Consider the following 115,343-nt stretch of genomic DNA (forward strand, 5'->3'; position numbering starts at 1 on the left):
AAGCATTTGACTATCGGACAAGCTTTGACACAAAAAGGAATACAAAAGATGGTAAATGAAACAGAAGATATCATGAAAATTAATGAGCCGGGCAATGAACATAATAGACCGTTATAAATTTGAAGAAAACGGAAGTGAAATAAGCATCATGCCCAATTACAGCTTCCTTCGTACTTTGATTTGGTGGCTGGCATTGGGAATTATTGCTCTTTTTGTAATTATCTATTACTTTACGGAAAAGCTGTTTACAGACCAGTTTAAAATTGCTCTGGTGATATGGAGTGTTTATATGATCTATTTCCTGTTTGATCTGTTTTTCAGAGTTCCTGTAAAATATATTTTTGACAAATCTGAAAAGTGCATTTATAGAAAATTGATTCTCTCCAAAAAGATCATGACTTTTGATGAAATGACTTATTTTATCAATGATGAAACAGGAGGATATTACTATTCCATCGGAAAGAAACGCAATCAGTTTGTGAAAAACTACAGAATCAGCAATTATTTTTCAGGCTCAAAAGCTTCTGACAGAAGACAAGAGGAGTATATCACAGAAATATTATGTCCAATCCTTATAGCAGTAGGAATTCCTTTGAACCAAACTGAACCATAAAAACAAACGATACAGTAGGGTAAAAGCTACAACCATGACAACTATAAGTATAATCATTCCCCTCCAGTGGAGAAGTGGTGAAAATTCAAAGACTTTTGACGGGGTGGTTAAAACATTGTACAAAACTCCAACATTGAATCACGATTCAATAAAAGACTGCGGGCTGTTTCGAAGAAACAGCCCGCAGTTATTATAGTAAATGCTAATGATTAGTTAGCTAAAATTCTTTTTACAGCTTCTTTCACTGCTGCAGCATCAATCTTATACTTCTTCATTAATTCAGCAGGTGTTGCAGATTCTCCGAAAGTATCGTTTACCGCAACAAATTCCTGTCTTGTAGGTCTTTTTCTTGCAAGCATTCCCGCAACAGATTCACCTAAACCACCAAGATAGTTATGCTCTTCAGCAGTTACAATCTTACCTGTTTTTTCAACAGATTTTAGGATGATTTCTTCGTCAAGAGGCTTAATTGTGTGGATATTGATTACCTCACAAGAAATACCTTCTTTTTCAAGTTCGTCAGCAGCTACAAGAGATTCCCATACAAGGTGTCCTGTTGCAACAATCGTTACATCAGTACCTTCCTGAAGCATGATTCCTTTTCCGATTTCGAAAGGCATATCTTCAGGGATGAATACAGGAACAGTAGGTCTACCAAATCTTAAATATACAGGACCTTCAAAATCAGCAATAGCAAGAGTAGCTGCTTTTGTCTGGTTGTAGTCACATGGGTTGATTACAGTCATTCCCGGAAGCATTTTCATCATCCCGATATCTTCCAATACCTGGTGAGTAGCTCCATCTTCTCCTAACGTAAGACCTGCGTGAGATGCACAGATTTTTACATTTTTCCCGGAGTAAGCAATAGATTGACGAATTTGGTCATATACTCTTGAAGTAGAGAAATTTGCAAACGTTCCTGTGAAAGGAATTTTTCCTGTGATGCTAAGACCCGCAGCAATTCCCATCATGTTAGCTTCTGCAATACCTACCTGAATAAATCTTTCAGGAGCTTTCTCAATGAACTTCTCCATTTTCAAAGATCCGATAAGGTCTGCACAAAGTGCTACTACATTAGGGTTTTTGTCAGCAAGCTCAGCTAATCCGGCTCCGAATCCTGAACGTGTGTCCTTTTTTTCTGTATATGTATATTTCATTTTTATTTTTATTAATCGAGAGTTTAACTGATGGTTAGATGTTAGTAGTCAGCAGGAGCTTCTAAATACAATTGTTTGAATGCCGTTTCCAATTGCTCATCATTAGGAGCTTTACCATGCCAAGAGTGAGATCCCATCATGTAATCTACTCCAGAACCCATTTCTGTATGAAGCATGATCGCTACAGGTTTTCCTTTTCCAGTTTCAGCTTTTGCTCTTTCAAGAATACCGATGACAGCTTCAAGATCATTACCGTTCTTTTCTTCTAAAACGATCCATCCGAAAGCTTCAAGTTTAGCATGAAGATTTCCAAGGCTTAATACATCATCTGTATCACCGTCAATCTGACGTCCGTTGTAGTCGATAGTAGAAATAATGTTATCTACTTTTTTAGCAGCAGCAAACATCAGTGCTTCCCAGATCTGACCTTCCTGAAGTTCACCATCCCCGTGAAGAGTGTAAACAAGAGATTGGTCTCCATCCATTTTTTTACCTAAGGCAGCTCCTAACGCTACAGAAAGACCTTGTCCTAAAGAACCTGAAGCAATTCTGATTCCTGGAAGACCTTCGTGAGTAGTAGGGTGCCCCTGTAATCTTGAATCAAGTTTTCTGAAAGTCTTTAATTCTTCTACCGGGAAGAAGTTGAATCTTGCCAAAGTAGAGTAGTATACAGGAGAAATGTGTCCGTTAGATAAATAAAAATGATCTTCATTTTTACCTTCCATCGTAAAAGGAAGATGATAGTTCATCACCTTTCCGTAAAGTGCTGTAAAGAACTCTGTACAGCCTAAGCTTCCTCCAGGGTGTCCTGAATTTACAGCGTGAACCATTCTTAAAATGTCTCTTCTGATCTGTGTAGTAAGAGATTTTAACTCTTCGATACTTTTACTCATTATATCTGATTTATTTGCACGCGAATTTACAATTTTTTACCGGCTTATGGAAATGCAAAAATCCGGATATGAAAACCCGGATTTTGATTGATTTGAATATTTTTAAGCTTTTAACAGCCTTCGTTGATGTAAACTGTAATTTCTGTAACAATATTATTAACAAATTTAAATGTTAACTGGGTTCCGGCATCATAGTCTTCAATATTAAAGTATCCTGCATCTTTAATACGTTTGCCATGATCATCTACCTCCGGTCGAACACTGAATATAGGATAGTTTTTATATGTATTGATAAGCTCATCTCTGGTGCTTCCGACACCCATTCCGCTTTTGGTTCTGAATTTTTTACTGGTAGTTGTCATTCCGGCAATGGTAACTGCATCAGGTTTGGCTTCTCCACCATAACCCTGGAAGACTTCAATATTAATAGCCTCTCCGTTGTATTTTACAGTATTCTTTTGTTGTCCATCAGAAATTTTAATTTTAGCTCCTGATATTTTTTCTGCTTCACTTTTTTCCATAAAGATTTTGTAAGGCCCAATTCTTAAAGTAGACACTTCAAAATTCTCCTGAGCTGCTACAGATCCGAAAGTTAATACAAAGATGAAAAGTGAAATAATTTTTTTCATAGTTAATAGAATATATTTTTTGAATTTTTATTTTTTTCCTAATGCTTTATGGATTGCATTTTTAATCATTGGTTCCATGATTGTATATCCTGCAGGAACCGGATGGATGCCATCCTTTGAGAGTCCTTCACGCATCCCGCCCTGTGCATCCCGCATTGCAGAATTATAATCTACAAAAATGAGTTTTTTGCTGCTTGCATACTGCTTTAATCTGTGATTCAAGGCGTCTACTTTTTGAGGAACATCCGTTATTTCTTTACGCCATGGGAACTCTGCTGCGGGCAATATGGAGGTAATGATTACTTTAATTGCGTTATTTTGAGCAATATCAGCCATAGCTTTGATATTATTAAAAGTGAAATCGGGATCATAAATGCCTGTATTCTGTGCAATATCATTGGTTCCTGCATTAATGATCACCAGTTTTGGTTTTAAAGCAACAACATCATTCTGAAAACGCAGCAGCATCTGTGAAGTAGTTTGTCCGCTGATTCCTCTGCCTGTATAATTGTTTTCAGAGAAAAATTCAGGATGACTCTTTACCCAGCCTTCTGTAATAGAATTGCCCATAAAGACAACGTCCACTTTCTTCTTTGAACTTAAAATGCTTGTATTTTCATCTTTGTACTTTGTAAGATTGGCAAAATCAACAGCACTCTGAGCTTTTACAAATGTACCGGCAAACAGACTAAAAGCCAGAAAAACAAATAATTTCATTACTTATAATTTGTGGTTACTTTTGATTAAACAACTCTCAAATGTTGCTTGTTTTTTACCATCCATAAGCCGATAAATGTTAGCAGCCCATTAAGAACGATAAGTTCTACACCAATTCTGTAGTCTGTATAAGTGGTGACTGCGAAATTGATTAAATAAGTGATGATAGGAGCCAGAATCGTTACGGTAAGAATCGAATACTTTTTTGAAATCTGAAATTTCGTAAAAATTCCAAAAGCAAAAAGTCCCAGTAACGGTCCGTAAGTATATCCTGCAATTTCCATAATCAGATATACGATAGATTTGTCATTCAACGCTTTGAACACCATAATTAATATGAAAAATAGGACGGTGAATGTCAAATGCACTTTCATACGAAGGCTTTTTTTCTCTTTTTCAGTTTTGGTTTTATCTTCATTAAGGTTTAATAAATCTACACAATACGAACTTGTTACTGCAGTTAATGCCCCATCCGCAGAAGGGAATAAAGCTGAAATTAATCCAATAATGAAAATCACAGAAATAGCCATTGGGAAATATCCGTTAAGAGATAACGCTGGGAACAGGTCATCTCCCATAATATTTTTGATGTTTCCTGCAGTATCTTTGAAACCGAAAATATTGCTCACAGGATCTGTTCCGGTAGTTCCATATTCTGCTCCATGTTGTAACGCAAAAAGGTAGAGAAGACCACCCAAAAATAAAAATGCAAGATTAACAAACAGAAGAGTTCCTGCGAAAGTTAACATGTTCTTCTTTGAGTTTTTAAGATTGTCTACAGAGATATTTTTCTGCATCATCTCCTGATCCAAACCGGTCATGGCAATGGTGATGAAAATTCCACCCAGGATGGTTTTAAGGAAAAATGTCTTGGAATTAGGATCAAAATTGATAAAGTGAGTGTAATTTTTCTGTTCTAAAATTGTATAGGCTTCACCAAAAGACAGGTTCAGGTTAGATAAAATATAAACAATACAAGCTACCAAACTGATAATCATGAAAGAGGTCTGTAAAGTATCTGTAATGACAATGGTTTTTACACCACCTTCAAAAGTATAGAGTAGAACCATCAGTAAAAGAACCATGGAAGTAACCCAAAACGGAACCCCTAATCCTTCAAGGAGGAAAAGTTGCAATACATTGACTACCAGATACAATCTTGCAGTAGCTCCAATGGCTCTTGATATAATAAAGAATATCGATCCGATCTTATGGGCTTCCACATTGAATCTTTTTCCCAAATATGTATAAATGGAAGTAAGGTTCATCTTATAATACAGAGGCAGGAGGATGGCTGCAACAATAAAATACCCGATGAAAAAGCCGATTACCATCATATAATATTCAAAACCTCCATAAATATATTCGGAACCGGTCATTTTCCCGACGGTTCCCGGAACTGAGATAAAAGTAACCCCACTTAAGCTGGTCCCTATCATCCCAAATGCAACGAGCCACCATTTACTTTTTTTATTACCGATAAAGAAAGACTGGTTGTCAGAATTTCGGCTGGTAAAATAAGAGATCACCAAAAGGCCGATAAAGTAGATAAAGACAAACAGCAAAAGAACAGTTCCTGAATTCATGCTTAGATTTTAAATTTTAGCAAATATATAAAAAAGAACCATCGTGAATCGTGAATTTAGTTTAGAGACAATTTTTATATAATTACTCCAGGAAGTAACTTCACGATTCTGTTTTAAATCTGGTACAGTTTTTTCTAAACTAATGATAACAGTTCGCTTCATCAGATCGATTGAAAATCGATTCATTCTTTGTTCACTTCATGAAAAAACCTTCCAGATCAGCTCTGAAAGGTTTGTATTGTAAGGGTAGAAATTTTGACTAATTCACCAAAACATCCTGTAGCTCCTCGCTCTTTTGGAAACTGGCTTTAGCAAAAGGGCAAAGCGGAATAATTTTTTTTCCGTTTTTTCTTGCAAAATCTACAGCAGCCAAAAGCATTTCCTTACCTACCCCTTTTCCGTTGTAGGCTTCTTCTACCTCGGTGTGGTCAATAATAAATCTTTCTTCTCCTGCCCAGGTGTACGTCATCATTCCTGCGCGTCTTCCATCTATGAAAGCTTCAAAACTTCCGTGTTTTTCGTCGTTGTTTTGTTTTACTTCGATCATGTTTTATGAGAATTTAGTTAATATTTCTATATCGTTGGTTAATATTTTGTGTACAGGACATGCATCAGCAATCGTGTGAAGTCTTTTCATTTGTTCAGGATCCAAAACCCCTTCAAAAGTAATATCTCTTTTGAAGATCGCTCTTTTGGTCAATGGATAATTTTCAAGTTCCACTTCTACATTGATGTTTTCTACATCCCATTCTTTTCTTTCAATGTACATTCTTAAAGTAGCTGCCGTACAGCTTGCTAAAGAAGTAGCCAGAATTTCCATCGGATTGAACCCTTTATTTTGTCCACCTTTATCTAAAGGTTCATCAGTAATGATTGTATTTTCACCGGCTGTTACCTGCGTATAATATTTTGTTTTTCCTAAACTTGCTTTTACCGTTACTGCCATTATTTTTCAGTATTGAATTTATAACTTAATGCTCCTGATGGGCATTGATCTATCTGTTTTTTCAGTTCTTCAGGGGTTGCATTGGTTGCTTTTATCCAAGGTCTTTCTTTCGGATTGTATACCTGAGGAAGCAGTTTTACACATACAGCCGAGTGGATACACTTCTGAGGCTGCCAGATGACAGTAATGTCGCCGTTGGGATATTCGTGTGTTTCCATATTAATTGTCTTTTAATGATTTTTCGATTCTTCTGTCCGGAATCAGCCATATAAGAGCCACAATGTAATAAAAACCTATGGCAATATAAGGATAAAAAAATGAAGTAGCGATTCCCAGAATATAAAATATAATGGATATATTCTCTTTATACTTTGAATGTATGGCCTCTTTCAATGGTGAATTTTCACCTTCACATCGGATAATAACATTCTCCAGAATGCTATAGGCTATGGCACATAGAACAAGTATGATACCATAGGTTGCTACAGGGTTTTCTGCAAAACCGGTAGTTCCGATCCATTCTGTAGCAATAGGCATCATGGAAAGCCAGAATAACAAATGAAGATTGGCCCAAAGAATACCTCCGTTTACTTTTTTTACCGTCTGAAATAAGTGATGATGATTATTCCAGTAAATTCCAACATAGATAAAACTGAAAATATATGCTAAAAATTTAGGGAGAAGAGGTTTGAGACTTGCCCAGCTGCTTCCTTCCGGTACTTTCAGCTCAAGAACCATGATGGTAATGATGATGGCTAAAACACCATCACTGAATGCTTCCAGTCTTCCCTTAGTCATTGGTCTTAACGCTATTTTTAAAGTTCTCAATTTTTGTTTTTAGCTCGCTCAGCATATCAGGATTGATAATTCCACTTTCAAGATCAAAATTCTCATAGAACTTTGGCAGTGAAAAAGTATCTTTGATATCTGCAGCGAACTGTGGAAAGAATGTTTTTGCCGTATTCATCACATTTCCGCCACCATAACCACCGGGAGAAGTACTCATCAGAAGCATTGGCTTATTTTGAAATACCTTTACATTAATCCTTGAAGCCCAATCGAAAACATTTTTGAAAGCAGCACTGTACGATCTGTTATGCTCTGCCAGGGAACAAATAATGACATCACATTCCCCGATATTCTTTAAAAATTGGTGCGCTTCATCCGGAAAACCTTTCTTTTCGAGGTCTACGGAAAAAACAGGCATAGTGAAATCATTGAGGTCAATAAGGTTGATCTCTTCCTCCTGGAAATCTTTTAAAACAAACTTTACCAGCTCTCTGTTGATGGAAGTAGATGAAGTACTCCCTGCAAATGCAAATATTTTCATGGCTTTTCTATGAAATGGAATTACTTTCTGTTTAAAATTGACTTGGGTAGTGGAACATATTCCTGCTCATCACCTGGAACCAAAGGAAATGCATCATGATTCTGATCGTTCCAGTTTACTTTAGCCTGATCGATTATCTCTTTATCAGAGTTCACAAAATTCCAGAAAATAAAACGTTCTTCATCGAAAGGTTCGCCTCCGAAAAGGTATACTGTACCATTTTCACTCATATCAAACTCACAAAGTTTAGTATCCTTTGCAATCATCAGCTGCTTTGAACCATAAGTATTCCCTTCAGTAGTGACTGTTCCGTCCAGAACATACATCGCCGCTTCCCCATAAAGATCTTTACCTATACTTATTTTCTTAGGCTCTTTGGTTTTTATTTCGATGAAAAATAATTTACTATGTACCGGAACAGGAGAGGTTTTTCCAAATGCTTCACCCGCAATTAATTTATATTGAATTCCATCCTCTTCCCAAACCGGAATTTCATCCGCTTCAATATGATGGAAAGTAGGCTCAGACTGTTCAAGGTGTTTGGGTAAACCTACCCAGATCTGGAAACCGTGAAGTCTTTTATCGCTGTGTCTTAAATATTCCGGAGTTCTTTCAGAATGTACTACTCCTTTACCAGCAGTCATCCAGTTAACAGCTCCAGGTTTAATTTCAAAGGCGCTTCCAATACTGTCTCTGTGGAAAATAGAGCCTTCAAGCAAGTAAGTTAACGTAGAGAGTCCGATATGTGGATGGGGAGGAACATCAAGATTTTGATAATCCTTTAGCTCAGAAGGTCCCATGTGGTCAATAAAAACAAATGGCCCTACGGCTCTTTTTTCACGAAATGGGAGCAGCCTTCCTACCAGAAAGTTTCCGATGTCGGCGGCTTTTTCTTCGATAATAAGTCCAATATTTGACATAATGATGTAATGCTTTTAATGTTTGTTTAAATAAATGTTGATGAAGATTTACAGTTTATCGTATCCGTTAAATTTTTCATCTACGATACGTTTCCATTCAGGATGTTTTTTGATAAAGGCAAAAACATACGGACAGAACGGAAGGAGCTTTTTACCGCTTTCTTCAATATAGTTCAGCGTCTTTTCCACTACGGCAGCAGCTGCACCTGTGCCTGCCAGTTCAGGTTCTGCCTCAGTGTGTATCAATGAAATTTGGTGAGACGTTTCACGATAATCAATAAAAGCATAGTGCCCGTTAAGCTCTATTTCAAATCTTTTATCGGTCTTTACAAGGGGTATGTTTTCAAATTCTGGTTTCATAATTTTTGTATTAAGGTTGATGAATGGGCTTCGTGTTTAAAGCGATCAATATCTTTTGTTTTTATATATGAGAAATCTTGCTGAGAAAACAAACCTTATAAGTTTATACAACCTATAAGGTTTATCTCTCTGCATACCATTAATCTTTAATTTTTACCTGATATAATGATATATAAAGTTAGTAAAAAAGAACTTATTTAAGATTAAGGAAAATTTAATTCTATCCTTTTACTCTTCAAGGTAACCGAATTTTCCGGTATTGAAATCCTCAAAAGCCTGCATAATTTCCTCTCTCGTGTTCATAACAAAAGGTCCGTGAGGAAAGATGGGTTCATTAATAGGCTCTCCACTGATAATTAAAACAATAGAATCTTCCTGTGCCTCTATAGTAAAGTTTTCTCCCTCATTTTTAAACAGTGCAAAATGATCTGCTTTAACCTGTTCTTCTCCATTGATGGTTATACTTCCTTCAATCACCAAAGCTGCTGTATTAAAGTGGGCAGGAAAATTAAATTCTGCTTTACCACCAGCCTTAAGCTTTGCATTCATCATGTGAATAGGAGTGAAGGTGAAGGCTGGACCTTTATTTCCGTTATATTCTCCTGCAATCACTTCTATAAAACCATTTTCGGCAAGGTCAACTCTTTCCATCTTAGAGTTTTCAATCGCTTGGTATTTTGGGGTACTCATCTTATCTTTTGCCGGAAGGTTTACCCAAAGCTGAACCATTTGAAAGATTCCACCTTCTTTTGCCCATTCTGTTTCGTGATATTCTTTATGAAGAACTCCTTTGGCAGCTGTCATCCATTGTACATCACCTTCTCCGATAATACCACCGCCTCCAGCACTGTCATGATGTTCTACTTTGCCGCTATAAGCTATGGTTACGGTTTCAAAACCTCTGTGCGGATGAACTCCTACACCTCTTGGTCTTTCAGAACCATTGAAATGAAATTTTGAATTATAATCAAGCATAATGAACGGATCCATTCTTTTCATATCTAATCCTTGTACACCAGGAATAAAATTATGAACTCTAAAACCGTCACCTACAAAGTGTGCAGGTCTTGGAGATACTACTATTTCTACTTTTTTAGTTGTCATAATATTGTTGATTTTATGTAAACAAAAATACCATACTTATAAAGCAAATGCATTGACCTGTGATAAGTTCGTATAGTAGGAAAAAGGGAGATTGTAAAAAGGTTGATAAAGCTAATAAAACCTTAATTAGTCTTCCTTAGATTTCATATTCTTTCCATCCGAAATGTGTAACCTTCTAAACACAAAACCTGATAGAATTGTTAATATTCCTACAGTAAGAAAAGTATACCGGAAAGCATTATGCGTTTCCCCTTTGATGAGGTCAGAGTTTTCAAATATTTTTAAAACAATCAATCCAAAGGCAATTCCGAAACCGATGGCGAGCTGCTGATTAACAGATATTAAAGAGTTGCCACTACTGGTCTGAAAATTCCGGAGATCAGCAATGGAAATTGTATTCATAGAAGTGAACTGAATAGAGTTGAAAAATCCCAATACTGCAATAATAGGAACAAACCAATATAACGAAGTGTGAATATTCGGAATAGCCAGCATACAGATCAGGGTTCCAATGATAAAAGTATTGACCATTAATGTTTGTCGGTAACCATATTTATCCAGAATTTTAATAACAGATGATTTCCCGAATATAGCCGTCAGCGCCATCGGAGCAATGATCCATCCTGAAGTTACAGCAGATTGTTTATAAGCAATCTGAATCATAAGCGGAAGCAATAATGGAACTGAACTGATTCCTAGTCTTGTAGCCAGATTTCCTACAATTCCCACCCTGAAAGTTCTGACCTGAAACAGGTTGAGAGGAAAAATAGGATGCCCTTCTTTTTTTGCATGTTTATAGTAATAATAAAGAAACAGGAATCCAAGGATAAATACAATGAGGACCGGGGTAATATTCTGCATATTCCCAAAAAGTTCTAATGAAATGGAAAGCAGGAGAGAGGCGGCTGCAAAGATTAAGAATCCTTTAAAGTCAAAATCAACATCATCAGATTTATAATCAGGCATAAATTTTAATCCTAAAATAATTCCTAAAAAACCAATCGGAATATTGATGAGGAATATCCAGTGCCAGGACAGGTAATCAACCATGTAACCTCCTACTAATGGTCCAAGAACAGGCCCGATAAGTGCAGGGATAATTGCAAAGTTCATTGCCTTAAGTAATTCACTCTTATCAAAGGTTTTAATGAGCGCTAGCTTTCCAACCGGAGTCATCAGACTTCCTCCGACTCCCTGAATAACCCTTGAAATAACAAGATGAGTGAGATTTTGGGATAAAGAACAAAACAAAGAACCCAAACTGAATAATACCAACGAGAAAATGAATACTTTTTTAGTTCCGAAGCGGTCTGCCAAAAATCCACTTGCAGGCATGAAAACCGCTAAGGTCAATACATAACTGATGATGGCATTTTGCATGTTCAGCGGAGATTCGTGAAGATCTTTTGCAATGGAGGGTAAAGAAGTATTCAGGATGGTTGAATCCAGCATTTGCATGAAAATAGCAGTGGCCAGAATCAATGGGAGAATTTTCTTTATGGATACCTGTTGAGGGCTTGTTTCTGTCATTTCGTATAGGCTGGAATATTCAATAAACTTCCAGGCTTATTTTATTTGAAGAAAGTGCTTGCTTTAAGCAGTTTGATTCTTAGATCAAGAAATCCATATAAAATTAAAAAAGTCCTGCGAAATATCACAGGACTTTTTGATTTATTTTTTAGGCTTTTCTACTCCTTTCCATTCATCACCGGCTTTTCTATACTGGCTTAAAGTGAAATTTTTGAAATCCTTGGTTTTGTATTCAATATTATCGGTATTCTGCTCAAAAGGCATGATATAATAATATTCTATATCTGTTTTATCGGTCTTGTTTCCTTTTTTTACAGTCGGAACATATTTTGAAAACTTATAGCTTGGAAGATATTGTCTTAATCTGGTGTAGAATGATTTGTCATCTTTTTCACTAGGAATAATATCTACAATATTCAAATCATCTTTTTTCTTATCTACCCAAAGATAGTAGGTTTTTTCTTCTCCTAAATTTCTGTTGTATGAATTGAAGGCAAACAATTCTTTTGGAACCAATTCTTTGATTTTTTCAGGATCAACCTTTGTATAGAATTGTCCTTTTGAAGGGTCAACGTAAGTTTCAAGGTTGTACATTAATACAGAATTGTTCTCAAAATTCTTGTTCTTGAAGTATTGATTTAAAGATAATTCTGCAGTAGCTCTAAGCTCTTTATCTCTTTTATCCAGTTTTTTTGTTGGATTCTGAGGATTTACTTTTTTTACGAATTCATATAATACTACAGGCTTTATATCCTTAAGGTGAGGATAGGTTTTAAGCTGCTCAGCTTTTACCAGCCAGTAAAACTGTTGATAATAATCGTCCTTATCAGCATCTTTCACGCTTTTATATGCTAAAGCAAGCTTTTTTGAGTTCAGATATTTGCCATATTTTCCCTGTCCAAAAGCAAAACTGATAGATAATAAGGCAAACAAAACAGTAAGGTTTCTTCTCATTTTTTTATAATTGATATTTTCGTTTTCCAAATATAATTATTTATTAGATATTATTTTTGATTGTCAGTTAAATTGTGCCATATTGTTATTGTTAATTCAAAAAATAATCCTGTATTGCTACAGGATTAATAAATTATTGTGGTAGTAGTTACAAAGAAGGGGTGTAAGTGTATGATTTAAATATTAAATTTTAATAGTGAATTTTGCTTCGCAAGTGAATCGTGAATTCATCTGGTATCACGATAACTTTAACCCTTAAAGATCACCATTGACTCTATAACATTCCCACTCTCAAACTCTAATAAGAAGTTTCGTGCACTTTCACTGCTCTTCCGCTTGGATCATTCATCTTTTTGAAAGCTTCATCCCATTCCAGAGCGATAGGAGTGGAGCAGGCTACTGACGGAACTGATGGAACAGTTGCTGCAGCAGTTTCACTAGGGAAATGTTCTTCAAAAATAGTTCTGTATCGATATTCCTCCTTATTTTGTGGAGTGTTTAACGGGAATCTGAACCTTGCGTTAACCATCATCTCATCAGTAACCTCTTTTTCAGCAACTTCTTTTAGAGTATCAATCCATGAATATCCTACACCATCTGAAAACTGTTCTTTTTGTCTCCATGCAATAGAGGCGGGAAGAATATCTTCAAAAGCTTTTCTTAGTACCCATTTTTCAATTTTCCCTTCAGCTACCTGTATCATTTTATCTTGTGGGTTGAGGGTCATGGCAATATCCATAAATTCTTTGTCAAGGAAAGGAACTCTTCCTTCTATTCCCCAGCTCATTAAAGCTTTGTTCGCTCTCAGACAGTCATACAAATGAAGCTTTCCGAGTTTTCTTACTGTTTCATCATGGAATTCTTTAGCATTAGGAGCTTTATGGAAGTACAGATATCCCCCAAATAGTTCATCTGAACCTTCTCCGGATAATACCATTTTAATTCCCATTGATTTGATGACCCTTGCTAAAAGATACATCGGGGTAGATGCTCTGATGGTTGTTACATCATAAGTTTCCAGATGATAAATTACATCACGTATCGCATCCAATCCCTCCTGGACTGTAAAGTTGACTTCATGGTGAACAGATCCGATATGTTCCGCTGCTTTTTGTGCTGCAGCTAAATCAGGAGACCCTACAAGTCCTACTGCAAAACTGTGAAGTCTTGGATACCATGCTTCCTGAGTGTCTCCGCTTTCAATTCTTTGTCTTGCAAACTTGGCTGTGATAGCAGAAATAACAGAAGAATCTAGTCCTCCTGAAAGCAATACACCATAAGGAACATCACTCATCAGTTGTCTGTGAACAGCGTCTTCAAGCCCTTTTCTTAGTTTGTCAATATCGGTTTCGTTCTTTTTCACATGGTCAAAACTTTCCCATTCTCTGGTGTACCATTGCTGAAGTTCAGCTCCGTCTTTGCTATATACCAAATGTCCTGGTAAGAAGGTTTCAATCTTTTTGCATATACCTTCCAATGCTTTTAGTTCAGAAGCTACATAATAGTTTCCGTTCTTATCCCATCCCTGATAAAGAGGGCAGATTCCCATATGATCGCGGGCAATCAGATAAACTTCATGTTCCGTATCATACAATGCAAATGCGAAAATACCGTTCAGTTTTTCAACAAAATCTTTTCCGTATTTTCTGTATAGTGCCAGAATAACCTCACAATCAGATTGAGTCTGAAATTCATAATCAGGAAATTCTTCTTTTAATTCTCTATGGTTGTAGATTTCACCGTTTACAGCTAATACTACTTTCCCGTCTTTAGTAAATAAAGGTTGCTTTCCGGATGTTGGATCTACAATGGCTAATCTTTCGTGAGAGAAAACTACTTTCTCATCCTGAAAGACCCCACTCCAATCTGGTCCTCTGTGACGGATCTTTTTTGACATTTCCAAAACCTGAGGCCTTAATATCTCAGTTTTTTGCTTGGCATCGAATAAACATACAATTCCACACATATTTTTATTATTTATGAGACAAAAGTAAAAGGGATGTTTATAAATAACAATGAAAAATATGTATAAGTTTAATTTTTTAATTAAATAATTTATTTTAAAGAAAAAAATTAACTATTCATAAGAATTTGTATGTTTTTGATTGATTTTTTTCGTTAGGCTAAAGTTAATCTAATCTCTATACGAAATAAAAATGACATATTTCTTAATATATGATAATTTATTATGCAAACTTTAGCCCTTACTTTGTGGCTCGAAATAATTTTTTTTCATCATTTGTGTTTTTACCTTCTTGCAATTCTCATGCAAGAAGGTTTTGTTTTTATAGGCTTGTAATACGCTCTTGCTAGTAAGAAAATAAAATTTTCTTACTAACTATATTATTCAGGCTTTAAAATGATTTTCCTGCTTTAAAATAAGAGGAACGAACATTATCAGCCGGCTATTTAAATGAGTAATCGTTTTGTGAATGGTTTTCAATGATAAGAACCGATATACTGGTTTCCATTAAACTATATAGAAAACAGGTAAAGTAAAAAGGTAAGTTCAGTTCTTGTATTCATATTATAATCTACTGTAGGTAATTTATGTTAATAAATATCCTTACAGCATCAAAACGGTTAATCTATAGGGTTAGTAGAGAACAGAATATAAATGTTACATATTTGTCTAAAAAAACAAAAAAACTACCCCGTGGAGTAGTTTTTAATTTATAATGGTAAAATCAATTAAGAAACTCTTTCAATCAATGCCATATAGAATCCATCGTATCCTTCGCTAGGCATTACCTTTTCATCCTTAATCATTTTGAATCCAGGGTTATTTTTAAGGAATTCTTCTACCTGAAGGTTATTTTCAGAAGGTAGAATAGAACATGTTGCATATACCATCTTTCCACCTTTTTTAAGAATTTTAGAATAATCCTGAAGAATCTGCTGTTGCTCTTTTTTGATTCTATCAATAAAGTCCTGATCGATTTTCCATTTGCTGTCCGGATTTCTTTTCAATACTCCAAGACCTGAACATGGGGCGTCAATCAATAATCTGTCTGCTTTATCATGAAGGCGTTTGATTACTTTGTTGTCAGAGATCATACGGGTTTCAATATTGTGAGCTCCGGCTCTTTTAGCACGACGCTTTAACTCGGTCAATTTCCACTCGAAAATATCTAAAGCTATAATCTGACCTTTATTTCCCATCAGTGCTGCCAGGTGAAGTGTTTTTCCTCCAGCACCTGCACAGGCATCTACCACTCTTTGTCCCTCTTTTACATCCAGGAAATATCCGATCTTCTGAGAAGAAGCGTCCTGAACTTCAAACAAACCTTCTTTAAATGCTGTGGTAAGGAAAACATTCTTTTTCTCCTCCAGTTGTACTGCATCTGGATAGTTTTTAATAGGAAAAGACGCAACACCTTCATCTGAAAGGTCAGAAATAAGTTCCTTTGTTGTTGTCTTTAATGAATTTGTTCTTAAAACAGTAGGAGCCTGTTCATTCAACGCAATCATTTCTCTTTCCCATTTAGCTCCCAATTCTTTTTCCAACGTTTCCGCCAACCAGTCTGGGATAGAATGTTCAATAGCTTTGGTTGGAACTGTATTCTTTTTAAGCTTGGTAAGAATGTCCGCAATTTTAATTCCGTCAAACTCTTCAAACTTTTTATAATTGGTCTTGCTCCAAAGAAGGTAAGCAATGATAAGTTTATAAATATTGTTAGGTTTTACCCCTTCGCCCATATAATATTCAAGGCGTTTTTTCCAACGGATAATATTGTAGAAAATCTCAGAAACAACGGCTCTGTCCTGGCTTCCCCATTTTTTGTTTGCTTTTAAAAGTCTTTCAATAACTTTATCGGCATATTTGTTTTTCTCAAAAAATGTCTCCTGTAAGGCATCGTGAATTCCGATTGCCAAGTTTCTGTGAATAAGTTCCATAAGTTTGCTTCGCTGTTTGAATCTGCAAAAATACGAATTAAAGTTGAGAGTTGAGGTTTGAGTTGGAGAGTTTGAGACTTACAAGGTTGAGATGAAATGATAGAAATAAATCTTAGTACTGAATCTGTAAATGTTTTTTCTGAAGATTTATATATTTTTACTCAGTTACAACAGTTTTTCATTCAGGGGTGGTTGAACTCAAATATTTGCTTAAATGAAATGTCTTTAAGAACAAAATGTATAGGGTTCATCAATATACTTTATTTTCTTTACAGTTACCTTATCTAAAGTGTAGTAATTCACTTGTTGGTGCAAAACAAATAAGTGTTTATTGTCTACTATACTGGCCTTTATCTCTTGACTTTAACCTTGAAAAAGCCCTACCTTTGCAAAAAATTAAAATATGAGTGATACAGTACTTTGTCCGAAATGTAGCTCCGAGTTTACCTATCCGAGCGATAACATGATGGTTTGTTCTCAGTGTTTCTACGAATGGAATCCTGAAGAAGCAGCTTCTGAAGCAGCAAACGAGGGAAAAATATTAGACTCTAACGGAAATGAGCTTCAGGATGGGGATTCTGTAGTGGTTGTAAAAGATCTTCCTGTAAAAGGAGCACCAAAACCGGTAAAAGCTGGAACTAAAGTGAAAAATATCCGCTTAAGACCAGGAAGCGATCATAATATCGACTGCAAAATTGATGGGTTCGGAGCAATGGCTTTAAAATCAGAATTTGTAAAGAAAGCATAATACAATTGCCTTTTACTATGGGCTAAAGGCCATAAAAAAAGGAAAAAATTGGACAGAGTAATCTTTCAATAGACTTAATTGCAAGATTGCTAATGTCCGTCTAAAAGGCAGAAAGAGAAATAACCAATAATTTCCTTATGCTGTGGAAATACAAATGTAAGAAAAAGTTTAATAACAGATTCTTATGTTTGTATTTTTTTTGTTGATAAATATAAGGAAATGTATGAGTTATATACTTTTTTAGAAGATGGAAAGGGCTTGCGGATCTAGGAATGCTTAGGCTTGAATATTCCCCGTTGGCGATCTCAATTCTCTTCGATTAAGTAAATGAAATATTCACAGAATCATGTAGTTTTTCATCAGTGTACATTACCAATTCCTTATTCTTTGCTTTAATTTTATTCCAATGGTAATTTCCTGCAAATCTGCTTTCCAAAACCTCGGCTTCAAGACCATTTTCAGAAACTTTTATTCCTTTTGGATAATAGAAAAATTTTGAAAGCCGGAAATCTGCTGCTTCAGATTCACTGAAGATATTCACTTCACCAAATAATTTGGCAACATAAGAATTGTATGGATTTTTGTAGGTTTCTTCCGGACTGTCATTCTGAATTAACCTTCCATTCTGAAGGATAACAATCTGATCCAGCCATGGCATAATGTCCTGGAGTTCGTGGGTAGAAATAATCAGAGAGATCTGATGTTCCTTTACATATCGGAAAAGTCTTTCTCTAAGCTCAATCTTTCTTGGAAAATCAAGATTACTGAAAGGTTCATCAAGGATAAGCAGTTTAGGTAAAACGGACAGTGCTCTTGCAATAGCAACCCTTTGTTGCTGCCCGCCACTTAAATATTTAGGAAGTACATCAGCAAACTCCTGAAGTCCTACTACTTCAAGAAGTTCCATGACGGTTTCTCTTTTCTTGGTTAAATTGATATTCGAAATAAATTTACCCACATTTTCAGCAACAGTGGCATAAGGCATAAGGTCAAAATTCTGTGCTACAAACTTCATTTCAGCTTCTCCGGGAACAAGGTTTCCCTTGGGACCCAATAGTTTGGCTCCATTAAAAAAGATATCTCCGCTTTCCCAATCAAGCAGGCCATATATCAGGTTTAAAAGGGTAGATTTTCCACATCCACTTTCTCCTGCCAGGGCAATGATTTTATTAGCCTCAAATCTTAAATTAAGGTTTTGAAACAACGGTTTTTCTTTGGTGTGGGAGAAGAATAAATTGTTTATTTCTAAAAGCATATTACAAATGTAAGGTTTTTATGAAAACATAATTTTTTTTATTATATTAGCGGGAGTAATAAAAATAAATCAAAAATGAGAAAAAAACTGTTTTCGTTAGCTATTCCTGCTTTATTCGTTGCTGCTGTAATGGTTTCTTGTAAAAAAGATAAACCGCTTACCAGTGAAGGTAATGAAGTGACTACAACCAAGGATGGTAACCAGTACACTTTGGATACGCTAAACAGTAAGGTTGAATGGAAAGGATACAAAGTATTTAAATCTGAGAATACGAGTCACTTCGGAACCATCAGGTTTGAAAGCGGTGATGTAACAGTGAAGGAAGGAAAACTGGAAAGCGGTAAATTTGTTGCTGATATGAATTCCCTGACCTCTGTAGACTTGAAAGACAGTCCTGATGATATGGGTAAATTAAACGGTCATCTTAAGAGTGGTGATTTCTTTGAAGTAGAAAAATTCCCAACGGCTTCTTATGAAATTACAAAAGTTACTCCTGTTACAGAAGGTGATTATAATACTCTTTTGGATGGTAATTTAACCATTAAAGGAATTACTAAGCCGGTTCAGTTTAAAGCTAATGTTTCCGTGAAAAACGGAGAAGTAAGTGTAGCTACTGAGCCTAAGGATATCAAAAGAGAAGAGTTTGGCGTGAAGTTCCAGGCTCCTGCTGAAAACGGAGTGATTAAAGATGAGGTAACTCTTCAGATCAACGTTAAAGCCTTAGAAAAGAAATAATTTTTTTATTTAAGTGAAATAAGTGATTGAAGTCTGCCTCCCGAAAAAGAGGCAGATTTTTTTATGACGGACCTATTATTCAACTTAAAAGTCGTATTTTTGCAAAACATTTTGAAAGGGTAAAATAATGATAGAAAAGATAGAAGAACTACTGATCGAAGTAAACGGCTTCAATGCTACCTCTAAGGAAGAGATAGAAAACTTCCGTATCAAGTACAACGGTAAAAAAGGAGTTCTGAATGATTTTTTTGAAAAATTTAAAGAAGTTCCTAACGACCAGAAGAAAGAATTCGGACAGAAGATCAATACTTTGAAGCAGGCTGTTGCTGTGAAACTGGAAGACTTGAAAAGTACTTCTGCATCTTCTGTTGTAGTAGAAAAAGAAGATCTTACAAGACCTGCATTTCCATTAGATCTGGGATCAAGACACCCGATCAACCTGGTTAAAAACAGAATTATTGACATCTTTAAATCCATTGGATTTGCTGTTGCTGATGGTCCTGAGATTGAAGATGACTGGCATAACTTCACGGCATTGAACCTTCCGGAATATCACCCGGCAAGAGATATGCAGGATACGTTCTTTATTGAGCAGAATCCGGATATTCTTTTAAGAACGCATACTTCTTCTGTACAGACTCGTTTTATGGAAGAAAATCAGCCGCCTATCAGAATTTTATCTCCTGGAAGAGTATTCAGAAATGAAGCCATTTCTTCACGTTCTCACTGTATCTTCCATCAGATTGAAGGATTATATATTGATGAGAATGTAAGTTTTGCGGATTTAAAGCAAACGATTCAGTTCTTTACCACTGAACTTTTCGGAAAGTCTAAAATCAGAATGAGACCTTCTTATTTCCCGTTCACGGAGCCAAGTGCTGAGATTGATGTGTATTGGGGATTAAACTCTGAAACTGATTACAGAATCACAAAAGGAACAGGTTGGTTAGAAATCATGGGTTGTGGTATGGTAGATCCTGCGGTATTGAAGAATGTTAATATTGATTCTGAGAAATATTCAGGATATGCATTCGGAATGGGTATTGAAAGAATTACCATGCTTCTTTACCAAATGAGCGACATCAGAATGTTCTTTGAAAATGATATAAGAACCTTGGAACAATTCAAGACATTATAAAAATAAACCTCCGGAGCTCCGGAGGTTTTTGTTTTTAATTACTGACCTAAGAAACAAAACGTAATTAAAAACTGATCTTATTGAAAAATTTACACGTGTCTGTTTCTTATATCCATACTTCGGGTACGCTAGGGATCCAAACGAAGTATTGACATGGCAGCCTCATTGCTGCTTCTATTAGTAAGACAATCTGTATTTGGAATCTATTACATTCAAAATAAAAAATGTCTGTAAAAATTACAGACATTGATTCTTTAAAAAATTGGTATACGTTTACTTAGTAAATTTTAAAGGATATTTTACGTTTTTGTAATCATCAATACTTGCTTTAAGAGACCCTACCGCTAATTCAGCTTTCAAAAGCATTGGCAGGTGGTTGGCATCATTGGAAACCCACATTGTTACCCCTTCTTTTTCTTTGAAAACCCTTCCGCTTTTTACAGACGGAATAATTTTTAAACAATTGATCGTACCGAATTTTGTCTTTAAATTCTCAGTTCCTGTCACTTTAAGCTGAAAAGGGAACATTTCATCATCAATCCATACATTCATATTGATTACTGTTCCTACTTTTAATTCATCCGGGCTTTTGCTTCGCAGATAATAAAAACAGGAAAGCATATCCTGAACACCTTTCACAGATTTGATAACCTTTGAGCCATTGGCCGGCGTTTTCTTATCCGTTAAAATTAAAGTATTATTATCGTGATTAAAAGCGGTTTCAAAATGCTGACGGTAGCTTCCTTCACGTACATTTCGAACATAGTAGCTAGGTAACCCGCTTGCGCTATCAATAAAACTTTCATAGAGATCTTCTACTTTGAAGAAAGCCTTTACTGCACCTGTAGTTTGCCCGGTACCTTTTACATAAAGATGAGGAGCACCTTTATAAGTAGTCTTTTTAGTAGTAAGATTGGCGGTTCCGGCATTTAAGAAGCCATAGTGGATTCTAAGGGTGATGGATTCGCCGTCTGCGATGTTATCAATCTGGGCAGAGCCTAAAAAGAATATAAATACTGCAAAAAGGTTTAAAATTTTCTTCATGATAAGACATTTACAAAAACATTGCCAAATTTAATATCTTAAATAATAGATATTTGACAAATCTCAGGTTTTTATTTAGAATCAATTAAATATGCTTCGCATTAAAATTAGTAAATTTGCAGTTACATGTATAATTAAATTATCTTAAATTATGATAACCACTGATATATTGATCATAGGTGCAGGGCCTACAGGGCTTTTTGCCGTTTTTGAAGCAGGTCTTTTAAAAATGAAGTGCCACATTATTGACGCACTTCCACAACCGGGAGGGCAATTGGCTGAACTTTATCCGAAGAAACCTATTTTTGATATTCCGGGGTATCCTTCAGTAAACGCTGGAGAATTAGTGGATAATTTGATGGAGCAGATCAAGCAGTTTCAACCTGGATTTACATTGGGAGAAACAGCCGTTTCTTACACAAAAGTAGATGATGAGTGGTTTGAAGTGGTTACTAACAAAGGAACTGTTCACAGATGTAAGGCGATTGCTATTGCAGGTGGATTGGGAACTTTTGAGCCTAGAAAACCTACGTTCGAAAATGTAGCTGATTATGAAGAGAAAGGGTTGGAGTATTTCGTTAAAGAACCTGAGCACTTCAGAAATAAAAAAGTAGTGATTGCCGGAGGCGGAGATTCTGCCCTTGACTGGAGTATTTTCCTTTCTAATGTAGCCAGCGAAGTTACTTTGATCCACAGAAGAAATGAGTTCAGAGGAGCTTTGGATTCTGTAGAAAAAGTTCAGGATCTGAAAAACGAGGGAAAAATCAAGTTGATTACTCCTGCTGAAGTAACTGGTATCAGAGGAGATGGAAAAGTAGAAGCAATTACTGTACAAAAAGATGGTGAGGATGCTTTTGAAATTGAAACAGATTACTTTATTCCATTATTCGGATTAACTCCAAAATTGGGTGAGATCGGAAATTGGGGACTGAATATCGAGAAGAATGCCATTGTTGTAAACAATGCTCTGGATTATCAGACTAACATTGATGGTATCTATGCAATCGGAGATATCAACACATATCCTGGAAAGCTGAAGTTGATTCTTTGTGGTTTCCACGAAGCAACTTTAATGTGTCAAAGTGTTTACAACAGATTGAATCCTGGTAAGAAATTCGTACTAAAATATACTACTGTAAGTGGAGTAGATGGGTTTGACGGAAGCCGTAAAGAAGCAGAGAAGGCTGTTGTGAAAAAAATTGACTAATTTTGCAGAATTATGTCAGATATTAATATTAAAATCACCGACAGAGAAGGTGTAACCCACGATGTTATTGCTCCAACGGATATGTCCATGAACTTAATGGAGATTATCCGTTCCTATGAATTGGCTGAAGAAGGTACTATTGGTGTATGCGGCGGAATGGCGATGTGTGCTTCATGCCAGGTTTATGTAATCAATGATCCTGGTCTGGAACCAATGGGAGATGAAGAAGATGCTATGCTTGCTGAAGCTTTCCATGTGAAAGATAACAGCCGATTAGGCTGCCAGCTGCATATTGCAGACGCCATGGAAGGGCTTGAAGTGGAAATTGCTCCTTATCCTTAGAAAATATTTTTTAATCTTAATAATAAACCCGTTCGAGTTTTTCGAACGGGTTTTGTTTTTTATTTAATTAAGAAGAGATTATATTTCTTCCTTAGAAATCCATTTTCCAACGGTGGGAGCCTGATAGTTTTTCATTTTTTCTAATAGCTCGTCTATATTATCACTTACTAAAAGCATATCTCGATTTACAGCCTTTAAAAAACCTTTGTTCACCATATTTTCAACCAAATTGATGAGGTCATTGTAGAAACCGTCAATATTCAGAATAGCAATAGGTTTTTTATGAAGACCAAGCTGTGCCCAGGTAATCATTTCGAAGAATTATTCCAGTGTTCCATATCCTCCGGGAAGCACGATTACGCCATCACAAAGCTCACTCATTTTCGTTTTTCTTTCATGCATTGTTTCCACGAGAACTAGTTCAGTAAGGCTTTTATGAGCAATTTCCTTAGCCTGTAAAAAATGAGGAAGAATACCCGTTACCTTTCCGTTTTCACTTAATGCTCCATTGGCTATCGTTCCCATTAAACCGGTTTCCGAACCGCCGTAAATGAGTTGTATATTTTGTTTTGCTAACGTTTGTCCAAGTAAAAATGCCTGCTCTTCATAGATTTTATCTGTGCCGAAACTTGAACCACAGAATACCGTAATACTTTTCATATTTGAATGTCTTTTTATTAAAGCTAAAAAAGGTAAGAAAATATTCATTGAAATTCTAAATTTTAATTTACAGATTCTTATTATTCTTAATATCTTAATATAGCTTAATGATTGGGTTAAATTAAAAATATCCAAAATCATAAGACTTTGGATATTCAATATAGTTATTTTCCTATTCTATTTCTGAGGAATATTCGCTAAAATATCTTTCAGGAAGCTCCAGAATTTCTGAGCAGATGGGATATTTGCTTTCTCATCAGGAGAGTGCGCTCCTCTGATGGTAGGTCCGAAACTTACCATTTCCATTTCAGGATAATTAGCACCAATGATACCACATTCTAAACCTGCGTGACAAGCTACTACATGAGGTTTCTCATTGAACTTCTCTGTATAGATCTTTTCCATGATCTTTACGATTTCAGATCCTGGTCTAGGTTTCCATCCTGGGTATGAACCGCTGAATACTACATTCATTCCCGCTAATTCTGCTACAGATTTCAATTGTTCTGCAGTAGAATATTTAGAAGAGTCTACAGAAGATCTTGTAAGGTTAAGAATCTTTAATTCCCCACCTTTCAATTCAACTCTAGCTACGTTGTTGGATGCTTCTACAAGGTCCGCTACATCCGGGCTCATTCTGTATACTCCGTTGTGAAGAGCTTTTAAAGTAAGTATTACTTTTTTAGAATCACCTTCGGAAATCGCTTTATCAGAAGACGTAGAGTTTTCAATATTGATTTGAAGACCTGCTTCTACAGATGCAAATTCTTCTAAAATTTCTTTTTTAAGAGCAGTGGCATCTTCAATGAATTCCTGTGCATTTCTTACAGAGATGATGGCAACCCCTTCTCTTGGAATTGCATTTCTTAATCCACCACCATCAATAGAGATTAATTCCAGATTTTGCTTTTCCAACCCTTTGTAAAGAAGTCTTCCCAAGATTATGTTTGCGTTTCCGAAACCTTTATGGATATCCATTCCTGAGTGACCTCCCTGTAAACCTTTCACTTCAATTCTTACCACTTGTCCTTTCGCAGCTTCTGTTGCATAGTTTTGAGTGATGGTCACATCAACACCTCCTGCACAGCCGATGTCAATTTCATCATCTTCTTCCGTATCAAGGTTTAATAGGATTTCTCCTGTAAGCTGTCCTGGTTTTAAACCGATAGCTCCAGTCATCCCTGTCTCTTCATCAATGGTAAATAAAGCTTCTAGTGCAGGGTGAGGAATATCTGAGCTCTCAAGGATAGACATAATGGTAGCCACTCCTAAACCGTTATCAGCTCCTAAAGTGGTTCCTTTTGCTTTTACCCAATCACCATCAATTTCCATTTTGATTCCTTCTGTTTCGAAATCGAAATTAACGTCATTGTTTTTCTGACAAACCATATCCAAATGCGACTGAAGCACAATCGATTTACGGTTTTCCATTCCTGCAGTAGCAGGTTTTTTAATAATTACGTTTCCTACTTCGTCTACAGTAGTTTCTAACCCTAAATTTTCACCAAATCCTTTGATGAAAGCAATTACTTTTTCCTCTTTTTTAGATGGTCTTGGAACTGCATTTAATTTGGAAAAATTTTTCCAGATTATTTGCGGTTCTATAGTAGATAATTCCATTGAAATTTATTTTTCTCAAATTTACAAAATAAAAAATGCTTCCGTGGGATACAGAAGCATTTTTATGAATTATAAAAGAACGAATAAGCAAATTGTTGGATGAGCTTATTCGTTTTTAATTGTTAACATCCACATTCTCCGTAGATGGGTGTTGTAATAACGCTGCCATCCGGTTTTTCAATCGTAAGGGTACCTTCGAAGAGTAAGGCTTCTTCACCTTTGATCTTTTTGCCTTTTACGGAGATTTTGTAATCATTATTTTCGATTTCTTTGGTCAGTTCTTCATCTACTTCCATATCACTTGAAGAGATAAGGTTCATAGAGAGTCTTTTACCATCCAGTTTCATGTAAGCTGTTTTTCCGGCATCGTCTGCATAGATGTATTTTTCAGCTTCAAAATCAGACTTATTTCTTGCAAAATAGCATGAACATTCTTTGATTTCCTCAGGAAATGAAATGGTTTCAATCTGGATTTTTCCAGAAGGAATACTTGCTGTAGCAGAATCCTTAGCAATATTTGAAGAATCGGCTGCAGCATTTGCAGAAACTGTTTCTTTGTCCTTTTTACAGGCTACTAAAAGAAATGCAGAAAATAAAATGATTAGATATTTCATGTGTTTATGGTTTTGAAATGTTAGCCTCTTGCTCTTTCAAGAAGGGTCATCATTAATAATGAAAGGATTACTAAACTTTCTTCCTCATCATCAATGTCAATCAATCTGTCTAATTGGAATCTTCTTCCAAAGAATGAAGGCATTTTTTTAAGTTTGAAGTATGCTTTTCCGTCAATACCGGTAACCGTATAAGATGGGTTAAGGAAGTATCCTGTAAACATTCCGATGATAGGAAGCTCACCTACAAAACTGTCCCAGAATCTTACCCATGCACTGTCTTCCTGTACTTTGAACTTAGGCTGGTCTTTAGCATCAAGGATATCATAGCTTGCTTTCCAGATAGAACGCATTCCTTTTCTTGCCAGTCTACCGTAGCTTTTGTTATCTACAATATCATTTAAAGAATAAGAAGCATTGAAATCAATCCATTGATTGGCTCTGATTCTGAAAAGTTCTTTTGATTTGCTTTCGTCATTGAAAACGATAACGTCTTCTTTCAGTTTGAACATTTTTTGACGTACGTAAGCTACGTAGTTCCCATTTTTGTCAGTAATGTTGAAGTCACTGGCTAGTGTCGAAATTTTAAACTTGAAATCCAGTGGATAATTTAGGTTGTTAAGTACCATGTGTTAGTTAATTTTTTTCATATTTAATTTAAGCCGCAAATATAACGGTTTTTTTAGAGTTATGGGAAATAAGGATAGAATAGGTATTTAAAATGTCAGAATGGGACATTAGGGAGGTGAAAGTTGTAGAGATGAGGTTTGGAAATGATGGATAATACACGGTGGACTGTGAAAATGAGAAAAAATTATCCTGAACTTTATAGGGCAAAAGTTGATTAATCGGTACTCCTAAATCTTAAGCTTTAAACATGAAAAGTGAATTTTTGTTTCGCAATTGAATAATCACTGAAGATAGGAATTAAAAAGCGTGCCGGATTGAAGGTTGACCATTCCTTTTTAATACCTCAAAAACTCCTCTACAGGATAGATCATTTTCCTCAAATAATCCTTATTTTTGTACCTATGGATTACCCAAGTAAAGTGTTAGCAAAGGCGGTTGATGAAATTTCAGGGTTACCTGGGATTGGAAAGAAAACGGCTTTGAGATTAGCATTACATTTATTAAAGCAACCCAGTTCCAGAGCAGTGAGCCTTGGAAATTCCCTGATTAATCTTGTCAACGAGATAAAATACTGTAAAGAGTGTCATAATTTTTCCGATTTTGACATCTGTGAGATTTGCAGTAATGAGAAAAGAAGCGGTGAGTTGATTTGTATTGTTGAAGATGTTCGGGACGTAATTGCCATTGAAAATACAGGGAAGTACGGTGGAAAATATCTGATTTTGGGTGGGAAAATCTCTCCGATGGAAGGCGTAGGGCCAAGCCAGCTGAATATTCCAAGTATTGAAAGAAAACTGAATGAAGGCAAGGTAAAGGAGTTTATCTTTGCGCTGAGTGCTACGATGGAAGGAGATACCACAGCCTATTATATTTATAAAAAGTTTAAAAACTTTAATGTGAATTTTTCAAGTATTGCAAGGGGAATTTCAGTAGGAGATGAACTGGAATATGCTGATGAAATTTCACTCGGAAGATCTATTATCAACAGATTACCATACAACGAAAAGGATTAATATGAAGCTGTCTATCATTATTGTTAATTACAATGTTACCCAATTACTCAGAAATTGCCTTTGGTCTATTCAGAAATATGTAAAAGAGGTGGAATATGAGGTAATTGTAATCGATAATGCTTCTACAGACAGTTCATGGCGGGATCTCATCTCAGAATTTCCCGAAGTACAGTTTATTGCTTCGGAAATGAATGGTGGTTTTTCAAAAGCTAATAATCAGGCTATACATTATGCAAAAGGAGAATATATACTGCTTTTAAATCCCGATACGGAATTCGAAGGTTTTTATATGAAGAATCTTTTAGACTTTTCGGATAGCCAACCGAATTTTGGGTGCCTTGGAATACGGATGCATGATGCAGAAGGAAATTTTCTGCCGGAAAGCAAACGTTCGGTTCCGGATATGTTTAATTCCTTTGAAAAGCTGTTTACCAATTTTAAAAAAAATAATTCCAAATCTTACTACAGGAATGACTTAGAAGAGGATGCTGTGGCTGAAATAGAAGTGATGACGGGTGCATTTTTATTGGTAAAAAAAGAGGTGTATGAAAAGATAGGAGGATTGGATGAAGCCTATTTTATGTATGGGGAAGATATTGATCTTTGCTATACTTTAATAAGAAACGGATATAAAAACTATTATTATGGTCAGGCTTCTCTTCTTCATCACAAAGGAGAAAGTACAATAAAGAATGATATTTATTTGCAGCGCTTTTATGGTGCTATGCAGATCTTTATTGATAAATATTATAAAGAATCAAAACCAATGCAGTATTCTTTCTTAAAAGCAGGTCTAAAGCTTCGTTACCAGATTGAGAAGATTAAGCTGAAGTAATTTTAGGTTGGAAGGAAGCTGGAAGAGAGAATCTGGAGGTTATTGATGAATGATATACATTTATTTGTGTTATTCTAGGATGTAATGGAATATATGAGCTTCTTCCTTCGTCAGAATGACAATGGATATACTGACAATCACTCAAGACTAAATATTGAAAATACAGGATAATAAAAAAGCAACTCAATCTGAGTTGCTTTTATTATATGTAGAAAAATTATCTTCTTATTTAGCCGGTGCAACTGGTGCTGGAGCCGGAGTAGTAGTTGTAGAAGAAGCAGGAGCAGATTGTTTTGCCGGAGCTTCTTTTTTAACTGGTTGCTGCTGAGCTGGAGCCACTTGTGACGGTTTACCAGTAACAACAACGCTTATAAGGATAAGAACGATGATAGTTCCGCCTAGAGTCCATGTTGCTTTTTCCATGAAATCATTGGTTCTCTGTACTCCAAACTGAGCAGAAGATGCCCCTCCGAACGTACTGGAAAGACCTCCACCTTTTGGGTTTTGAGCCATAACAACAATCACTAATAAAATACTAGCAATCATAATAAGAACCATCAATAGTGTAAATATAGTATCCATTAATTCTGATATCTTTTTGAATGGGCAAATTTAATCTTTTTTTACTGAATGACAAAAAAAGATATCGGTAAATATGGCACAACAACAAAAAAATTAGAAATCAAACAATGATTACATGCTTAGAATAGAGGGAAACAAATGTGAAGATAAGAATAACCGCGTTCAAATGTATGCGTTGTTGTTAATTTTTCTCACAAGTTGAATGTCCAGTAAAATCAACAATAAAAAAAGGCTATCCCAACATTGAGATAACCTTTTCTATCATTGTTTGTTTATTATTTAAAGTCAGAATCCTTAGCCTGGTTAAGCTGGTAAGACTGTACAGCCAGGTTGATCTCCATTCCACCCATATTCTGGATAATAGTGAACGGAAGTTTCACACCTGATACGTCTCTATAATCAGCGAAGTTTGTTGGCATAGAGCCTCCTTCTCCAACTTTTATCTCACCCGTTTTTAAACCGGTTTTTACACTGTAATAATAGGTTTGCTTCGGTCCTTTTACCACATAAGAATCTTCATTGTTATACTTTTCAATTCCTGCTAATTTCAATTCTGTTGATTTAGCAAAAGTAAGTTCCGGGAAAAGTTCCGGTTCTGCCATAGAAGCTTTTTGTTTATCATTCAAAGGAATTTTTTGTCCCTGTGCTTCAGCATATCCCTCTTTACCATCAAAAACGATTTTCTGAAGGGTATTGCCCATCATTTTCATTTCCATCATCATTTTTCCACCTTTCCCTTGGATCAGCTTCATGTTCATATCCATTCCCTGAACTTTAGTTGTTGCATCGGCAGTAATGGAAGTTACTTTTTGAACAGCTGCTAAGCCTCCAATTGCATTGATGTATTTATCCGCTACAGATCCAATGGTTACACTAGCATCAACTTTCTGTGCTGATGGTTTTGTTACCGGATTGGCTTCTTTATCAAAATATTTTACAGGATAGCCTAGTTTTTCAAGCCCTTCAGCAATATCAGAAGCTTTCCCTGCAATGAAAATTCTGCTTTGATTCGGAAGAATAGTTGCTTTTACAGCATTAGAGACATCCGCTGCGGTAACTTTGTCAATAGATTTTAAATAATTAGTATAAAAATCTGAAGGAAGGTCCTGTACTTTTTGGTTTAAAGCAAATTTGGCAATGGTTTCAGGTTTTTCCAAAGACATAATGAAAGAACCTTTCAGTTTAGCTTTAGCATTTTCTAATTCTTCTGGCTTAACCGTAGAAATGGCGTTAAGTTCATTCATCATTTCTTTCACAGCCTTATCTGTAACATCATTTCTTACGCTGGTTTCCGCTGAAAAATCAGGAGAATACTTGCTTGCATTCATACTTGAATAGGCCCCGTAAGTAAATCCGTTCTTTTCTCTAAGATTCATGAAAAGCCTTGCTTCGCCACCGCCACCGAGAATATAATTGGCCATCGTAGCAGGGAAGTAATTAGGGTCTTTCATCTTAAGATTGTTCAGGTTGCTTACAGATAATACAGATTGTACAGCAGAAGGTACATCAACCACATTGATCTCTGTTTTGGCAACATTCGAAGCCGGTTCTAAAGCTGCAAATTTTGTATTTGATTTTTTCCAGTTTCCAAAAGCTTTCTCAACCAGAGGTTTGATCTGGTCAAATTTTACATCTCCTACAATGACTAAGTAAGCATTATCCGGAGCGTAGTATTTATTGTAAATATTCTGAATGTCCGCCAGTTGAATTTTATTGATAGATTCAATAGTTTCAAATTCTCCTCTTGATGTATTCTTTCCATACATCAAAGCATTGGATACTCTTTCAGCAATAGAGGAAGCATTTTTTTCATCAGCTTTTAATCCTTCAACAATTCTTTCTTTTGCATTTTGAACTTCTTCAGCAGAGAATTTTGGATTTACGATGGCATCAGCCATGAGTCCCAACACTTCTGGAAAATATTTTGAAAGAGAGTTTGAAGCAGCTCCGTTAGAAGAGAAGTTGATATTAGCTCCCAGAAAGTCTACTTTTTTATTAAACTCATCCTTGCTAAGATGAGTTGTTCCATTATCAAGTTGCTCTGCCATAAGCATGCTTACTCCTGTTATGTTTCCTTCATAATAAGGAGGTCTGTCCATAGAGAGCGTAGTATTTACTCTTGGCAGTTTATTGTTTTCAACAACCATTACGGTTAATCCGTTGCTGAGCTGAAATGTTTTTGGTTTGGCAATGTTGATTGCAGGAGTAGGTCCCGGTTTTGGCATTGCATTAAGGTCAATTTTTTGGGCAGAAAGCATTCCTGCAAATAAAAATGCCGCTGCTATATAAGTGAATTGCTTTTTCATGGGTAAATTATTTTTTCTCAGGAACGTAATTGATGATGATTCTTTGGTTGGAATTCAGATATTTTTTAGCTGCATTCTGGATATCCTGTTTAGTGATAGATCTGTAGATATCAATTTCCTTATTAATAAGGTTAGTATTTCCCATTAATACATGGTTTGTTGCTAAAGATGCCGCGATTCCCTGAATGCTTGAATTCTGATTCACAAATTGATTTTCAAACTGATTCTGAATTTTTTGATAATCCTCATCAGAAATTAAAGTAGTCTGAAGTTTTTTAATCTCCGCATCAATATCAGTCTGTAAAGTCTGCTTAGAAGTTTGTCCCATCGGAATGGCAAAGAAGGCAAAAATACTGTAATCTTCAAGCCCTTGATTAAAAGCAGCTACCTGAAGTGCTTTTTTCTCCTGGTCAACTAATTTTTTGTATAAAACAGAAGATTTTCCATTGCTTAAATAAGAAGAAAGCATGTCTAAAACATAAGCATCTTTTTCTTTATTAGCTGGTGTTCTGTAAGCAAAAACATAAGCCGGAAGCTGAATATTCGGATCAGTAGCAGTCACTTCTTTTTCCTGAGTAATTGGAGCATCTTTAGGGAAATCTTTTGGAGTAACTGTCCCTTTTGGAATACCGCCGTAATATTCTTCAATCCATTTTTTAGTCTGTTCAGGTTTAATGTCTCCTGCAACCACTAAAGTAGCATTGTTTGGTATATAGAATTTCTTATAAAAAGCCTGGAACTCTTCCAGTTTTGCCGCGTTAAGATCTTCCATGGAGCCAATGGTTGGCCAATTGTATGGGTGATTGGTAAAAAGATTCTTCTGAATTGTGGAGAAAAGGTTTCCATAAGGCTGGTTATCCATTCTTAATCTTTTTTCCTCTTTTACTACTTCTCTTTGGGTATCTACTCCAATCTGATTGATAACAGCGTGACGCATTCTTTCAGCTTCCATCCAAAGCCCAAGCTGTTCGTTATTGGAAGGGAAAGTTTCATAGTAATAGGTTCTGTCGTTGGTGGTATTGGCGTTGTTCTGGCCTCCGTTTGAGGAAACGATCTTAAACCAATCTCCTCTTTTAATGTTTGGAGTTCCTTCGAATAAAAGGTGTTCAAAGAAGTGGGCAAAACCAGTTCTTCCTTTTACTTCATCTTTAGCTCCTACATGATACATCACACCTGTAGTGACTACCGGAGCTGAATTATCCTGGTGAAGAATTACATGAAGACCATTGGGAAGGTCATACTCTTCGAATTTGATTTGCTGTGCATTCAGCATGAGCCCGAAGAAAGCTACGGCAGCAGCAGAAAGAAGTCGCTTTTTCATAAAGTTAGAAATTGTTTATCAATGAGTAGGAAAAGTGAATTAAATGTTACAGAAATTTTGAAAGCTGATAAGTCAATAGTGAATAGCCAATTCGATGCGCTTGTCAATTTTTTGTGACTGCAATCATTCACGATTCACCTGCGAAGCAGAATTCACGATTCACTTGTAAAGCAAAATCGACTATTGACATTTCATAATTTGAATTCTCCTCTGAATATCTTAATTTTGTCATTCCAAAAATTTTTTTGCTGTATGGATTATCTGAAAGGACTCAATGAATCACAATATGAAGCCGTTACCTCTTTACAAGGACCTTTGATGGTGCTTGCAGGGGCAGGTTCTGGTAAAACACGTGTGCTTACGATGCGTATTGCTCACCTTATCTATAACGGAATAGATCCTTTCAACATCCTTGCCCTTACCTTTACGAATAAAGCGGCCCGTGAAATGAAAGAACGTATCGCAAAGGTAGTAGGAGACAGCAATGCAAGAAGTCTTTGGATGGGAACTTTTCACTCCGTTTTTGCCAGAATTTTACGGATTGAAGGGCATAATCTTGGGTATCCTTCCAATTTTACCATTTACGATCAGCAGGACGCATTGAATGTGATTAAAAAAGTATTGAAGGATATGAATATCGATGCTGATCTTTATAAACCTAAAAAAGTTCAGGCGAGAATTTCTACTTACAAAAACAACCTGATTACAGTAAAAGCTTATTTCAACAATCCGGAACTGATGGAAGCTGATGAAAAAGCAAATATGAAATTCATTGGACAAATCTATCAAAAGTATGTAGAAGCATGTTTTAGAAACGGATCTATGGATTTTGATGACCTGTTATTGAAAACCAATGAGTTATTGACCCGTTTTCCGGAGGTATTGGCCAAATATCAGGATAGATTCAGATATATCATGGTAGATGAGTACCAGGATACCAACCATTCCCAGTATCTTATTGTAAAAGCACTGGCTTCTAAATTTGAAAATATCTGTGTGGTAGGGGATGATGCCCAATCTATTTACTCTTTCCGTGGAGCTAATATTTATAATATCCTGAATTTTAAAAAGGACTACCCGGATGCCATCACTGTATCTTTGGAACAAAACTACCGTTCCACACAAAACATTGTAAATGCAGCGAATGTTGTTATTGCTAAAAACTTACAGCAGTTTAAGAAAAATGTTTTCAGTGATAACGAAGAAGGAGATAAAATAAAAATATACCGTTCCCTTTCTGATGCTGATGAAGCGAACTTTGTAGCCGGAAATATCTGGGAACTGCGAAACCGTGACCAGAGAAAGTATAGCGACTTTGCTATTTTATACAGAACCAATTCTCAGACCAGAGCATTTGAAGATGCGCTGAGACGTAAAAATATTCCATACAAGGTGTATGGAGGACTTTCATTCTACCAAAGGAAAGAAGTTAAAGATTTAATCGGTTATCTGCGTCTTTTAATCAATGAAAATGATTCGGAGGCATTAATGAGAATCATTAACTATCCGGCCAGAGGAATTGGAGAAACTACACAGAACAAATTAATTGTTTTTGCAGATGCCCAGAATCTTTCTGTTTCAAAAGTGTTGGATAACCTGCCCATGTATGCTCCTCAATTAGGACTTAATAATGGTGTTTTAAACAAGCTGAATGATTTCTGGTCAATGATTAAAGCATTCCAGGTATTGTTGAAAACCGAAACTGCCTACAGTGTAGCTATGGAAGTGGCTAAACGAAGTGGGTTGATTAAGTTTTTAAAAGATGACCAAACCCCTGAAGGAATATCAAGAGTAGAAAACGTTCAGGAATTGATGAACTCAATGCAAGGGTTTATTGAAGAACAAATACAGCTGGAAGACGGAGATCCGAGTCTTTCCAATTTCCTTGAGAATATTGCCCTTTCTGCAGATACTCAGGATAAGGAATCAGAAGATGATATGGTATCATTAATGACCATTCACCTTTCCAAAGGTCTAGAGTTCCCTGTTGTACACTTGGTGGGTCTTGAAGAGAACCTTTTCCCAAGTTTCATGAGTTCAGCCACCCGAGAAGATCTTGAAGAGGAAAGAAGATTGTTCTATGTAGCATTAACCAGAGCTGAAAAACAAGTATTCTTCTCTTATGCAATTTCCCGCTTCCAATGGGGGAAAATTACAGATGCAGAACCATCAAGATTCTTAAGTGAAATTGATGATGAGTATATAGAATTCCTTAATCCGGCTATGGAAAAAAGGTTTATCAATAATTCTGGAGTAAAATCCAATATTTTTGATGAACATCCATCTGAATTAAAATCTTTCAAAAAGGTAGAGAAAAAGACACTTAATAGAAGTGAAGATAATTCAAAACCTGCTCAGGAAGTAAGAAAATTGAAACCGGTAAGCACTGCCAAAATCATCAATCCAAGTGGAGCTTCCTCTCAGGATATTGAAGTGGGAGATAAAGTGAGACACGATCGTTTCGGCGTTGGGGAAGTTACTTTCCTGGATGGGACAGATCCTCAGAATATCAAAGCAAAAGTTGTATTCATGCATGAAGGAGAGAAAAACCTGATTCTGAAATATGCTAAACTTATTAAGATTTAATGCTTTAAAATAGCTTTTAAATACGATAAACGGATTCATTTTTGAGTCCGTTTTTTTTTATTAAATACCTTTACCTTATTGGAAAAAGTAGTAATTTTAAATAAGGGATAGAAAGAAACGATTATCATTTTTTATAAAAACAAAGTCTATTGATTTTGTAGACTAATAAATATACTTTACATTTGCACCTGCAAAAAACATAAATGTTTAATCAAATTGATGAAATGATATGAGAAATAAAAAAACTATTCTTTCCGCTTCTGTTCTATTCTTTTTAGGAGTTTTTACCTATGGACAGGAGAAAGACAGCATTAAAACAAAAAAAGACAGTGTCACAACCAATAAAGTAGAAGAAGTTGTTATCCTTGGATCCAGAGCCGGAGCAAGATCAAAAGCAGACAGTCCGGTACCTGTAGATGTATTCAACCTTAAGGAAGCTTCAGTTGTACTTCCCCAGTCAAGTATCGGGCAAATTCTAAATGCCATTGCACCCTCTTTTACCTCTACTGTTCAAACCAATTCGGATGGAACAGATCATTTGGATCCTGCCCAGTTGAGAGGATTGGGACCGGATCAGGTATTGGTATTGGTCAACGGAAAAAGAAGACACACTTCTGCACTGGTTAATGTAAACGGAACACCGGGAAGAGGAACTGTAGGAACTGACTTAAATGCTATTCCTTCTTTTGCTTTAAACAGAATAGAAGTCTTAAGAGATGGAGCTGCCGCGCAATATGGTTCTGATGCAATTGCCGGAGTGATGAACCTTGAATTAAAAAGAGATACCGGAAAACTAACCGGTCAGATCAGCTATGGTGGAAACTTAACGCCTGCAGCGAACGATCATACCGGGAATTTTGACGGACAGAATATTCAGCTTGACCTGAATTATGGAAATAAAATAGGAACCAAAGGTGGTTTTTTCAATATTACCTGGTCTTCACAGTTTAGAAACCCTACGTACAGGGCAGGAACAGAAAATGCTCCTATTTATAATGCTTATAATGCTATTGAGCAACGTGCCCTGAAAAATGGAGTCAATCTTTCTTCTCTTTTTACTGATATTGGAAATACTCCAAATTCTCAGCAAATTGTAAACTATATTCACCAATATGCACCAGAAGTAAGTTATTTTTCTCAGGATTTACAAACTGCTATACAGGGAGCTAATTCTATTTCTGCTTTACAGAAAGTTTTGTCGGATCCTACCAGGTTTACTACCAATTATTTGAATTATATCACCGATCAGGAACTTGCTTACAGAGGGCAGACGAGAAAAGATTTCAACATGCAGGTAGGGCAGTCTAAACTTAATAATCACCAGCTTTTTATCAATGCTGAGGTACCTGTAAGTGATAACTGGAAGGTGTATACTTTTGGAGGATACAGTTTAAGACATGGAGTTTCCGGAGGATTTTACAGAAGACCGAGGGAAAGCAGAACCTTTACAGGCTTATATCCTAGCGGTTACCTGCCACAGATAGGAACCGATATTCAGGATATTTCATTAGCAGCAGGAATTAAAGGAAAATGGGAAGGATGGAATATTGATTTCAGCAATACCTTTGGGCAAAACTCCTTTACCTACAATATCAGAAATACCGGAAACACTTCTTTAAGGTTTGCTTCTCCTAATGAGTTTGATGCAGGAGGATTAAGGTTTACCCAAAATACTATCAATTTAGATTTCTCTAAAAAATATGATGTTCTGGAGGGATTGAATGTAGCATTTGGAGGAGAGCACCGTTTTGAGAATTTTAAAATGACTGCTGGTGAAGAAGCATCATATACTACCTATGATGTTTTAGGAAATCCATGGAATAATACTACATCAAGGCCTACAGACTTTTTTGGAGCTTCTTTGCCAGGAGGTTCACAGGTATTCAGTGGTTTCAAACCTGAAAATGCGGTGAATAAGAATAGACAGTCGTTGGCAGCGTATGCAGATGTAGAGTTAAACTTTACCAGCTGGCTTTTAGTGGATGCAGCAGCGAGATATGAGAATTATTCGGATTTTGGATCTACATTTAATTATAAATTAGCTTCAAGAATCAAAGTAGCTCCTAATTTTAATGTGAGATTTGCAGGGTCTACCGGATTCAGGGCTCCGTCTATACACCAGATTTACTATAATGTAACTTCTACCTTATTTACAGGAGGACAGCTTCTGGAAGTGGGAACATACAGTAATGATTCCCGATTGGCAGGACAGTTGAATATCCCGAAACTTAAACAGGAAACCTCAAAGTCAGCGAGTGTAGGATTTACGTATAAAATTCCATCAGTGAATTTGACATTCACAGCGGACGGTTATTTTACTAAGATTGATAACAGAATTATTCTTACCGATCAGTTTTTAAGAAAAGATGTACCTACCGATGCTCAAATAGAATTTGATAAATTAAATGTAAATGCAGCTCAGTTTTTCACCAATGCCATCGATACGGAAACCAAAGGGTTGGATATTGTGATTTCCCATAACGCAAGATTTTCAGGCATAAAACTGGATAATAATTTTGCGATCAACTTGAACCAGACTAAGCAGGTGGGTGAAATTCATTCAGCAGGGCTGTTGAAATCTCCGGCTCTTGAAAAGGTCTATTTCTCTGAAAAATCAAGAATCTATCTGGAAGAGGCCGTACCAAGAGTAAAAGCAAGCCTTTCTCACACATTAACATGGAAAGGAGCAAGTTTCTATCTTAGAAATACTTATTTCGGAAAAGTAACCGGTGCCGATGTTCTTGATGCTAACGGAGATGGAATTATAGGATTTAATGAGCATCAAACAATAGGAGATAAGATTATCACCGATATTTCTGCAGCGTATCAGTTTACCAAAAATATCGGGTTGACGGTAGGTGTTAATAACCTGTTTGATATTTATCCTACTAAAAATTTACCGGCTTCAAGTAATAACGATCAGTTTATTTACTCGCGCTCCACTTCACAGTTTGGGCAGAACGGGCGGTATGTTTTCACAAGACTTAATTTCAATTTTTAATCAAATTTTATATCTATAAAAAAACGGAATCAAAAGTTGGTTCCGTTTTTTTGTTGTAGAAGTTGATAACATAATGGATGATTGAGGTATTGTGTCTCTTCTTTACTTCCATCTTTTCAATTCGTAAGCAGCTTCCCAAAAGTGGAATTCCATTCTGGATGCCATAATAAAAGCTTCGGTCATTTTTTTTCTGGTTTCTTCAGTACTATTTTCTGCTATTTTATCACCTATAGCAATAGCCTGATCCACTGCCGCTGAAAACTCTTCTCCAGCATAGGTGGCGATCCATTTTTCATAGGGATTGTTAACCGTGTTTTGAATCTCGTAAATATAATTTCCAACCTCGCGATAGATCCAGAAGCAGGGGAGAACTGCAGCTACTGCAATTTCCACAGATTCCAGAGCTGCCGTGCTTCTCAGAAAGTGAATATAATGATGGCAAGCAGGTTCTAAAACCCCCTTATCACTCAAACCAAAATCTTTGAAGTAAGATTCATGCAGGGCATTTTCTACTACAATGGCATTTTCAGCGAAACGTATAAAAGTGAGTACATCCTGAAGGTCAGTAATCTTTGCAGCAATGATTGAGAGTGTTCTTCCAAAGTGCTCCAGATATAAAGAGTCCTGAGCCATATAAAAACGGAATTTTTTCTGTGGTAGGGTACCATCAGAAAGTTCTTTGATAAAAGGCATATCAAGGATAGACTGATAATGTTTTTCTATAGCGTTCCAGGTTTGTTCAGACCATTTCATTTTTGATAAGTTTTTGTGGATTAAAAAAGTGATTAAGAGGACCATTTCCTAGCCCTGTTTGCACATCTATGCCGTTTTTTATGGCTTGATAAATATATTCTTGTCCCAGTGAAACAGCATTATATAAGGATTTTCCCTGAGCAATATATGCTGCTATTGCTGAAGAAAGTGTACAACCGGAACCATGAGTATTGTTCGTGTCAAATTTTATTGTTTCGAAAGAATGAAAATTCTCATGTTCATCATAAAACAGTGACGTAATCGTTGAGGTTTCCTGATGACCACCTTTAAGAAGAATTGTTTTACACCCCAGCTTTTTGATTTTCTTTCCGGCTGTGTATAAATCTTCTAAAGTTTCTACTTTCATATCTGCTAAAATTGCAGCTTCATCCATATTGGGAGTGATAACATCAGCAATGGGGAAAAGCATTTCAGTGAGTGCTGTGATGGTTTCTTCTTCAATTAAACGATGTCCGCTGGTGGCAACCATTACAGGGTCAAAGACAATAGGTATTTTAGGATATTCTGCTAATGTGGAAACAATAGTTTCTACCAGTTGAGACGTATGAACCATTCCAATTTTTATAGCATCGGGAACAATGTCGTCCAAAATGGCTTTGATCTGGTCAGCAACTGCCTCTACGGGAATAGGATATATTTTTCGTACTCCCTGTGTATTTTGTACAGGCAAAGCCGTTAATACAGATGTGGAAAAGCAACCTAGAGCAGAAGTTGTTTTAATGTCAGCCTGAATACCAGCACCGCCGCTTCCGTCGAAACCTGCAATAGTTAATACGGAAGAATATTTGTATTTTTTCATTTTACAATTTCATTTTTTAATTCATAAGCTACTTTTTGAGGATCAGCAGCACTGCATATTGCGGAAACTACTGCGAGACAATCTGCTCCGGCATTGATTACTGCTCTTGCATTTTTCAGATGAATATTGCCTATTGCAACCAAAGGCTTTTCTGTAAGCTGCCTGATTTGAGTAATTCCTTCCAATCCCCATTCTATAATAGTATCTGTTTTGGTTTTTGTTTTAAAAACAGGGCTTATTCCCAGATAGTCGGCTACTGCAGTTTGTTCGTTGCCAAGCTGAGCCAGGTGTTCTATAGAATAACCAATCATTTTATTCCCGATCAAAGGTCTCTGCCTTAGATCCCGAGGAGTTGCATCGCTGTTGCCAACGTGTATTCCAGCTGAATTTACTTTTTCAGTAACAGTGATATTATCGTTGATGATAAGAGGAATACCATATTTATCTGTAATTTCAATAAGCTGTGTGGCTTTTTGAAGGAATATTTCATTGTTGTCATTTTTTTCACGAAGCTGTATAATATCCACACCTCCTAATATGGACTGTTCAGCAACTTCCAGGAAGTTTTTTCCCATACAATCTGCTTCAGAAATTACCAGGTATAATGAGTAAGGGAAAGTATTTATACTCATGATCTTTCAATTTTTAAATGACCGTTAAATTCTTCTTCTGTAATGTTGTATAGTTTATCAATCAAGTTGACTTGAAGACTGCCTGGGCCTTTGCTTTCACGAACAGCCATTTCGCCTGCTATTCCCAATAATGACATTGCAGCGGCAGTTCCAGATATTGTATCTTCCGTAACACCTATAAATGCTCCGATTAATGCTGTTGCAGAACATCCCAGACCCGTTACTTTGGTCATGAGAGCATGTCCGTTTTTGATTTGTATAGATTGATTTTGGCTCAGGATAATATCCGTTTCACCCGAAATACATACGATAGCGTTGTATTGGTTAACCAGGATGTGTGCAGCTTCAACAGCGTCATTACTTTCTGCTGTACTGTCTACCCCTTTGGTGACTGTTGTATTGGTTTTGGCGAGTGCGATAATCTCAGAAGCATTACCCCTGATTACTGTAGGATGGAATTGTAACAGCTGATGTAATACCTGATCACGAAAAGAGGTAGCTCCTGCACCAACCGGATCCAACACCCAGGGTTTATGGAGTGTATCAGCAGTTTCAGCAGCTATAAGCATAGATTCTGCCCAATATTCATCAAGAGTACCAATATTAATAACCACCGAATGGGCTATATTGATCATTTCTTTGATTTCAGAGTGGGCATGTGCCATAATCGGAGAAGCTCCTGCAGCCAAAAGAGCATTGGCAGTATTGTTCATCACTACATAGTTGGTTATGTTATGAACAAGAGGAGACTTTTGTCGTACAAGTTGAACTTCTTGCCAAAGATTTTTTTCCATTGTTATCATTAAAATAAAAATAGCTTTAGGAAAAAATCCGAAACAAAAGACATCAAGAAATCACGTCATTTTGCTTTTTCCTACGTCGGTGTAAGCCGTATCAGGTTCAAAGGGACTCTCTCAATTCTTTTCAGAATACCCCTAAAGCAAAACAAATGTATAAAAATTATCAGAGGAAGCAAAAGGCTTTAACAGATTTTGTAGAAAGCATATTATCTCTCTACCAGCTCTTTTACCGGTTCTCCGTAATAATCAATTTCTGTTGTATTGATCTGAAGAAGCTGGTACCATTTCCTGAAAGCCCCTATGAAAACAATCAGCATCAGTATCATTGCTGTTACAGCTAAAGCAGCCAGTAGATATTGTTCTTTGGGAATATAAATGCTGGTCACCTGAATGTATCCTGCCCAGAAAGTAATGATTGCCATAAAAACACCGGGAATGGCAGAACATAGTGCATATTTTCCCCTGTTCATTCTGATGAGCATCGTAGTACAGACAATTAAGCCACAAGCAGCCAACAGTTGATTACTGATTCCAAATAATGGCCAGATACTGCTTACATTTCCGGTATATACCAAATATCCCCAGGCAAAAGTAAAGAGTAAACTACTGATGATAATTCCGGGAACCCAGTTTTTATCATTAAATTTTGGAACAACAGATCCTAGCATTTCCTGTAAAAAGAAACGTCCTACTCTGGTGCCGGCATCAATAGCTGTAAGAATAAAAACAGCTTCAAACATAATGGCAAAATTATACCAGTAGGCGGTTAGTTGATCCATATAAGGGATTTTGTTAAAAATATGAGCCATTCCTACCGCCAGAGATACGGCACCGCCCGTTCTTCCATAAAGGTCAATACCTATTTTTTGAGAATAATAATCGATGTCTACTCCATGTAATGAAGGGTGCGTTGCAAGGAATGAATCATAAGCCTCTTTCGGGGTATTGATCGCGAAATAGTCGCCTGGCATCAGGGTGCAGGCAGCAATTAAAGCCATGAGTGCGACAAAGCCTTCTACCAGCATGGCACCATATCCCACGAAAAGAATTTCTCTTTCTTTGTTGAGCATTTTCGGTGTTGTTCCTGTAGCAATCACGGCATGAAATCCTGAAATTGCTCCACAGGCAATCACAATAAAAATAAAGGGAAGTACAGGACCTCCAATGACAGGGCCACCACCATTTACAAATGCTGTAATAGCTGGCATCTGTACAGTAGGGTGGATGACAATAACGCCAATGGCTAGCATAATGATCGTCCCGATTTTAAGATAAGTTGAAAGGTAATCTCTCGGAACGAGAAGCAGCCAAACAGGTAATACCGATGCCAGGAAACCATAAAGAGGTATAGCAATAGAAATGGTTTTAATATCCCATGAAAATAAATTATTCAGGGTAGGATTTTGCATAAGACTATGCCCACCGATAATTCCGGCAATTAATAGGATTCCTCCCAGAATACTTGCAAAAAGAACACTATTTTTTTTATAACGCATAATCAGCCCCATAATGATGGCAATAGGCATTGTAATGATTACCGTAAATAATGACCATGAGGCTTCGTGCATCGCATTGATACAGGCAAGTGACAATCCTGCCAATGTGAGAATTAATATGAATAAAATGGCAAAACCGGCTACTGTTCCGGTTGTTTTACCAATTTCTTTTGAAGCGATGGTAGCAAGACTTTGCCCCTTATGCCGAACCGAAGCAAATAAAACAACCATGTCATGCACTCCTCCGCCCAATACACAGCCAATTAAAATCCAAAGAGCGCCGGGTAAATACCCGAATTGAGCTGCCAAAACAGGTCCCACAAGAGGTCCAGCGGCCGCAATAGCAGCAAAATGATGTCCGAAAAGTACATTTTTATTCGTTGCTACATAATCTTTTCCATCTGCAAATTCTACTGCGGGAGTGGTGTGATGATCATTAAGTTTAAGTACTTTGTTGGCAATGAAAATACCATAAAACCGGTAAGCTATGGCAAAAATAAGTACCGATGTAAATATAAGGGTAAGTGCATTGATATTGTTCAAGAAATCCATATCCTTTAGTTTTTTTTAAGTGAATAATATAAAGTATCGGCTTTTTTATTGAGAATGAATCAAATATTAGCCAAGGTAATTATTTTTTTAATAAAAAAACGTGATATGTATATCAATCTAGCAGATTTGTTGTTTTATTTTTTGATTATATTTCTGATGATGGGGATTGTTAACTATTTTGGTAGATCTGATGTATAGTTTTATTTTTTCTGAGAAACGATAAAGTTCACCGTTTGATCTGTCATTTTATCAAGAGCTGCTTTATCTGTTGTAGAAAAACTATGCACTCCATTATCGATGACGATTAAAGAAGTTTCTATTTTTGCCCGTTTAAGTTTTCTATATAATTTTTTAGACTGGCTTAAAGGAACTATTTTATCTTTATTCCCCTGAACAATTAAAGTCGGAACTCCCGTTTCTGTATAGGTTGCAGGAGATATAGTTTTTAGATAATCGATGGCTCTATCCTGATCTTTTGTTAAATCATATCCTGAGATTCCTTTTACCAGGCCTTGCTGTAAATTAACAATCTTTTTTGAGACCATTCCAATCATGGCTACCGGAATTGTTCCCAGTCTGGTATGGAAAAGTTTGTTCAGATCAACAGGTCCGTAATGGTCAACTACATAATTTACTTTTGCCGAATAAGATGAAAGGTCAGGGCTTCCTTTAAATGCATCATCTGGGGTGTAGGCTGCTACAAGAGACAGATGGGCTCCTGCTGATGCCCCAAACAGCCCTATATTATTAGTGTCGAAGTTATATTTTTCAGCATTCTTTCTTACCCATCGTACGGCATCCTTAGTATCTTGTAATGGGAGAGGAAAGTAGGTGTTGTCATTCAGAAGGGTATAATTGATACTGATCACGGCATATTGCTTTTCCATCAGTTTGGCAATCGTTGTTTCAAGATAATTGTCAGCATAAACGGCTTTACTGCCTTCTATCCATCCGCCTCCGTGAACATAAATTAGTACAGGGAGTTTACCTGAAAAGTTTTTGGGAGTATACAGATCCAGCATCAGAGAATCTCCTTTTTTACTGGTTTTATAAATGATATTTTCAGAAACCATTGCTATTTCCGGTAGAAGTGTACTTTTTACCCGTTTAGCTTTTTCCGGTGATTGAGAAAATGATTGAGAAAAAAATAAACCTGAGAAACTTAAAGATAAAATAAAAAACAGGTTTGTGAAAAACCTGTCAATTGATATGTTGTTAATAGATGATTTCATAAGATTTTTTTTAGAGGGAAGTATTACTTTACTAACTCCTCAAAAAGTTTACCAAAAGTAATATTCAGGTCCTTAGATTTTCCGGGATGAGGTCTTGAAGTTTGTACAACAGCACTTCTTACAGCAGTAAGCCAGCGGAATCGTTCAGGAATATCAAACTGAGCAATAGGCCCGCCATCCTTATCTCCATTGGCAATTTTCTGAAAGCTCTCCAGGTTTTGGATGATATCATCATAATCCAGTTTGCTGTGCATCAGCTTGAATTTATCAGGACATAAATAAAATTCCACCCGGATAAATTTTTCTTTTTTGGAAAACATAACCAGTCCTATATTGAAAAATTCTTCTCTCTCAACTTTGGGTACCAAGCGTATTACCGCGTATTCGTATATTTTATCCTCTTGCATTTTTAGCTTCGTTTACAAAGATTTGAGAATTTTCTAATCGGGTTTTCAGGAACTGAAAATAAATGTCACGGATCTCTTCGGGAGTTTCATCCGCATCGTTCCAGTGCAGCCAATCTTCAGGAATAGCATTCACAATATCCCTGAAAAGAGTTTCGTTCAGTACTTCATGTGCAAACTTATCTGCTTCATCCAGCATTTTAGCCTTAGGAAGAAGAACATGATCTTTCACATATTTGAACGGAGTTTTAGCCGCTGCATCAAAATTCTGCCATGAATGATGAAAATAAAATGAAGCACCGTTATCAATGATCCAAAGCTCTTTATTCCACATCAGCATATTGGCATTCTTAAATGTACGGTCAATATTGGTAATAAAGGCATCCAGCCATACTACTTTTGAGGCAAGAAGCGGATCAACACTTACTCCCGGATCATAGGTGATGGAGCCGGACAGATAGTGCAATCCTAGATTTAAACCCTCAGAAAACTTTAGCAGATCCTGTATTTCCTCATCGGCTTCTGTTCTTCCGAAATCCGCATCAAGGTTAACAAAGACCAATTCGGGAATTTTGAGTCCCAAAGCTTCTGTAATCTTTCCACCTATAAATTCTGAGATCAGCATTTTAACTCCATGACCCGCGCCACGGAACTTTAAGACATACTTAAAGTCATCATCAGCTTCTGCCAGGGCGGGAAGGGAGCCTCCCTCTCTCAATGGCAGAATGTAACGCATTACCGTTACTGTTCTTAAATTCTGCATGTAGCAAAAATAAGGTTATTTTTTAATAATTTTTTTCATAAATTTCAAATTAAATTAGTGTTTTAAATATTGAGAATATTGAATTAAAACCTGTTGTTTTATGAATCTGATTAGGGAAAAGAATATTTATTTAGAAAATAAAGAAACAAAAGGGTTTCTTGCTGATGCTTTTTATAGTGATACTCAAGAAAAACAGCCTTTGGTCATTTTTGTTCATGGGTATAAAGGCTATAAAGATTGGGGAGCATGGGATTTAATGGGAGAGAAGTTTGCAGGAGAAGGTTTTTTCTTTGTAAAGTTTAATTTTTCTCACAATGGAACCACTGTAGATGACCCTCATCATTTTGGCGATCTTGAAGCCTTTGGAAATAATAATTATACCAAAGAATTGTCTGATTTAGGGATTGTTATTGACCATTTTATCCTGGATCCGCATGTAGATTCCGAAAAGATCATTCTGATGGGGCACAGTAGAGGAGGAGGTATTTCCGTTATTAAGACTTTTGAGGATGAAAGAATCAACGGATTGATTACTCTCGCCAGCGTAGATACCTTGGATCGTTTTCCCACAGGTGATTTTTTTGAAAAATGGAAGAAAGAAGGTGTTTATTATGCTTTGAATGGACGTACTCAACAAGAAATGCCTCATTACTATCAGTTTTATGAAGATTATGAGCAGAATATACACCGTTTTGATGTAGAACGGGCTGCAGAAATGGCTAAAGCTTATATGCTGATTATCCATGGGACGCAGGATGAAGCCGTAGACGTAAAGCACGCAGAGCATCTTCATATTCTTAACCCGAATTCAGAACTTTTTCTTATTGAAAATGGAAATCATACCTTTGGAGCGAAAGAACCCTGGACAGACTCTACGTTGCCGGAAGATCTGAATATTGTAACAGAAAAGTGTATTGATTTTTTAGTTAAAAATTTAAAATAAGAACGTCTCCAGAAACAGTATTTAAAATGTAAATAATTTAAAATAAAGCTATTATAATTACGTTGTAATAAATTACACTATATTAAATATTATTATGAAAAAAGCTATTATGAGCGCATTCGCGCTGCTATTATTAGGAACTGTTATTTCCTGTAAAAAAGAAACCAAAACTCAATCTTCTGTAAGTACGGATACGCTGGCTACCGTAATGCCAAAAGATTCTACTGTTAGTCCAAAGACGGATTCAGTAACGGCTACTGCTTCTTCAGCAGCAGTTCCAGTTGAAATTATTACCAAAAATGATGGAAAGTATCCTCATGATGTCAAATTATTTGAAGACAAAGGCCTAACTGAAAGATTGAAAAAATTGGTAGGAAAAGATTATGATGAAATGATAAAAAATTTCGACGTAGAAAGTCCTATTGTATCTGAAGGTGGAATCTATAAACTTCATGGATGTAAACAGCATGATTGTCCAGGATATGCTACTTCTATTTATTATGACTCTAAAAATGACAATCTGAATGTTTCGATTGATAAAAACGGTAAAATAATAGACTTTTCTGAGAAAGGAAAGATCTCAGTTTCAAAAGCGCTGGAATCCAAATAATCATTTTTGTGTATTCTCGCAGCATTTATTTTTCATAAGCTAACGATAAACTAATATAAAAGTATGTATTATGAAAAAATAAATGTTGTTTTTAAATAAAAAAGGAGTGATATTTTCACTCCTTTTTTATGAATTTACTCTTCGGTTTTTACCGCATTCTTTTTTATTGATTTTAAAAGGCTTCTGAAGTTTTTCATCGTCATCATTTCACTTGTCGGAGTGAAAATGGTTGCCTTTTCACCTTTTTCCAGTGAAACTTCAGAAGACGCTTTCAATGAATATATTTTTTTCATGGTTTTAATATCATAAACATCCATCATCGCAAAGGTTTCATTTTTCTTATAGTCATCCAGTTCACCAATGGAACGGTCTAAAGAGCTACGAACCTTCATGGTATAAATGTTAACCAGAAAATTAAAATCAGAACTGTTTTTCAAGGTCTCAAGATCTTCCACTTCAGGTTCAAACGGAATACTGTTTTGAATTATATGTTCAGCTTTGGCCATTTTTAAATCAAAAGCATTGCCATTACTTAAATCTTGAAATAGCTGCATGGCTTCTTTACTCATCATTTCTCTGTGGTGCGAATCTACACCCGTTTTGATGTTGTTAATCAGCCATTTTTTGTCTTTTGAAAACACCAATGATTTACTGTAAATCCCGTAATCTTTTTTGACATGAATAATATAACAAGACTGTAAAGTGATTAATAGAACAAGGAATAAAATCTTTTTCTTCATGTGCGTAATGGTGTTTATACTATTTAATTAAAATCTTCCAGGCTTCATCAATTTTGCTTTCCAGCAATAGCTTTTGGGCATCTTCATGAATATTTTCATCAGAATAATATTCTCCGGAAGGTAAAACTTCAACGTTCGCCAGCATTCCCAAATCATTTCCTGTAAATACTTTACTGTATTTGATGGCATCCGGCAAAAGATCAAAGCCAATTCCTTTTGTTACCAAAGGTTTAGGAACTTCAAAAAGGCTGTTTTCATTACTTCTGGAATACCAGTTGCTCCCTAAACGGGCGACCATATCCAGTTTTTGCTGATCTAAATTTCCTGCTTCATTCAGGTATTCTTCCCTGATATGAATCTTCTGAACCTCGCAGATCACAAGATTTCCTGCTCCCCCTTGGTCTCCTAAATGTTTTATTTCTAAAACTTTACATTCAAAGTTTACAGGGCATTCTTCAATCAGTTTGGGTTTTATCAAGTCAGCGTTTTTCATCGTAAGACCAGACTTTACAAATTCATTGACTCCTGTTTCATACTCCGTAGAGGCCAAAGAAATCTGCTGTACGATTGGAAAGTTTACTGTTCCAATAACAACTTCCGGTACTTCTAATACATTTTCAAGCGTATGTTTTGTAGTATTGTCACGTACTCTCCTCGATGGTGAAAAGATCAGAATTGGAGGAACCGTACTGAACATATTGAAAAAACTGAATGGAGATAAGTTATGATTGCCGTCTCTATCCACCGTAGAAGCCAATGCAATAGGACGAGGTGAAACGGCGGTTTGCATGATGGTCTGAAGCTGTACGGCGGTTATCTCAGAGGGGGTTACTGTTTTCATATTTTTAGTTAACTATAAAAATGATAAAACCACAAAAGTCACAAAAGTTTTTAAGTAAATAGCTTTGATCTTTAAAGATCAAAAAAGCATGTCGTAGTATTTATTTACAAAGGTTTCCTGTCCGTCATGATAAAGATTTTTTACATTAAAATTAACTAAGATGCCTTTAGGTTTCTTCATTAAGTTGATGTAATTTAGAAGCTGAGCCCTATGAATATCATTTAATTGAACAACTGATTTGAGCTCAATAACAATTAAATCTTCAACTAAAAAATCGCAAAAGAAATCACAATCTATTTCTTTTCCTTTATAATTTACAGGAACCTTCAGTTCAGATTTAAAACTAATATTTCTTAATCTTAATTCATCTTCCAGGCATTTATGATACACACTTTCCAATAAACCAGCGCCTAGAATTTTGTGAACTTCTATGCAGGCGCCGTTTATTTTAAGGTCAAATCAGTTAAATATGACTGTGTAATTATAAATCCTTTTGTGACTTTTGTGGTTAAATTAATTAATGTGTTGGGATAATTTTACCGGAAACTTCACCGAAACCTACTCTCACACCATCTTTCTCAGCCCATGCCTTCATGGTAACGGTATCACGATCTTCAATGAATTTTCTTTCTTCACCGTTGCTTAATGATAAAGGATTTTGACCTCTCCATGTTAATTCAAGCATAGAACCAAAAGATTTTGGATCACTTCCTGAAATTGTTCCACTTGCATACATATCGCCAACTTCTACATTACATCCATTTACGGTATGGTGAGCCAATTGTTGGGTCATGTTCCAGTACATATGTTTGTAGTTACTTTCGCAGATCAGATTTTGTTCCCCATTTTCAGGCTGGATATAGACTTCAAGGTTGATATCGTAGTTTTTGTCTCCTTCAAATTTTAAATAATCTAAAACTTCAGGATCCTGTGTAGGAGAAGCGGTTCTGAATGGTTCCAAAGCTTCAAGGGTAACTACCCATGGAGAAATAGATGAACCGAAGTTTTTCGCTAGGAATGGCCCAAGTGGAACATATTCCCATGATTGGATGTCTCTCGCAGACCAGTCGTTAAATACTACCATTCCGAAGATAGCATCTTCAGCATCTTTAGTAGAAATACTTTCTCCCATCTCCGTATTTTTGTTGATGATGAAAGCCATTTCCAATTCAAAATCCAATTGTTTACTAGGCCCAAAAACAGGTTTATCTGCATCAGCTGGTTTTGTCTGACCTTTAGGACGGTTAATGTCTGTTCCGGAAACAACAATAGATGAAGCTCTTCCGTGGTAACCTACCGGTAAATGTTTCCAGTTAGGAAGTAAGGCATTGGCAGGATCACGGAACATTTTTCCTACGTTGGTAGCATGTTCAATGCTGCTGTAGAAGTCTGTATAGTTTGGAATATGAACCGGCATCATCATTTTTACTTTATCAAGATCATAGAAAGCCTCTTCAATTGTTTTCTGGTCTTTTGACAATGCCGAACCTTCCTGTAATAATGCCTGAATCTTTGTACGAACAGCATTGGTAACAGGTTTACCCAATTCGATAAATTCGTTGATGGTATAGGCTTCAAAAACATTGTCATCCAATCCTTCGATATCTTCAAAATAGCCAAGATCATAAAGGGTAGCAAGATCAATAACCTGATCTCCGATTCTTGTACAGCATCCGATATATTCTTTATTGAATACTGCGACTCCAAAAGGAATATTATATATAGAAAAATCCGAATTTGAGGAATAGTCTACAAATGATTTCATAAGTTTAGATTTTAGTTAGATTAAAATATCATCCCGAGAAACTTTCCCCAAGATGTTTATTTTGCCTTTTTTGAGTAAGAAGCTTCATCAATCCATCGGTCTCTGGTATTGATATCGATAAGATAGAGAATATTGTCCTGTTGGGTAAGCAAAAGTGTTTTTGTGACAGGCATCGGGACCTTTTTGCCCTCAAGCATATCCGCTCGTAAAGAAACGATGTTCTTTTTTCGGATAATATCACCGGTAAAGACATTAGAACTGCTTTCCCCCGTAGATTTATCATCAAAAACCTCTACATAGGTTGCATTACTTCCTTTAATAACAATAAAATCTCTTTCTGTGTGGTCTGCTTCATCTTTAATGAAAACAAACTTTTTGTTGTTGATATCTACCTTTTCAAGATTTTGATTGATACCTCTTCTTGCTTCAAGTCTGTCCAGAATTGCATTCAGTGATCCATATTGTGCTTTTACACCTAAGGTTCCAAAGAATAAAATTCCAATTAAAAGTTTTCTCATTATGCTGTGTTTTATAAAAAAGTTTTGTCAGAACTTTGCATCCTGACAAAACTTACTATTTCTGGTTGTAAAATTAAAGATTTCCTCTTCTCTCCTGTTCTCTTTCTAATGCTTCGAACAATGCTTTGAAATTTCCGGCACCAAAACTCTGTGCACCATGTCTTTCAATGATTTCGAAGAATAGAGTAGGACGGTCTTCTACAGGCTTAGTAAAAATCTGTAACAGATATCCTTCTTCATCATGATCAATAAGTATACCTAAGTCTTGAAGTTTCTTAAGATCTTCATCAATATGACCTACTCTTTGAGGAACCATATCGTAATAAGCCTCTGGTGGAGCAGAAAGAAACTCTACACCACGTTTTTTAAGTTCAGTTACCGTATGAATAATGTCTTTGGTAGCAACAGCAATGTGTTGTACTCCTTCTCCCTCGTAGAAATCAAGGTATTCTTCTACCTGAGACTTCTTTTTACCTTCTGCAGGTTCGTTGATCGGGAATTTTGCAAATCCATTTCCGTTTGACATTACTTTAGACATCAATGCAGAATATTCTGTGTTGATCTGCTTGTCATCAAAAGAAAGGATGTTCACAAATCCCATTACTTTTTCATACCATTCCACAGTAGGGATCATTCTGTTCCAGTCTACGTTTCCTACACAGTGGTCTACATACAATAAACCAGCTTCCTCAGGTCGGTAGTCACTTTCCCATTTTTCATATCCAGGCATGAAAGCTCCATTGTAATTTTTTCTTTCCACAAACATGTGAACAGTTTCTCCGTACGTATAGATACCGGACATTCTTACTTCACCATGCTCATCAGTTAAAGTTACAGGCTCTAAATAAGGTTTTCCTCCTCTTTTAGTTGTTTCTTCGAAAGCTGCATATGCATCATCTACCCAAAGTGCCAAAATTTTTACTCCGTCACCATGTTTTTTTACGTGTTCGCTGATAGGAGATTCAGAGGTAAGCCCTGTTGTAAGTACCAATCTGATTTTTCCCTGTTGAAGCACATAAGATGCGCGGTCTCTTACTCCTGTTTCAGGACCCGCATATGCTACAGACTGAAAACCGAAAGCGGTTTTGTAATAATGGGCAGCCTGTTTTGCATTTCCTACATAAAACTCAATATAATCTGTACCATTAATTGGTAAGAAATTCTCTGCTTGAGCAATTTTCTCGGCAAATGTAAGTGTTGACATATTTTCTCTTTTACTTTTATTTTATTGGTATGCAAATTACAAAATTCTTGGATATAGCGAAAATATTACGGCTGATTCATTGAATATATTTAACATAAAGTGTAAGAAGTGTTCACTTAAGTATATTTAAGTTTCTTAAGTTCGAAATAAGCTGAGTACATTTGTAGAACAAAAAACAAGTGAGAAAAAAATATTTCGAACATGAAAGCCGCAGAGATCATCTGCGGCTTTCTTATGTTATATCGTTTCTATCTTTCTGTTGAGCATTCCTGCATCCGGATTATAGTTGTCCCAGATCTTCCAGGTATTATCTATTTTCTTGAAAAAATAAATCTGTGTACTGAGCTGGTTTACAAAATGTTCTTCTCCGCTTTCTCCAACTTTAAATAGCAGATTCCAGAATTCTTGAGATTCCAGAATTTTTTTATTCGGTTCATCTGTAACCACATGAATATCAAAAACTTCATAGTTAGAACGATTGTTTTTGGTTACCAACTGAAAGTCTTTGTCGCAGAGCTCTTTACTGAATTGTGAAACTCTTTCCAGGAATGGAGAATCATCAAATACCAAATCTTTAAAAAGCTCAGTATTATGATTGGGAAACTGTTTGCAGAATTCGAAAGCGATGGCACAGTAGTCATATACCAAGCTGGTCATGAACGACAAGTCGTCGGTTTCGGTCTGATCCTTTTTCTTATGTCTTATGGAAAGGATATAATCATTAAGGTCTTTATAGCCCAGAAAAATGCATATTTTATCTAGTGTTTTTAAGAATCTTAAATCACTGTGGGTTTTGTCCTGGTAATCATTTTCAAAAAAACGCTGCAGCGTAACGTGTGAGATCGTGCTTCCGATTTCAAATTTTTTACCTCCTTTAAGTTCTTCAGCTTCAGATAGCTCATCTTTAATGATTTCGGAAAGAATAATATAATGGCTTCTCTTCCATTCACTCACATTCCCCAAAACAGAATTCCTTACCTTCGAATGCTTTACAACTTCTTCTCGTATCGAATTATATATAGTCTTCAATTTCCTTGTTTTAAAAAGATTTTTATCAAAAACATTGCCAAAATATTAAGGCTTTTTTATGTTTTATTGGTATAAGTTAAAGATATTTTTTAAAACTCTAAATAAAAATTGAAGTTAAAATATATTATTAATTGATTATCAGTGTTTAAACCTTTCGAAAGCCGCTTTTTCAAGCATCTCTCTGTCATCAGGATGGGCAATGCTAATCAGCTCCTGCGCTCTCTGGCGAAGGTTTTTCCCATATAGATAAGCAGTACCGTATTCTGTAACAACATAATGGATATGGCCTCTTGTAGTGACTACACCTGCCCCTTGTTTCAAAAAAGGAACAATCCTTGAGACTCCTTTTTTCGTTCTTGCAGTGATGGCAATGATAGGCTTTCCATCTTCACTTAATGCAGCCCCACGCATGAAATCCATTTGACCACCAATACCACTATATTGCAATGTTCCGATAGAGTCTGCGCATACCTGTCCGGTAAGGTCAATTTCAATGGCAGAGTTGATGGCTACCAGTTTTTTATTCTTCATGATATTGATCGGGAAGTTGACCTCACTCACATCTCTGAAAGCAAAAACAGTGTTGTCATCCACATAATCATACAATTTTCTGGTTCCAAAACAGAAGCTGGTAATGGTTTTATTGTCGTTGTAGCCTTTATATTTATTATTGATTACATCATCCTGAATCAGGTCTATGACTCCATCACTTAGCATTTCGGTGTGGATACCAAGGTCTTTATGGTTATGCAAACATTGTAAAACAGCATCAGGAATCGTTCCTATACCCATTTGTAGGGTAGAACGGTCTTCAATAAGTTCCGCTACATTTTTCCCTACCAGCATTTCTTCAGGGCCAACTTTTGAACTATAATCCACGGTGTGAAGTTCTTCTTCATGCCAAACCAGTTTATGGATTCTACTGATGTGAATCATTCCGTCCCCATGAGTTCTGGGCATTCTTGGATTAACCAATGCAACAATAATTTTCGCGGTATCTACAGCAGCTCTTGCAATGTCTACAGATGTTCCCAATGTACAGAAACCATGTTTATCTGGTGGTGAAACGGTTACTAAAGCCACATCCAGTGGGAGTATATTCTTTCTGAATAAAATAGGAATTTCACTTAAAAATACAGGAACAAAGTCTCCTCTGTCTGAATTTACAGCATCACGAACCGGCGTAGATACGAATAAGGAATTGACAAAGAATTTGTCTTTATACTCAGGTTTTGCAATTTCTATATTTCCTTGTTGGGTAATAGAAACCATTTCTACCTTGTCTAACCTGTGAGCTTGTCTTGCCAGTTCATCAATCAGATAATTGGGAGTACATGCGCTGCCGTGGAAAAATACACGGTTACCGCTTTTTATCGTATATATCGCTTCTTCTGCGCTGATGTAATTATTCATATTTTATCTTTTTTATTATAAAATTCCTGACTAATTTCTATTTCATAAAATGCCTAACCTCTCTCAAAGATAGTCTTTATATCCCTATTTATTTCAAATCTTATAAAGGAGATTAAAAGACTTTTATCATATTAATGGATCTTATAAATTTAATAAAAAATAAAGGACCAAATGAATAACATCTGGTCCTTTTATAAGGTTCAATTGAAATATAAAATTCTTAATTGGAAACTTCGGCTGCTACTTCCTGCTTCATACTTCCGGTTTCTGAGAACCGTAAATGCCAGCTGAAGGCTTCTTCCAGAAGATGAGGCGTATGTCCTCCACGTTCACAGGCTCTGTCAAAATAAGATTGCAGTTCTTCTCTGTAATCAGGATGAACACAGTTATCAATAATTTTCTGAGCTCTTTCTCTTGGGGCTAATCCTCTTAAATCAGCCAGTCCTACATCAGTAACCAGAATATCAACATCATGTTCTGTATGGTCTGTGTGAGAAACCATTGGAAGCACGTGGGAAATATTGTTGCCTTTGGATGCTGCCTGGGTTACAAAAATACTTAAGTAAGCATTTCTTGCAAAGTCTCCGGAACCTCCGATTCCATTCATGATTTTTGTGCCGCCAATATGGGTAGAGTTTACATTTCCGTAGATGTCAAATTCAATAGCAGTGTTGATGGCAATTACTCCTAATCTTCTGATCAATCCTGGAGTATTGGAAATATTCTGAGGTCTTAAAACAAACTTATCTTTATATTTTGAAAGGTTTCCTAAAACTCTTTCATAACATTCTTTGGAAACCGTAATAGATGATGCAGAAGCAAAACTTAATTTACCAGAATCTATCAGGTCAAAGGTGCTGTCCTGAAGTACTTCGGAAAACATTGTTAAGTCATAAAAATTACTATCCTTAAATCCTGTAAGTACAGCATTAGCTACTTTTCCGATGCCTGCCTGAAGAGGAAGTAATCTGTCTGTGAGACGTCCTAGCTGGACTTCATTTTCAAAGAAGGCGAGAAGGTGTTTGGCGATGGCTGTCGTTTTCTCATCCGGTTCTGCAATATCTGCAGGACTGTCTTTAAGATTGGTGAAAACAATTGCTTCAATTTTATTGGGATCTACAGGAATACTTTTTCTTCCGATTTTATTCCATGGAGCTACGATAGGAATTACATTTCTGTAAGGATAATCTTCAGCCTGGTAAATATCGTGGATTCCGTATACTTCTTCCGGAACTTCCGTATTGATTTCAATAATCACTTTTTTAGCCAAAGCAGCAAAGGTCACTGAATTTCCTACTGAAGTGGTAGGGACAATACTTCCGTCTCTTTCGATATAAGCAGCCTCAATAATGGCTACATCAATGCTTTGAAGATTTTTGGTGTGTAGAAGTTCGGCACTTTCACTTAAATGCTGATCGATGAAAAGAATTTCACCTTTATTGATTTTATTTCTTAAAGTAGGGTCTACCTGGAAGGGCATTCTTTTTTTTAAGACATTGGCTTCTGCCAGCTTTCCGTCTGTGCCGTGTCCCAATGAAGCTCCGGTCATTAAAGTGACTTTAAGATCTTCTGTTTTTCCTCTTTCCGCAAGTGCCGGCAAAATGGCTTTGCTGTCACCTGCTTTTGTAAAGCCGCTGGACCCTATGGTCATACCGTCTTTAATCATTTTTACAGCATTTTCAGCCGTAGTTACCTTTTCGTGTAGACTTTCTAATCTGATTCTTTCTAACATGTAATATTGATTTTTATTAAACCACCATTACTTAGGATGCGATATGAAAAATAATGATGGCCATATGTGAACCATACCTCACAAATTTACGAAAAAAGCTGCTTTAAATAAAGGATTTAAAGCAGCTTTTATATGTATTCAGTAATAGTTTTTCTTAATAAGAGAAAAGATCTTCTACTGTTTTATTCCAACCATGAAGTTTTGTAAGACGGATCTTCCACTTTTAAAGCTTCTTCCGTAATTTTTAAAGGACGGAAAGGGTCAACCATTACCGCGTATTCCTCCGTAAATTTTTTCCCGATACTTCTTTCCATAGCTCCCGGGTGAGGACCATGAACGATTCCTCCCGGATGAAGAGTGAAGTCCATTAAATCGATATGATTACGGCTCATAAAATCACCTTCCGTATAGAATAATACCTCATCGGAATCAATATTGGAGTGGTTATAAGGTGCAGGAATAGCCATTGGATGGTAATCATACATTCTTGCACAGAAAGAGCATACTACAAAATTATGCGCTTCAAAATTCTGATGAACCGGTGGCGGTTGATGGATTCTTCCTGTAATAGGTTCAAAATTTTTGATATTAAACTTATAAGGATAGAAATATCCGTCCCAGCCTACCACATCAAATGGATGAGTAGCATAAATAAAGTCTGTGATCTGGTTTTCCTTTTTTACTTTAATTAAAAATTCTCCTTTTTCATCTTTAGGTTCTTTAAAAGAAGGAGCAATAATGTCTCTTTCACAAAACGGAGAATGTTCTAAAAGCTGCCCGAATTCATTTCTGTATCTCTTGGGTGTGTAAATAGGAGAGTGGCTTTCCAATACGAAGAATACGGTGTTTTCAGACTGTAATTCTACCTGATAAATGGTTCCTCTTGGAATAATAAGATAGTCACCAACACCAAATTCAAGATCTCCCACAAATGTTTTCAAAATTCCGGTTCCTTCATGGACGAATAAAAGCTCGTCGCATTCTGCATTTTTGTAGAAATAATCCATCGATTTTCTTGGCTTTGCCAATCCCATTTTCAGATCGTTATTCATCAAAAGGATCTTACGGCTGTCCATGAAATCGTCTTCAGGAGTGACATTCATTCCTTTGAACATTCTTGGCGTAATGTTTTTCTCCACCGCAATTTTTGGAGTTACATCCTTCGGTTCCCCGATTGATTTGATCTGTGTAGGGCGGTGAATATGGTACAATAGAGAAGAGATCCCATGAAAACCTTCGGTTCCGAAAAGCTGTTCATAGTAAAATTTATCTTCCGGAGATTTAAAGACGGTATGCCTTTTTTGTGGGATGTTTCCCGATAGATGATATCTCATTTTACTTTCATATGTAGTTTCTCAAATTTAATCATTTTTCATGAATTGGCTCAATCAAATATTTACTGGCAAGTTTTGTAATTCAAAAATAATTGTTAGATTTGTCTAACAATTTTAATTTCATGAAGCGAATATTATTTTCTATTACTTTTTTATCCTCTTATTGTTTTGCCCAGGAGACAGACAGTTTAAATTTAAATCAACATAAAAACACAGATTCTGCAAGGGTTTTCAAAAAAGAGATCAAAACAAGTACTATTGAGGATGTAGTGGTAACCGGAACTATAAAACCAATGAGCAGATCCAAAAGCCCGGTGGCGGTTGAGATCTACAGTCAGAAATTTTTTCAGAAAAATCCTACTCCAAGTATTTTTGAAGCCATCAGTATGGTAAATGGAGTAAAACCACAGTTGAACTGTTCTGTATGTAACACCGGAGATATTCATATCAATGGTTTGGAAGGGCCTTATACCATGATCCTGATTGATGGAATGCCCATCGTAAGTTCACTTTCTACCGTATATGGATTGAGTGGAATTCCCAACAGTTTGGTAGACAGAATAGAAGTGGTAAAAGGTCCGGCATCTTCTATTTATGGCTCTGAAGCAATGGGGGGAGTGATTAATATTATTACTAAAAATGCTTTAACGGCTCCAAAGCTAAGTGTAGATATGATGACCAGTACATGGGCTGAAAATAACCTTGACCTTTCTACAAAATTTAATCTTGGAAAGAATGTAGCTTCCTTATTAAGTTTAAATTATTTCAGTTTTAAGGAAAGGATAGATCAGAATAAAGACAATTTTACAGATTCTACTTTACAGGACAGAATTTCTATTTTTAACAAATGGAATTTTAAAAGAAAAGATAACCGACAGGCGAGTCTTGCGATGAGATATCTTTATGAAGACCGTTTTGGAGGTGAAATGCAGTGGAATAAATCTTTCCGTGGTAGTGATGAAGTGTATGGAGAAAGTATTTATACCAACAGAGCGGAAATTTTCGGGTTGTATGAATGGCCGATGAAGGAGCATATCGTGACTCAGTTTTCCTATAATTATCATGACCAGAATTCTTTTTACGGATCTAATCCGTTCAATGCTCTTCAGAAAGTAGCTTTTGTACAAACGTATTGGGATAGAAGTTTTGGAAAACATGATATTACAGCCGGGATAACTTTTAAAAGAACTTTTTATGATGATAATACTCCGGGAACTCTGGCATCAGATGGCATAACCAATGCACCCATGAAGTCCCCGATCTGGGGGGCATTTGTTCAGGACCAATGGGAGATTAATGATAAAAATACTTTGTTATTAGGATACCGTTATGATTACGATAAAGTGCATCACTCCATACATTCTCCAAGATTTGCATGGAAATTCTCGCCGAATCCGTATCATACATTGAGATTCAACTTCGGAACAGGGTTCAGAGTTGTGAATCTTTTTACAGAGGATCATGCTGCGCTGACCGGTTCCAGAGAAGTGGTAGTGAAATCAGATCTGCAACCTGAAAGATCTGTGAACGGAAATTTGAACTATATCTGGAAAATTCCTGTGGGAACCCGAATGGTGAATCTTGATGCTTCGGCTTTCTATACCTATTTCAGTAATAAAATTGTTGGTGATTTCGATTCTGATCCGAATAAAATCATTTATGATAATCTTCATGGATATGGAATTTCCAGAGGTGCTTCATTGAATGTAGATTTCAGTTTTTCATTTCCTTTAAGTGTCAATGTAGGAGTAACCTATCTTGATGTTTATCAGAAATATGATGATGAAAATCAAAAAACACAGCAACTGCATGCTCCAAAATGGAGTGGAACCTATAACCTGACCTATAAATTTCCTAGTAATCTGACGGTAGATTTCACAGGACAGTTTTATGGGCCTATGAGACTTCCGGTTTTGCCTAATGACTTCCGTCCTGAATATTCACCATTTTATTCGTTGGCTAATATTCAGGTTTCAAAGAGCTTTAAATCCGGATTTGAAGTTTATTGTGGCATTAAAAACTTATTCAACTTTACTCCTAAAGACCCTCTGATGAGGCCTTTTGACCCCTTTGATAAACATGTTGATGATCCGGTCAGCAATCCCAATCATTATACTTTCGATACCGCTTATGGATATGCTCCAATGCAACGTATCAGAGGGTTCCTGGGAGTGAAATATACCCTAAAATGAGACCTTTTATTTTATTTTTAATGTTTGTGCCCTGTCTTTATTTGTCTCAGATGAAGACAGGGACTTTTTCTGAACTAGAACGTTTACAAAAAGATTCTCCAAAACCTGTTGTAATTCATCTATATACGGATTGGTGTTCGGTCTGTAAAATCGAATCTTTTCGTTTGAATAAGGATAAAGAGTTAGTCGAAATGATGAATAACAATTTTTATCTGATCCATTTTGAGGCTGAAAAAACAAAAGAAAAGATCAATTTTCAAGGACAGGAATTTGAATATTTATCCAATGGTAATTCCGGGATTCATGAACTGGCGTTGGCATTGTCAAAAAACAAGGAACAGCCAGTTTATCCGCTGTGGATTTTCCTGGATAAGAATCAGAATTTGGTGTATTATCAGGAAGGATTATTGTCTCCTGAAAAAATGAAACAAAAATTGAAGGAGATTTCGGCTTTGTAGTATGTTGAAAATTGCTAAGATGTAAAGTTCTGAAGCGTTGTATTTAAGGCGTCAGGGTTTTATCTGCGATAAAATTTGCATGCTGCTTATTTAAATGCCACGAATGCACGAATAAAATGATACTTGCAGAACTTCACGAATAAGATCTATGTGCTTATGTGGTTTAATAATTTTTACCCCATAGGCACATAGTTTTTTGAAATATATTAGAATTATTTATTCGTGCATTCGTGGCCAAATATATTGCCTAAAATTTTAGATTTTCTTGTCTCTTTGCGATTTCCAACAAGAATTAAGGCTCTCACAGATTACGCAGACCTTTTTCATCTGTGAAAATCTGTGTGATCCGTGGGAAAAATAATCTTTAATCAATATTTTCACTCGCATCTATCAGAACAGCCAGTTGTATACAAGGTTCATCAGAACGGTTACTCCATGCATGGTTTGTTCCTCTTTGTATGACAATATCTCCAGGTTTGAGTAGGGTTTCTCCTTCTTCCATCATCAAATAAAGTTCACCGGAAAGGATGATAATATAATCTAATGTTGGTGTCTGGTGCATCATAGGATGAGGTTCTCCTTTTTTGAATTCGACGCCGAGATCTTTATCAGGAGGGATTACTACATATCGGAAATAGGACGTTTTTGGGTGTTTGTGGAAATCCGGTATTGGGAATTCTTGTTTCATGATCCAGGCTTGCAGGAGTTGTTTGAGTATTCCAGATATCTGAAATAATGAGTCCAGGGAAATGTTCTATGGCATTTTCTACCTGTTGATCTTCTGCAATGATGGATTTTCCGTCTTTAATTCCTGTTACGATGCGTCTTGGTATTTGGTTCATTGATTACGAGTTTTTCATGATAAGTTTATGACCTTGAGTCTGGTTATTTTTAAGAATGGAGTGTGCCTCTAGAACAGTTTCCAAAGAAAGATTACCTATTATTTTATGTTGTGATGGAACGATGGAACCATTTTCAATAAGTTTTGTAATTTCCTCTAAACTGTTTTTATAATAATCATATTGTTTAGCCATGCCGTAGGTGTAATTGGAGATATTCATTATTACAGTTCCTTTGTTGAAAAGAAGTTCATGAGCTTCCTTGGTGACAAGAGCAGTGACATCTACATAAGTACCATTGATTTTTAATACTTCAGCTGTGACTTCAGCCATATAATTTCCTACCAGATCAATTCCGATATCAAAAGTTTGATGGTGATTGGCCTTTAAAATATTGTCTATAAGGTTTTCTTCTTTATAATTAACGATTTGATGGTCTTTTACCCCCAGGCTCAAAAGCATTTGTCTATTTTCTTCACTTCCAACCGTTGCAATAAAGTTCTCAATATGATGAGCTAATAAAATCTTAAGTAAAAAAGAACCTACTCCTCCGGCAGCACCTGTGATAAGAATCGTTTGTTGCGGCTGTAATTTTAATCGTTTAAAAATTTGTAAAGAAGTTAAACCTGCGGATGGAATAGAAGCTGCCTGTTCGAAGGAAATATTTTTAGGTTTGAGCGAAACAATGGCTTCCGGAACAGAAATGTATTCTGCATAAGTCCCATTGCTTCCCATAGAGCCACTGCCACAGAATACTTCATCTCCAATGTTGAATTGAGTAACATCAGCTCCTTTTTCTACAATAATTCCAGATAATTCCCTTCCTAATATAGGTGAACTGATTAACTTTCTTTCCAATTCATTTTCCAGCATCTGATAATCGATAGGATTGAAGCCACTTGCCTTGATCTGAATCAATACTTCATTGTTTTGGGGTTGAGGTTTTTCTGTAAAACCCTCTTCAAGTTTAAAATCTTTATTTAAAATAACTGCTTTCATATTGTTAATTTGATGTACAAATGTAAAACGGGAATAGTTTATATTTGCTAGTAGTTAACAAATGGTAACTAGTTACCTTGATGAAACTATTATGGCAAAAATTATTGAAAACGGAACCGAAAGAGAAGCGACCTGTACGGAGGAATTATTCGCCATGCGTGATAGTTTGGATGTTCTGGGTGGAAAATGGAAATTGATGATTCTCAGATATCTGACCAACAGAACCGATCAGCAGATTCATTTTAAAAAACTTGAGCGTGGCATTGATGGAATTTCTGCTAAAATGCTGAGCAAAGAACTGAAAGAACTGGAAACGAATCTTCTGATTACAAGAACAATACAGGATACAAAACCGATTACAGTGACTTATGCAGTGACGGAATATGGAAAATCAGTATTTCCGGTAACGGAGACACTGGTAAACTGGGGAATACTTCATAGAGAGAAGATTAAGGAGTCCATGACTACTTCAGGATCGTAAAAGAGCAATAAAAAATCCTCAGACTCAGTAGAGTTGAGGATTTTTAGTTATCATACATGATTTTCTAAATTACTTTTTATCTAACCATGTATTGACCAGTTCAGCATGTTCTTCCACCCATTTTTGTGCAGTGGCTTCTTTATTTTTACTCTGTTCCATTTGGATTAAAAGATCAGACATCGTTTCATCATCAAAATGGAGGTTAGAAAAGAATGTTGCCAGTTCCGGATGATCTGTACCAAAGCTTTTTCTTGAATAGGTTTTAATCTGTTCCGCTTCACCAAATATCTTTTTGGAATCGTCAAGAAACTTAAGCTTCATTTTACCAAACATCCAGTGAGGCTGCCATCCTGTTACCACAATCCATTGTTTACGCTGTATGGCGTTCTGTAATTCGGTGATCATGGCAATGGTAGAGGAGTTGATCTGTTGATAATCCAGTTTATAATCAACAATAGCTTTATCTGTTCCTGTTGTCAATCCTGCGCCCTTTTCAATCCCAATGATTCTGTGACTGAACTGTTCCTGATGCTGGTTAAGTTCTTCAATAGACTGAATGGAAACATATTCGGGAACTACCAATCCTATACGACCATTGTTATAATTGGTTCCAAGATGTGTTAATCCCGGAAATTTGGCCAGTTTTTTAGCATGGGTGTAAGGAAGCCAAACTCCCATGAAAAGGTCTGTGTCTTCATTGTTCATGGAAGCCAGAATCATATCTGTAGAGGCTTTTTGAATAATGACATGATAGCCTTGTTGATCCAAAATTGCTTTAGCTACATGCGTCATCGCCACATCTTCTGCCCAGCCATCTACCATTCCTATGGTAATATATTTGGAGTTTTTTATATTTCCACATGAATTTAATGAACCAAATAGGATCATTAAAATGGGAAAAAATAGATATTTTAATTGTTTCATCTTATTGTTTTTTCTTTACAAATCCTTGGGTAATCCTGTCGAGGATAATGGCTAAAATGACAACGGATAATCCGCTTTCAAATCCTAATCCGATATCCAGATTATTAATTCCTTCCAGTACTTTCTCACCCAGACCACCTGCGGCGATCATTCCGGCAATCACAACCATAGAAAGAGATAACAGGATGGTTTGATTGATCCCTGTTAAAATAGTTTTCATGGCCAGAGGAAGTTCCACTTTAAATAGGATCTGACGGTTGGTTGCTCCAAAAGCACGTGCTGCTTCTACAATATCTTTCGGTACAGATTCTATTCCCAATGTTGTTAAACGTACCGCTGGAGGCATTGCAAAAATGATTGTTGCAAAAGCGCCGGGCACTTTTCCGATGCTGAAAAACAGTACCGCAGGAATCAGGTAAACGAATGCAGGCATGGTTTGCATTAAATCCAATAAAGGACGAATAATTTTTGCGGCAATCTTGTTTTTGGCAGCTAAAATTCCCAGAGGGATAGAAAGGATAAGGGCAGTAATGGTTGCTACGAAGATAAGTGCCAGCGTTTCCATGGTTTCTTTCCATAATCCCATCAAAAATATCAGGCTTAATCCTGCTGCCGTAACAATGGCGATACCTTTCCCGGCTTTCCACAATGCTAAAAGTGTAATGAAGAGGATGATTACATAAAATGGAGTATTTATAAGTACCCATTCAATCCCCATGATAGAGGCGTTTCCTCCATGTTTTATGACATCAAATACAGGTTTTCCATTTTCTGTGAGCCAATTGATTGCAGTTTCTACATATTGACCTATATCTATAATTTTATTCATCTTATTGATTGTTTGCGATTTCTTTTAATTCAATGATTTCTTCTTCGTTAAATTTGGTAGCTTCTATGACAAGAGAAAGTTGGGTAACAAGGCCTAAAAATTTATTGTTTTCATCTACAACAGCAATGGCCGATTTACTTCCTGAAATTAATGGTAACATTTCTTCTACCGTAACCTCGGGATAAACTGAAGGTACATTATTGTTGATAATAGATTCTACTGTAGGTTCTTTCTTTTTGGCAATTCTGACAACATCATTAAGCGTTACAAAACCAAGAAATTTATTTTGAAAATCTACAACGGGCAGGTTTTCTAATCCTGTTGCTCTCATTTTTCGTAAGGCTCCTTCCGGGCCATCTTTTCTAAAACGCACCACTGTAGCTTTATCGAACATCAAAGATCTGGCGGTAATAATTGTTTTACGGTCTACTTTCTCTACAAATGCTTTTACATAATCGCTTGCAGGGTTGGTTAAAATATCTTCGGCAGTTCCTATTTGTTCTATGACTCCATCTTTCATAATGACGATACGGTCTCCAATTTTAATGGCTTCGTCGAGGTCATGGGTAATAAATACAATGGTTTTTTGTAAAGTGTTTTGCAACTCCAGCATTTGGTCCTGCATTTCAGATTTTATCAAAGGATCCAGCGCGGAGAAAGCTTCATCCATAAGCAATACTTCCGGATCGTTGGCCAAAGCTCTTGCTAATCCTACTCTCTGTTGCATTCCTCCCGAAAGTTGGGAAGGATACTGATTTTCGAAACCGTTTAATCCAACAATATCCAGAGCTTTCTGTGCTTTTTCATCGCGGGAAGCTTTACTTTCTCCTCTGATTTCAAGTCCGAAACCTGCATTATCTAAGATATTGTGATGAGGCAGTAAACCAAATTTTTGAAATACCATACTCATTTCCGTTCTTCTTACTTCCAGAAGTTCTTTATTGTTTTTACCGGTAATATTATCATCATTGATATATACTTTACCTGAAGTAGGTTCATTCAGTCTGTTAAGACAACGCAGTAAGGTAGATTTTCCGCTTCCGGACAGCCCCATGATGACAAAGAATTCACCCTCATAGATCTCAAAACTCGCTTTGTTGATTCCTACAGTGCAACCTGTTTTTTCTAGAATTTCCTTTTTGGAAAAACCTTTGTCTAAAAGTTCCTGTGCTTTTTCTTTGTTTTTACCAAAAATAATCGTCAGATCTTCAACTTTAAGTTTTACTTTTCTACCGTTTTCATTTTTTTCCATATTCAGAATTTTTTAATTAATAATTGATACACAATATTGTATATAATTACATGATTAAACATTTAACTTTGATGTTGTTCTTTTGTGATGAGCGTACAAAATAATCTGCTGAGCTTATAATGATAAAAGCTTTTAGCAAAAAAATAATAGCATAAAGCCCCGTGGCCTTATGTTTATTTTAAATATTTCAATAGATTTTACTCTAGAAAAAGAGTGTCATGTGTAAAAAGAGGTAAATCTTTTACATGGATTCTACAATTAAATTACTGATGAGGTAATAAAAGATATGTGTACAGAACAACTTGAATTCCTACATTTCATCAAAATGCGGATCATTATAAAAAACCTGTATATCAGTTTTTTACGACGTTGCAAATTTACGAATTTTATTTTAAATGGATTTTTTGGAGTCTAAAAAGCTGGTTTTGAGTGTGATTATAGAATGATATATTCATAGGAGTTTTACCCCTGTCACTAAAGATTAGAGAGTTTTGATTGTGCAGATTTTTTGTAGAAAAATCTGTACCCTATGATGAGTAGAATTACTTCAGTAAAACAGCAAGAATTGCCAATATTGCAGGCAATGCTTGAACAAAAAATATTTTCTTCGTAGCAGAAATAGCACCATAAATACCTGCTACAGCCACACAAATTAAAAAGAATAATGCAATATTATCCTGCCATTGCGGATCTTTAATCAGAAAAGACCAGATCAGCCCGGCAGCCAGAAAACCATTATACAATCCCTGGTTGGCAGCCAATCCTTTAGTGGGCTTAAACATTTCCGGAGGAAGAGCAGCCTTGAAAACTTCTTTTCCTTTGGTTTCCCATGCAAACATTTCCATCCAAAGAATATAGAGATGTTCCAGTGCAACGACTGCGATAAGGATTTTAGCAACGAGTTCCATGATTTCATATTTTGTCATTGTAAAACTAAAAAAATAAAGTTAAGTTTGAGTATTCAATTCTAAAGATGGATAATTTCAAGGCACATTTAAATAAATTCATTACGGTAACAGACGAAGAGTATCTTTCAATTTTTTCATTCTTCGAAGTATTGAAGGTGAAGAAGAAGCAAAGTCTGATGTTGGAAGGTGAGATTTGTCGAAACATGTATTTTGTGGTGGAAGGTTGTCTGAGAAAGTATTTTATTAATGAAAAAGGAGTAGAGCATACCACTCAGTTTGCTATTGAAAACTGGTGGATCACAGATACGTTTGCTTATGAAAGACAGTTGCAGACAGATTTTAATATTCAGTCTGTGGAAAAGTCTATTATTCTTGTTATTGATTTTAAAAGCCAGGAACTATTACTGGAAAAACATCCTGTGATGGAAAAATATTTCAGAATTATTTATCAGAGAGCCTATGCGGCTTCCGAAAGGAAACTTCGGTATCTGACTGAATATTCACGAGAAGAGTTGTACGTTCATTTCAGTACATTATATCCTTGGTTTATTCAACGGATTCCCCAATATCTTATCGCTTCGTTTCTTGGTTTTACTCCGGAATATTTAAGTGAAATCAAAGCAAAATTACGTTCTTAAACCAGTTTAAGTTTTTTACGGATCAGATATCGGAAATTTGCCATGTGATTAAAAGCTAATGCAATGACAAATACACAAAAACAATTTCCGCAGCTATTTTTAAGACTTGCTCTTTCTGTAACCATGCTTTCTGCAGTAGCTGACCGATTCGGGTTATGGAGTGCAGAAAATTCATCATGGGGAAACATGAAAAGTTTTGAAGAATATACAAGATCACTGACCTTTTTTCTTCCGGAAGCGTTGAGTACTTTTTCCGCTTATGCAGCCACATTTTTGGAAATACTTTTCCCATTGATGCTGATCTTAGGTTTTAAAACCAGAATTGCAGCCTATGGAAGCAGTATTTTATTATTAGTTTTTGCTATATCAATGACTATTGCATTAGGTTCTAAAGCTCCGCTCAATTACTCCGTCTGGGTGGGAAGTGCGGCAGCTCTTTTATTGGCTGTTCAGCAGGAATATTCTTTTAGTATAGATCAATTAACCAAAAAATAATTATATAATGAGCGCAAGATTAAATATTGCAACAGTAGATTCAGCAGCGTATAAAGCGATGATGGGATTAGAAGGGTATTTACAGACAACTTCTTTAACCCATATTCAAAAGGAATTAATCAAAATCAGAGCTTCACAGATCAATAAATGTGCTTTCTGCCTTGATATGCATACAAAAGATGCCATCAAGTATGGTGAAACGCCTCAAAGAATCTTTATTCTGAATGGATGGACAGAAGCTAAAGAGTTTTTTACAGAAGAAGAACAGGTGCTTTTGGCTATGACAGAGGAAATTACACTGATCAGTCAACAAGGATTAACTGATGAGACTTACCAAAAAGCTAAAGCATTTTTTGATGATGCTCAGATTGCTCAGATTATCATTGCGATTGTGACGATCAATGCATGGAACAGAATTGCAGTTAGTACCCACATGCCGATAGCAAAGTAATAAAGTAAGGAAGCTGGAAGTTAATGAAGTCTATATGATTTACTAAAGCTCAATTTAATTATTAATTTAAATTAAGCTACTAGTAGCAATTCTAATAGACAATAGTACTTCCAGCTTCCTTTTATTAAAGCTCTTTCAAAGCAGAATTGATGAAATTCAATTCTTCCTGAGCAAGATCAATAGACATTGCTTTAGCGTTTTCAATAGCCTGCTGTGCATTTCTTGCTCCTGCCAATACGACTGTAATTGCCAGTTGTAGGGTAGTCCATTTTAATACCAATTGAGAAAGGCTGGCTCCTTTTTCCTGAGCAATAGGTTCAATTTTTTCTAAGAAAGTTTTTACTTTATTTAAGTCAAACTGAGAAAAATAACCGTTTCTGTGGTCGTTGTCTTTTAATGTATTATCCTTAAAATATTTACCTGTTAAAAGACCTCTTTCCATTGGACTATATACGATAATTCCTGAATTTTGCTCTAAAGAATAAGGAACCAGATCGTTTTCAATGGCACGGTTCAGCATACTGTAAGAAACCTGGTTGCTCGCTAATTTCAATGTTTTGTTAGCTTCTTCCATTTGAGCAACACTATAATTACTTACTCCAGCAGCACGAATTTTTCCTTGCTGAATTAATAGTTCCATAGCTTCCATCGTTTCACTGATGGCTGTTGTGCTATCTGGCCAGTGAAGTTGTAAAAGGTCTATATAATCTGTACCCAGTCTTTTTAAACTTTCTTCAACTTCTTTGATAATGTTTTCTTTGGAAGCGAACTTATAAACCGGAATTGTTTTTCCATCCTCTTCGGCATCAAAGAAAAATTCTCCTTTTCCATTGTTGCTTCCATCCCAAACTAAACCGAATTTAGTTAACAGCTGGATTTTTGAACGATCTTTTCCTTTAATAGCTTCACTTATCATTTCTTCACTTAATCCAAAACCGTAAAAAGGGGCTGTATCAATAGAGGTGACTCCATGATCCAATGATGCATGAATAGAGTTAATAGAATCCTGTTTTTCATTACCACCCCACATATTTCCACCGATGGCAAAAGCTCCATGCGTAATTACAGATAGCTCGAGATCAGTGTTTCCTAATTTTCTGTATTCCATTTTTTATTTATTATTTAATTCTTTTAAAATTGCTTCTCCAACACTCTTGGCAGATTGTGGATTCTGTCCCGTAATCACTCTTTGATCCGTTACCACATGGTTTTGCCAAAGTCCTGATTTTTCAAATTTTGCCCCTCTTTCTTTTAATTTATTCTCCAGTAAAAAAGGAACAACATCCGTTAATTGTACAGCAGATTCTTCTTCATTGGTAAAAGCATTGATCTTTTTTCCATCTACCAGATATTTTCCATTATTCAGTTTGATATTAACCAAACCTGCCGGGCCGTGGCAAACGCCTGCTACAATGCCTCCGTTTTCATAAATTGTTGAAGCAATGTCTGCCAGTTCTGTATTGTCTGCAAAATCCCACATGGCTCCATGGCCCCCTGCATAAAAAATAGTTGAATACTCTTTGGGATTTACCTGTGATGGTGTTAAAGAATGATCGATTTTGTTTTTATAGTCTGTGTTTTCCCAGAACTCTTTGTTTACAGGATCTTTTAAATCAAATCCGTCTACTGGTGGCGTTCCTCCTTTCGGGCTTACAAAATCAATTTCATAGCCTGCCTTGTGAAGAACTTCCCATGGGTGAGAAACTTCTCCCAGATAATATCCTGTATCTTCACCGGTACTGCCCTTTTTATCATGGCTGGTGACAACGAATAATATTTTCTTTTTCATACTTTTTGATTTCTTGGTCTGTGCCTGTATAAATCCTATCGTGAAAATGGCCAGTATTAAAAACGCTATTTTTTTCATATTTAAATGATATGAGTTAAATATATTTGTGGTTTTTCCTTAAGCTTTTCATCCACTAAGCCTCCGAAAGCCTGAATGTAAGGCTGTTGATTGTGGCGATCTAGCCCTTCTTGGCTTTTCCAGATCTCATAGAAAACAAATTCGTTTTTGTCTTCAATTCCCTGATGTAGGTTGTAAAGCTCACAGGCTTCTTCTTTTCTTGTTTCCTTTACCATATTCTGAAGAACTGCCAATACTTCTGCCTGATATTCTTCTTTGATTTTTATAATAGCTGTAAGATGAATTTTCATAATTAGATATAATTTTCAATGGAGGTATAGATGGGTTTCCATTCCAGTTCTGTTCTTGCTTTGTCTGCGCTGCATATACTATTGGAGACAAAACCGAAATAGCCGCCTGCCGGACCAAAATTGTCAACGGCTTCCTGTACGCTTAAAGATCTGGCGGGCTCCAGATTATATTTTTTGCTGATAATTTCAGCAATGTTTCTTAAAGATGAAGAACCGTTTTCTGCATAATAGATGGAACCGCTTTTTGCTTTTTCCAGTGCCAGTACATAAAGGTCTGCCAAATCTTCAATATGTAAATTTGACCATATATTTTCACCCTCTCCAAAATAAACACCGTGTCCTTTTTTCTCAGAAAAATGAATCAGGGCAGGGATTTGGATGCTGTCTTTTTTTAAGCCAAGACCTTGTCCATACACCATTGTGGGAACAATCACAATACTTCTTATTTCCTTCTGAGCTGACTGCAGAACATAATTATTGATAAGGACCCTTGATGCCATTTCCAGTCTTGGAGTCAAAGGATAATCTTCTCTGAAAACAAAATCACTTTTTTTACCATTTTCTTTGCCGCCGAAAATAGCAGATCCAGAAGTGAATATGAATGTTTTATGGCTTCCTTCCAATGCTTTGATAAAGCTATCAGCAGCATAGGCATCATCTGCGGAATCAGCATTGTGAATAACAGCATCAACGCCGGTAACGACTTCTTTTATAAGATCTTCATGATGGATATTCCCAATAATGGTCTTGATTCCCATCGATTCCAGTTCCTGCACGTGGGCTTCATTACGAACCAGCCCGATCACCTCATAATTCCTGTCTAATAATTTTTGAGCGATACTGCCGCCTATATAGCCGGTAATCCCTGTGATCAATATTTTTTTCATGATACTAATTCTGCTTTTAATTCTTTTTCAAAAACGGTTTTCACATGGTTTCTGTAAAGCTCCATATCGCGCTCTATATTGGCATTTTTTTCCACATCATGGAAGTGGAAACTGTCCATTTTTTCTAATGAGACGAAGGCATTCATTCTATGGAACCCAAATAACGGTCCTTCATCTACACTTTTCTCATTAAAGAATTCTCCGGGAAGGGTAAAAGCTGTTTTAGGAGCATTCCAACTAGTTGTTAACATATATTTTCTTCCACCAAGCATTCCGCCAGTACCATAGTTGATCTCTGGATTTGCTGCATTTCTACCGTCACTCATATAAATACCTTTGGCGTGGCCGGCTGTGAAAACTTCATCAATATACTTTTTCAACCCGTTCGGAAGTTGAAACCACCAGATGGGAGTGTGGTAAATGATATAATCTGCCCAAACGAATTTTTCTACTTCTTCATGTTTGTCATAACCTTCACTTACATTAGTGATTTTTACTTCAACATTATCAAATTCTTTAAGAACGGCGATTGTATTTTCTGCGATTGTTTGATTATATTTTCCTCCGGAATGTCCGAAATTTTGTCCTCCGTTAATGATTAGTACTTTTTTCATTTTTTTATGATTGTTTAAATTTTACTCTGCAAAGTTAGAATGAGATTACGTATAATAAAAATAATATAAATTATATCAAAGTATCAGAATATTTATACATTGGAATTGGTGCTTATATTAATAAAATAGAAGAGTTCAAAATTTGAGTTTTTTTTCAGCCACTCCCAAAAATGTATTTACTAAGCAAAGATTCACCCTTATTAATTCTTTTTCATGGTAAAAAGTCATGCCGTATCTGAACGGGAATTTCCCTTTCGTCTTGTAAATTTGATTAACAAATTGACAGAGAATGATACAGATAGCAGTTTTCAGTGATGTACATGGGAATCTTCCGGCATTGGAAGTGGTGTTGAAGGATATTGAACAGAGGGGAATTCATCAGAAATTCTGTTTGGGAGATTTGGTTGATTTTGCCCCTTGGGGAAATGAAGTAATAGAAAAGATTAAAAGTTTAAATATTCCCTGTCTTCTGGGGAATCATGATGAAAGAATTGCTTTTGATCTACCTGTTTTTCCTTTGCCTAAACATTCCGAAGCAGAAACAGAGGCAAGATTTATTGCGATAGATCATTCTAAAAAAAATATTACGGAAGACCATAAACAGTTTCTTTCCGAACTTCCTTTTCATTTGAAATTAAATTATAAAATAGGGAATAAACATTGGAATATTCAGTTGGTACATTCTGGTCTTACAAGCAATGATACTTATTGGTATGAATCTGAGAATAATGAAGTTTTTTCTGACATGCTGAAAGAATCACAATCTGATCTTATCGTGATGGGACATACTCATTTATCATTTATAAAACAGCTTGAAAATAAAAAATGGGCTGTCAATTGTGGTTCTGTAGGACGTTCCAAAGAAGAAAACAGGTTGGCTTCCTATTTAATATTGACTTTAGATGATGAAAAGATCATTCCTGAAATTGTACAGCTGAGTTATCCGTTGGAAGAAACCGCCTGTCAGATCGAGGAAAGCGGGATTCCGGATTATTATGCTTCCTTTTTAAGAAATGGAGATATATTAGTATTGTAATTATTTTGTAATTTTGTATCAGAATATTAATAATTAAGTCATGGTCAATTTAGAATGGTATCGTACTTTTAAAGCGATCTATAAAACCGGGACATTAACAGGCGCGGCAGATGCATTATTCATTTCACAACCTGGGGTAAGTTTGCATTTAAGTTCACTCGAAGCCTATGTTGGGTATAAATTATTTGACAGGACTGGGCGAAAAATGATTCCTACAGAAAGAGGAAAAGTATTATTCAATGCTGTAGCAGAACCTCTTACCAAGCTGGAAGATGTAGAGAAAAATTTTCAGAAATCTATAGAAAAGCATACCCCAACAATTAGTGTTGGAATGTGTTTTGAAACTTTTCAGACCACCTTGGAGCAATATGTTTCTTCATTACCTTTTAACTTGATTATCAGTTTTGGAGAATATCCTGAAATGCTGGATCAGCTGGATAAAGGAATCCTTGATCTCATCATCACGCCCAAAAAGGGATCTTCACCTAATATACAGCATGAAGCATTTTCTTCGGAACAGATTATATTGGTAGGAGGAAAAGAGGTAGATACGGAGGCTTTTAAAAAAGTTTTAAAAACAAAAGATGCTGAACAGATCGAAGCATGGCTGAAGAATGAGAAATGGTATGGAACTACCGGAGATATGGAACATCTTTTCCAGTTCTGGACTTTAAATTTTGGTCACAAACCGAATTTCCGCCCCAATTATATTGTTCCTAATCTCAATTCTATCATCCGTTGCCTGAAAGGAGGTACAGGATTAGCCGTTGTACCGGATTTCTTGTGCAAGAATGCAATTGACAGTGGAGAGGTGAAGCTGATCTGGGAGGGAAAGAAAAAGCTGGAAAATATTTTGTATTTCGGATGCCGAAAAAAGACCAATTATCAAACGGAAATAGAACATATTAAAGGATTATTCCGTAAAGTAATGGGAACAAAGGAGTAATATACAGTATTGAAAAATTAGATCAGGGTATATTCTAAAATAATCATATCCCGCATCTGTAACCCGTTTTCATAAATCGGGAATGGGTAATTTTTAATAAAGAAATCTTTACGTATCCCTGCTTTCTTGAATCCGTTTCTCTCATAAAAACGGATCTGCTGAAATCCTGTATCTGAAGTTCCTACACTCAGAATTTCATAACGGCTTTCACGGGCAATTTCTTTGGCTTTGTTAATTAAAATACTACCGATCCCGTTGCTTCTGTAGCTTTCAATCACAGCAATATTTTTAATCTCCAGTTCAGTATCACTGTTTTTATATAAAGCCATCACAGCAATATTTTCTGTTCCGTCATGTAACAGATAGATATCACATTTGAAGATGTATTGATTAATAGCTTCAACGGTTTCGTCAGCTAACAATAGTAATTCATAAGGGATCTCCGAATCTTTGGCAATTTTATTAAAAGTATACTGTTCCATTTACAGGCTTATATGAAGGATTTAAGAATCATCACTTCCACAAAAATAAGGAAAATAGAGATTTGAACCCAGTCATAGATAGAGTGACAAATATTTGGAGGTTGGAAATAGCAAAGGCGCAAGAAAATCGAAGATTTTCGGGAGTGTGATGTTGATGATATTTCGCCACCAATGCACGAATAATTTTATTTGCATTTATCATCTATGTTGCTATGTGGTTCAAAAAAAATAAACCACATAGCAACATAGATTTTATAGATAAAACGGTTCATATACAATTTTATTCGTGCATCCGTGGCTATTAAATATGCAGAATTCATTTTATCGCAGATAAAATCTTTGTACCTCCGCATTTTTCAACCTATCTCAAACATTCATCAAATAACATTTTTTAACAATAAACAGTAAAATTGGTAAGCCAGAATTCCGTTTTTTTATCGCAAATTTGTTTCATCACTTTATATTAATGATAAAAATAAAGATTTATGCAAAAGAAAACTTACACAGGACAACCTGTAGTAACCTTAAATAACGGAGTGGATATTCCTGCTTTAGGCTTTGGAGTATGGCAGATGGAGGACCTGAAAGAATGCGAAAATGCTGTCATTAAAGCTATTCAGACAGGGTATAGAATGATTGACACTGCTGCTATTTATCAAAATGAAACGGCTGTAGGAGATGCCGTAAAAAACAGTGGGATTGATCGAAATGAATTATTTATAACCTCTAAAGTCTGGGTTCAGGATCATGGGTATGAAAAAGCAAAGCGTGCATTTCAGAGAACGTTAGACAGACTACAGATGGATTACCTGGATATGTATCTTATTCACTGGCCTTATGGTGATTTTCTGGGAACATGGAAGGCTTTGGAGGAGCTGTATCAGGAAGGAAAGATTAAAGCAATTGGAGTTTGTAATTTTACTGTTGAAAAGCTTGAAGAGTTAAAATCGAACTCAACGATTCTTCCGGTCATCAACCAAATTGAACTCCACCCGGTTTTCCAACAAAAAGAATTACAGGTGTATGACAGGGAAAATAATATTATAACACAGCCTTGGAGCCCGCTTGGTAATGGAAATGCTAGCCTTTTAAATAATCCTGATCTGAAGGCAATTGCTGAGAAATATGGAAAAACAGTGGCCCAGGTAATCCTGAGATGGCATTTACAGGAAGGTTTTGTAGTCATTCCGAAATCTGTGACCCCATCAAGAATTGAAGAGAATTTTAATGTATTTGATTTTGAACTGACGGCAGATGAAATGAATGTTGTCCGTTCTTTAGATACAGGGAAAAGATTATTCTTTGATCCAAAAGACCCGGAATGGGAGCAAAAGATGCTGAATTCTGTAGCGGATATTTAATTACAATAACATATCTCCCGCAGATTTCACAGATAAAGCAGATTTTGATCTGTGAAGTTTGTGAGATCTGCGGGATTTTTATTTTCTGCTCAGCGTGAGGAATATCATATCCTGTTGAAAATGAGGTGTTCTTATTTTTTGTACCTTTTTATTTAAAATAATTTCTATGTTTTGGCCGGAAACAATCAGTAAAAAATTAGGAGTAAAATACCCTGTTATTCAGGCTCCGATGTTTGGAGTGAGTACTGTACCAATGGTTGCTGCTGCAACTCGTGCAGGGTGTCTGGGATCGTTGGCATTAGCTGATCTTTCAGCAGATGAATCTATTGAATTGATCAGGGAGACAAAAAAGTTAACAGATCAACCTTTTGCAGCTAATATTTTTGTACATCATATTCCCGAAATAACAGAGGTTTTAAAAGATCAATTTGGTAAAACCAGAACGTTTTTAGAGCAACTTGCAAAAGACAATAATATTGAAGTCAGTTTTCCTGATCTGGAAGATCTTAAAGTGAGATCTTATCATGAACTGGTGGATGCGGTAATTGAAGAAAATTGTAAAATTTTAAGTTTTACTTTCGGGAATCTGGATCATCAAAGCATTCAGAAGTTTAAAGAAAATGGAATCACACTTATTGGTACCTGTACTTCTGTAAGTGAGGCTTTAATTTTAGAAAAATCAGGGATTGATATCATCTGTGTGCAGGGAACAGAAGCTGGTGGTCACAGAGGAACTTTTGATCCGGAACATGTTCCACAGATCGGAGGTTTGTCTTTATTATCACAGGTATACGATCACGTAAAGGTTCCGCTGGTCTATGCAGGTGGAATTTACAACGGGAAAACTTTACGGGCAGTAAAAGATTTGGGAGCACAAGGATTCCAGGTAGGCAATCTTTTATTGGCTTCCCAGGAAAGCGCTTTGCAGCCTTTTGAAAAAGAAAGGCTTAAAAGAGTAAGAGAAGATGAGATCATGTTAACAAAAAGCTTTTCAGGCAGATATGCCAGAGGAGTTAAAAATAAATTTATTGATACGGTTGAAAACTCTGAATATATTCTGCCTTATCCTTATCAAAATAAACTGACAAACGCATTACGGAAAGCTGCTAAAGCTAAACAGAATACAGACTTTGTGGGGATTTGGACAGGACAATCTATTCATGATTACAGCGAACTCTCTACTGAACAAATTCTGAAAAATCTCATATTTCAAGCTCAGGAGAAGTAAATGAAATTGTAGTATCTTCGGGGTTTAAATACAATTTTAAATTATTTCATGAAAAAATTATTTCTATCATTAGCTGCATTTTCAACAATTGTAGCATGCAGCAGCAGTAATGATGATGAACCACAAACGAATAATGCTTCTATTGTTGGAAAATGGTATATAAATAAAGCTGAAAAATATACATCAGCAAATAAACAAACAGAAGTCCATGTCTTCAGCGAATGTGAGAAAAAAGGGACTCATGAATTTAGAGAAAAAGATATGACTTCCACAACTTTTGCTCCTGAAAATAATAATTGTGTGCAGACAGACGTTGTTACCAGAAGATATACTTTTGATCTGGTATCTAAAAAGTTTTGGTATGACGATGATAAAGATTTTCCTTATACTATTTCTCAATTAACGCAAACAGATATGGTGTTTGAAGATCATCTTGCGGATGTTGATGGCGACGGAATAAAAGATATTATTAAATTTTATTTTAAAAGAATCAAATAAAATAATAAATTCCTTTCAAAACTGAAAGGAATTTATTTTATTTGGAAATTTGAGGTATTATTATCAAATTCTCAAATTAACTCATTCTCAAATTGAATTTATTTCGTCAGATCCAGTCCGCCAAAGTTTCCTGAACTCATCATCAGATAAACTCCATTGGTTTTGTCCAATGTATTCCAGTAAGCGTGAAGATCTTCAGCATTTGTGAAAACCCTTAGATTCTCATTCTTGAATTTTTCTTTAATAAATTCCGGAGAAATAGGCTCCATTCTTTTAATTTTTAAAGCATCTTCAGAATAGAAAACGACCGCTTCCTCCAATCCGTCCATAGCGTGGTCATACTGCTCTAAAAAGGCAGGATTTAAGCTAGAGTAGGTATGAAGTTCAAGGAAGCCATATTTCTTTTCATTCTTAAACTGCTCTTTGAATGCTTTTACAGCAGCCTTTACTTTACTGGGAGCGTGGGCAAAGTCTTTATACAATATTCCTTTATCTTCTCTTTCTACCTTTTCAAGGCGTTTAGAAGCTCCTTTGAAGCTCATAATTGCTTCATAGAAATCTTCGTCCATAATACCCAGCTGTTGGCAAATATGCCTTGCCCCTTCCATATTCAACAGGTTGTGTGCACCAAAAACAGAAAGAGGAACATCTCCCATTTCCGTTTTTAGGTATACTTTTCCGTTGCTGATCTCATATTCAGGAGTTTTGTAAGGGATCTTTCTGAAATAATTTTCAGCATTTTCCACTACTTTCACTACTTCCAGATCTTCTTCATTGTACACTAAAACACCACCTGGAGTAATGCTTGCTACAAATTTTCTGAACTGTTCAATATAATCATCAAATGTTTTGAAAACATTGATATGGTCCCATGCAATACCACTCATCAGGGCGATATTCGGTTGGTACAATAAAAATTTGGAACGCAGGTCAATAGGAGAAGAAAGGTATTCATCACCTTCCAACACCATAAAATCGTTATCCTGAGTTAGTTTTACCATACAGTCGAAGCCTTCCAGCTGAGCACCCACCATAAAATCTACCTCTTTCTGATGGAAATTCAGCACATGAAGGATCATGGAAGTAATGGTTGTTTTTCCGTGTGATCCGGCAATAACTACTCTGGTTTTATTCTTAGACTGTTCGTATAGAAATTCCGGGTAAGAATATATTTTTAACCCTAATTCTTTTGCCTTAGCCAGTTCAGGATTATCCTGATGAGCATGCATTCCAAGGATCACAGCATCAATATCCGGAGTGATTTTTTCCGGGAACCAACCCATTTCCTGAGGTAATATTCCCTTTTTCTCCAATCTGGATTTTGACGGTTCAAAAATAGCATCATCTGAGCCGGTAACCTGATATCCTTTATCTTTTAATGCAATGGCAAGATTGTGCATGGCGCTTCCGCCAATGGCAATGAAGTGGGTTTTCAATTGTATTTACTGTTTTTTAACATTAGTATTAATGATCTGCTGGAAAGCCTCAAGAATATTATTCCAGTTAGTCTGATAATTAGGAATAATCATACTGGCATCCGACTTACTGCCTTCATTAGGACCTTTCTTAATATTGATCGAAGTAGCAATATTGTCGTATAATTTTTTACGATCTTCCTGTATTCTTCTGAAATTATTCTGTGAAAGAACCTGATCCAGTTTTTTCAGATCTTCATTGGAAATTTTAAAATCCTGTTTGTATTTTTTTCCCTGACCTTCAAATGAGTAATGTACATTATTCCCTTTGATAAGCAGATTTTCATATACGGGAGCATAGCCACCACTTTTCGAATAGCTGATGTCGAAATCCGAATATACTTTTTGGCTGTTGCATGAAACAAATACTATGATGGCGAATAAAATTCCGATTATTCTGTTCATAATTTTAATTTACTTTAATTATTTGAGTCCTTTTGTTCTAATTTTTTAGCTTTAAGTTCTTCATCATAATTGTGTAATACATTGAAGTCTTCAGTCTGCTCAATAGCAGTCATAATCTTCAATAAAATTTCCGGTGCTTTTTCATTATCATAATCGATATCCAGAGGAGCCTTGAATTCCATGGTAGGTTTTACACCGGTAACCTTTACACGAAGTCCTTTTTTATCAAATGCTCTTCTGAATCCGTTAATCTTAATCGGGATTACAATTGGGCGTTGGTTTTTTACCAATTTGGCAGTCCCTCTTCGTCCCTGGGCAAAGGCAGATGTTGTTCCTTGAGGGAAGGTTGCTACCCAGCCGTTGTCCAGTGCTTTCATAATATTGTCTACCTCGCTCATGTCTACCATTCTGTTGACATTTTTTCCTTCTGCCCTCCAGGTCCTTTTTACTGTTACGGCTCCTGCAATCTTAAAGATTTTAGGAAGAATACCCTTATTCATGGTTTCTTCTGCTGCTACATAGTAAAAATCGATTTTTGGATTTAACAGATAGATCGGATTCTTAATCGTATTTAAATATCCATTATTTACGGCACAGAAAGCGTGATACATTGCAGCTACATCAGCAAAATAAGTCTGGTGGTTAGATACAAATAATACATTAGAATCCGGAAGATCCACCAGGTGCTCTGTTCCGGTTATTTTTAACTTATTAAAGCCGTTGAACCTTCTGTAGGATACAACTCCTAAAATAAAAATAATAAACCTTTTTAAAAAATAAGGTGTTCCGAATGCATCGGTGAAAATATTTTTCTTCGCCATTTTTTAATTAAACACGGTAGTGCAAAGTTACATTTTTTTCAGCAACTGGCTGAATTCACTTAATATCATTGCCGTAGCACCCCAGATAATATATCCATTGAAATTAATGACAGGAACTTCACTTCCGCCGGCACTCGGAAGTGCCATAATTTCTGGAGTATCCGACAGGTTTAAAAAAGAAGTGATCGGAAACTCAATGGTCTCTACAGCTTCACTCTGCTGAAGAACGAAGAGCGGATTCTTTTTAGTATATGAAATATACGGATATACGTAAAAATTACTTGGTGGAATATAAATGGGAGACATTTCTCTGATAATTCTCACATAATGTTTATCTATCCCAATTTCTTCAGAGGTTTCCCTAATGGCAGTTTCAGCAAAATCCTGATCCATTTCTTCACGCTTTCCGCCAGGTAACGAGATCTGTCCGCTATGTCTGTCATGTTCATTAACGGTTCTTTGGATTAACGGAAAATACCACTCGTTATCTTTTAGATACAACACAATATTTACGGCTGCAAACTTAGGATTTTTTGCAAGTACTTCATCGTACGTAAAAACGGGACGGTAGGGAGGTGAGAACACTCCATGGGCGGGTTCGCCGGGAAGCTCTACACTTTTTATTTTTCTTAATAAATCTTTTCCAAAATTTTCCATAGCTCAAATTTAACAATATATTCCTGAAGAAATAAAGGCCTTAACATTAATTAACCAATGGTAGGGGTGTGTTTCACAAGTGAATCGTGAATGGTTACTGGCTATTCCCTAAAAAATTGACATACTAAGCAAATTGACTATTCACCATTGACATTCTGTATACCGTATTTCTACGTAACTGAAATCCGTGATTCGGTAAATACCAGAAATAGTGAGCTTAGAAACCATAAATGGTGACTTTTATAATTTACACTTTGATGGTGGTTTCTCATTGAGATGGAGCATATACCTTTGTCATACTATTAACCAATTAATTTTTACTAAGATGAAAAATTTACTTTCAGGTGTGCTAACACTAATCGCCATGAGTTTCAGTTTCGCTCAATCTAATATTGATGTGACTACCCAAACAGGAAACTTGAACGTAGCTACTGTAGACCAGACAGGTCTTTTGAACATGAATTCTTTAACACAGAATGGAAACCGTAATACTGCAGATATTGACCAGGTAGGTATCTTAAATATGAATACTGCAGTAAGTAATGGAAATAGAAATTCAATAGATGTAGATCAAATAGGTATCGGGAACTCAAATACTGTAAGCCAGACAGGAAATAGAAACGATGCATCAACCTGGCAGATTGGTTTATTGAATTCTACTCAACAAACTCAGATTGGAAGAAGAAATGATGCTTCATCCGTGCAAGTAGGTATTGGTAACTCTGTGTATCAATATCAGGATGGACGAAGAAACGACGCTTCAGCGATTCAGTTAGGAAGCGGTAATATGGCTTATCAGGTTCAGTTAGGAAGACGAAATGAAGCCGATGGACTTCAGATAGGAGCTAATAACCTGCTTGTTCAGTATCAGGATGGTAATGATAATACAGCAAACCATACACAGCTAGGTAGTAATAATATTGCTGCTTCTGCTCAGGTAGGTAATGATAACACTGCTGTAGGAATACAAGTGGGTAATGGAAACCAATTATATCAAGCACAATTAGGAGATTCCAATATGGCTATTGACCTTCAAGCTGGTAACGGTAACTTTACTTGGGTAACTCAAACTGGTGATGCTCACCTTCATATTGGAACTCAGGTAGGTAATGGAAACTCTATGGTTGTAAATCAATCGAACTAAGCCCTTTTTAATACTGTAATCTTTAACATTGAAAGGAGAAACTACAGGTGTGGGGTTCTCCTTTTTTGCTTAAAGCTTAAAATTGCCAGGAAATTATGATTGTATATCAATATTTACTGGGTGGGTTTTCTTCCATTCTCTATGAATGTATGTTTAATTTAAATATCAATGCCATGTTTAATTTGAGATGGAGTGTTTTAGCTCTTTATATGGTGTTGCCATTGCAGGCTCAGGAAATCGACTGGGATAAGATCAACAGCAATACAATCTTAAATCTTATCACCAAACAGAATATTGAAATGAATGCCGGTTACTCTAATATCATTCAGATGGGTGACTATAATAATGCAGAACTTTCTCTTAATAACAAAACCATTATTACTGTAAAGCAGCTTGGAGACTATAACGCTCTTTATTTTATCAATTCATTCACAGATAAGGAAACCAAGGCTGCCATTATTACGCAAGGAAGTAATAATATCGTTGACGTTACGGGAAGCAATAGCATTTCAGACGGAATTCAGATCAATGTCAAAGGAGATAACAGAACCGTCTTCATGAGAAATTATTAAATCACAAATGATGAAACCTTTATCCATCCTGAGTTTGAATATTTTTTTTGTCTTCCTGTTTATATTGGGTTATGGGCAGGAGGATAAAAAAGTAACCGCAAGAATTGAAAGCAGCACGTTGGAGAACCAAATCAAAATAAAAGCTATAGTTGTTAATAATACAGCGGTGTACAAAGAACTGAATTATCTTTTAATATCTATAAAAAAAGGAAACGGAGGAAACCTTTCCAATAATCAGCAAAGTGGTAAGTTTTCTGTCAATCCTAACGAAGTAAAGGTATTATCTGAGATGAGTGTCAATCTTGAATCAAAAGACGCGTTGAAAGCTTTCCTTTATATCAGAGATGAGGAATCTAAAGTTTTGGTAGCAAAAGACAGTCTTGAACTCAATAGTGATCTTTTTAGAAAGAAGATAGCCAAGGCAGAAGATGATGCTGTTTATGAACTTAAAGGACTCACCATTGATGAAACCAAAACTAAGGTTGGAAAAGACTTTTATGATATGTTTTATATCCAATATAGTCAGCTTCCGGACAAAAGCAGCAGCGCCATCACTATTGCTGAACTTCCTCTTCGGGGAACAAGCGGTCAAATCAATATTCAGATGGAAGATAAAATAATCTACAGCTTTATGACCAATCCGGGAGAAGATTATTTAAAAGAACAATTAGCTTTTAGCTTAAAATATATCAAGGAATTTACAGCAAAGAAAAACCTTATAAAAAATGAATTTATCTATTAAAAACGTCCGCTATGAAAACTTTTGTTATTCTTTTACTTTTTGTTGCGGGTATTTTCCAAGGAAAATCTCAGCAACTTGTTTATAAGCCGATTAATCCTGCATTTGGAGGTGATACTTTTAATTATCAGTGGCTTTTAAGCTCAGCTAATGCACAGAATCAGTTTGACCAAAAAAACGATTACAGCAATCTGCTTGATAAAGTGAATTCCCTTGATAGTTTTACTCAGAGTCTCAATAGACAAATCCTCAGTGAACTTTCAAGAAAACTATTTGACGAGCAGTTTGGGAGTGGAAATATAAAACCGGGTAATTATCTTTTTGGTTCACTTTACCTTCAGATTACCAATACCAATCAGGGACTTTTGATTAATATTTTGGATACCAGTACAGGCGATCAGTCCGAGATCGTAATTCCAAAATAAAATAAAAACTTAAAACCAAACTTATCATGAGAACTTACACTTACACCAGAATTTTTTTCTGTAGTTTTCTGCTATGTGTTTTACAGGCCTGTAGCTCAATCTTTGGTCTACCTTCAGATCCTGAAAAGCCAACAATGGGAGAGGTAACTTCTTCCACAGAAGAACTTAAGAAACTCCCTCTGCCTAAAGAGAAAATAGTGATCGGAGTTTATAAATTCAGAGACCAGACCGGCCAGTATAAACCTTCTGAAAATGGTAACAATTGGAGCACTGCCGTGCCACAGGGGACCACTACCATTCTGATCAAAGCACTTGAAGACAGCCGTTGGTTCATTCCTATCGAAAGAGAAAATATTGCCAACCTGCTCAATGAAAGACAAATTATCCGGTCCACACGTCAGGAATATATTAAAGATGCAGATAAAAATACTCAGTCACTTCCTCCACTTCTATATGCCGGAATTCTTCTGGAAGGAGGGGTCATTTCCTATGACAGTAATATCCTGACAGGAGGTCTTGGTGCCCGTTACTTTGGCATTGGAGCTTCCACACAATACCGTCAGGATAGAATTACCATTTATCTGCGTGCTGTTTCCACCCTTAACGGAGAAATTCTTAAAACAGTTTACACTTCCAAAACCATTCTTTCAACCAGCATCAATGGAAGCTTTTTCAGATATATAGATACTGAAAGACTTCTGGAAGCTGAGGTAGGATTAACTCAAAACGAACCCGTTCAGTTAGCCGTAACCGAAGCTATTGAAAAAGCCGTTAAATCGCTTATCGTAGAAGGTATTCAAGATAAAATATGGGGAAAAGCGATTGACAGTACTACAAGTTATCAGGCATTGCTCAATGAATATAATAAAGAACAGGAAAATAATAATGGACGGGTAGTAGGAAACCGATATCCGGAGAATTATAGACAAAAGATTTCCGTATTTGCCAATGTAGAAGCTCAGAAAGTTAAAGATGATTATGTAAATCCTAAAATGAATATTGGTGGGAAAGTGGGAATGAAATATTTCCTCACTCCTAACTTTAATGTTGAGGTAAATGGAAACTATTTTACCCTTGAAAATGAAAATATAGTCAAAAGAAACTACTTCGGTCCTGAAGTGAATCTGGAATACCTTCTTTTTCCAAAATACAGATTCAGTCCCTATATTTATGGAGGGGCAGGAGCACTGTACTCTAAATATAAACCTCAATACAAAGGACAGGTTGGAGGCGGACTTGAATACATGATCGATCACAACTTTTCGCTGAGAGTCTCAGCTCAATATGATCTAGGATTTAAAGATGATTGGGAAGGGCTTGCCAATGGAAAAAGAAAAGATCAGGCCTTACGTTTTGCACTGGGGATCAATTTTTACCTTGGAAACAAATAAAAACACAAATTATGAAAACTTTAATCAAAATACTAAGCATATTCATCCTGATTTTTTGTCTGTTTTCATGCAATGAAGACCTTGTAGAACAGGCTCAAACAGGAATTCTAAGAGGAAAAGTAGTGAAAAGAGGCAGTAATGTGCCCCTTGCGAATGTGAAAATATTTACCAATCCTACCACACAAACCGTTTTCAGTGGTACAGATGGTTCTTTTGAAATTGCGGCAATGCCGATAGGTAATTATTCAGTAAAAGCAGAGCTTTCAGGATATATTACAAGCTTTCAGTCTGTCAATATGCAGAATCAAAATCAGGTGGTAACAGTGGTATTTGAAATGGATGATGATACTTCACTGAATTCTCCACCTACCACACCGCAGCTTCTAAGTCCGATAGACAATGCGGTCAATCAGCCATTGAGTGTTGAGCTGACCTGGAGTGCAACCGATCCGGATACAGCAGACGTTTTAAAATATAGTTTAACAATTAAAAATAATCTTGACACTAATGTGATACAGGTTAATGAGTTGAAAGTGAATCACTATACACTTTCAAATCTGAAGTTTGGTGTAAGTTACTTCTGGCAGGTGTCTGTTTCGGACGGCATTCACCAGCCAGTTTTAAGTCAGACGGGTAAGTTTACGACCAATACGGTTCCGGCTAACCGATATCATTACGTGAGAAAACTGAATGGTAACTTTGTTATCATGTCAAGTGATGAACAGGGAAATAGTTTTCAGTTTACAGACTCTTCCTATAACAGCTGGAGGCCACGGAAAAATAATAACGCAGGTCTCATTGCTTTTCTCCGAACTGAAGGGGGAAGTACCCATATTTACACCGCAAATCCGGATGGTTCCAATCCTTTTAAAGTAACCACTGTTCCTGTAGCCGGCTTTAATGCTTACGAAGTGGATTTTGCCTGGAGTACCAACGGTAAAGAAATTATTTATTCAAATTTTAATAAATTATATAGAATCAACAAAGATGGAAGCGGACTGACTCTGGTATATACCACTCCGGATGGAAGCATGATTTCGGAATGTGACTGGAGCTATGACGGAAGCAAAATTGCCATAAAAACGAATGACTATAACGGTTATAATACAAGTATTTATGTTATAGATATGATGGGAAATGTTCTTAAAACAGTATTGTCCGGATCTGCTGGGGCTAGTGGAGGATTGAATTTCTCTGTAGACGGACAGCTTCTTCTCTTTACCCGTGATCTATCAGGATACCAGGATGGAAGTGGAAATTATCGCCAATTGGATTCTCATATTTTCATTTATAACTTAACGAGTAATGCGATAAGCGATATTTCTTCTGAAAGCGAAAAAGCATTAGGAACTAATGATCTGGACCCAAGATTTTCACCCAATAATGCCCAGGTGATCTTTATGAATACTTCCAATGATAATATTTCACAAAGAAATGTAATGGTAATAAATCTTAACAGCAGTATGACAGATCTTTCACGAGCCACACTTTTCAGTAATGGTGAAATGCCGGACTATGAGTAGGAGAGGAGAGATTTAAGGTTAGTTGATATAAAAGTCAATAGTGAATTGTGTTTCGTAAGTAATGAACTTTTGCCTCAAGAAAAAATTGAAAGGCACAGCGAATTGGACATTCACCATTGACTTTTATTATAAAATATTAATTAATAATTTTTGGTTTGCCAAGTTTTTTATCAAAGGAAATTTAGAACGAGGCAAAAAAAATTCCAGGCCGGAAGGTTTGGAATTTTTTAGGTTAATGATCTGGAATTGTCAATCAGTCTACAATATGATTTTCAATAGCATATTTTACGACTCCCGCAGTGTTTTTTACGTTGAGTTTCAAAAGAATTTTTTTTCGATGTGTTTCTACCGTATTGATACTTATAAAGAGCTTTTCAGAGATATCTTTGCTGCTAAAGCCATCGCAAATCAGTTTTAGAATTTCCATTTCACGACGGGTAAGGGGATCTCTGATGTGGAAATTACGCTTCTCCTGTTCATTACTGATGAAGCTCAGCATCCTTTCCTTCGCATGGTCACAAATATAAATTTCGTTCAGTAATAAAGCATTAATAGCTTTTAGAAATTCATCATATTTGCAGTTTTTATCCAAATAGCTTTTAATGCCTTTATTGAATAGCTTTCTGATATCTATTACATCATAACAGCTTCCAATGATAATAATTTTAATATGATTATGTTTTGATACGATACTTTCTACAGATTTGCATATTTCAGTAAGCATAAGAATATTGGAACTCATGACAAGCATTTCAGGCGGCTCGTCTTTTAGTTGTTCGGAGAGAGTTTCTAAAGAATTACAGATGTCTATTGTATTGAAAATTTTACTCTGCATTAGTAATTTTGATAAACCCTCTGTATACAACATGGGTTCATCAAAAATAGTTAATCTTGGTTTCATCATGGTTGGTTTTGTTTATGTAAAAATATAAAAAAAACTTAATATAATGAATGATATTGATAAATAATTTTAATTTTATATGATTATTATTGTAATAAAATGTTATTTTTATTGATTATTTGCTAAATAAATCTCTTTTTGTTGAGTTTTGAGTGTGAAATTTAGAGTTATTGTAGCTAAATGTTTAATATTACTGCTGTTTTCCGAAGTTTTATTAGAAAATATTTTTTTATTTAACTAACAGAGTAGGGATATGTTTTACAGGAAAATTAACTGAGTTGGCAATAAAGCAAAATTCACTGGCTTTATGATGCAGCTCTTTTGCTTTTTGTATCATAGACTCCTCCGAAACAGTAATGGTAGGGTGGAGCGTTACTTCTGTGAAATGCCCACTGCCATTAGCGGTTTCTTCCATAATTCCGGTGGCTTCATCAATATAGTCTGTTACAATAACACCCGCCTCGGAGCAAAAATGAAGATACCATAGCATGTGACAGGAGGAAAGTGAAGATAAAAACATTTCTTCAGGATTATGCTTGGTTCTATCTCCCCGGAATGCAGGATCAGAGGAGCCTTCAATAACAACTTTATTGTCTGCTGAAATGGTATGGCTTCTTTCATAGTCTCTGTAACCGCTGGTTCCGGTTCCCTTGTTTCCTGTCCATTGAGTGGTGATTTTGTAATGGTGGTTTTTCATAAATTAAAAGATAAAAATACTGTTATTAAATTCAATAGAATGGGCCTTATTCAAAACTCAAAAAAGTATAATGTGGCTTAACTCATTAGGCTAAGGTATAAAAAAAACCTCCAGTGAAAACTGAAGGTTTTAAATTTTGTCTTAATTAGAGAATTCTATCAATTCTTCTTTTTTGGAATTGTAAATTCTGTATTCTAAATATTTAAAAGAATCCCTTGGTACAATGGTTACCCATTTTTTATACTTCATGAACCATTTCATTTGGATACTTTTAAGAAAGCCTTTTGTTAAGTAGGCTTCCACAAACGGGTGTACGTGCAGGTAGACTTTTCCTTTTTCTTTCTGCAGGATATTTCTTAGGGTTTCACCCATTCTTTCCACGATTACAATTGGAGCTACAATTTCTCCGTCTTTGTTCGGGTTTTCTTCTTTGGTTTCGATCTGTTTTTCCGGACGGTTTCTTTGTCTGGTAATCTGGATCAGACCGAATTTACTTGGAGGAAGGATTTTGTGGCGAGCTTTGTCGCGCTTCATTTCCTCTTTAAGGTGTTCGTAGAGCTCTCTTCTGTGCTCTGAGTTAGGCATGTCGATAAAATCGATCACAATGATACCTCCCATATCGCGGAGGCGAAGCTGTCTGGCAATCTCAGTGGCTGCCATTTTGTTTACTTTAAGAGCGTGTTCTTTATTGACAGCAGTTCCGGTAGTAATATTATTTCCGGAGTTAACGTCTACGACGTGAAGGGCTTCGGTGTGTTCAATAACAAGATAAGCGCCTTTGGAGCTTGGGATGTTTACATGTTTTCCGAAGCTCTGTTTAAGCTGTTTTTCAACATTGTAATATTCCAGAAGTGGAATATGAGAATCATAAAACTGGACAATATTTTTCTTTTCAGGCGCAATTACTTCAACGTAATTCGTCATTTCGTTTACCATTTGCTCGTCATCACAGATGATATTCACGAAATCCTGATTAAAATTGTCTCTTAAAATAGCTGAAGCTTTGTCTTCTTCACTTAAAACTTTAGACGGAACTTTATTTCTCTGGATATTTTTAAAGGTGCTTTCCCATTTCTGAATCAGCTGATTCATATCATTATGAAGGTCGGCAACCTTTTTTCCTTCGGCTACAGTTCTGATAATTACTCCAAAACCTTCAGGCTTAATGCTGTCGATCAGAGTTCTTAATCTTTCCTTTTCCTCAAAACTCTTGATCTTTTTGGAAATGGAAACCTTATTGTCGAATGGAATTAAAACCAAAAAACGTCCTGTCAGTGAAACTTGGGTAGAAATTCTGGGGCCTTTTGTAGAAATAGGCTCCTTGGTAATTTGCAAAAGAACCAGATCGTCTTTTGCAATGACTTTGTCTACCGTTCCATTTTTATCTATTTCGGGCTGTATCTCGAAATTTTTTAAGCTTGAAGTGTTTTGTTTTTTAGAGATTGTATCTTTTAAAAACTTTCTGTATGTAAGGTATTGTGGTCCCAGATCCTGATAATGCAGGAATGCATCCTTGTCATATCCTATATTTACGAATGCTGCATTAAGGTTGGGGGCCAGCTTTTTTACTCTTCCTATAAACAGATCTCCAACTATAAAATCGCTTTTGTCCTCTTGCTCATGAAGTTCACATAGTCTTCCGTCTTCCAGCAGTGCAATCTTTGTAAGATCATCTTCATGCGAAACTATTAGTTCTTTCTTCATTTTGTTATAAGATAAAATTGTTAAGATTTTAGGAAATTGGTATTGTTCTAGATTAATTCATCTATTAAATATAAGGATTTAGAATGAAAACCATTATATTTTTATTAAAATAATATTTGAAACCATCCGTTTTCCGCGGAATCTTATAGTTGCAAACAAAAATATAGTCGGTGAACTTTAAAAATTTAAAACCACCAACTATATCATTATATTGTAAATCTCGAGAAAAAGAGATTATTTTTTCTTATGTCTGTTTGCTCTTCTTCTTTTCTTTCTTTTGTGAGTCGCAACCTTGTGTCTTTTTCTTTTCTTTCCGCTTGGCATAATTTTAATTTTTTAGTAACTAGTTAATATTCAGTTAATGTTCTTATTTTACTGCAACTTTCGTTTTTACTTTCTCAACAAAAGATTTTGAAGGTTTGAAAGCAGGAATGTTATGAGCAGGAATCTCAATCGCAGTGTTTTTAGAAATATTTCTTCCTGTTTTAGCAGCTCTTGTTTTAATGATAAAAGATCCAAAACCTCTCAGATAAACGTTATCCCCATTATACATAGAAGTTCTGATCTCCTGCATAAAAGCTTCTACAACTTTCTGTGTTTCATTCTTTTCTGTTCCCAACTTATTTGAGATGGTGTTTACCAATTCTGCCTTTGTCATTTCCTTATTTTAATTTTAAATTTTAGGTGTGCAAATTTAGTTAAAAAAATTGAATACTAGCAAATTAGTGGCAAAATATTTTTGTTCAAATAGTTGAACTATTAATGTATATGCTATATTAACGCAGGTTCGAGATAATTTAACAATAAAATAATATTATAGTATAATGATGAATAATCATCAATAATGGTAAAAAATAGAGCGTATAACAATGAACTTACAAGAGCTTTCTGCTACACACACTAATATCCCATAATCACTACATACTGGAATTGTAGTATCCATTTTCTACACAGAAACGAATCAGGTGAAGTTTAGTCTTTAATCCTAATTTCTCCGTAAGACGGTTGATATAGGTATCAATCGTTCTTGTACTCAGATTCAGCTTTTCTGCAATTTCCTTATTACTGAAACCTTCATAACAAAATCTCATAAGCTGTATTTCAGCTGGAGAAAGCTCTTCCTGCCCTTTCTTCTGCCTGTCCATATATTCCTGTACGGCAAGCGGCTGCTGTTCCCATTCCTTCGAATAGCTCTCATAATCAAACTCATCAGAAGCAATACTTCCCTTAATGATGTCTTTAATAATGGTACTGTTCTTCTGGCAATAATATATATTGGGTATTCTCGACAGAATTTCAGCCATATCCTCCTGATAAGTACCAGAATAAGTGATAATAGGCGTTTCTGCGTTGTTTTTCCTTATGTATTTAATGGCCTCAATTCCGCTTAATACCGGCATAAACAGCTCTATGATAAATACATCTTCCTGTCTTCTGTAAATTCTGTTCACCAGCTCGTGGCCATTGTTACAGTCGTTCAACAGCATATAGAAAGGATTTTCCATCAGAGTTTTGATCATTATTTTTTTAAAATAAAAATCACTGTCTGCTATAGAAAAACGCACGGTATTAGATAATATTTTACTCATTCTTAATATCGATTTGGCAAATGATATTCAAAATTCAGAGGCCTAATTTATGAAAAACTTATTAAAGAGAAAATTAATATTAATTTAAACCGGGATTTCACGAATGCGTGACAGGGAAAATACGTATTGTGCATAAAATTTTTTTTTTATATTTTCACAGGCCAAACAAATCGCAAATATATGTCTTCGAACAGGGAAAAAAAATTGAACAAATCTGACGTCAGAACGGGCATTTGGAAGTTTATTCTTTCTTTTGTCGTTTTGTCTATGGTATCCTTTAGCTGTTTGTATCTCTTTTTTAAGAGCTATGATATACAGCGTGAGGGGATAAGTCGTGAAGCTGAAGCTTACAAAGAATTAATGCGTCGAAGTGATATGCTGAAAGAGAATGTAGATGATATTTATGATAAGATGACCCAGCTTGATATGAACAAGGTGGAAAATGAGGCCTTTCTAAGAACCAATATCATGGATAACGTAGGAAATGTCAAAAGTATTATGGGAAGAGACAGTATCACAAGCTTTAAACATTATACTGCATTGATGAAACAGATAGGACCTATGCTTACTTTGAAGACCAAGATTAGTGGTGTAGAATACAAAAAGAAAACAGTTCTCAGAGATCTGGATGAATGTATGGGCAAAGTGAGCAGAGCCAATAATGAACTTAGAAAAGATCCTACAAGAAATTTCACAGGAGGTAGAAGAAGATAAAAAGATAAAGATATGCAAGGACAAATTACACTATCTAAAAAGGAAAGGCATTATCAGTTTTTTTATTTAATACTGATGCTTGTAACTGCCATGATATTTTTGGGAGTTATCTTTTTAAAAGGATTTGAATCTCCGTTTTCTGATGAAGACGTAAGAGGAATTCAGAATCTTGAACAGAAGTCTGAATTTGAACAACACCAAAAAATTATTATCCCTATCATGGACAGTACATATACCATGATTACCAAACTTACCGATGAAGCGCCACAGCCTTTTGTGGAAAACAATATCTTTGTAGGAGTCAATGATTTGAATGACTATTTTAAACGTCATGATAATATTGTTGATATCCGAAAAGATGCTTATCCGCAGATTGCCAAATTCTATAAGATGTACTTTGATGATAAAAAAGTAATCTCAACCACTTCAGAAGATATTAAAAGATTTGAAAAACAAGTGGAAGAATGCAGAATAGGATTTAAGGATAAACAGGATAAGATTTATAAACGTCAGAGTGAGTTGAAGGCTCGTTCCCAATAAACGAACAATGAATTTAGGAACTATAAATAAAACACATCACAATTATTAACTATGAATTATTTTCAAAAGAACAAAAAGAACATTATTATCGGTGTTATTGCAACATTGCTCATAGCAGCCCTGGTTGCTCTTTGGTTGCAGAAAAAAGTGATCCATTCTGCTGATGATATTGTTGGAGTAGTCTATCCATCTACATTGTCGGTAGGAGATACCCTTTTATTTGAAGATAAAACCCAGTTTGCAAAAACCAAAAGATGGAATTTTGGAGACGGAACAACTTCTGATAAAAACAGTGGAATTCACTTTTATAATAAGCCTGGATATTATCAGGTAAGTTTGATTGTTGACAACAAGTACACAAAATCATTCCCAGTAATGGTTTCTGCAAGAGGAATCAAACAACCGAAAGACAGTACGAAATCCAAAACAACTATTGAAGCTCAGGCTCAGGCAATGCAGAATGAGAATGTACAATTCCGTGCTGTATCTGATGCGAAAGATTTTGCATGGAAATTTGGAGAAACAGGAAATACAGATGCTAAAGAAAAAATGGCCATCTATGCTTATAAAAAGCCGGGAGATTATGTAGTTACTCTTTACACTGAGCAAAGCCAGGAACCTATCTACCATCATATCAAAATCATTCCTGCTTACAACTCTCTGGAACAAGAAGAAGTATCTGTAGAAGACTCTTACGCGAAAGTGGATAATGATTTCAAATATCATTTACAACAAATTGCTAATGGTAACAGTTTTAATATGCACTACAATTACCTGTTGAAAACTTATTTGTGTAACAATGAAAACACAGTGGTAAAAGTAAATGACAGTAAAGTAAACAACTTCTACATGTATTGTGCAGGTCTTCAGTTTGATAAGAATACTGTGATCCAGACCGTAAAGGTTAATTTAGATGATACACAGAACTGTGTAACGAAAGTAGATATAAACCAAAGCAAATAATACCATTCGGTTTTCCGGATGTACCAATCATAAAAAGATAAATAGGATGAAAAATAAATTTCCTCTAGCAGCATATTACATAGGATTATCAGTATTATTAACGAGTTGTCAGGTTAAGCTTCCTTCAAAGAAGACTCCTGAACCTTCTCAATACGGAAAGGTAGATAATTCAACAGTTGTCAACGGTTATCCTAAAAAATCCGTTCCATGGATCGTTATTTCAGACAGATCAAGAAATACGGCTTATTTGGATAAAGATGACGAAAAATCATATAAAGAAGTAAAGTTTTTGGAACCTTTAATGGTTCTGAAGCATAGAGACGGAATGGTAAAGGTAGCGGAATATGTTCCGGATGCCTTAATGAAAAAAGTCTCATCAAAATCTATTAAAACCTATGGTTGGATTCATGAATCTGACCTGCTTTTATGGAATCATTCCCTGAAAAGCGAAAGAACAGGATACCCTGTAAGGGTAGCAGTAGTACCTAATAACAGTGAAGTAATTAAAAGCGCTGAAAGATACTACAAGAATGACTCTATCATGGTGTTCAATTCACCAAGTCTTATTGAAGCAGCCAATGTAAAGATCCCTAACGGGCAGATGGTATATGTTTACAAGCAGGCTGAAAATAACAAAAGATTCCTGGTAGGTAAAAAACCATCTATTGATATCGATAGTATCGGAAAAGGCCTGTACGGATGGGTGAGCTCCAACGTAATTTCTACATGGGGTGAGCGTTCAGCCATCAAACTTAAAAATACAACAGGAATTAATGATACCGAACTCGGAGTACGAGAAGGTTACCCAGGTGCATCAGGTTCAGATGCAGAAAACAGGACTGCTATTCTTCTGACAGATGTCAATAAGAGAAAACCTCTAGAAAATATTTTCCCGGTAACCCTGGCTTTAAATGAAGCTCCAACTCCGGATTCCAAAACCAAGTATTTTACCAATATTCTTGATTACAGTAAAAACTATGTCTTTAATGTTTTGGGAGAACCTATCTATTTCGACCGATATAGAGAAATTACAGACCGAGATAAAAACATCAATATCGTTTTTGCTTTGGATATAAGTGCGGGAAATGCACCTTATGCACCTATTGTAAAATCATTGTTACAGGATCTTCAGCTAAGATTTGAGAAACCTTCGTATTTCAATAATGTAAAATATGGAGTGGTTTTATATAAAAATAATCCTTGTGGTAACAATACCGCAGTTTCCAACCTAAGCACAGATTACAGTAAAATCACAACATTTATCGATCAGAAAACGAACGAAATGAACTGTAGCAGCAATAATGGCTACCAGCCGGTAGGAGAAGCTCTTACGGCAGCAGGAAACCTTCTTTCGAATGTTCCTGATGAAACCAATATTGTTGTAACTGTAGGTACCTCTGCTAATCAAAGTGGAAATATGTACAGTGTAATAGGTTCCCTTACTCAGGCTCAGGCAAGATTGATTATGTTCCAGACTAGTGCAAGGTCTTCAGATACGTATAATGACTTTGTATTAATGGCTGAAAATGTGGTAACCAATACCGCTAAAAATATTGCAGAACTTAAAAAGCAAAAGATCATTAACCAATCTGATGTTCTTACCAAAAATAACTTCAGTCTGGTAGAAGGAGATGCAGGATTTTTCTCGTTAGCGTATCCTAAGCAGAGTATGTCTCAGGGATTTGTAATCTTCCCTAAAAAAGGAGATATAGCTACTCCGGGATTCCTGAAAAAATCAGTAGACAGTCTTATTGCTCAGGTTACTTTAGATAATCAGAATGTTGATAAGTCATTAAATGAATATTTCCATTCCTCTGTAGGAGCTGGGAAAACAGATGTGGATCTGAAGTACAAATATCTATATCCAGGACTTACGAACCCTGTTTCTGCTGGAATTGCAGCGCAGCTGATTAACTACGGAAATCCTTTCCTTGTAAAAGGATATTTGCCAAAAGAACTGAAAGAAATTACTCCAAGTATAGAAAAAGGAATCCTTATTTCTGAATCGGAATATGATAATCTTAAAGCTTTCTATTCTGAAGTGTATAGAAATACAGAGCCTGATAAACCAGGTTTCAGCCAGTCAAAAGCCATTAAGGAATATGTAAGACTGTTGAAGAAATACAATCCAACAATCAAGTTCTTAGATAAAGGAGACCTTTATGAATTGCCAATGTCTTATGCTATTGGAATGAGTACAGGATTTGACCTTTCTGAAGAAGAAATATTGGCTAAGTTCAAGCTTAAAGGCTGGAGAAAATCAAAAATAGTTCGTAATGAAACGGTAAGAACCTATTTCCATAACTATAAAGAGTTAGCAGAAAGAATGCTGAATCACAGAAACAATCCGGCGGTGAAGATCCAGCAAAACGGACAAACATTCTATTGGCTTAATGAGTTCTTTACTCCTACCATGATCCAAACAGAAGCTCCGGAATATACTAAACATTAATGGTTAGTTTTATCATATAAGATAATAAAAAAGCAGAAGTAATTGTACTTCTGCTTTTTTTTATGCAAAGTAGTCCGAGATGAAAAATTTTCATATTATTTTAAACAATAACTTTTCTTCTGATTTTTGTTGTGGAATTTTGAAGTGAAAATCTTGAATTTTTGAAGAGATGAAGCCATTTATTTCTCATTTGAGTGTAAAAGTGTGTTTTCTCCTTAATTGGGGATAAAATTTAAAATGCTTTATTGGTGGCTGTTATGGATTGATTTATAAATCCAGTATAGTAGAATTACTACAAAAAGTCGTAGAACTACTACAATTTTTCAAATTTATAGTGAAAAGTTTTTTTTAGCGAAAAAGACCTTTTATATTTGCTAAACAATCACTGAATCACAAAATATTACTAACGATTAAAATTTACAAATCATGGCAGAAAGAAATTCGAGAGGAATCTTAAAATTTAACAACGGAGAAGGTCAGAAATTATTAAAAATGAACTACAGCGTATCAAGATCAACTGACGTATCAGGACGTGTAGCATCTGACCCTTCTAACGCACTTATCAAAGTTACAGTAGAAGCTACTGAAAAATCAGATATCTTAGAAAGTTTATTGAACGGAAAATATAAGCCAACTGTAGGAGAAATTACTTTCAATAAATCTCACGAAGAAGGAACATTAATCACTTTGAACTGGCAGAATGGTTATGTGATCCAGCATCAGGTAGAATTTGATGCTGTAGACAGCAACAGTATGTTCATTAGCTTCGTAATCAGTGCTGAAACCATCAGCTATGGTAATTCTGAGTATGCTGGACTTTGGCCAACAAGCTAACATTGTTACACATTATCAACATTCATACAAAAAAAAGACTGTCCCTTTTAAAGACGGTCTTTTTTTGCCTGACATCAAATTTTATATTGATTAATTATTTCATATCTCATTGATATGATGACTATTTTGTAAAATATTGCTATCTTTAATACTAAACTAAACACAAAGCATATGAAAACCGAAACAAAGACAAAGGGTTCTTCTTTCCGTCCTTCACAGAATGCTGATGGGATATCAGAAAACCATCATGCAGGGATCAACCGGTTGGTAAAACTTTCACTGGTTGTGGAGGGGAAAATTATTAAGTATTACAAACACTTCACGCTTAAGCAAAAAGCGAGTCACCATCACGAATTCAGCCTTACCCTTGCCCATGATGCATTGGGAGACAGGCAAAGCCATACCCTTGAGGAGGCAAATAAGTTTTTGGGAAAACGTCTTACTGCTATTATTTCCTATAAAGATATTGATAATAGTCCTGAAAGAAATTTCGTAGGATTAATTACCAAAGTAGGATTCAGTCAGGAAAAGATGAGTCTTGGAAATATTGTACTTTCAGGATACAGCCCAACGATCCTATTGGATGGTGCTCCCCATATTCAAAGTTTTGGAGGCGGACAGCCTGTTAATATGGGAATCATTGCTGAAGAAGTAATTAAACAGGGAATTGATAAAGGACGTTTTGATATCAGAGTAGATACCAATGACTATTCTCAGATTATTTACAGCAGCCAATACAACGAGACTCATTATAACTACCTTGCAAGAATGGCAGAAGCCTATGGTGAACAATTTTACTATGACGGAGAAGTTCTTCACTTTGGAAAACTTCCACCACAGAATAAGCCTATAAAACTAACTTATGGCAGCAATGCTGACGACATAAGGGTAGAATTAAAGGCTGTTCATACAAAACCACAATACTACGGCTATAACAGCAGTAAAAATGAGAAATTAACATCGGGTGACACTCCGGTTAATCATTTGGGAGATCTTGCAAAAACAGCATATAGTCATAACGATAAAATCTATAAAACACCGGCACTTCAAGTGGCCCCAATTAAAGCATCCACTCACTTAGATGTAGAAAATTCTCAGAGGAGTACTGCAGGAAGTGAAGCAGTGAGTGTATTTTCAGTTTCCGGCTCTACTACAGTACCATTCCTTCATCCGGGATGTGTGGCAGATATTCACATGAGAAAGCCGGATAGTAACGAGACTTCTTATTTTACCAAAGTTATGGTTACAGAAGTTGTTCATGAAATTGATACTATTGGACATTATAAAGGGTCCTTTGAATCAATTGCAGCAGATACAGGATTTTTACCAAAACCTGAATTTAATGTTCCTATTGCACAACCTCAGATCGCAACGGTAATTGCTAATGCAGATCCGGAAGGACAGGGAAGAGTACAGGTAAGATTCGACTGGCAGATGAATGATACCACTCATTTTGTGAGAGTAATGACCCCTGATGCAGGAGGAACTGACAAAATTACTCAAAACCGCGGATATGTTGCGATTCCTGAAGTAGGAGACCAGGTAATGGTCAACTTTGTACATAGCCATCCGGACCGTCCATTTGTAATGGGAGGAATGTTCCATGGAGGAATTGGTCTTGGAGGAGGTGCAGACAACCGTGTCAAATCTATCCAGACAAGAAGTGGGCACAGAATTGTTTTTACTGAAGATGAAAGCATCATTATCACAGATAAAAGTGGCAACGAAATCCACCTGGATACTACAGGAAGCAATATCAATATCACTGCACCGGAAACCATGACCCTGAACTGTAAGAATATGAACATCAATGTAGGTGAAAATATGACGACAACGGTGGGAATGAATAAATCTAACAGTATTGGATTGAACCATACTGAAAACGTAGGAGCCATGAAGCTTACTTCCGTCGTTGGTGATGCAAGTATGTTTATTACCGGAAAATTAACTGAAATGATCGATGGAGATGTGCTGAGCGAAACCAAAAAAGAGCGACATGAGGTGAGTGAAAAAGATATGAATATCCAATCCGGAAAATTTGTTAATAAACACGCTCAGGCAGAAGTACAGAACAATAGCGGAGAGAAATCAAAAGCACATTAAGCCATGAGCAGAACGAGAATCGTTAAAGGTATTTATACCAAGATTTCTCAGGAAGGCCATAGCATGTATTCCAATGCCAATATTATAACAAATGCCGGAGCAGCAATAACAGAAACAGGGGTAGAGAACGGAGTAAGCTATGGTGACCCGAAGAGCCCCCCTTTTATTGAATTTGAAACAGGTGTTGAATTATATATTGAATTTGAACCTTTACCTGCTTACAATGGCGAGTTTGGCTTTGACTGGCTTAATACAGATAGTTCTGATAACATATTGAAAATACAGACCGATGATATAGCGAATTTGGAATTTGTTTTTGATGGGTCTAAACAAGAATATGTTTCTATAAGCTCTAGTCCTGATTTAAAAAATGGGATTAAGAAAGATTATAATAAATTCCCTCTAAAAGTACCTTACTATATTCCTTGGCTGAGCTTAATGAAGCTTAATCAAGAAATAAAGCTTAACATGGTATGTAAGCCAATAAAAGCAGGTGATGATATAAGTAAAGCTGAAATTTCCTTTGGGAAAAATGAGTATTATGAAGTGGATATTGATGGTAAAAAGAACGAAAATATAAAATACATACCAGACGGAAAACCAAAGGAAATTATCATAAAATGTATAAAAGCTTCTAAAGAAGTGGGGATTGTTGCAGTAGACAAGGATAAAAAAGAAATTGGTAAAATTACAGCAATCGACAATACAAGAATTTATGATTTACCAGTTAGATTAGTCTGTGTAGTAAAAGATTCTCCAAATAAGGAAGCTGAGATTTCCCAATTGATTTCAGATTTTAAAACGGATAAAATAGAAGAGTATTTAAATCAAAATTCTCTTAATCAGGCATTGATAAAGACAACGGTAGAAATAGATAGTAAATATCGTATTGCTTTTGATGAAACAGCCTGGAATGGCACATTTTATAATAAAACAGGAAATTATTTTACTAACAGGAAAGATACTGCCGGAGGGAAAGTATCCTATATTGATGATGATGGAGAGGAACATACAGATGCAGAATATGAACATATTTTAGATAAGTTTTTAAGGGAATACAAAACAGCTTTTGAAACTGATGGTAAGAAATTTAAAGGTATTTTACTTTTTATTACAAATATCGATAAAGACCCAATTGATAACGAAGGTGGTGTGAGCAGAACTCAACCAGTAAACTTTCGGGAAGCAATCGTTTTTGGTTCCAATTTAAAGAATAAATCTACATATGCTCACGAAATTGCTCATGCGCTAGGATTGGAACATTATTTTTGGAGAGATTTAGAATATAAGCAAGAACTAGAAAAGCTGAAATCGAGATTGTTTAAAAATAAACAAACCACAGCTAGAAATAAAGAAATTACAAAAGGGAATGAAGCTGCTTTGAAGAAAAACAAGGAAAATATCAGAATTAGGCAACAAGAAATTGACAAATGGACCAACGAAAAAAAGAAACCAGATTATCCATATAAAAAAGAAGCTCAAGATAGGATAGATAAATTAGAAAAGGAAAACTCTGAAACTCGAAAAATTAATAAGGATATTCAGGAGAAAATTGATGAAGGGAAAGTTAATATTGAAAAGGGTGAAAAGCAAATAAAACAAGATGAGGATAATCTAAAGGTCTATAAGGAGAACAAATATAAATTTAAAGAAAAATCGACTCTAAATGTTATGGACTATTCTAGTACTAGAAACATATTTATAAGATGGCAGTGGCAGGTCATGCAGAATGATGTGAAAAGTTATTATGGCTCTATAACTGAAAATAAATAATATTATGAAACTATATATTTGCTTTTGTTTTATATTTTCTTTTTTTTTAAATTCTTGTGCACAACAAAAATTTGAAAAACCACCAAAACATGATAAAAATAAATTAATTGATAAACTACCCCAAAAATTATCTTATTATTTTAATTCTTCAGAATTGAAAAAAAATGTTGATAGTTTGTTCTGTTTGAATGCCAATGATAAATGCAACATAATTGATGGAAAAACAACCCTTTATTCATATTATCAAACCTCAGGAAATGACAATCCTAAACTTGTTCCATATAATTTTGCAGAAGGAGAATTCTTAGAGGGAAGATATCAAGGAATCTGGAAGTATTATGATAAAAACGGAAAAGTCATCAAAAAAGAAAAATGGGATAATGGAAAGTTAATGTATAGGAAAGAATATAAATAATATTATGAAGAGTTTATTTTCCTTATTTTTTTGTTCAATAATTTTTTTAAACTCTTGCGCACAGCAAAAAGTAGAAAGACCACCAAAATTTCCTCCAAAAAAATATGCGGAAATTAAAAAAGGGAAAAAAATAGAATCTGTTCCAAAACCTACCTATGTTTTAACTTTAGGAAAGTTAAAACAAAATAAGGATAGTTTGTATTGTAGGAAAAATGATGATGAATGTAATATAATTGATGGTAAAATTACATTGTTTAGCCCCAGTATAGCAAGGGGTGACAATGCAAGTGTAACTGAACGACTTTATGCAGAAGGAGAATTTATGAAAGGAAAATATCAGGGAATCTGGAAATACTATGACAAAAATAAAAAAGTCATAAAAAAAGAAAAATGGGATAATGGAAAGTTAGTGTATAGGAAAGAGTATAAATAATATATAAAGAATAATCTACTCAATAAATATTATTTTAGGAGTATCTTTTTATAAAGGGATGTAAAAATAAAAACAGGGATTACGAAAAATCAAATATCATACATTATGAGTAGGACGAGAATCGTAAAAGGCACTTATACTAAAATATCTCAGGAAGGACACAGCATGTATTCTAACGAGAATATTATTACCACCGCCGGATCTGCAATAACCGAAACCGGGGCAATTGGTGGTGTAAGCTATGGAAACCCCTCAAAACCACCCGCTGGAAAAGTGGTGGCTAAATGTTTAGTGAAATTCAGGCCTCATGATAAGTACAAAGATAATCCAGATTTTGGTTTTGACTGGTTAAGAGAAGGAGATTCAGGACAACCGGGAGATAATTGGTTCGGAGCCGTCATGGGAAAATATTATGAAGCTGATAATGTCACCGTGTTTAAAAATGGGAACAGTTGGAATACCAATTTTCACAAAGATCTCAATATGTATGACAAAAAGCTGAAAAGCTACAAAAGCCTTTCCATTTCCTGGAAGAAAGTTAATAAAACACCTTATCTGTATCCAATACCGGTGCTTACATTACTGAAAGGAAAATCAGCATTGTTAACCCTTAAAATTGAAATTAAAGAGAAACCTCAAAAGCTGACTTTTGAGTTCAAAGATAAAGAAGCCGAAAAATATCTGTCCCTCAACCTTAAAGAGATTGGAGTGATTAAAGTAGGGAAATATGATAAGTCCAATTACCTGAAAATAACCTGTAAGGAACAGTTTAACAAAGAACAAATGTTATATGTAAAAGCAGATGGAGAAATCTGTGGTGCCTTAATCATTCATCCCAATTCTGCAGCGCATATCAAAAAGATTTCTGCCCTTTTTATTTCCGTAAAAACCGATATTAATGACGTTATTAAAGTAGGAAAGCCCAAACCGGGCAGTCAACAGTATTTTACAGAATGCCTGAATCAGGCGTTGGTATCCCCAACCATTCAGAATTCTTTTTCTATTGATTGTACAGGGAATCTTCTGTATAATGCTTTCAGATTCAAGTTCTGTAAAAAGATTAACGGAAAGTATTATATAAACGATTCCTCTGGCTTAAGGGGCTATCTGGAAGGGAAATTTAAGGATAAATATGGCAGCCAGTATGATTCGCATTTCAAAGTCTTTTTTATAGAAGATGTGTATCCGGGGTGGAAGAATGGGGCAATTGCTTCATATACCAATGGCTTTTCATTTTTTAATACCACTTTTACCGTTCAGTTTTATACCCATTCAAAAGAAACGGTTGCCCATGAATTAATGCATGCGCTGGGACTTCCGCATACTTTTGATGGGAATGCTCCGGCAAAGTATACTTACGAAGCTTATAAAACAAACAATCTTATGGACTATTGCCACCATATACAAATCCCAAGAATAAGTGTTTTTAAGTGGCAATGGAAAGTGTTGAACTCTAAAATTATGCTGTAATGAAAAAATTATTAATTTACCTTTCCATATTATGTTTTGTAATATGCACCTGCCAGTCTAAAAAAGAAGAAACTCAAAAGAATCACAAAACGAGTACTATGGTTGAAAAATTTGATTTTGATTTATTTAAAAAATACCAGGAAAGTAACGGAATATTGGAACTGAAAAACGGATACACCATTTTATCAATGTCTGCTCCGGAAAAAGATGAAGCAGGAACTTTGGAAGAATTACTTCCTAAACCATCGTTCCTCTATGTTTACAAAGAATTTTATCCTAACGGAAACTTGAAGAAAAAAGAAACCAGAGTAAGTGAAACAGTGAAAGTAGAAAAATCCGAATACTATGATAAAAGCGGAAAGCTTGAGAAAACGGTAGATGAAGATCAAAATTACGGTAAGATAAAGTATCAGGATGTATTGAATTTTCTGGATAAAAAAGGGTATATTAACCTTAAAACAGGAGCTGGAAGATTAAATGATGACGGAACCCATAAATATGATATTGTATATGATCAGGATATTCCTGTCTGGAATATTATGATCATGCAGGGAAAAAAACTTTCAGAAAAAGAACTCATGGAAATCATGAAAACATCTCCCGGTGAACCTGCTGCCTGGAAGCCTGTTGTTTATCAGATGGATGCCAATACCGGTAAAATCATCAGTGAAAAATAATAGTTGAGACATTACGGAAATTTTAATACCAGTAAGCTATGAGTAGGACGAGAATTGTAAAAGGAACTTATACCAAAATATCTCAGGAGGGACACAGTATGTATTCCAAAGGAAATATTATTACCTCTGCTGGAGAATCTGTAACAGAAACTGGTGTAGAACAAGGGGTAAAATATGGAGACCCCGAAGATTCTCCTAAAAGAAAAGGGAGAATTATTGATATTCTTATGTTTGTCGCTGGAACTACAGATCCTGGAAATACTGAAGGAACGAAACATAAGGCCAATACAAGCTATTGGAAATATATTGATGAAAAGACCAAAGAAGAAACAAAGGAAAGTTTAAATAATTTATGGAATAAAATCAAGGAACTTAGACCTCAGTTTACTGATTTGCATATTGAAGGGGATTTTTTCAGTTGGTCTGGTGACAATGATACTAAGGAAAGAATCAAAGCTTCCGAGAGATTATTTGATCTGCTGTTAAGGGTATATCCCGGCTGGAAAAATCAGGAGGTACATTTGCATCTCATTGGTCATTCACATGGTGGTAACGTTATTAATCAGTTTACAGAGCTTATCTCCAGTAAGGATATGATTGCAAAATCCAGTATTTTGAAGCCTCGTAAGATTACAGAATTTCCTAAAGAATGGAAAGTTAAAAGTATAACGTATTTATCAACTCCTTTTTTCCAGAAGAAACATCAGTTGAATCATGGAAAATTACATAAAGACTGTAAGATCATTAACGTTCATAATGAGTATGATCTGACCCAACAATTGATTGCAGACTTCAGTTTGACCAATTTAGAAGGCTTATTGAAGTCTTTTCAGGTAGAGAAATTTAAAACGGGTATAGAGACATTGAAAAGTGTAAATAACGATACTATTTTAACTTATCTTAAGGGGATAGGTCTTCCCAATAGCCATAAGAAAAGAGCAATTCCGGCATGGAAAGAAATGGCAAAAGCTTTTTTAGGAATAAATATGATGACGAAAGAGTTTATCCAATATATTGATTCTCTAAAAATTGAAAATTCTAACCTGCAAAAAGAAAAAGATTCGTTTATTAGCCTTTTAAATAATCTCTTACGATGGACCTATGATGTCTATAATAATTATAATGCCGGCATAACAAAAGGGTATGATAAAGTGACATGGGCACAAAATTTAAATCTGACACAGGGGCTGAGGGTTTTAAATATTTTGTTTGACATTAAAAGCAGTCCAAAGGATAGCTATCTCTTAAGTTTATTAGCGGGTGTATTTGGAGAAAATAAAGGAATCACTGATAGTATTGACGAAACATCCTGGACTCCCAAAAAGCAAACCAAAGGACTTTCCATTATAGATGTACCTATTTTTCAAAGTGATCCCTATAATTCCAGAAATAAGAGAAAAGAATTTGATACTTTTTTAAAAGGAGCACAAGGTGCAGTACACGCCCGGGAGCTGGAAGATTTGCTGATGAGGTTATTTAGTCAGTTTATTAAACCCCTTGAATTGAAAAAAATTATTGGCTATATTGATGATGCTGAATATATCGTAACAGGAAATTTAGACGCACAACTTAAAATTTTAAGAGGAAACCTTAGACGATATGATACCTTTGTCACAAGATATTATGCGGGGTTAGTTACAGAGCAAGATGAAGAAACATTTAAGGATGATATGAAAAAACGACCGGGTTCACTGGCATATTTAGCTATGGCATCTCATAGCTTAAGCCATACCCAATTGTGGGGGAAAGTTGAGGAAGGTTTAAAAGGCGCATTCAGTTCTGAAAAAAAAGCAAAATATAACAAGAAATAAATATATGGGAAATAGTAAGAAAAATATTATTATAAGTTTATTGATATTTATTTTATGTACAATTATTTTGTCTGGCTGGTATATTTTATTGCATAGATATGAAGAATTAGTAAATGCAAAAAGTATTGGCAAAGTCGTTATAAATGTTGGTCTCATTGGAGCAATTATTCCTGCAATAATATTTTCTCTAATATATTATCTATCTAAAATCATATTAAATAGGTTATTACTCACTTTTCTGATCTTTATATTGTTTATTTTTTTACTATTTTCAGTCTACTGGCTTACCGTAAATATGGTATTCTATCATATAGATGATTCTAAATCTTTTTTACAATCATTATTAGAAGCATTTTAACTGCCATGTTTTATTAATCCGTTAAAAATAATTATGAAAAAAATATCATCATCCATTGTTATATTTCTTCTCTTGGCCAATGTTAATTTATATTCACAGAAAACTGCTAATAAAAACAATTATACATCTCTGGTACAAGAAGAAGTGGGGGATCTGAATAATGATAAACGCAATGACAGGATTATGGTAGAAATGGATGTGATAGATGATACCAGACCCGTAAGAGTACAGATATTCCTCTCCCAGCCTGATAAAAAGCTTCAACTGGTTGTTTCTTCTACAAAACTTATTGAAAACGAATATCCGACAGATAAAAAGGGGAAACATAATGGTAATGTAATTCCTGATTTTTTTATTGAGGATGGTATATTAAAAATGCTTACTGATATTAATAATCGGAAAAGCAGCTATGAATTCAGACTGAATAAAAATAATTTTGAATTGGTAAAAATATCACGGGTAATATGGGATGGAAAAGATACCACTTTTGAAACGAGAATTGACTTAATAGCCAAAACGAAAATTGAGTATGAACAGGTAACTGGTTCTGAGAAACTCTTCAACAAAAGAAAAAAAGAGCTAAAAATCAATGCTTTGCCAAAAATACAGGATTTAAGTTTTTCTGATTTGGAAAAGTTTTAGAACTTCTGGTCTAATCTGTGTTTGTATTTATTTCGGTAAGCGACTGGAGCGTCTTACCTTTCAATAATTCATATTTTATGAAGCCGGCTCAAAAAATATTTTTTTTCCTGTTATTATGGATATCAGTTTTTAACAGTAAAGCTCAGATTTCAGTATACAAAAATGATTCAATTATTGGAAAACTGCATGAAGAAACTGAAAGAACAGCATGTGAATACTGTTATTATCAGGAAGATATTCTTGGGATAAATAAAAAGATAAAAATTAAGATTCCTGTGACTATTGAAAATGGGAAATTACAGGCAGGAAGAATATTAGAAATAACAAACAAAGGGAATATTAAAATTTTAAAGTTCAATTCAATTTCAGATGGAAGCAGCAGTTGGATCTATCTGGCTTACAAAAGAAATAAGACTCTTATTATCCGCAAACTAAGTTATAACAATACTGTTTATAAAAAAGAAATAAAGAAAAACGATTTTGATTATTTACCGGCAACAGAAGTTTGTGTTCAAAATACATCAGAAATAATCAACGAAGAAATTTCCTTTAGTGGTTCATTTAAATTTATTCCTGGGGATTGTTACAAATGTCCCATAAAAACAGAGGTAGATAATTGTATAAAGAATGGAAAAATTAAATATAGCTGGTAGTACCATTCCTATTTTCTTTTCAAAATCATAATAAAATTCTAAAAGGATATAGCTATTGCAGAGGATGAACCATTAAAAATATGGGATTATTACGGATTCCTTTGCAATAAAAATATTGATTATATTGTACCGCTCATAAGTGAAAGCATTCTTCATCCAACAAAACCATGTTATTAAATTAAACACTAATGAACAAAATCACAGATCACCTTAAATATTTTTCAAAACTATCTGCTGTATTTATCTTCAGTCTATTTAAAATTTATGCCATTGGAATCCTGTCCACAGTCATTACTTTCTGTTTGGGAATCTATATCATGGCGGAAAGTTTAGGATCATCATTAGGACATAGTGGAGCTATTGCATTTCTGACTGTGACCGTGATGGCAAAACCTTTGTCTGCAGGGCTTTTTTACCTTCTAATGATTGCTGCACCTTTTTGTATAGGTATTTTCTCTACAAAATATGGAATGTCGAGAATTATCAGCAGACTTGTTCAGGATCATTCCAAAACGATTTTGGTTCCTTTTATTGATAAAGTAGTTAATAAAATTAAAAATAACCAACCGGTTTTAGTTCGAAACAGTACAGATTATGCTTTGGCAAAAGTAAGATTGGTAAATGAATTCAAAAATAGCTCAGAAAATAAAATTCTTAAAAGGGTCTTGGGATATGCCCTGAATAAAGTGAAATTTGATGAATTGAATTTAGGCGATGAAAACGTAGACTTTTATGATATCATAAAAACCACACTAATTGAAAAATTACATGAACTGGCAGAGCCTTCAGCCATGATTTTTTATATCTATATCGGACTTCAGTGGTTAAGCCTGATCCTGTTATATTTTCTGAATATATAAGAAAAATGGTACTTCGGTAATAGAAATGTGGTATTTTATTTCCTGTCTGAAAAAGGCGAAAGGATAAAAAAAGACGGTTGTTACTTCTCTAATTGAAGAATTAACTATCTTTATCATATTTAGAATAAAATATTTAATTTTAGCAAAATAAAAGAACCGCTTTTGATTTTTGAGTCATCAGCAATAAAAAGTACAGGTTCAGAAAACATCAAATCATCTGGAAACAATAGTAAAACAGAACGCAAATATTAATATAAGAAAAATTATAAATGGGAGTACTAGTAACCAACGAAACAGTAAAGCAGCTATTTCATATTGCTCAGTCGATAGCGAGGGAAAATTATAATGGCACTTATGGAGGTCCGCATATTTTGCAGGCTCTAATGCATAAAGATATTGGTCTTAATGAATTTTTAAAAAGCATAGATAAAGATCCTGGCTATTTTTATGAATGGGCAGATGTACGTATTGAAGAATACCCTAAAACGAGTCATCTTCCCGATGAAGTAGGACAAGATGAAGCGGTAGACACACTTGTAGAAGAGGCTGATGATATCCGTTTAAAATTGGGACTGGATGAGATTACTCCAATCTGCATCCTTACTGCCATTGTAAAACCTCAGATAGTGTTTTCACTTCAGCAACTGAAGTCATTGCCACTGAGAGAACATGAAATCTTCAACCTATATAGAAAAGATACTCCTTTTACAGTTTCTGAAAACGGCGATTTTGCATCATTATTTTCCAACGGATCAGATTTTACAGACTCGTCTTTTCCATCCATTAAAAGTTATTGTGTAGACAGAACTGCACAAGCCAGAAACGGAAGCCTTGAAAACATTATTGGTAGAGACAAAGAACTGAGAATGTTGGTAGAGATTCTTTGCCGAAGAAGTAAACCGAATGTAATCATCATCGGAGAACCGGGAGTAGGTAAGACTGCTTTAGTAGAAGGATTTGCTATAGAAATTACAAAAGGAAACGTTCCGGAAATGCTTAAAAACGGAACCCTTTTAGAACTGGATACAGGAGCATTACTTGCAGGAACTTCTTACAAAGGTGAAATTGAAGACCGTCTGAAAAAAGTGATCAATGAATGCAAGAAAATAGAAAAAGCTATTCTTTTCATTGATGAGATTCATACCCTTTTAGATTCAAAAGGAAGCATCGGAAACGTTGCCAATCTACTGAAGCCAGAATTGGCAAGAGGAGAAATTACGGTTATCGGCGCTACCACTCAGGAAGAATACAGAAAAATTATTGAACCGGAACAGGCTTTCAACCGTCGTTTCGAGGTATTAACCGTGAATGAACCGGATGAGCAGACTTGTGTAAAAATGATTGATGTTCTTCTTGAGGGCTATAAAAAACACCACGGTATTGAAGTGGAAAAAACAGCCCTGCCGGAATGTGTACGTCTGGCAAAAAGATATGCAAAAGGAAAAAAATTACCGGATGCAGCCATCGATTTATTAGACAGAACTATGGCAGCCATTAAAATGCTCGACGAACTTTCCGAAAAAGAACTGGACAGTTGGAAAGAAAGCTATGATGCCATTTTAAAAGAAGAATACCTTGACAATAAAGATAAGGCAGACGAATTGATCTGGACTTATAATTTATTAAGAGATAAAATAAGCCCTATTTTATGGGGATCATTGAATGAACAGCCGGCTTTAGACAACTCAATGCCAGTAGATCAGATCCAAAAGATCATTGAAGATACCTATGCAGAACTTCTACAGCATGCTGCCAAGAAAAGAGAAAAGGTAGACCGTTTGGAACTTGCTGCTGTAATGGCTGCCAAAACCAATATTCCAATCGGGAAGATTCAGGCTCAGGAAAAAGAAAAACTCCTGAATATGGAATCCCTTCTATTGAACAGGGTAGTAGGTCAGGATCATGCATTAAAAATCCTTTCCGATGCTATTGTTGAAAACCGAAGCGGATTAAACAAACCAGGGCAGCCTATCGGGTCTTTTTTCCTTTTAGGACCTACCGGAACCGGGAAAACAGAGCTAGCCAAATCAATGGCAGAACTATTGTTCAACGATGAGAAGGCTATGGTTCGTTTTGATATGTCGGAATTTAAAGAAGAGCATTCCGCAGCGTTACTATATGGAGCGCCTCCGGGATATGTAGGATATGAAGAAGGAGGGATGCTAGTCAACAAAATCAGACAACAGCCTTATACGGTAGTTTTATTTGACGAAATTGAAAAAGCTCACCATTCTGTATTCGATGTGTTCCTTCAAATCATGGACGAAGGAAAAGTACATGATAAACTTGGAAAAGAAGGAGATTTCAGTAATGCTTTGATCTTATTCACTTCTAATATAGGAAGTGAAGAAATCGTAAAACAGTTTGAAGAAGGAAAAGTTCCTGAATCATCTTCACTGATGCAGATTATGTCGAATTCAGGAAGATTCAGACCGGAATTCTTAGCCAGAATTACAGAAATTATTCCTTTTGCCCCTATTACTGAATCCATCGCAGAAAGAATCTTTAATATTCAGTTGAAGTCGCTTCATACCTCATTAACAAGACTGGGAATTACCTTAAAGATTACTGATGAGGCTGTAAAAAACCTTGCGCTTGGCGGATTCAGCAGTAAATATGGAGCCAGACAGATTTCCGGAGTGATCCGAGCACAACTGGCGAGGCCTATTTCTAAAATGATTGTAAGAGAAGAAGTGAAATCCGGACAAACGATTCATGTAGACTGGAATAAGGAAGAAGAAAAAACAAGCTGGAAAGTAGATTAATTAAGAAAGTAAATAGCAAAAAGGCAATTGATAGAATTCGCCTTTTTGCTTTATAAATAACATTAAGATGAAAACCATTGTCAGAAATATCTTTACAGGAGTAATGCTTTTGGGAACAGTCGTTTTGGTAAACGGCCAGTTTCTGGCGGCATCAGATACCTCAGAAAGCAGCGTAAGAAAATATCAGGGAATCATTAATTCAAACAAAGACCTTGTTGAATTTATTGAACAGTTACTTCTGCAGAAGGGACTTCCAAAGCATTTAAGAAACTTAGCCCTTATTGAATCTCATTTTGACAAAAATATTACCTCCGGAGCGGGAGCCGTAGGAGTATGGCAGCTGATGACAGCACATGCCAACCAGTATGGTCTTGCAGAACATCAACGAACAGATGTGTATAAAAGCACAAAAACAGCGGTTATTTCCCTGGCTAATTTATATAAGAAATATAATAACTGGGTAACAGTGGTCGCTGCTTACAACTGTGGTGAAGGAAATGTTGCCAAGGCAATGCAGGCTGCAGGCTCCAGCCAATATCACGAATTCTATCGATATCTTCCAGCAGAAACTATTAATCACGTGAAAAAATATCTAAATGCCTGCTATGCAACAGGAGAGCTTCAGAGCGTGTTAAGCAATTATAATTCTGCAAGGATCAATAAGGTGTTTTTTGAAGATGGAAATAGAAAAGTAACAGATGCAGCCCTTTCCGAAACAGAGATCAATGCCGGATTTAATCTGAGTGTAATCGCTGATGAGCTGGATGTGGAAGTAGATAAAATTCTTGCGTGGAATCCTGGGATCACAGAAGAGCTGCAGAAAAAAGGGGAAAGCTCTTTTTATCTTCCCACTGATCTGATGCCGGATTTTCTTCTCAGAAAAAATAAAATACTAACCAGATCAATAAAAGAAAGTGCAGGTGCAGGGGTACAACCTTAAAACCACCAATAATATAAATAATAACCAAACCGTAATAGGTTTGGTTATTTTTTTTGATGCATTTCATCCTTATTTATTTTGAGAAAAATAATAAGAAAATCAACATATGCATTGAAGAGAATGAATTACTTTATAAAAAAAGCTGGGTTTTTAAATTTTTCAGTCAAAAATTGGAGCATTTGATCTTTTCATATTATGGTTTTAAGCATAAGTTAATATGTGTTAATTTTATCTTAAATAGTATTAATATCTCTCTTAGATGTGGGAAATAGTCCTTTTTATCAGTGTTTTATAAGTTTTTAAAATCCTTTGTTTACAATGGTTAAAGTAGAGTTATTAAATCTAATATCGTAGAATTACTACAAAAAGTCGTAGAATTACTACAATTTTTCAGATTTATAGTTAAAAGTTTTTTTTCCGAAAAAAGAGCCTCTATATTTGCTATACAATCACCGAATCACAAAATATTATTAACGATTAAAATTTACAAATCATGGCAGAAAGAAATTCGAGAGGAATCTTAAAATTCAACAACGGAGAAGGTCAGAAATTATTAAAGCTGAACTACAGCGTAGCAAGATCTACGGACGTTTCAGGACGTGTAGCATCAGACCCTTCTAACGCACTTATCAAAGTTACAGTAGAAGCTACTGAAAAATCAGACATCCTTGAAAGCTTATTGAACGGAAAATATAAGCCAACTGTGGGAGAAATCGTTTTCAACAAGTCTCACGAAGAAGGAACTCTAATTACTTTAAAATGGGAGAACGGATACGTTATCCAGCACGAAGTAGATTTTGATGCTATCGACAGCAACAGTATGTTGATTAGCTTCGTAATCAGTGCTGAAACTATCGACTACGGTACTTCTCAATACGCTGGACTGTGGCCTTCGGCAGGTAAATAAGCCTATTCATCATCTTAGTAAAAATAAAATTGGTACAGGACAGTGCGCTCGGAAGAGTATGCTGTCCTGTTTTTTCATAAGGACTCACGGATTTCAGAAATCAGTTTTTTTAAAAAAAACAAATGATGTAGATCTAACCTTATATTTTTGATTCTGTTGCTGTATAATCAGCAGTTTATTTAATTTTAACTTAAACACAAAACACTATGTTTCAGGATGACAAGACAATTAAAGTAGATAGCCCAAAGAATGATATCAAAGGCAGTAAAGAGCAGCTGAAAAATGTAAAGGAAAATGTTGCCCAAAAAGCAGAAGAAAAGATGAATAAAACGGGCAGTAAAGTGAAGAAAGCTGTGAAAGCAGGACAGCAGAGTGTAAGCGCTGTACAAGGGGCAGATATGTTCATGAACCAAACTTTTGTCCCGAACAATCCTTCCATTGTTGAAAATAAAGTGTGGGCGAAACAGCCTACCTCAAAGATACATAATGCTGAAGCTATTCCTCAAAGTATTATCGCCGGAATTAACCGCGTGGTGAAGCTAGATGTTGTTATCGAAGGGCAGATTATTAAGCATTTTAAACATTTTAAATTGGTGCAGAGTGCTGCCAAGCATCATGAATTTAGCCTGACGCTGGCCCATGATACATTGGGGAGTGCAGAAAATCATAACCTTCAAGAAGCACAAAATTTCCTGGGAAAAAGGATAACAGTGGTTTTCAAATATAAAGATATTATACAAGGAGCGGAACGTAATTTCGTGGGTGTAGTTACAGAAGTTGGGTTCAGTCAGGAAAAAGGAAGCCTTGGGAATATTGTCCTTAAAGGCTACAGTCCTACTGTACTTTTGGATGCGGCACCTCATATTCAGAGTTTTGGCGGAAGCCAGCCCATTAGTTTGAACAGCATAGCCTATCATGTAATCAGTGAAGGACTGGGACAGAATAAATTCGATTTCAGAGTTGATGCTCAACATGGAAACGTTTCTTACAGTTCACAATACGAAGAAACCCATTATAATTATCTGGCAAGAATGGCTGAAGCTTATGGTGAACAGTTTTATTATGATGGAGAAGTATTACATTTTGGTAAGCTTCCGCCTCAAGAAAAGCCGGTCAAACTTACCTATGGAAGTAGCGTAAGTGATATTGCAATCAAAATGAAAGCCCAGCATGTGAGCCCTTCTTTCTATGGTTACAACAGTAGTAAAAATGAAAAGATGACAGGGGGAAGTGCAAAAATCAATCATACATCAGATATTGCAAGACGTGCTTACGAAATTTCGGAAAGAACCTTTACAACACCATCTTTGAGAGTTGCACCTATAAAAGCTTCCTCTTTTATGGATATTGATGCTTCCCAAAAAGGGACTGCCGGCAGTAAGGCTTCTGAGGTATTTATCACCTCGGGTACTACTACTGTACCTTTCTTATATCCGGGATGTACTGCCGATATTGAAATGCGCAAAGCAGAAAGCAACGAAACCTCATATTTCACCAAGTTGATGATTATCGAAGTTACTCATGAAGTAGATGCCAGAGGATATTATGATGGCAAATTTGAAGCTATTGCTGCAGATACAGGCTATATTCCACGTCCGGAATTTGAAACACCGAGAGCGGAAGCTCAGTTTGCCAAAGTAGTTTCCAATACAGATCCTCAAAACCAGGGAAGAGTTCAGGTACAGTTTGACTGGCAGAACGGACCGGACATTACAGAATTTATCCGTGTGATGTCTCCGGATGCAGGAAGCAGTGATAAAGTAAATAAAAACCGAGGATTTATGTCTATTCCTGAAGTTGGAGACCAGGTGATTATCAATTTTGTTCACCAGCACCCGGACCGCCCTTTTGTAATGGGAGGAATGTTCCATGGTGGTATTGGTGCCGGAGGTGGTGCCGGGAATAATGTGATGAGCTTAAGTAGTAAGAGCGGAAATATTATTCAGTTTCATGATGGATGTGGAATTGAGATTAAAGATAGGAGTGGAAACCATGTCACTTTAAGTGGAACCGGTAATATCAAAACAGAAGTAAGTAATAATAGTGAAGAATTTATTGGAAATAGTCAGACTACCAATATTGCGAAGAAAAATACAATTGATGTTGGAAAAGGAAAATCTACAATAACGATGGATGACGCCGGTAAAGTAAATATTACAAGTTTTTCTGAAATAAAATTGGTTACAGGAAGCAGTTCTATTACAATGACTTCTGATGGTAATATTATTATTCAAGGAAAGATTATTGCCCTTGGAGCAAACGGAATCGGAATGGAAGGTAATGAAAGTGTATCTCTTAAAGCACCTATTGTGACAATAAAAGGAGATACAGAAGTAGACATAAATTAAAAAATGAATTTGGTAAACTATAAAATAAAAGGAGGAGATTCCTTAGAAACAATCGCTGCACATTTTAACATAAATGTAAAAGAACTTGTGGCGTTTCATAATAAAAATGCAGTGAT

Annotated in this window: 115 protein-coding genes, 1 pseudogene and 1 riboswitch (2 of these 117 cut by a window edge); of the genes and pseudogenes, 50 read left to right on the forward strand and 66 right to left on the reverse strand. The window is 35.7% G+C overall.

All coding sequences use genetic code 11. From position 1 onward, the window contains the following. A protein-coding gene (locus NBX25_RS03605; RefSeq protein WP_123908814.1) for a hypothetical protein crosses the window boundary here: on the forward strand, positions 1–117 show its end. The gene continues 363 nt to the left of window position 1, outside the view; 117 of the gene's 480 nt are visible here — the last part of the coding sequence; the start codon falls outside the window, past its left edge; it ends in the stop codon at positions 115–117. Then, positions 95–613 carry a hypothetical protein gene (locus NBX25_RS03610; protein ID WP_250252888.1) on the forward strand — a complete coding sequence of 173 codons (519 nt, stop codon included), beginning with the start codon at positions 95–97 and terminating at the stop codon, positions 611–613. Before NBX25_RS03605 ends, NBX25_RS03610 begins: the two co-directional genes overlap by 23 nt. A 209-nt stretch (positions 614–822) precedes the next feature. Here NBX25_RS03610 and NBX25_RS03615 read toward each other — a convergent pair whose 3' ends face one another. The 17 genes from NBX25_RS03615 to NBX25_RS03695 all read right to left on the reverse strand — a co-directional run bounded on the left by NBX25_RS03615 (position 823) and on the right by NBX25_RS03695 (position 16,636). Then, on the reverse strand, positions 823–1,770 hold the full coding sequence (locus tag NBX25_RS03615; RefSeq protein WP_115972839.1) for a transketolase family protein: 948 nt from the start codon (positions 1,768–1,770) through the stop codon (positions 823–825). A gap of 41 nt (positions 1,771–1,811) precedes the next feature. Then, positions 1,812–2,666 carry a transketolase gene (locus tag NBX25_RS03620; RefSeq protein ID WP_284346212.1) on the reverse strand — a complete coding sequence of 285 codons (855 nt, stop codon included), beginning with the start codon at positions 2,664–2,666 and terminating at the stop codon, positions 1,812–1,814. Between the two features lie 107 nt (positions 2,667–2,773). Next, a complete protein-coding gene (locus tag NBX25_RS03625) occupies positions 2,774–3,292 on the reverse strand; it encodes a hypothetical protein (RefSeq protein ID WP_123908812.1) in 519 nt (172 codons plus the stop codon). Between the two features lie 27 nt (positions 3,293–3,319). Beyond that, complete coding sequence (locus NBX25_RS03630; RefSeq protein WP_250252889.1) at positions 3,320–4,009, reverse strand: SGNH/GDSL hydrolase family protein; 690 nt, start codon at positions 4,007–4,009, stop codon at positions 3,320–3,322. Between the two features lie 26 nt (positions 4,010–4,035). After that, entirely contained in the window at positions 4,036–5,595 is a 1,560-nt protein-coding gene (locus tag NBX25_RS03635) for a sodium:solute symporter (protein ID WP_123908810.1), read from the reverse strand. A 259-nt stretch (positions 5,596–5,854) separates the two neighbouring features. Continuing rightward, complete coding sequence (locus NBX25_RS03640; RefSeq protein ID WP_002984420.1) at positions 5,855–6,142, reverse strand: GNAT family N-acetyltransferase; 288 nt, start codon at positions 6,140–6,142, stop codon at positions 5,855–5,857. A gap of 3 nt (positions 6,143–6,145) precedes the next feature. Continuing rightward, positions 6,146–6,541: an OsmC family protein gene (locus NBX25_RS03645; protein WP_123908809.1), complete on the reverse strand. Its 396-nt coding sequence runs from the start codon at positions 6,539–6,541 to the stop codon at positions 6,146–6,148. After that, positions 6,541–6,759, reverse strand: coding sequence for a (4Fe-4S)-binding protein (locus NBX25_RS03650; RefSeq protein WP_123908808.1), 219 nt, complete (start codon positions 6,757–6,759; stop codon positions 6,541–6,543). The genes NBX25_RS03645 and NBX25_RS03650 overlap by 1 nt, the downstream gene beginning before the upstream one ends. Position 6,760: 1 nt before the next feature. After that, the gene (locus NBX25_RS03655) at positions 6,761–7,339 is read right to left on the reverse strand and encodes a TMEM175 family protein (RefSeq protein ID WP_123859227.1); all 579 of its coding nucleotides are present in this window, start codon (positions 7,337–7,339) and stop codon (positions 6,761–6,763) included. Next, positions 7,332–7,871: an NADPH-dependent FMN reductase gene (locus NBX25_RS03660; RefSeq protein WP_250252890.1), complete on the reverse strand. Its 540-nt coding sequence runs from the start codon at positions 7,869–7,871 to the stop codon at positions 7,332–7,334. Before NBX25_RS03660 ends, NBX25_RS03655 begins: the two co-directional genes overlap by 8 nt. Before the next feature lie 20 nt (positions 7,872–7,891). Next, the gene (locus tag NBX25_RS03665; protein ID WP_123859229.1) at positions 7,892–8,791 is read right to left on the reverse strand and encodes a pirin family protein; all 900 of its coding nucleotides are present in this window, start codon (positions 8,789–8,791) and stop codon (positions 7,892–7,894) included. Between the two features lie 48 nt (positions 8,792–8,839). After that, the gene (locus NBX25_RS03670; protein ID WP_123859230.1) at positions 8,840–9,151 is read right to left on the reverse strand and encodes a GNAT family N-acetyltransferase; all 312 of its coding nucleotides are present in this window, start codon (positions 9,149–9,151) and stop codon (positions 8,840–8,842) included. A 228-nt stretch (positions 9,152–9,379) separates the two neighbouring features. Continuing rightward, the gene (locus NBX25_RS03675) at positions 9,380–10,255 is read right to left on the reverse strand and encodes a pirin family protein (protein ID WP_123859231.1); all 876 of its coding nucleotides are present in this window, start codon (positions 10,253–10,255) and stop codon (positions 9,380–9,382) included. A 126-nt stretch (positions 10,256–10,381) separates the two neighbouring features. Further along, complete coding sequence (locus NBX25_RS03680) at positions 10,382–11,785, reverse strand: MFS transporter (RefSeq protein ID WP_123908803.1); 1,404 nt, start codon at positions 11,783–11,785, stop codon at positions 10,382–10,384. A 141-nt stretch (positions 11,786–11,926) separates the two neighbouring features. After that, positions 11,927–12,739: a hypothetical protein gene (locus NBX25_RS03685; RefSeq protein WP_123911774.1), complete on the reverse strand. Its 813-nt coding sequence runs from the start codon at positions 12,737–12,739 to the stop codon at positions 11,927–11,929. Positions 12,740–13,037: 298 nt separating this feature from the next. Further along, a complete protein-coding gene (gene asnB / locus NBX25_RS03690) occupies positions 13,038–14,705 on the reverse strand; it encodes an asparagine synthase B (protein WP_250252891.1) in 1,668 nt (555 codons plus the stop codon). 725 nt (positions 14,706–15,430) lie between these two features. Continuing rightward, positions 15,431–16,636 carry an RsmB/NOP family class I SAM-dependent RNA methyltransferase gene (locus NBX25_RS03695; protein ID WP_123908801.1) on the reverse strand — a complete coding sequence of 402 codons (1,206 nt, stop codon included), beginning with the start codon at positions 16,634–16,636 and terminating at the stop codon, positions 15,431–15,433. 403 nt (positions 16,637–17,039) lie between these two features. Between NBX25_RS03695 and NBX25_RS03700 the strand changes: the two genes are divergently transcribed. Beyond that, positions 17,040–17,384: a zinc ribbon domain-containing protein YjdM gene (locus NBX25_RS03700; protein WP_027373877.1), complete on the forward strand. Its 345-nt coding sequence runs from the start codon at positions 17,040–17,042 to the stop codon at positions 17,382–17,384. 319 nt (positions 17,385–17,703) lie between these two features. Here NBX25_RS03700 and NBX25_RS03705 read toward each other — a convergent pair whose 3' ends face one another. Continuing rightward, positions 17,704–18,639 carry a sulfate/molybdate ABC transporter ATP-binding protein gene (locus tag NBX25_RS03705; RefSeq protein WP_250252892.1) on the reverse strand — a complete coding sequence of 312 codons (936 nt, stop codon included), beginning with the start codon at positions 18,637–18,639 and terminating at the stop codon, positions 17,704–17,706. Positions 18,640–18,714: 75 nt separating this feature from the next. On the opposite strand from NBX25_RS03705, the gene NBX25_RS03710 reads away from it, so the two are divergent. Both NBX25_RS03710 and pheS read left to right on the forward strand, forming a co-directional pair. Next, on the forward strand, positions 18,715–19,374 hold the full coding sequence (locus NBX25_RS03710) for a YceI family protein (protein ID WP_123908799.1): 660 nt from the start codon (positions 18,715–18,717) through the stop codon (positions 19,372–19,374). Between the two features lie 127 nt (positions 19,375–19,501). Then, positions 19,502–20,512, forward strand: a complete 1,011-nt coding sequence (gene pheS / locus NBX25_RS03715; RefSeq protein WP_123859238.1) for a phenylalanine--tRNA ligase subunit alpha — start codon at positions 19,502–19,504, stop codon at positions 20,510–20,512. Between the two features lie 273 nt (positions 20,513–20,785). On the opposite strand, the gene NBX25_RS03720 is transcribed toward pheS, so the two are convergent. Next, positions 20,786–21,556: a DUF3108 domain-containing protein gene (locus NBX25_RS03720; RefSeq protein ID WP_123859239.1), complete on the reverse strand. Its 771-nt coding sequence runs from the start codon at positions 21,554–21,556 to the stop codon at positions 20,786–20,788. A gap of 151 nt (positions 21,557–21,707) precedes the next feature. Between NBX25_RS03720 and NBX25_RS03725 the strand changes: the two genes are divergently transcribed. After that, a complete protein-coding gene (locus tag NBX25_RS03725) occupies positions 21,708–22,763 on the forward strand; it encodes an NAD(P)/FAD-dependent oxidoreductase (RefSeq protein ID WP_123908798.1) in 1,056 nt (351 codons plus the stop codon). 12 nt (positions 22,764–22,775) lie between these two features. Further along, a complete protein-coding gene (locus tag NBX25_RS03730) occupies positions 22,776–23,105 on the forward strand; it encodes a 2Fe-2S iron-sulfur cluster-binding family protein (protein ID WP_045493683.1) in 330 nt (109 codons plus the stop codon). Positions 23,106–23,183: 78 nt separating this feature from the next. Here NBX25_RS03730 and NBX25_RS03735 read toward each other — a convergent pair. From NBX25_RS03735 to NBX25_RS03750, 4 genes and pseudogenes are all read right to left on the reverse strand, one after another. Beyond that, a pseudogene (locus NBX25_RS03735) lies at positions 23,184–23,765 on the reverse strand (LOG family protein). 177 nt (positions 23,766–23,942) lie between these two features. Further along, positions 23,943–25,385 carry an aminoacyl-histidine dipeptidase gene (locus NBX25_RS03740; protein WP_123908796.1) on the reverse strand — a complete coding sequence of 481 codons (1,443 nt, stop codon included), beginning with the start codon at positions 25,383–25,385 and terminating at the stop codon, positions 23,943–23,945. 122 nt (positions 25,386–25,507) lie between these two features. Next, the gene (locus NBX25_RS03745; protein ID WP_123859243.1) at positions 25,508–25,999 is read right to left on the reverse strand and encodes a hypothetical protein; all 492 of its coding nucleotides are present in this window, start codon (positions 25,997–25,999) and stop codon (positions 25,508–25,510) included. Positions 26,000–26,019: 20 nt separating this feature from the next. After that, positions 26,020–26,625: an LURP-one-related/scramblase family protein gene (locus NBX25_RS03750; protein ID WP_123859244.1), complete on the reverse strand. Its 606-nt coding sequence runs from the start codon at positions 26,623–26,625 to the stop codon at positions 26,020–26,022. 402 nt (positions 26,626–27,027) lie between these two features. Here NBX25_RS03750 and recR point away from each other — a divergent pair, with 402 nt between their 5' ends. Together recR and NBX25_RS03760 are read left to right on the forward strand one after the other, a co-directional pair. Then, positions 27,028–27,639: a recombination mediator RecR gene (recR, locus tag NBX25_RS03755; protein ID WP_123908793.1), complete on the forward strand. Its 612-nt coding sequence runs from the start codon at positions 27,028–27,030 to the stop codon at positions 27,637–27,639. Next, a complete protein-coding gene (locus NBX25_RS03760; protein ID WP_123911773.1) occupies positions 27,635–28,474 on the forward strand; it encodes a glycosyltransferase family 2 protein in 840 nt (279 codons plus the stop codon). Before recR ends, NBX25_RS03760 begins: the two co-directional genes overlap by 5 nt. A gap of 225 nt (positions 28,475–28,699) precedes the next feature. Here the strand turns inward: NBX25_RS03760 and secG are convergent, their stop codons facing one another. The 3 genes from secG to NBX25_RS03775 all read right to left on the reverse strand — a co-directional run bounded on the left by secG (position 28,700) and on the right by NBX25_RS03775 (position 32,683). Continuing rightward, positions 28,700–29,056, reverse strand: a complete 357-nt coding sequence (gene secG, locus NBX25_RS03765) for a preprotein translocase subunit SecG (protein WP_123908792.1) — start codon at positions 29,054–29,056, stop codon at positions 28,700–28,702. A gap of 275 nt (positions 29,057–29,331) precedes the next feature. After that, complete coding sequence (locus tag NBX25_RS03770; RefSeq protein ID WP_250252893.1) at positions 29,332–31,362, reverse strand: M16 family metallopeptidase; 2,031 nt, start codon at positions 31,360–31,362, stop codon at positions 29,332–29,334. Positions 31,363–31,369: 7 nt separating this feature from the next. Beyond that, positions 31,370–32,683, reverse strand: coding sequence for a M16 family metallopeptidase (locus tag NBX25_RS03775; RefSeq protein WP_250252894.1), 1,314 nt, complete (start codon positions 32,681–32,683; stop codon positions 31,370–31,372). A 252-nt stretch (positions 32,684–32,935) separates the two neighbouring features. Here NBX25_RS03775 and NBX25_RS03780 point away from each other — a divergent pair, with 252 nt between their 5' ends. Further along, entirely contained in the window at positions 32,936–35,269 is a 2,334-nt protein-coding gene (locus NBX25_RS03780; RefSeq protein ID WP_250252895.1) for an ATP-dependent helicase, read from the forward strand. 229 nt (positions 35,270–35,498) lie between these two features. Beyond that, positions 35,499–38,270 (forward strand): TonB-dependent receptor plug domain-containing protein, encoded by a 2,772-nt coding sequence (locus NBX25_RS03785; protein ID WP_250252896.1) that lies wholly within the window; start codon positions 35,499–35,501, stop codon positions 38,268–38,270. A 102-nt stretch (positions 38,271–38,372) separates the two neighbouring features. Here NBX25_RS03785 and tenA read toward each other — a convergent pair whose 3' ends face one another. From tenA to NBX25_RS03825, 8 genes are all read right to left on the reverse strand, one after another. Next, complete coding sequence (gene tenA, locus NBX25_RS03790) at positions 38,373–39,023, reverse strand: thiaminase II (protein WP_250252897.1); 651 nt, start codon at positions 39,021–39,023, stop codon at positions 38,373–38,375. Continuing rightward, entirely contained in the window at positions 39,010–39,843 is an 834-nt protein-coding gene (gene thiD, locus NBX25_RS03795) for a bifunctional hydroxymethylpyrimidine kinase/phosphomethylpyrimidine kinase (RefSeq protein WP_250252898.1), read from the reverse strand. The genes tenA and thiD overlap by 14 nt, the downstream gene beginning before the upstream one ends. Continuing rightward, on the reverse strand, positions 39,840–40,475 hold the full coding sequence (gene thiE / locus NBX25_RS03800) for a thiamine phosphate synthase (RefSeq protein WP_250252899.1): 636 nt from the start codon (positions 40,473–40,475) through the stop codon (positions 39,840–39,842). Before thiE ends, thiD begins: the two co-directional genes overlap by 4 nt. Next, positions 40,472–41,269 (reverse strand): hydroxyethylthiazole kinase, encoded by a 798-nt coding sequence (gene thiM / locus NBX25_RS03805; RefSeq protein WP_250252900.1) that lies wholly within the window; start codon positions 41,267–41,269, stop codon positions 40,472–40,474. The genes thiE and thiM overlap by 4 nt, the downstream gene beginning before the upstream one ends. A 60-nt stretch (positions 41,270–41,329) precedes the next feature. Further along, positions 41,330–41,422: riboswitch (TPP riboswitch) on the reverse strand. 59 nt (positions 41,423–41,481) lie between these two features. Then, positions 41,482–43,323: a carbon starvation CstA family protein gene (locus NBX25_RS03810; RefSeq protein WP_185145593.1), complete on the reverse strand. Its 1,842-nt coding sequence runs from the start codon at positions 43,321–43,323 to the stop codon at positions 41,482–41,484. Positions 43,324–43,523: 200 nt separating this feature from the next. Then, positions 43,524–44,555, reverse strand: a complete 1,032-nt coding sequence (locus NBX25_RS03815) for an alpha/beta hydrolase (RefSeq protein WP_250252901.1) — start codon at positions 44,553–44,555, stop codon at positions 43,524–43,526. 23 nt (positions 44,556–44,578) lie between these two features. Further along, positions 44,579–44,962 carry a DUF3037 domain-containing protein gene (locus NBX25_RS03820; RefSeq protein WP_123908783.1) on the reverse strand — a complete coding sequence of 128 codons (384 nt, stop codon included), beginning with the start codon at positions 44,960–44,962 and terminating at the stop codon, positions 44,579–44,581. Further along, positions 44,949–45,722: a HipA family kinase gene (locus NBX25_RS03825; RefSeq protein ID WP_250252902.1), complete on the reverse strand. Its 774-nt coding sequence runs from the start codon at positions 45,720–45,722 to the stop codon at positions 44,949–44,951. The genes NBX25_RS03820 and NBX25_RS03825 overlap by 14 nt, the downstream gene beginning before the upstream one ends. Positions 45,723–45,822: 100 nt before the next feature. On the opposite strand from NBX25_RS03825, the gene NBX25_RS03830 reads away from it, so the two are divergent. Then, positions 45,823–46,665 (forward strand): alpha/beta hydrolase family protein, encoded by an 843-nt coding sequence (locus NBX25_RS03830; protein ID WP_250252903.1) that lies wholly within the window; start codon positions 45,823–45,825, stop codon positions 46,663–46,665. Positions 46,666–46,759: 94 nt separating this feature from the next. Next, the gene (locus NBX25_RS03835; RefSeq protein ID WP_250252904.1) at positions 46,760–47,275 is read left to right on the forward strand and encodes an Ivy family c-type lysozyme inhibitor; all 516 of its coding nucleotides are present in this window, start codon (positions 46,760–46,762) and stop codon (positions 47,273–47,275) included. Between the two features lie 134 nt (positions 47,276–47,409). Here NBX25_RS03835 and NBX25_RS03840 read toward each other — a convergent pair whose 3' ends face one another. The 10 genes from NBX25_RS03840 to NBX25_RS03885 form a co-directional block, all read right to left on the reverse strand. Then, positions 47,410–48,015 carry a hypothetical protein gene (locus tag NBX25_RS03840; protein WP_250252905.1) on the reverse strand — a complete coding sequence of 202 codons (606 nt, stop codon included), beginning with the start codon at positions 48,013–48,015 and terminating at the stop codon, positions 47,410–47,412. Positions 48,016–48,034: 19 nt separating this feature from the next. Further along, the gene (locus tag NBX25_RS03845) at positions 48,035–48,856 is read right to left on the reverse strand and encodes a flavin reductase family protein (protein WP_250252906.1); all 822 of its coding nucleotides are present in this window, start codon (positions 48,854–48,856) and stop codon (positions 48,035–48,037) included. Between the two features lie 78 nt (positions 48,857–48,934). Beyond that, positions 48,935–49,246: a GxxExxY protein gene (locus tag NBX25_RS03850; protein WP_250253064.1), complete on the reverse strand. Its 312-nt coding sequence runs from the start codon at positions 49,244–49,246 to the stop codon at positions 48,935–48,937. A gap of 127 nt (positions 49,247–49,373) precedes the next feature. Then, positions 49,374–50,621 (reverse strand): fumarylacetoacetase, encoded by a 1,248-nt coding sequence (gene fahA, locus NBX25_RS03855; RefSeq protein ID WP_123908778.1) that lies wholly within the window; start codon positions 50,619–50,621, stop codon positions 49,374–49,376. A 56-nt stretch (positions 50,622–50,677) separates the two neighbouring features. Next, positions 50,678–51,139 (reverse strand): hypothetical protein, encoded by a 462-nt coding sequence (locus NBX25_RS03860; RefSeq protein ID WP_123859261.1) that lies wholly within the window; start codon positions 51,137–51,139, stop codon positions 50,678–50,680. A gap of 73 nt (positions 51,140–51,212) precedes the next feature. Then, a complete protein-coding gene (gene hppD, locus NBX25_RS03865; RefSeq protein WP_123908777.1) occupies positions 51,213–52,343 on the reverse strand; it encodes a 4-hydroxyphenylpyruvate dioxygenase in 1,131 nt (376 codons plus the stop codon). A 237-nt stretch (positions 52,344–52,580) separates the two neighbouring features. Continuing rightward, positions 52,581–53,372, reverse strand: coding sequence for a hypothetical protein (locus NBX25_RS03870; protein ID WP_123908776.1), 792 nt, complete (start codon positions 53,370–53,372; stop codon positions 52,581–52,583). A gap of 138 nt (positions 53,373–53,510) precedes the next feature. After that, a complete protein-coding gene (locus NBX25_RS03875; RefSeq protein WP_123908775.1) occupies positions 53,511–54,785 on the reverse strand; it encodes an acetyl-CoA hydrolase/transferase family protein in 1,275 nt (424 codons plus the stop codon). Positions 54,786–55,005: 220 nt separating this feature from the next. After that, the gene (gene scpC / locus NBX25_RS03880; RefSeq protein ID WP_250252907.1) at positions 55,006–56,517 is read right to left on the reverse strand and encodes a succinyl-CoA:acetate CoA-transferase ScpC; all 1,512 of its coding nucleotides are present in this window, start codon (positions 56,515–56,517) and stop codon (positions 55,006–55,008) included. Positions 56,518–56,699: 182 nt separating this feature from the next. Further along, positions 56,700–57,851, reverse strand: a complete 1,152-nt coding sequence (locus tag NBX25_RS03885) for a homogentisate 1,2-dioxygenase (protein WP_123908773.1) — start codon at positions 57,849–57,851, stop codon at positions 56,700–56,702. 122 nt (positions 57,852–57,973) lie between these two features. Here NBX25_RS03885 and NBX25_RS03890 point away from each other — a divergent pair, with 122 nt between their 5' ends. Both NBX25_RS03890 and NBX25_RS03895 read left to right on the forward strand, forming a co-directional pair. After that, positions 57,974–60,043 (forward strand): TonB-dependent receptor plug domain-containing protein, encoded by a 2,070-nt coding sequence (locus tag NBX25_RS03890; RefSeq protein ID WP_250252908.1) that lies wholly within the window; start codon positions 57,974–57,976, stop codon positions 60,041–60,043. Positions 60,044–60,093: 50 nt separating this feature from the next. Beyond that, the gene (locus NBX25_RS03895; protein ID WP_228412871.1) at positions 60,094–60,501 is read left to right on the forward strand and encodes a thioredoxin family protein; all 408 of its coding nucleotides are present in this window, start codon (positions 60,094–60,096) and stop codon (positions 60,499–60,501) included. A gap of 364 nt (positions 60,502–60,865) precedes the next feature. Here the strand turns inward: NBX25_RS03895 and NBX25_RS03900 are convergent, their stop codons facing one another. The 3 genes from NBX25_RS03900 to NBX25_RS03910 are packed head-to-tail and all read right to left on the reverse strand — an operon-like array spanning position 60,866 to position 62,339. Then, positions 60,866–61,066, reverse strand: coding sequence for a cupin domain-containing protein (locus NBX25_RS03900; protein WP_250252909.1), 201 nt, complete (start codon positions 61,064–61,066; stop codon positions 60,866–60,868). Between the two features lie 43 nt (positions 61,067–61,109). Beyond that, positions 61,110–61,343 carry a hypothetical protein gene (locus tag NBX25_RS03905; RefSeq protein WP_250252910.1) on the reverse strand — a complete coding sequence of 78 codons (234 nt, stop codon included), beginning with the start codon at positions 61,341–61,343 and terminating at the stop codon, positions 61,110–61,112. A gap of 3 nt (positions 61,344–61,346) precedes the next feature. Beyond that, positions 61,347–62,339 carry an NADP-dependent oxidoreductase gene (locus NBX25_RS03910; protein WP_250252911.1) on the reverse strand — a complete coding sequence of 331 codons (993 nt, stop codon included), beginning with the start codon at positions 62,337–62,339 and terminating at the stop codon, positions 61,347–61,349. 91 nt (positions 62,340–62,430) lie between these two features. Between NBX25_RS03910 and NBX25_RS03915 the strand changes: the two genes are divergently transcribed. Next, complete coding sequence (locus NBX25_RS03915; protein WP_123911770.1) at positions 62,431–62,820, forward strand: winged helix-turn-helix transcriptional regulator; 390 nt, start codon at positions 62,431–62,433, stop codon at positions 62,818–62,820. Positions 62,821–62,889: 69 nt separating this feature from the next. Here NBX25_RS03915 and NBX25_RS03920 read toward each other — a convergent pair whose 3' ends face one another. The 4 genes from NBX25_RS03920 to NBX25_RS03935 all read right to left on the reverse strand — a co-directional run bounded on the left by NBX25_RS03920 (position 62,890) and on the right by NBX25_RS03935 (position 66,733). Further along, the gene (locus tag NBX25_RS03920) at positions 62,890–63,744 is read right to left on the reverse strand and encodes a glycine betaine ABC transporter substrate-binding protein (RefSeq protein ID WP_250252912.1); all 855 of its coding nucleotides are present in this window, start codon (positions 63,742–63,744) and stop codon (positions 62,890–62,892) included. Between the two features lies 1 nt (position 63,745). Then, positions 63,746–64,573 carry an ABC transporter permease gene (locus NBX25_RS03925; protein ID WP_250252913.1) on the reverse strand — a complete coding sequence of 276 codons (828 nt, stop codon included), beginning with the start codon at positions 64,571–64,573 and terminating at the stop codon, positions 63,746–63,748. Position 64,574: 1 nt separating this feature from the next. Further along, a complete protein-coding gene (locus NBX25_RS03930) occupies positions 64,575–65,825 on the reverse strand; it encodes a quaternary amine ABC transporter ATP-binding protein (protein ID WP_123908767.1) in 1,251 nt (416 codons plus the stop codon). A 542-nt stretch (positions 65,826–66,367) separates the two neighbouring features. After that, a complete protein-coding gene (locus tag NBX25_RS03935) occupies positions 66,368–66,733 on the reverse strand; it encodes a DUF1304 domain-containing protein (protein ID WP_123908766.1) in 366 nt (121 codons plus the stop codon). A 65-nt stretch (positions 66,734–66,798) separates the two neighbouring features. On the opposite strand from NBX25_RS03935, the gene NBX25_RS03940 reads away from it, so the two are divergent. The 3 genes from NBX25_RS03940 to NBX25_RS03950 all read left to right on the forward strand — a co-directional run bounded on the left by NBX25_RS03940 (position 66,799) and on the right by NBX25_RS03950 (position 68,317). Further along, on the forward strand, positions 66,799–67,371 hold the full coding sequence (locus NBX25_RS03940) for a Crp/Fnr family transcriptional regulator (RefSeq protein WP_250252914.1): 573 nt from the start codon (positions 66,799–66,801) through the stop codon (positions 67,369–67,371). 63 nt (positions 67,372–67,434) lie between these two features. Beyond that, entirely contained in the window at positions 67,435–67,866 is a 432-nt protein-coding gene (locus NBX25_RS03945) for a DoxX family protein (protein ID WP_164464397.1), read from the forward strand. A gap of 7 nt (positions 67,867–67,873) precedes the next feature. After that, positions 67,874–68,317: a carboxymuconolactone decarboxylase family protein gene (locus NBX25_RS03950; protein ID WP_250252915.1), complete on the forward strand. Its 444-nt coding sequence runs from the start codon at positions 67,874–67,876 to the stop codon at positions 68,315–68,317. 124 nt (positions 68,318–68,441) lie between these two features. On the opposite strand, the gene NBX25_RS03955 is transcribed toward NBX25_RS03950, so the two are convergent. Genes NBX25_RS03955 through NBX25_RS03975 form a run of 5 tightly spaced genes read right to left on the reverse strand, consistent with a single transcriptional unit; the run spans position 68,442 to position 71,975 of the window. Beyond that, the gene (locus NBX25_RS03955; protein WP_250252916.1) at positions 68,442–69,425 is read right to left on the reverse strand and encodes an aldo/keto reductase; all 984 of its coding nucleotides are present in this window, start codon (positions 69,423–69,425) and stop codon (positions 68,442–68,444) included. Between the two features lie 3 nt (positions 69,426–69,428). Continuing rightward, positions 69,429–70,184: a type 1 glutamine amidotransferase domain-containing protein gene (locus NBX25_RS03960; RefSeq protein WP_250252917.1), complete on the reverse strand. Its 756-nt coding sequence runs from the start codon at positions 70,182–70,184 to the stop codon at positions 69,429–69,431. Between the two features lie 2 nt (positions 70,185–70,186). Beyond that, entirely contained in the window at positions 70,187–70,474 is a 288-nt protein-coding gene (locus tag NBX25_RS03965; protein WP_250252918.1) for a putative quinol monooxygenase, read from the reverse strand. A 2-nt stretch (positions 70,475–70,476) separates the two neighbouring features. Continuing rightward, on the reverse strand, positions 70,477–71,361 hold the full coding sequence (locus NBX25_RS03970; protein WP_250252919.1) for an NAD-dependent epimerase/dehydratase family protein: 885 nt from the start codon (positions 71,359–71,361) through the stop codon (positions 70,477–70,479). Then, the gene (locus tag NBX25_RS03975; RefSeq protein ID WP_250252920.1) at positions 71,358–71,975 is read right to left on the reverse strand and encodes an NAD(P)H-dependent oxidoreductase; all 618 of its coding nucleotides are present in this window, start codon (positions 71,973–71,975) and stop codon (positions 71,358–71,360) included. The genes NBX25_RS03970 and NBX25_RS03975 overlap by 4 nt, the downstream gene beginning before the upstream one ends. A 289-nt stretch (positions 71,976–72,264) precedes the next feature. Here NBX25_RS03975 and NBX25_RS03980 point away from each other — a divergent pair, with 289 nt between their 5' ends. Then, entirely contained in the window at positions 72,265–73,011 is a 747-nt protein-coding gene (locus NBX25_RS03980) for a metallophosphoesterase family protein (RefSeq protein ID WP_250252921.1), read from the forward strand. Between the two features lie 40 nt (positions 73,012–73,051). Continuing rightward, positions 73,052–73,957, forward strand: coding sequence for a LysR family transcriptional regulator (locus NBX25_RS03985; RefSeq protein ID WP_250252922.1), 906 nt, complete (start codon positions 73,052–73,054; stop codon positions 73,955–73,957). Between the two features lie 17 nt (positions 73,958–73,974). Here the strand turns inward: NBX25_RS03985 and NBX25_RS03990 are convergent, their stop codons facing one another. Further along, entirely contained in the window at positions 73,975–74,439 is a 465-nt protein-coding gene (locus NBX25_RS03990; RefSeq protein WP_250252923.1) for a GNAT family N-acetyltransferase, read from the reverse strand. A 485-nt stretch (positions 74,440–74,924) separates the two neighbouring features. Here NBX25_RS03990 and NBX25_RS03995 point away from each other — a divergent pair, with 485 nt between their 5' ends. From NBX25_RS03995 to NBX25_RS04005, 3 genes are all read left to right on the forward strand, one after another. Beyond that, a complete protein-coding gene (locus NBX25_RS03995) occupies positions 74,925–75,800 on the forward strand; it encodes an aldo/keto reductase (RefSeq protein WP_123908756.1) in 876 nt (291 codons plus the stop codon). Positions 75,801–75,966: 166 nt separating this feature from the next. Beyond that, complete coding sequence (locus NBX25_RS04000; protein ID WP_250252924.1) at positions 75,967–77,028, forward strand: NAD(P)H-dependent flavin oxidoreductase; 1,062 nt, start codon at positions 75,967–75,969, stop codon at positions 77,026–77,028. Positions 77,029–77,076: 48 nt separating this feature from the next. Next, positions 77,077–77,526 (forward strand): lipocalin-like domain-containing protein, encoded by a 450-nt coding sequence (locus NBX25_RS04005; protein ID WP_250252925.1) that lies wholly within the window; start codon positions 77,077–77,079, stop codon positions 77,524–77,526. Between the two features lie 98 nt (positions 77,527–77,624). On the opposite strand, the gene NBX25_RS04010 is transcribed toward NBX25_RS04005, so the two are convergent. Genes NBX25_RS04010 through NBX25_RS04025 form a run of 4 tightly spaced genes read right to left on the reverse strand, consistent with a single transcriptional unit; the run spans position 77,625 to position 80,884 of the window. Further along, on the reverse strand, positions 77,625–78,962 hold the full coding sequence (locus NBX25_RS04010; RefSeq protein WP_123908753.1) for a UDP-N-acetylmuramate--L-alanine ligase: 1,338 nt from the start codon (positions 78,960–78,962) through the stop codon (positions 77,625–77,627). Between the two features lie 6 nt (positions 78,963–78,968). Beyond that, positions 78,969–79,406 carry a hypothetical protein gene (locus NBX25_RS04015; RefSeq protein WP_123908752.1) on the reverse strand — a complete coding sequence of 146 codons (438 nt, stop codon included), beginning with the start codon at positions 79,404–79,406 and terminating at the stop codon, positions 78,969–78,971. Between the two features lie 14 nt (positions 79,407–79,420). Then, positions 79,421–80,227, reverse strand: a complete 807-nt coding sequence (locus NBX25_RS04020) for a lysophospholipid acyltransferase family protein (RefSeq protein WP_045493822.1) — start codon at positions 80,225–80,227, stop codon at positions 79,421–79,423. A 27-nt stretch (positions 80,228–80,254) separates the two neighbouring features. Continuing rightward, positions 80,255–80,884, reverse strand: coding sequence for an NUDIX hydrolase (locus NBX25_RS04025; protein WP_123908751.1), 630 nt, complete (start codon positions 80,882–80,884; stop codon positions 80,255–80,257). A 325-nt stretch (positions 80,885–81,209) separates the two neighbouring features. Between NBX25_RS04025 and NBX25_RS04030 the strand changes: the two genes are divergently transcribed. The 6 genes from NBX25_RS04030 to NBX25_RS04055 all read left to right on the forward strand — a co-directional run bounded on the left by NBX25_RS04030 (position 81,210) and on the right by NBX25_RS04055 (position 86,678). Beyond that, the gene (locus NBX25_RS04030) at positions 81,210–82,028 is read left to right on the forward strand and encodes a hypothetical protein (protein WP_123859289.1); all 819 of its coding nucleotides are present in this window, start codon (positions 81,210–81,212) and stop codon (positions 82,026–82,028) included. 173 nt (positions 82,029–82,201) lie between these two features. Further along, positions 82,202–82,600 carry a hypothetical protein gene (locus tag NBX25_RS04035; protein ID WP_123859290.1) on the forward strand — a complete coding sequence of 133 codons (399 nt, stop codon included), beginning with the start codon at positions 82,202–82,204 and terminating at the stop codon, positions 82,598–82,600. 7 nt (positions 82,601–82,607) lie between these two features. Further along, positions 82,608–83,342 (forward strand): curli-like amyloid fiber formation chaperone CsgH, encoded by a 735-nt coding sequence (gene csgH, locus NBX25_RS04040; protein ID WP_250252926.1) that lies wholly within the window; start codon positions 82,608–82,610, stop codon positions 83,340–83,342. An 11-nt stretch (positions 83,343–83,353) separates the two neighbouring features. Next, a complete protein-coding gene (locus tag NBX25_RS04045) occupies positions 83,354–83,764 on the forward strand; it encodes a curli production assembly/transport component CsgF (RefSeq protein ID WP_123908750.1) in 411 nt (136 codons plus the stop codon). A gap of 26 nt (positions 83,765–83,790) precedes the next feature. Next, the gene (locus NBX25_RS04050; protein WP_250252927.1) at positions 83,791–85,155 is read left to right on the forward strand and encodes a CsgG/HfaB family protein; all 1,365 of its coding nucleotides are present in this window, start codon (positions 83,791–83,793) and stop codon (positions 85,153–85,155) included. An 11-nt stretch (positions 85,156–85,166) separates the two neighbouring features. Continuing rightward, positions 85,167–86,678 carry a carboxypeptidase-like regulatory domain-containing protein gene (locus NBX25_RS04055; protein ID WP_123908748.1) on the forward strand — a complete coding sequence of 504 codons (1,512 nt, stop codon included), beginning with the start codon at positions 85,167–85,169 and terminating at the stop codon, positions 86,676–86,678. A gap of 253 nt (positions 86,679–86,931) precedes the next feature. On the opposite strand, the gene NBX25_RS04060 is transcribed toward NBX25_RS04055, so the two are convergent. The 5 genes from NBX25_RS04060 to NBX25_RS04080 all read right to left on the reverse strand — a co-directional run bounded on the left by NBX25_RS04060 (position 86,932) and on the right by NBX25_RS04080 (position 91,569). Further along, on the reverse strand, positions 86,932–87,582 hold the full coding sequence (locus tag NBX25_RS04060) for a response regulator transcription factor (protein ID WP_228412866.1): 651 nt from the start codon (positions 87,580–87,582) through the stop codon (positions 86,932–86,934). Between the two features lie 226 nt (positions 87,583–87,808). Beyond that, complete coding sequence (locus tag NBX25_RS04065; RefSeq protein ID WP_123908747.1) at positions 87,809–88,276, reverse strand: OsmC family protein; 468 nt, start codon at positions 88,274–88,276, stop codon at positions 87,809–87,811. Positions 88,277–88,417: 141 nt separating this feature from the next. Next, positions 88,418–89,980, reverse strand: a complete 1,563-nt coding sequence (locus tag NBX25_RS04070) for an Rne/Rng family ribonuclease (protein WP_123908746.1) — start codon at positions 89,978–89,980, stop codon at positions 88,418–88,420. Between the two features lie 367 nt (positions 89,981–90,347). Then, positions 90,348–90,638 (reverse strand): HU family DNA-binding protein, encoded by a 291-nt coding sequence (locus tag NBX25_RS04075; protein WP_002984212.1) that lies wholly within the window; start codon positions 90,636–90,638, stop codon positions 90,348–90,350. Positions 90,639–90,897: 259 nt separating this feature from the next. After that, the gene (locus NBX25_RS04080; RefSeq protein WP_250252928.1) at positions 90,898–91,569 is read right to left on the reverse strand and encodes a response regulator transcription factor; all 672 of its coding nucleotides are present in this window, start codon (positions 91,567–91,569) and stop codon (positions 90,898–90,900) included. 180 nt (positions 91,570–91,749) lie between these two features. Between NBX25_RS04080 and tssO the strand changes: the two genes are divergently transcribed. The 20 genes from tssO to NBX25_RS04180 form a co-directional block, all read left to right on the forward strand. Further along, positions 91,750–92,283 carry a type VI secretion system TssO gene (gene tssO, locus NBX25_RS04085; protein ID WP_123908744.1) on the forward strand — a complete coding sequence of 178 codons (534 nt, stop codon included), beginning with the start codon at positions 91,750–91,752 and terminating at the stop codon, positions 92,281–92,283. A 12-nt stretch (positions 92,284–92,295) separates the two neighbouring features. After that, positions 92,296–92,823, forward strand: coding sequence for a type VI secretion system transmembrane protein TssO (locus tag NBX25_RS04090; RefSeq protein ID WP_123908743.1), 528 nt, complete (start codon positions 92,296–92,298; stop codon positions 92,821–92,823). Positions 92,824–92,874: 51 nt separating this feature from the next. Further along, entirely contained in the window at positions 92,875–93,786 is a 912-nt protein-coding gene (locus NBX25_RS04095) for a PKD domain-containing protein (RefSeq protein WP_123908742.1), read from the forward strand. 46 nt (positions 93,787–93,832) lie between these two features. Further along, on the forward strand, positions 93,833–96,238 hold the full coding sequence (gene tssR / locus NBX25_RS04100; RefSeq protein WP_123908741.1) for a type VI secretion system protein TssR domain-containing protein: 2,406 nt from the start codon (positions 93,833–93,835) through the stop codon (positions 96,236–96,238). A gap of 426 nt (positions 96,239–96,664) precedes the next feature. Continuing rightward, on the forward strand, positions 96,665–97,072 hold the full coding sequence (gene tssD / locus NBX25_RS04105; protein ID WP_068939475.1) for a type VI secretion system tube protein TssD: 408 nt from the start codon (positions 96,665–96,667) through the stop codon (positions 97,070–97,072). 171 nt (positions 97,073–97,243) lie between these two features. Next, on the forward strand, positions 97,244–99,175 hold the full coding sequence (locus NBX25_RS04110; protein ID WP_123859302.1) for a type VI secretion system Vgr family protein: 1,932 nt from the start codon (positions 97,244–97,246) through the stop codon (positions 99,173–99,175). Between the two features lie 3 nt (positions 99,176–99,178). Continuing rightward, positions 99,179–100,948 (forward strand): hypothetical protein, encoded by a 1,770-nt coding sequence (locus NBX25_RS04115; RefSeq protein WP_250252929.1) that lies wholly within the window; start codon positions 99,179–99,181, stop codon positions 100,946–100,948. A 4-nt stretch (positions 100,949–100,952) separates the two neighbouring features. Continuing rightward, positions 100,953–101,363 carry a toxin-antitoxin system YwqK family antitoxin gene (locus tag NBX25_RS04120; RefSeq protein WP_123859304.1) on the forward strand — a complete coding sequence of 137 codons (411 nt, stop codon included), beginning with the start codon at positions 100,953–100,955 and terminating at the stop codon, positions 101,361–101,363. 4 nt (positions 101,364–101,367) lie between these two features. Continuing rightward, on the forward strand, positions 101,368–101,796 hold the full coding sequence (locus tag NBX25_RS04125; protein WP_250252931.1) for a hypothetical protein: 429 nt from the start codon (positions 101,368–101,370) through the stop codon (positions 101,794–101,796). Positions 101,797–101,901: 105 nt separating this feature from the next. Continuing rightward, positions 101,902–103,266 carry a zinc metalloprotease gene (locus tag NBX25_RS04130; protein WP_250252932.1) on the forward strand — a complete coding sequence of 455 codons (1,365 nt, stop codon included), beginning with the start codon at positions 101,902–101,904 and terminating at the stop codon, positions 103,264–103,266. After that, positions 103,266–103,943: a hypothetical protein gene (locus tag NBX25_RS04135; protein WP_250252933.1), complete on the forward strand. Its 678-nt coding sequence runs from the start codon at positions 103,266–103,268 to the stop codon at positions 103,941–103,943. Before NBX25_RS04130 ends, NBX25_RS04135 begins: the two co-directional genes overlap by 1 nt. 38 nt (positions 103,944–103,981) lie before the next feature. Then, on the forward strand, positions 103,982–105,754 hold the full coding sequence (locus NBX25_RS04140) for a hypothetical protein (RefSeq protein WP_250252934.1): 1,773 nt from the start codon (positions 103,982–103,984) through the stop codon (positions 105,752–105,754). Between the two features lie 391 nt (positions 105,755–106,145). Continuing rightward, positions 106,146–106,754 carry a hypothetical protein gene (locus NBX25_RS04145; protein WP_250252935.1) on the forward strand — a complete coding sequence of 203 codons (609 nt, stop codon included), beginning with the start codon at positions 106,146–106,148 and terminating at the stop codon, positions 106,752–106,754. A gap of 77 nt (positions 106,755–106,831) precedes the next feature. Then, on the forward strand, positions 106,832–107,407 hold the full coding sequence (locus tag NBX25_RS04150; protein WP_250252936.1) for a hypothetical protein: 576 nt from the start codon (positions 106,832–106,834) through the stop codon (positions 107,405–107,407). Between the two features lie 188 nt (positions 107,408–107,595). Next, complete coding sequence (locus NBX25_RS04155) at positions 107,596–108,267, forward strand: hypothetical protein (protein ID WP_123908732.1); 672 nt, start codon at positions 107,596–107,598, stop codon at positions 108,265–108,267. Positions 108,268–108,536: 269 nt separating this feature from the next. After that, on the forward strand, positions 108,537–111,032 hold the full coding sequence (locus tag NBX25_RS04160) for an ATP-dependent Clp protease ATP-binding subunit (RefSeq protein ID WP_123908731.1): 2,496 nt from the start codon (positions 108,537–108,539) through the stop codon (positions 111,030–111,032). Between the two features lie 67 nt (positions 111,033–111,099). Then, complete coding sequence (locus tag NBX25_RS04165) at positions 111,100–111,972, forward strand: lytic transglycosylase domain-containing protein (RefSeq protein ID WP_123859313.1); 873 nt, start codon at positions 111,100–111,102, stop codon at positions 111,970–111,972. A gap of 493 nt (positions 111,973–112,465) precedes the next feature. Continuing rightward, positions 112,466–112,879 carry a type VI secretion system tube protein TssD gene (tssD, locus tag NBX25_RS04170; protein WP_123908730.1) on the forward strand — a complete coding sequence of 138 codons (414 nt, stop codon included), beginning with the start codon at positions 112,466–112,468 and terminating at the stop codon, positions 112,877–112,879. Positions 112,880–113,085: 206 nt separating this feature from the next. Then, a complete protein-coding gene (locus tag NBX25_RS04175; protein ID WP_123908729.1) occupies positions 113,086–115,227 on the forward strand; it encodes a type VI secretion system Vgr family protein in 2,142 nt (713 codons plus the stop codon). Positions 115,228–115,230: 3 nt separating this feature from the next. Next, a protein-coding gene (locus tag NBX25_RS04180) for a LysM peptidoglycan-binding domain-containing protein (protein WP_123908727.1) crosses the window boundary here: on the forward strand, positions 115,231–115,343 show its beginning. The gene runs 949 nt beyond the window's last position; only the first 113 of its 1,062 coding nucleotides appear in the window; its start codon is at positions 115,231–115,233; its stop codon lies beyond the right edge, outside the window.

This window comes from Chryseobacterium sp. Marseille-Q3244 (genome assembly GCF_940807095.1).
In the GTDB taxonomy this organism is placed as follows: domain Bacteria; phylum Bacteroidota; class Bacteroidia; order Flavobacteriales; family Weeksellaceae; genus Chryseobacterium.

What these genes read in the sequence shown, in the direction of transcription:
- NBX25_RS03610 (WP_250252888.1), top strand. Translation starts at nt 95, where the DNA reads ATGAACATAATAGACCGTTATAAATTTGAAGAAAACGGAAGTGAAATA.
- NBX25_RS03615 (WP_115972839.1), bottom strand. Translation starts at nt 1,770, where the DNA reads ATGAAATATACATATACAGAAAAAAAGGACACACGTTCAGGATTCGGA.
- NBX25_RS03625 (WP_123908812.1), bottom strand. Translation starts at nt 3,292, where the DNA reads ATGAAAAAAATTATTTCACTTTTCATCTTTGTATTAACTTTCGGATCT.
- NBX25_RS03630 (WP_250252889.1), bottom strand. Translation starts at nt 4,009, where the DNA reads ATGAAATTATTTGTTTTTCTGGCTTTTAGTCTGTTTGCCGGTACATTT.
- NBX25_RS03635 (WP_123908810.1), bottom strand. Translation starts at nt 5,595, where the DNA reads ATGAATTCAGGAACTGTTCTTTTGCTGTTTGTCTTTATCTACTTTATC.
- NBX25_RS03640 (WP_002984420.1), bottom strand. Translation starts at nt 6,142, where the DNA reads ATGATCGAAGTAAAACAAAACAACGACGAAAAACACGGAAGTTTTGAA.
- NBX25_RS03645 (WP_123908809.1), bottom strand. Translation starts at nt 6,541, where the DNA reads ATGGCAGTAACGGTAAAAGCAAGTTTAGGAAAAACAAAATATTATACG.
- NBX25_RS03650 (WP_123908808.1), bottom strand. Translation starts at nt 6,759, where the DNA reads ATGGAAACACACGAATATCCCAACGGCGACATTACTGTCATCTGGCAG.
- NBX25_RS03655 (WP_123859227.1), bottom strand. Translation starts at nt 7,339, where the DNA reads ATGACTAAGGGAAGACTGGAAGCATTCAGTGATGGTGTTTTAGCCATC.
- NBX25_RS03660 (WP_250252890.1), bottom strand. Translation starts at nt 7,871, where the DNA reads ATGAAAATATTTGCATTTGCAGGGAGTACTTCATCTACTTCCATCAAC.
- NBX25_RS03665 (WP_123859229.1), bottom strand. Translation starts at nt 8,791, where the DNA reads ATGTCAAATATTGGACTTATTATCGAAGAAAAAGCCGCCGACATCGGA.
- NBX25_RS03670 (WP_123859230.1), bottom strand. Translation starts at nt 9,151, where the DNA reads ATGAAACCAGAATTTGAAAACATACCCCTTGTAAAGACCGATAAAAGA.
- NBX25_RS03675 (WP_123859231.1), bottom strand. Translation starts at nt 10,255, where the DNA reads ATGACAACTAAAAAAGTAGAAATAGTAGTATCTCCAAGACCTGCACAC.
- NBX25_RS03680 (WP_123908803.1), bottom strand. Translation starts at nt 11,785, where the DNA reads ATGACAGAAACAAGCCCTCAACAGGTATCCATAAAGAAAATTCTCCCA.
- NBX25_RS03685 (WP_123911774.1), bottom strand. Translation starts at nt 12,739, where the DNA reads ATGAGAAGAAACCTTACTGTTTTGTTTGCCTTATTATCTATCAGTTTT.
- asnB (WP_250252891.1), bottom strand. Translation starts at nt 14,705, where the DNA reads ATGTGTGGAATTGTATGTTTATTCGATGCCAAGCAAAAAACTGAGATA.
- NBX25_RS03695 (WP_123908801.1), bottom strand. Translation starts at nt 16,636, where the DNA reads ATGGAACTTATTCACAGAAACTTGGCAATCGGAATTCACGATGCCTTA.
- NBX25_RS03700 (WP_027373877.1), top strand. Translation starts at nt 17,040, where the DNA reads ATGAGTGATACAGTACTTTGTCCGAAATGTAGCTCCGAGTTTACCTAT.
- NBX25_RS03705 (WP_250252892.1), bottom strand. Translation starts at nt 18,639, where the DNA reads ATGCTTTTAGAAATAAACAATTTATTCTTCTCCCACACCAAAGAAAAA.
- NBX25_RS03710 (WP_123908799.1), top strand. Translation starts at nt 18,715, where the DNA reads ATGAGAAAAAAACTGTTTTCGTTAGCTATTCCTGCTTTATTCGTTGCT.
- pheS (WP_123859238.1), top strand. Translation starts at nt 19,502, where the DNA reads ATGATAGAAAAGATAGAAGAACTACTGATCGAAGTAAACGGCTTCAAT.
- NBX25_RS03720 (WP_123859239.1), bottom strand. Translation starts at nt 21,556, where the DNA reads ATGAAGAAAATTTTAAACCTTTTTGCAGTATTTATATTCTTTTTAGGC.
- NBX25_RS03725 (WP_123908798.1), top strand. Translation starts at nt 21,708, where the DNA reads ATGATAACCACTGATATATTGATCATAGGTGCAGGGCCTACAGGGCTT.
- NBX25_RS03730 (WP_045493683.1), top strand. Translation starts at nt 22,776, where the DNA reads ATGTCAGATATTAATATTAAAATCACCGACAGAGAAGGTGTAACCCAC.
- NBX25_RS03740 (WP_123908796.1), bottom strand. Translation starts at nt 25,385, where the DNA reads ATGGAATTATCTACTATAGAACCGCAAATAATCTGGAAAAATTTTTCC.
- NBX25_RS03745 (WP_123859243.1), bottom strand. Translation starts at nt 25,999, where the DNA reads ATGAAATATCTAATCATTTTATTTTCTGCATTTCTTTTAGTAGCCTGT.
- NBX25_RS03750 (WP_123859244.1), bottom strand. Translation starts at nt 26,625, where the DNA reads ATGGTACTTAACAACCTAAATTATCCACTGGATTTCAAGTTTAAAATT.
- recR (WP_123908793.1), top strand. Translation starts at nt 27,028, where the DNA reads ATGGATTACCCAAGTAAAGTGTTAGCAAAGGCGGTTGATGAAATTTCA.
- secG (WP_123908792.1), bottom strand. Translation starts at nt 29,056, where the DNA reads ATGGATACTATATTTACACTATTGATGGTTCTTATTATGATTGCTAGT.
- NBX25_RS03770 (WP_250252893.1), bottom strand. Translation starts at nt 31,362, where the DNA reads ATGAAAAAGCAATTCACTTATATAGCAGCGGCATTTTTATTTGCAGGA.
- NBX25_RS03775 (WP_250252894.1), bottom strand. Translation starts at nt 32,683, where the DNA reads ATGAAAAAGCGACTTCTTTCTGCTGCTGCCGTAGCTTTCTTCGGGCTC.
- NBX25_RS03780 (WP_250252895.1), top strand. Translation starts at nt 32,936, where the DNA reads ATGGATTATCTGAAAGGACTCAATGAATCACAATATGAAGCCGTTACC.
- NBX25_RS03785 (WP_250252896.1), top strand. Translation starts at nt 35,499, where the DNA reads ATGAGAAATAAAAAAACTATTCTTTCCGCTTCTGTTCTATTCTTTTTA.
- tenA (WP_250252897.1), bottom strand. Translation starts at nt 39,023, where the DNA reads ATGAAATGGTCTGAACAAACCTGGAACGCTATAGAAAAACATTATCAG.
- thiD (WP_250252898.1), bottom strand. Translation starts at nt 39,843, where the DNA reads ATGAAAAAATACAAATATTCTTCCGTATTAACTATTGCAGGTTTCGAC.
- thiE (WP_250252899.1), bottom strand. Translation starts at nt 40,475, where the DNA reads ATGAGTATAAATACTTTCCCTTACTCATTATACCTGGTAATTTCTGAA.
- thiM (WP_250252900.1), bottom strand. Translation starts at nt 41,269, where the DNA reads ATGGAAAAAAATCTTTGGCAAGAAGTTCAACTTGTACGACAAAAGTCT.
- NBX25_RS03810 (WP_185145593.1), bottom strand. Translation starts at nt 43,323, where the DNA reads ATGGATTTCTTGAACAATATCAATGCACTTACCCTTATATTTACATCG.
- NBX25_RS03815 (WP_250252901.1), bottom strand. Translation starts at nt 44,555, where the DNA reads ATGAAATCATCTATTAACAACATATCAATTGACAGGTTTTTCACAAAC.
- NBX25_RS03820 (WP_123908783.1), bottom strand. Translation starts at nt 44,962, where the DNA reads ATGCAAGAGGATAAAATATACGAATACGCGGTAATACGCTTGGTACCC.
- NBX25_RS03825 (WP_250252902.1), bottom strand. Translation starts at nt 45,722, where the DNA reads ATGCAGAATTTAAGAACAGTAACGGTAATGCGTTACATTCTGCCATTG.
- NBX25_RS03830 (WP_250252903.1), top strand. Translation starts at nt 45,823, where the DNA reads ATGAATCTGATTAGGGAAAAGAATATTTATTTAGAAAATAAAGAAACA.
- NBX25_RS03835 (WP_250252904.1), top strand. Translation starts at nt 46,760, where the DNA reads ATGAAAAAAGCTATTATGAGCGCATTCGCGCTGCTATTATTAGGAACT.
- NBX25_RS03840 (WP_250252905.1), bottom strand. Translation starts at nt 48,015, where the DNA reads ATGAAGAAAAAGATTTTATTCCTTGTTCTATTAATCACTTTACAGTCT.
- NBX25_RS03845 (WP_250252906.1), bottom strand. Translation starts at nt 48,856, where the DNA reads ATGAAAACAGTAACCCCCTCTGAGATAACCGCCGTACAGCTTCAGACC.
- fahA (WP_123908778.1), bottom strand. Translation starts at nt 50,621, where the DNA reads ATGAAATCATTTGTAGACTATTCCTCAAATTCGGATTTTTCTATATAT.
- NBX25_RS03860 (WP_123859261.1), bottom strand. Translation starts at nt 51,139, where the DNA reads ATGAGAAAACTTTTAATTGGAATTTTATTCTTTGGAACCTTAGGTGTA.
- hppD (WP_123908777.1), bottom strand. Translation starts at nt 52,343, where the DNA reads ATGTCAACACTTACATTTGCCGAGAAAATTGCTCAAGCAGAGAATTTC.
- NBX25_RS03875 (WP_123908775.1), bottom strand. Translation starts at nt 54,785, where the DNA reads ATGAATAATTACATCAGCGCAGAAGAAGCGATATATACGATAAAAAGC.
- scpC (WP_250252907.1), bottom strand. Translation starts at nt 56,517, where the DNA reads ATGTTAGAAAGAATCAGATTAGAAAGTCTACACGAAAAGGTAACTACG.
- NBX25_RS03885 (WP_123908773.1), bottom strand. Translation starts at nt 57,851, where the DNA reads ATGAGATATCATCTATCGGGAAACATCCCACAAAAAAGGCATACCGTC.
- NBX25_RS03890 (WP_250252908.1), top strand. Translation starts at nt 57,974, where the DNA reads ATGAAGCGAATATTATTTTCTATTACTTTTTTATCCTCTTATTGTTTT.
- NBX25_RS03895 (WP_228412871.1), top strand. Translation starts at nt 60,094, where the DNA reads ATGAAGACAGGGACTTTTTCTGAACTAGAACGTTTACAAAAAGATTCT.
- NBX25_RS03900 (WP_250252909.1), bottom strand. Translation starts at nt 61,066, where the DNA reads ATGATGCACCAGACACCAACATTAGATTATATTATCATCCTTTCCGGT.
- NBX25_RS03905 (WP_250252910.1), bottom strand. Translation starts at nt 61,343, where the DNA reads ATGAACCAAATACCAAGACGCATCGTAACAGGAATTAAAGACGGAAAA.
- NBX25_RS03910 (WP_250252911.1), bottom strand. Translation starts at nt 62,339, where the DNA reads ATGAAAGCAGTTATTTTAAATAAAGATTTTAAACTTGAAGAGGGTTTT.
- NBX25_RS03915 (WP_123911770.1), top strand. Translation starts at nt 62,431, where the DNA reads ATGGCAAAAATTATTGAAAACGGAACCGAAAGAGAAGCGACCTGTACG.
- NBX25_RS03920 (WP_250252912.1), bottom strand. Translation starts at nt 63,744, where the DNA reads ATGAAACAATTAAAATATCTATTTTTTCCCATTTTAATGATCCTATTT.
- NBX25_RS03925 (WP_250252913.1), bottom strand. Translation starts at nt 64,573, where the DNA reads ATGAATAAAATTATAGATATAGGTCAATATGTAGAAACTGCAATCAAT.
- NBX25_RS03930 (WP_123908767.1), bottom strand. Translation starts at nt 65,825, where the DNA reads ATGGAAAAAAATGAAAACGGTAGAAAAGTAAAACTTAAAGTTGAAGAT.
- NBX25_RS03935 (WP_123908766.1), bottom strand. Translation starts at nt 66,733, where the DNA reads ATGGAACTCGTTGCTAAAATCCTTATCGCAGTCGTTGCACTGGAACAT.
- NBX25_RS03940 (WP_250252914.1), top strand. Translation starts at nt 66,799, where the DNA reads ATGGATAATTTCAAGGCACATTTAAATAAATTCATTACGGTAACAGAC.
- NBX25_RS03945 (WP_164464397.1), top strand. Translation starts at nt 67,435, where the DNA reads ATGACAAATACACAAAAACAATTTCCGCAGCTATTTTTAAGACTTGCT.
- NBX25_RS03950 (WP_250252915.1), top strand. Translation starts at nt 67,874, where the DNA reads ATGAGCGCAAGATTAAATATTGCAACAGTAGATTCAGCAGCGTATAAA.
- NBX25_RS03955 (WP_250252916.1), bottom strand. Translation starts at nt 69,425, where the DNA reads ATGGAATACAGAAAATTAGGAAACACTGATCTCGAGCTATCTGTAATT.
- NBX25_RS03960 (WP_250252917.1), bottom strand. Translation starts at nt 70,184, where the DNA reads ATGAAAAAAATAGCGTTTTTAATACTGGCCATTTTCACGATAGGATTT.
- NBX25_RS03965 (WP_250252918.1), bottom strand. Translation starts at nt 70,474, where the DNA reads ATGAAAATTCATCTTACAGCTATTATAAAAATCAAAGAAGAATATCAG.
- NBX25_RS03970 (WP_250252919.1), bottom strand. Translation starts at nt 71,361, where the DNA reads ATGAAAAAAATATTGATCACAGGGATTACCGGCTATATAGGCGGCAGT.
- NBX25_RS03975 (WP_250252920.1), bottom strand. Translation starts at nt 71,975, where the DNA reads ATGAAAAAAGTACTAATCATTAACGGAGGACAAAATTTCGGACATTCC.
- NBX25_RS03980 (WP_250252921.1), top strand. Translation starts at nt 72,265, where the DNA reads ATGATACAGATAGCAGTTTTCAGTGATGTACATGGGAATCTTCCGGCA.
- NBX25_RS03985 (WP_250252922.1), top strand. Translation starts at nt 73,052, where the DNA reads ATGGTCAATTTAGAATGGTATCGTACTTTTAAAGCGATCTATAAAACC.
- NBX25_RS03990 (WP_250252923.1), bottom strand. Translation starts at nt 74,439, where the DNA reads ATGGAACAGTATACTTTTAATAAAATTGCCAAAGATTCGGAGATCCCT.
- NBX25_RS03995 (WP_123908756.1), top strand. Translation starts at nt 74,925, where the DNA reads ATGCAAAAGAAAACTTACACAGGACAACCTGTAGTAACCTTAAATAAC.
- NBX25_RS04000 (WP_250252924.1), top strand. Translation starts at nt 75,967, where the DNA reads ATGTTTTGGCCGGAAACAATCAGTAAAAAATTAGGAGTAAAATACCCT.
- NBX25_RS04005 (WP_250252925.1), top strand. Translation starts at nt 77,077, where the DNA reads ATGAAAAAATTATTTCTATCATTAGCTGCATTTTCAACAATTGTAGCA.
- NBX25_RS04015 (WP_123908752.1), bottom strand. Translation starts at nt 79,406, where the DNA reads ATGAACAGAATAATCGGAATTTTATTCGCCATCATAGTATTTGTTTCA.
- NBX25_RS04020 (WP_045493822.1), bottom strand. Translation starts at nt 80,227, where the DNA reads ATGGCGAAGAAAAATATTTTCACCGATGCATTCGGAACACCTTATTTT.
- NBX25_RS04025 (WP_123908751.1), bottom strand. Translation starts at nt 80,884, where the DNA reads ATGGAAAATTTTGGAAAAGATTTATTAAGAAAAATAAAAAGTGTAGAG.
- NBX25_RS04030 (WP_123859289.1), top strand. Translation starts at nt 81,210, where the DNA reads ATGAAAAATTTACTTTCAGGTGTGCTAACACTAATCGCCATGAGTTTC.
- NBX25_RS04035 (WP_123859290.1), top strand. Translation starts at nt 82,202, where the DNA reads ATGTTTAATTTGAGATGGAGTGTTTTAGCTCTTTATATGGTGTTGCCA.
- csgH (WP_250252926.1), top strand. Translation starts at nt 82,608, where the DNA reads ATGATGAAACCTTTATCCATCCTGAGTTTGAATATTTTTTTTGTCTTC.
- NBX25_RS04045 (WP_123908750.1), top strand. Translation starts at nt 83,354, where the DNA reads ATGAAAACTTTTGTTATTCTTTTACTTTTTGTTGCGGGTATTTTCCAA.
- NBX25_RS04050 (WP_250252927.1), top strand. Translation starts at nt 83,791, where the DNA reads ATGAGAACTTACACTTACACCAGAATTTTTTTCTGTAGTTTTCTGCTA.
- NBX25_RS04055 (WP_123908748.1), top strand. Translation starts at nt 85,167, where the DNA reads ATGAAAACTTTAATCAAAATACTAAGCATATTCATCCTGATTTTTTGT.
- NBX25_RS04060 (WP_228412866.1), bottom strand. Translation starts at nt 87,582, where the DNA reads ATGATGAAACCAAGATTAACTATTTTTGATGAACCCATGTTGTATACA.
- NBX25_RS04065 (WP_123908747.1), bottom strand. Translation starts at nt 88,276, where the DNA reads ATGAAAAACCACCATTACAAAATCACCACTCAATGGACAGGAAACAAG.
- NBX25_RS04070 (WP_123908746.1), bottom strand. Translation starts at nt 89,980, where the DNA reads ATGAAGAAAGAACTAATAGTTTCGCATGAAGATGATCTTACAAAGATT.
- NBX25_RS04075 (WP_002984212.1), bottom strand. Translation starts at nt 90,638, where the DNA reads ATGACAAAGGCAGAATTGGTAAACACCATCTCAAATAAGTTGGGAACA.
- NBX25_RS04080 (WP_250252928.1), bottom strand. Translation starts at nt 91,569, where the DNA reads ATGAGTAAAATATTATCTAATACCGTGCGTTTTTCTATAGCAGACAGT.
- tssO (WP_123908744.1), top strand. Translation starts at nt 91,750, where the DNA reads ATGTCTTCGAACAGGGAAAAAAAATTGAACAAATCTGACGTCAGAACG.
- NBX25_RS04090 (WP_123908743.1), top strand. Translation starts at nt 92,296, where the DNA reads ATGCAAGGACAAATTACACTATCTAAAAAGGAAAGGCATTATCAGTTT.
- NBX25_RS04095 (WP_123908742.1), top strand. Translation starts at nt 92,875, where the DNA reads ATGAATTATTTTCAAAAGAACAAAAAGAACATTATTATCGGTGTTATT.
- tssR (WP_123908741.1), top strand. Translation starts at nt 93,833, where the DNA reads ATGAAAAATAAATTTCCTCTAGCAGCATATTACATAGGATTATCAGTA.
- tssD (WP_068939475.1), top strand. Translation starts at nt 96,665, where the DNA reads ATGGCAGAAAGAAATTCGAGAGGAATCTTAAAATTTAACAACGGAGAA.
- NBX25_RS04110 (WP_123859302.1), top strand. Translation starts at nt 97,244, where the DNA reads ATGAAAACCGAAACAAAGACAAAGGGTTCTTCTTTCCGTCCTTCACAG.
- NBX25_RS04115 (WP_250252929.1), top strand. Translation starts at nt 99,179, where the DNA reads ATGAGCAGAACGAGAATCGTTAAAGGTATTTATACCAAGATTTCTCAG.
- NBX25_RS04120 (WP_123859304.1), top strand. Translation starts at nt 100,953, where the DNA reads ATGAAACTATATATTTGCTTTTGTTTTATATTTTCTTTTTTTTTAAAT.
- NBX25_RS04125 (WP_250252931.1), top strand. Translation starts at nt 101,368, where the DNA reads ATGAAGAGTTTATTTTCCTTATTTTTTTGTTCAATAATTTTTTTAAAC.
- NBX25_RS04130 (WP_250252932.1), top strand. Translation starts at nt 101,902, where the DNA reads ATGAGTAGGACGAGAATCGTAAAAGGCACTTATACTAAAATATCTCAG.
- NBX25_RS04135 (WP_250252933.1), top strand. Translation starts at nt 103,266, where the DNA reads ATGAAAAAATTATTAATTTACCTTTCCATATTATGTTTTGTAATATGC.
- NBX25_RS04140 (WP_250252934.1), top strand. Translation starts at nt 103,982, where the DNA reads ATGAGTAGGACGAGAATTGTAAAAGGAACTTATACCAAAATATCTCAG.
- NBX25_RS04145 (WP_250252935.1), top strand. Translation starts at nt 106,146, where the DNA reads ATGAAAAAAATATCATCATCCATTGTTATATTTCTTCTCTTGGCCAAT.
- NBX25_RS04150 (WP_250252936.1), top strand. Translation starts at nt 106,832, where the DNA reads ATGAAGCCGGCTCAAAAAATATTTTTTTTCCTGTTATTATGGATATCA.
- NBX25_RS04155 (WP_123908732.1), top strand. Translation starts at nt 107,596, where the DNA reads ATGAACAAAATCACAGATCACCTTAAATATTTTTCAAAACTATCTGCT.
- NBX25_RS04160 (WP_123908731.1), top strand. Translation starts at nt 108,537, where the DNA reads ATGGGAGTACTAGTAACCAACGAAACAGTAAAGCAGCTATTTCATATT.
- NBX25_RS04165 (WP_123859313.1), top strand. Translation starts at nt 111,100, where the DNA reads ATGAAAACCATTGTCAGAAATATCTTTACAGGAGTAATGCTTTTGGGA.
- tssD (WP_123908730.1), top strand. Translation starts at nt 112,466, where the DNA reads ATGGCAGAAAGAAATTCGAGAGGAATCTTAAAATTCAACAACGGAGAA.
- NBX25_RS04175 (WP_123908729.1), top strand. Translation starts at nt 113,086, where the DNA reads ATGTTTCAGGATGACAAGACAATTAAAGTAGATAGCCCAAAGAATGAT.